Raw genomic sequence first — 115343 nt, 5'->3', positions numbered from 1 at the left:
GGGCGGCCGTGCTGGCCTCCTGCCTGTTCGGCTTCGGCGCGGTGCTGGCCTCCAAGTTCTGGCCGGACACCGTCTTCACCTGGCTGATGAACACCACCGGCGTCGCCATCCTGGTGGTCTGGTTCTTCATCTGCGTCGTCCAGCTGAAGATGCGCCGCCGGCTGGAGCGCGAGGCGCCCGAGCTGCTCACCGTCCGGATGTGGGGCTACCCCTACCTGACCTGGATCGCGATGGCCGCCGTGGTCGGCATCCTCACGCTGATGACCACCACCGAGGGCAACCGGGAGCAGTTGTACGCGGCCGGCGTGCTGGTCGCCCTGCTCATCGGCGCGGGCCTGCTCAAGCAGCGCCGGGACGCCGCGCGCACCGCGTAGCGCACGCGCGAGGGCCCGGTACCGCTTCGGCGGTACCGGGCCCTCGCGTTCGCGCGGAGCCGCGCGGCGTCACTACTCGAAGGACGGGCCGGCGGTGCGGGTGCGCTTGATCTCGTAGAAGCCCGGGGTGGAGGCGACCAGCAGGGTGCCGTCCCAGAGGCGGGCGGCGGCCTCGCCGCGCGGCGTCGGGGTGACCACCGGGCCGAAGAACGCGACCTGCTCGCCGTCCACGCCCTCGACGGCGATCACCGGGGTGCCGACGTCCTCACCGACCAGGGTGATGCCCTCCTTGTGGGACAGGCGCAGGGCCTCGTCGTACACGTCCGTGCCGGCCGCGTCGGCCAGCTCGGCCGACAGGCCGGCGGCGACCAGCGCCGCCTCGATCGTCTCGCGGTTCTGCGGCAGGCCCTGGTTGTGGAACCGGGTGCCCAGCTCGGTGTAGAGCCGGCCGAGCACCTCGTCGCCGTGCTTCTCGGCGGCGGCGATGCAGACCCGGACCGCGCCCCAGGCGTTGTCCAGCAGCGTGCGGTAGTGCTCCGGCAGGTCGCGGCCCTCGTTCAGCACCGACAGGCTCATCACGTGCCACCGCACGTCCACCGGGCGCACCTGCTGGACCTCGATCAGCCAGCGGGACGTCATCCAGGCCCACGGGCAGGCCGGGTCGAACCAGAAGTCGGCGGTCTTGCGGTCAGCGGCAGTCGTCACAGCGGTGGTCTTCCTCGGAGGTGGGGCGGCAGAGAGACGGGGCGGTGCCCCGCACGGGGCTCCCCCGCTCCCAACATCCACTCGGCGCCGCTGATTCCGGGCCCACACCGCGACTTGTGCAATGGTACCGGCGCAAAGGGCGTGAAAGGATGCCCCCGCAGCACTACAGCGCAGCACCTGACCGCAGCAGCGAAAACCGCACCACCGTGCGTGCCGGACAAAGGAGTACCGCCGTGCCGGGCAAGAACCTGAGCCGCGACGAAGCCCAGCAGCGGGCCAGCATCCTGGCCGTGGACAGCTACCAGGTCCGGCTGGACGTGACCTCGGCCCCCGACCCGGCGGCCGCCACGTTCCGCTCCACCACCACCCTCGCCTTCCGCTGCGCGGAGCCCGGCGCCTCGACCTTCCTCGACCTGCTGGCCCCCTCCGTCCGCTCGGTCACCCTGAACGGGCGCGCGCTCGACCCGGCCGCCGCGTTCGACGGCGCCCGCGTCCACGTCGACGGCCTCGCCGCGGAGAACGTCCTCGTGGTCGACGCCGACTGCGCGTACAGCCGCACCGGCGAGGGCCTGCACCGCTTCACCGACCCGGTCGACGGCGAGACCTACCTCTACACCCACTACGAGCCGGCCGACGCCCGCCGGGTGTTCGCCACCTTCGAGCAGCCCGACCTGAAGGCGCCGTTCTCCTTCACCGTCACCGCCCCCGCCGCCTGGGACGTCCGCTCCAACGCCGTCCACGAGAGCGTGACCGGGGACGGCAGCGGCGACGGCGCCGCGCGCACCTGGCAGTTCGCGCCGACGCAGCCGATCTCCACCTACCTCACCGCCGTCGTGGCCGGCCCGTACCACGTGGCCGGCGACCACTACAGCCGCACCCTCGCCGACGGCACCGTGCTGGAGATCCCGCTCTCCGCGCTCTGCCGAAAGTCGCTCGCCCCCTACTTCGACGCGGACGAGATCCTCGGCGTCACCAAGGCCGGGCTCGACTTCTTCCACGAGGTGTTCGACTACCCGTACCCGTTCGGCAAGTACGACCAGGCGTTCGTCCCCGAGTACAACATCGGCGCGATGGAGAACCCGGGCTGCGTGACCTTCCGCGAGGAGTTCGTCTTCCGCTCGAAGGTCACCGAGGCCGCCTACGAGGGCCGGGCCAACGTCATCCTGCACGAGATGGCGCACATGTGGTTCGGCGACCTGGTCACCATGCGCTGGTGGGACGACCTCTGGCTGAAGGAGTCCTTCGCCGACTTCATGGGCTCCTACGGCCTGATCGGCGCCCGCACCCGCTACTCCTCGGCCTGGATCACCTTCGCCAACCAGCGCAAGGCCTGGGCCTACCGACAGGACCAGTTCCCCACCACCCACCCGATCACCGCCGACATCCGGGACCTGGAGGACGCCAAGCTCAACTTCGACGGCATCACCTACGCCAAGGGCGCCTCGGTGCTCAAGCAGCTGGTGGCGTACGTCGGTTCGGAGGCCTTCTTCGAGGGCGCCCGCCGCTACTTCAAGCAGCACGCCTTCGGCAACACGGAACTGGGCGACCTGCTGGGCATCCTGGAGGAGACCAGCGGCCGCGACCTCACCGCCTGGGCCGCCGCCTGGCTGCAGACCGCCGGCGTCAACGCGCTCACCCCGCAGGTCACCGTCGACGCCGAGGGCCGGATCACCGAACTCGCCGTCCTCCAGGACGCCGGCAACGGCAACGTCCTGCGCCCGCACCGGATCGCGGTCGGCCTCTACGACCGGGACGCCGACGGCGCACTGGTGCGCACCGACCGGATCGAGCTGGACGTCACCGGCGCCCGCACCGTCGTCGCCGGGGCCGCCGGCCGCGCCCGGCCCGCCCTGGTGCTGCTCAACGACGACGACCTGACGTACTGCAAGATCCGTTTCGACGGCGAGTCGCTGGAGACGCTGCGCACCGGCCTCGGCGACATCCAGGACGACCTGGCCCGGGCACTCGCCTGGTCCGCCGTCTGGAACCTGACCCGGGACGGCCTGATGCCGGCCCGCGACTACGTCGCACTGGTACTGCGCTTCGCCGGCCAGGAGTCCAACATCGGCGTGCTGCAGTCGCTGCACACCCAGGCCAAGAGCGCCGTCGACCTGTACGCCGCGCCGGCCTGGCGCGGCGAGGGCGGCCGGCTGCTGGCCGACGGCGCACTGCGCGAGCTGCGCGACGCCGCCCCCGGCAGCGATCACCAGCTGGCCTGGGCGCGCTTCCTGGCGCAGACCGCCAACGGCTCCGAACACCTCGGCCTGGTCCGCGGCCTGCTCGCCGGCACCGCCCGGATCGACGGCCTGGACGTCGACCAGGAGCTGCGCTGGTCCCTCTGGCTGACGCTGGCCGCGGCCGGCCAGGCCTCCGACGAGGAGCTGGCCGGGGAGCTGAAGGCCGACAACACCGCCAGCGGCAAGCGCCAGTACACCCAGTGCCTGGCCGCCCGGCCGACCCCGGAGGCCAAGGCCGCCGCCTGGTCCGCCGTGATCGACTCGGACGAGCTGCCCAACGCCCTGGTCGAGGCGAACATCGCCGGCTTCGCCCTGCCCGCGCACCGCGACCTGACCGCGCTGTACGCGGCGCCGTACTTCAAGCTGCTGGAGCGGGTCTGGTCCGAGCGGACCATCGAGATCGCGATGCGGATCGTCGGCGGCTTCTTCCCGCACGCCCAGATCAGCGAGGCGACGCTGGCCGAGGCGGACGCCTGGCTGAGCGGCCACCCGGACGCGGCGCCCGCGCTGCGCCGGCTGGTGCTGGAGCGCCGGGACGACCTGGCGCGGGCGCTGCGGGCGCAGGCCTGCGACGGGATCTGACACCCCTGCCGAGCGGAACGGCCGGGGCCCGCCGCGAGTGATCGCTGCGGCCCCGGCCGTTTCTCCGGCCCGCGTTCCTTCGGTGGGCGCGCCTTCGGTGGGCGCGCCTTCGGTGGGCGCGCCTGCCGTCAGCCGCGCTGGAGGCCGCGGTCGATGGCAGCGACCATCGTGCCCTTGGCGTCGTCGCCGTCCAGCGCCCAGACCATCACGCCGCCCAGGTCGTTCCACCGGGCGTAGCGGGCCTTCTGGGTGACCACCTCGGGGGTGTCGTAGCTCCAGAAGGTGGTGCCGTCGTACTTCCAGCTCGCGCCGTGGTCACGGTCGGTGTAGACCTTGCCGGGCTGCGCGGCGACCTCCTTGTAGGTGAGGTCGGCGGTCGCGGCGCCGGCCGGCTGGTACAGGCCGTTCCGGTCGCCGGCCGGCACGCCCGTCCAGCCGTGGGCGTAGAACGGCACGCCGAGCACGAGCTGCTCGGAGGGCAGGCCGCGCTCGATGTAGTGCTCGACGGCCGTATCCGCGCTGCGCCGGCGCGGCTCCGGGTCGGAGTAGAGGTTGGCGTGGTGGTTGGTCGGGCCCTTGCCCTCCCACGGGCCGTGCAGGTCGTAGGTCATCAGGTTGAGGAAGTCGACCGAGCGGGACAGCTGCGGCAGCTCCAGCCGGTCCGCGACGGTCTCGTTGGCGGCGACGGCCGCGGTCAGCAGGCAGTGCGGGCCCCTGCGGCCGCTCAGCTGGTCCAGCTGGCGGCGGAACTCCTGCATCAGCAGGGTGTAGTTGCGGCCGTCCTCGGGGCGCACGACGTTGCCGGCGTCACCGCCGCCGCCCGGGTACTCCCAGTCGATGTCGATGCCGTCGAAGACGCCCGCGCCCGCGCCGGTGCCGCCCTCGGAGGAGCCGGCGAGCCTCGGCAGGTTGCCCTTGATGTACAGGTCGATGCAGGAGGAGACGAACTTCCGGCGGGAGGCGTCGGTGGCGGCCGCGTCCGTGAAGTACTTGGACCAGCTCCAGCCGCCGAGTGAGATGACCGCCTTCAGCTGCGGGTTCTTCGCCTTGAGCTTGCGCAGCTGGTTGAAGTTGCCCTTGAGCTTCTGGCCGGCGGTGTCGGCCACGCCGTCCACCGACTGCTCGGCGCCGTACGGGCGCTGGTAGTCGCTCAGGGCGTCGCCCAGGCCGGCGTCGTTGGTCTCGAAGCAGGTGCCGTCGGCGGAGACGTTGCCGAAGGCGTAGTTGATGACGGTGAGCTTTCCGGCCTGGCCGGACTCCTGCACCCGCTTCGCGGAGCTGTAGGCGCCCCACTGGGTGAAGTAGCCGACCCGCTGCCCCTTCAGCATCAAGTGGTCTGGACCAAGCTGAGACAGAGGTTTAGTCCATTTGGTCTGGACATACAAGAGGCCGGACCGCGTGGACGCGGTCCGGCCTCTTGGCGCTACTGCTCGGCTCAGCCGATCAGGCTGCGCAGCACGTACTGCAGGATGCCGCCGTTGCGGTAGTAGTCCGCCTCACCGGGGGTGTCGATGCGCACGACCGCGTCGAACTCGACATCGCCCGCCTTGACCTTGACGGTCGCCGGGGTGCGGCCCTCGTTGAGCTCGGTCACGCCGGTGAAGGAGAAGGTCTCCTCGCCGCTCAGGCCGAGGGACTCGGCGTTCTGGCCCTCCGGGAACTGCAGCGGAAGGACGCCCATGCCGATCAGGTTCGAGCGGTGGATGCGCTCGTAGGACTCGGCGATGACGGCCTTGACGCCCAGCAGCGCGGTGCCCTTGGCGGCCCAGTCGCGGGACGAGCCGGAGCCGTACTCCTTGCCGGCCAGGACGACCAGCGGGATGCCGGCGGCCTGGTAGTTCTGCGAGGCGTCGTAGATGAACGACACCGGCGCGTCGGCCTGGGTGAAGTCGCGGGTGTAGCCACCCTCGGTGCCCGGCGCGATCTGGTTGCGCAGGCGGATGTTGGCGAAGGTGCCGCGGATCATCACCTCGTGGTTGCCACGGCGCGAACCGTACGAGTTGAAGTCGCGCTTCTCGACACCGTTGGCGGTCAGGTACTGAGCCGCCGGGGTGCCCGGCTTGATGTTGCCGGCCGGGGAGATGTGGTCGGTGGTGACCGAGTCGCCCAGCTTGGCCAGGACGCGGGCGCCGGCGATGTCGGTCACCGGGCTCGGGGTCTTGGCCATGCCCTCGAAGTACGGGGGCTTGCGGACGTAGGTGGACTCGGCGTCCCACTCGAAGGTGTTGCCGGTCGGGACCGGGAGCGACTGCCAGCGGTGGTCACCGGCGAAGACGTCCTGGTAGCCCTTGTCGAACATGGCCTCGTCGATGGAGCCGGCGACGACGTCGGCGACCTCCTTCTCCGACGGCCAGATGTCGGCGAGGAAGACGTCGTTGCCGTCGGCGTCCTGACCCAGGGCGTCCTTGGTGATGTCGACGTTCATGTTGCCGGCGAGGGCGTAGGCGACCACCAGCGGCGGGGAGGCCAGGTAGTTCATCTTGACGTCGGGGTTGATCCGGCCCTCGAAGTTGCGGTTGCCGGAGAGCACCGAGACGACGGCCAGGTCGGCCTCGTTGACGGCGGCCGAGACCTCCTCGGGCAGCGGGCCCGAGTTGCCGATGCAGGTGACGCAGCCGTAGCCGACCAGGTTGAAGCCCAGCTTCTCCATGTACGGGAGCAGGCCGGCCTTCTCGTAGTAGTCCATGACGACCTTGGACCCGGGGGCCAGGGTGGTCTTGACCCAGGGCTTGACGGTCAGGCCCTTCTCCACGGCCTTCTTCGCCAGCAGGGCGGCGCCCAGCATGACGGAGGGGTTGGAGGTGTTGGTGCAGGAGGTGATCGAGGCGATCACGACCGCGCCGTTGTCGATCTGGTAGCTCGAACCGTCGGGGGCGGTGACGGTGGTCGGCTTCGAGGCCTCGGCCGAGTAGGTCGGCAGCGCCTCGGCGAACCTCTCGGCGGCCTCGGCCAGGATCACGCGGTCCTGCGGGCGCTTCGGGCCGGAGATCGACGGGACGACGGTGGAGACGTCCAGCTCCAGGTACTCGGAGTAGACCGGCTCGACCGACGGGTCGTGCCAGAGGCCCTGCTCCTTGGCGTACGCCTCGACCAGGGCGAGCTGCTGCGCGTCGCGGCCGGTGAGCTTCAGGTAGTTGATGGTCTCGGCGTCGATCGGGAAGATCGCACAGGTCGAGCCGAACTCCGGCGACATGTTGCCGATGGTGGCGCGGTTGGCCAGCGGGATCGCGGTGACGCCCTCGCCGTAGAACTCGACGAACTTGCCGACCACACCGTGCTTGCGCAGCATCTCGGTGATGGTGAGCACCAGGTCGGTGGCGGTGGTGCCGGCCGGCAGCTGGCCGTTGAGCTTGAAGCCGACCACGCGCGGGATCAGCATGGAGACCGGCTGGCCCAGCATCGCGGCCTCGGCCTCGATGCCACCGACGCCCCAGCCCAGCACGCCCAGGCCGTTGACCATGGTGGTGTGCGAGTCGGTGCCGACGCAGGTGTCCGGGTAGGCCTGGCCGCCCCGGACCATGACCGTGCGGGCCAGGTGCTCGATGTTGACCTGGTGGACGATGCCGGTGCCCGGCGGGACGACCTTGAACTCGTCGAACGCGGTCTGACCCCAGCGCAGGAACTGGTAGCGCTCCTTGTTGCGGCCGTACTCGATCTCGACGTTCTGGACGAAGGCGTCCGGCGTGCCGAACTTGTCGGCGATGACGGAGTGGTCGATGACCAGCTCGGCCGGGGCCAGCGGGTTGATCTTGGCCGGGTCGCCGCCCAGCTCCTTGACGGCCTCACGCATGGTGGCGAGGTCGACCACGCACGGCACACCGGTGAAGTCCTGCATGATCACGCGGGCCGGGGTGAACTGGATCTCCTGGCTGGGCTGCGCGGTGGCGTCCCAGTTGCCGAGGGCGCGGATGTGGTCGGCGGTGATGTTCGCGCCGTCCTCCGTGCGGAGCAGGTTCTCCAGCAGCACCTTGAGGCTGTACGGCAGCCGCTCGGAACCCTCGACGGCGGAGAGCTTGAAGATCTCGTACGACTCGTCGCCCACCTGCAGCGAGCTGCGGGCGTCGAAGCTGTTCGCGGACACGACTGACTCCTTCTAGGTGCTTCGTGCGGTATCCGGCCGCCACGGTGGTAAGGTCAGCCTTACTTAGGCCTACCTTGCCCGCACCGCCGGTGAGCGCCTCTCGGCAAGTATCTTGATGTCGAGATATATCGTAAGGGGCAGTTATCTCGATGTCGAGATAAACCATAGTGCATGGCGCTGCGGACACCACCGCAGGCATGCCCCTCAGGACTGTCCTACCGCGTGTGACCGGCCCGGCGCTCGTCGGGGGTCTCACTCCCCGCCGGGACCGCGCTTCTTGCGCTCCAGCCGGATCAGCCAGACGGCCCCCGCCACCACGGCGGCGGCCACCAGCAGCACGGCGATCAGACTGCCGTCGGAGCCGCTGGGCTCGGGGGCGATGTCGGCCAGCAGGGCGGTGGTGCCCGCAGTGATGGATGCGGTGGTCATCGGGTCTCCTCGGTCGGGGTCGGTCGGGTCGGCGTCGGGATCGGTGGTGTCGGGGTCGGCGTCGGGATCGGTGGAGTCGGGGTCGGGATCGGTGGAGTCGGGGTCGGGATCGGTGGTGTCGGGGTCGGGGTCGGTGGAGTCAGCTCCGCCGGCGGCGGGTCTGCCGGCGTCAGGTCCGCCCGGTCGGTGGGGCGGGCGGCTCGGCCCGGGTGGCCCCCAGACCGAGAACGAGCATCAGCAGCACCGGGAACTCCAGGTAGGCGTGGTAGCTGGCCAGCGCCGCGTACAGCGTCCGGCCCTGCGCGTAGTCCGACGCGAACAACACCGCCAGCAGGCCGCCCGCCACCGCGCCCAGCAGCCAGGCCCGCGCGCCGCGCAGCGCCGGCAGCCGCTGCTCGAACGCCCCGGTCGCGTCCGGCGCGTACCTCGGCAGGAACCAGACCCAGACCACGTAGTGCATCGACTGGAGGAAGGCGAAGACCGCCAGGAAGCGCAGCCCCACCCCGGGCGTCAGCCACCCCGGCGGGGTGTAGGCCACCGTCAGCTTCGCCGTCCAGCCCGACCGGCCGGCCCCCGGCGACAGCCAGCCGTCCAGCGCCCCGGCCAGCAGCAGCACCGGCACCAGCACCACCCAGCCGCACTGCAGCGCCAGGAACGCCGCCCGGCCCCGCACCAGCCGGCGCGACCACTCCCACAGGAACAGCAGCGGCACCACGTTGTGCAGATGCGCCAGCACCACGAAGTGGTACGCCGGGAACGCCAGCGAACCGGCCGTCGCCACCGCCAGTACCGCCCCGCTCCCGGCCAGCAGCAGTGGACGGCGGCGCAGCGCGAACCAGCAGGCCGCGGCCAGCAGCCCGTAAGCCAGCAGGATCTCCGCGTCCTGGGCGACCGGGTGCGGCACCAGCGAGGGAGGCACCAGGCGGCAGAACACGATGCCGGTCACCAGGACCAGCAGCAGCCGCAGCAACGGCCCGGCCAGCACGGCGGCGAACCGGCCGGCCACATAGCGCAGCTCCAGCACGTTGTGCAGCACTCCGAACGTGGCCAGGCCGAGCACCGCCAGCCCGGCCGGCGCGCGCAGCGCCAACGCCAGCGCCAGCACCGCCGTCAGGGCGAACCCGGCCAGCGGCGCGGCTCCCAGCCGGACGGCCGGGCCGACGACGGTCCGCGCGGCCGTCCCCTCCACGGTGGCGATGGCCACGTTCCCCCTCCTCGTGGCACGATCCGCGCCGTGCCCTATCCCCTGGCCCTCGCCCTCACCCTGCTGGTCGAGGTACCGCTGTACACCGCCGCCCTCACCCGGGCCGGCGCTGTCCGCCCGTCCCGTGCGGTGGCGGCCGCCGTCCTGGTCAACCTGGCGACGCACCCGCTGCTCTGGTGGTCCCTGAGCCACGGCTCCTGGTCCACCGGATCCGCCGCAGCGTACTGGACGGCCTTCGGGCTGGGCGAAGCCGCGGTCTGCGCGGTCGAGGCGGCGCTGCTGCGGCCGCTCGCCGGGCTGAGCCTGCGCGGGCCGCTGCCCTGGGCGGCCGCCGGGACGGCCAACGCGGCCTCGGTGCTGGCGGGGCTGCTCGTCGCCGCGGCGTCGTAGGCCGCGGGTCCCTCCTCGCGGGCCGTGGGCCGGCGGACTTCCCGCCGCGGCGTCGTAAGCCGCGGCTTTCTCCTCGGGGGCCGTAACGCGGCCGGCCGGCTCGGGCGTCTAACCGTGAGCAGGCGACGAACAGCCACGACGAGACGGTTTTCGGGGGCAGCGGTGATCGGTAAGGCGCGACGGGCCGTGGAGTCCGCGGAGTTCGAGACCTTCGCCTACAGCCGGGGGCACCACCTCTTCCGGACCGCCCTGCTGCTCTGCGGCGACTGGCACCTCGCCGAGGACCTCACCCAGGTCACCCTCGCCAAGCTCTACGCCGCCTGGTCCAAGGTCCGCCGCGCGGAGAACCAGGACGCCTACGCCCGCAGCGTGCTCGTCCGCAGCTACCTCTCCCACCGGCGGCTGCGGCGCAGCGGCGAACAGCCGACGCTCGGCGACCTTCCCGAGGGCATCGCCCCCGAGGACGACCCGGCCCTGCGGGTCACCCTGCTCGCCGCCCTGGCCGAACTGCCGCCCCGGGACCGGGCCGTGCTCGTCCTGCGCTACTGGGAGGACCGCAGCGTCGAGGAGACCGCGGCCGAACTCGGCGTCAGCGCCGGCGCGGTGCGCAGCCAGACGCTGCGCGCCCTCGGCCGGCTGCGCGCCGTCCTGAAGGCGCAGGGTTCGGAGCAGCTGGCCGCGTTCTGACGGGCCGCCGGAGCGTCCGCCGGCCGTGCGCGACGTCACGAAGCATTTCGACACCACTCTCAGCTGGAAGGAACCAGGAGCATGGACGAGCTGGAATGCGACGGCCGACGGCTGTCCACCACCTTCGACCGGGCGATGCGCGGGGTCGGCCCCGAGCTGGGAACGCTGGTCGCCGGCGCCGCCGAGCGCGGACGGTCGATCCGACGCCGCCGCCGGGCCGCGGTGACCGGTGCGGTCGCCGCCGTCACCGTGCTGGCCGTCGGCGGCGCGCTCGCCCTGCAGCCGGGCGGCGGCCCCCGTGCCGCCGCCGGGCCGGCGAGCGGGACCGCATCGACGTCCGCCGCTGCCGCCACCGCGTCACCCTCGCCGACCGCCGCCCCGACCACCACCAGGAAGCCCCGCCCCACCTCCACCAGGGACCCGCAGGCCGACGACGGCCCGGAGAAGCGGTACCCCGGCAACGGAGCCAACGCCGGCAGGGTCGCCCTCACCGGCCACGCGGCCGTCCTGGCCGTGGTCGAGGGTCTGCCGAAGGGCGGTACGACCGGCGGCTACGCCGGCTACCACGGTCCGGTGGGCTGGAAGGGACCGGAGACCGTCGACGTGCTGTCCGCGGGCACGCTCAGCTACGACGACGGCAAGGGCCCGGTCCAGGTGGACGTCAAGTTCGAGGGCGGGCTGGGCGCGCTGTTCCGCCCCGGGTCCAATCCGCCCGGGCCCGGGCGCGACCCGTACACCATCGGTTACGACGACCGCTACACCTGCGAGAAGGTCAACGTCTCCCGGCAGTACAGCCACTGCGAGGTGGGAAAGCTCCCCGACGGCAGCACGCTGATGCTGACCGAGCGCTCCGACGACGGCTTCCGCTCCCGCACCGCCGACCTGCTGCGCAAGGACGACAACCGGATCACCCTGACCGTCTTCTCCGGCGGCGTCCTCGGTGACCCGCGGGAGCTGCCGCTGAGCCTGGAGCAGCTGAAGGCCGCGGTGACCGGCCAGGGCCTCCAGGAGTGGATAACGCCGGAGCGGGCCGACCAGGCGGACCGGACGATCCGGCCGTTCCACGACGACACCCCCGGACGCGACGCGCCCGACCCCACCGCCCCGGCCACCGCCGGCTGAGCCGGTCGCGGCCGGCCCGGGTACGGTGGCCGGTGAGCTGACACGCTGGGACAGGCCGGGGGCCGACTGATGATCGTGGTGGACGCGTCCGCACTGGTGCTCGCGCTGGCCGACGAGGGCGAGCGCGGGGCCGCAGCCCGGGCCGAACTCGACACGGGCGGCGAGTGGGTGGCCCCCGAGCACATCGTCATCGAGGTGATGCAGTCGCTGCGCGGCCTCTACCTGGCCAAGGAACTGACCGCCGAGCGGGTCGGCGAACTCGCCGCGCAGCTGCCCGGGTTGGCCATCCGCAAGGTCGAGGTGGCGCCGCTGCTCGGCCGGATCTGGGAGCTGAAGGACAACCTCACTCCGGACGACGCCGCGTACGTCGCGGTCGCCGAGCAGTACGGGGTGCCGCTGGTCACGGCGGACCTGCGGCTGATGCGGGCGAGCGGGCCACGCTGCGAGATCCGGGGGATCCAGGGGGCCCACCGCCGGACGAGGTGACCAGGTCCACGCGGGGTGGGCCCGGCAGGGGCCATCGGGCGGAGGTGGGCCCGGCAGGGGCCATCGGGCGGAGGTGAGCCCGGCAGGGGCCATCGGGCGGAGGTGAGCCCGGCAGGGGCCATCGGGCGGAGGGGTGTCCGACAGGTGCCATCGGGCCGAGGGTGTCCGTCCGGGCCCGGCGGCGTTGAGCAGGGCGTCCGCCGCACCGCCTCGGAAGGCCCCTGCCGATGTCCGCTCCGTTCGCCGCCACCGCCCTGATCCCGCTCGCCCTGCTGGCCTCCGCCCCCGTACCGGCGTCGGCCGCTCCGGCCTCGCCCGGCACGCCGGCCGCTCCGGTCTCGGTCGTGGACGCCGACTTCGACCCGGCGACGGCATTCGTCCCGCCGGCCGCGATCAGTCACGCGCCCGACCTCGTCCCGTACGGCTCGCACGTCCGGGTGGTGGTCGACCGCACGGTGCCCGGCCGGACGGTGCTGACGCTGACCGCGGCCGGGCTCGCCGCCGGCCACGCGTTCCCGGCTCACCTGCACACCGGCTCCTGCGGGGCCGACCCGGCCGCCTCCGGCCCGCACTACCAGGACGTCGTGGACCCGGTCCGGCCGTCCACCGACCCCGCGTACGTCAACGACCGCAACGAGCTGCGGCTGAGGCTGCGCACCGACCACCGGGGCGACGGCTCCACGGGCACTGCGGTGGCCTGGCAGCCACGGCCGGGCGAGGCCCGCTCACTGGTGCTGCACGCGGGCAGCCCGGCCGGTCCGCACGCCGCGGGCGACCGGGCCGCCTGTGTGAACCTGGCGCCGTGACGAGCCCTTGCCGGACGGGGCCTGGGTTCGGGCAGGGCCTGGGGTCCGGACAGGGCCTGAGGTCCGGACAGGGCCTCGGCGCCGGCAGGGCCTAAGCACCGGCAGGGCCTAAGCGCCGAGGGTCGCGACCAGCACGGCCTTGATGGTGTGCAGGCGGTTCTCCGCCTGGTCGAACACGACGGAGTGCGCCGACTCGAAGAGCTCGTCGGTGCACTCCAGCTCGCTCATCCCGGTCTCCTCGTACATCTGCCGCCCGACCACCGTGCCGAGGTCGTGGAAGGCGGGCAGACAGTGCAGGAACTTCACGTCCGGGTTTCCGGTGGCCCGGACGGTGTCCATCGACACCTGGTACGGCTTGAGCAGCGCGATCCGCTCGGCCCAGACCTCCTTGGGTTCGCCCATGGAGACCCACACGTCGGTGTAGAGGAAATCGGCGCCGGCCACGCCCGCGGCCACGTCCTCGGTCAGGGTGATCCGGGCACCGGTGGTCCCGGCCAACTGCTGCGCCGCCTTCTGCACCTCCTCGGCGGGCCAGAGCGCGCGCGGCGCGACGATCCGGATGTCCATGCCGAGCAGGGCGCCGGTGACCAGCAGCGAGTTGCCCATGTTGGAGCGGGCGTCGCCGAGGTAGGCGAGGGCCACCTCGGTGAGCGGCTTGGCGGTGTGCTCCCGGACGGTCAGCACATCGGCGAGCATCTGGGTGGGGTGCCACTCGTCGGTCAGGCCGTTCCAGACCGGGACACCGGCGTACTCGGCCAGCTCCTCGACGATCTCCTGGCCGTGGCCCCGGTACTCGATGCCGTCGAACATCCGGCCGAGCACCCGGGCGGTGTCCTTGATCGACTCCTTGTGGCCGATCTGCGAGCCGGCAGGGTCCAGGTAGGTCGTGGTGGCGCCCTGGTCGTGGGCGGCGACCTCGAAGGCGCAGCGCGTCCGGGTGGAGGTCTTCTCGAAGATCAGCGCGATGTTCTTGCCGCGCAGCCGGGGCTGCTCGGTGCCCGCGTACTTCGCCGCCTTGAGCTGGGCGGCGAGGTCCACCAGGAAGCGGAACTCCTGGGGCGTGAAGTCGAGCTCCTTGAGGAAGTGCCTGTTCCGGAGGTTGAACGCCATGCCGGGCTCCTGGGGTGACGGGGTGGGAATCGGGAAGCGGCAATTGTATACGACACTCAGAATTTATATGCAAAGCCTTCCGGGGGCACCGGCGGCCGGGGGAAGGCCAGGGCCCCGCGGAGACTCCGCGGGGCCCTCCGCCGCACTCGCCGCACTGCCTAGAGACGCGGGTCCACCGGCTCCGACTCCAGCGCCAGCACCGCGAACACCGGCTCGTGCACCCGCCACAGCGGTTCGCCCGCCGCCAGCCGGTCCAGCGCCTCCAGGCCGAGCGCGTACTCGCGCAGCGCCAGCGAGCGCTTGTGCCCGAGGAAGCGCTGGCGCAGCTGGTCCAGGTACTGGGTGTAGTCCGGACCGTAGATGATCCGCAGGTACTCCCGGCCACGGACCTTGACGCCCGGCTGGACCAGCCCGCCCGGGCGCCCCTCCCCCGCCTTGCCGCGGACGAGCGACGCCAGCGGCTTGACCACCATGCCCTCGCCGCCGGCCCCCGTCAGCTCCTCCCACCAGGCCACGCCCGCGGCGACCGACGCCTCGTCGGCGGTGTCCACCACCAGCCGCCCGGTCCGGTGCAGCACCGGGGCGTCCCGGTGAGCAGCCAGGTCGGCCTCGGCCAGCCCGTCGATCCAGGCGAGGTGCTCGTCGTGCGGACGCACCGCCAGGTTCACCCCCTCGGCGGCCAGCACCTGGAACGGCGCCAGCCGGATCCCCGACAGGCCCTCCGTCGGCCAGCAGTACCGCCGGTACGCCTCGGTGAACGCCTGCGCGTCCGCGGCACGCTGCCGCTGGCGGGCAGTCAGCCCGGCGAGGTCCAGCCCGCGCCCGGCCCCCTGCTCCAACGCGGCCAGCACCTGCGGCAGCGCCGCGCCCGCCGCCGCGCCGACCGCGGCGTACTGGCGGCGCAGCAGCTCCGCGGCCTTCAGCGACCACGGCATCAGCTCGGCGTCCAGCAGCAGCCAGCCGGTGCCCAGCTCGTCGAAGAGCCCCGAGCGCTCGGCGGCGGCCCGCAGCCGGCCCAGGACGGCGGCGGTCAGCCCGTCGTCGCCGAGGAACGCCCGGCCGGTCCTGGTCCAGATCGCGCCCGGCCCGGCCAGGCCGAACCGCTTCTCCAGCGCCGTGTCGTCCCGGGCCACCAGCACCACCGCGCGGGAGCCCATGTGCTTCTCCTCGCAGATCACCTGCCGGACGCCGTCCTCGCGGTAGGCGGAGAAGGCCTCCTCCGGGTGTTCGAGGTAGCCGGGCCGTCGCGAGGTCGCGCTCGGCGCCATGGTCGGCGGCAGGTAGGCGAGCAGCCTCGGGTCGATCGCGAACCGGCTCATCACCTCCAGCGCGGCCGCCGCGTTCTCCTCCCGCACCGCGACCCGGCCGTGCAGCGCCGTCTCCACCACCCGGCGGCCCGCCACGTCGGCGAGGTCCAGCGGCCGGCCCTCGCGGGCACCCGGCGCGTCCGTGTGCAGCGGGCGCACCGGCGCGTACCACTCCTGCTCGGCCTCCACGCTCACCAGCTCGCGCTCCGGGTAGCGCAGCGCGGTGAGGCTGCCGCCGAAGACGCAGCCGGTGTCCAGGCAGATGGTGTTGTTGAGGAAGCTCGCCACCGGCACCGGCGTGTGCCCGTAGACCACCAGCGCCCTGCCCCGGTACTCCTCCGCCCACGGGTAGCGCACCGGCAGCCCGTACTCGTCGGTCTCGCCGGTGGTGTCCCCGTAGAGCGCGTGCGAGCGCACCCGGCCGGACGCCCGGCCGTGGTACTTCTCCGGCAGGCCCGCGTGGCAGACCACCAGGGCGCCGCCGTCCAGCAGGTAGTGGCTGACCAGGCCGCGCATGAACGCCCGGACCTCGGCGCGGAACTCCTCCGACTCCCCCGCCAGCTGGTCCAGCGACTCCTGCAGGCCGTGCGAGACGGTGACCTTCTTGCCGTCCATCGCCCGGCCGAGCTTGTTCTCGTGGTTGCCCGGCACACAGATCGCGTGCCCGGCCGCCACCATGCCCATCACCAGACGCAGCACGCCCGGCGTGTCCGGGCCGCGGTCGACGAGGTCCCCGACGAAGACGGCGGTCCGGCCCGCGGGGTGCGCGGCGTCCACCGGGCGGCCGGCGTCGTCCCTGGTGAGCGCATAGCCGAGGCGGGTGAGCAGGGTCTCCAGCTCGGAGCGGCAGCCGTGGATGTCGCCGACGACGTCGAACGGGCCGGTGAGGTGGCGCAGGTCGTTGAACCGCTTCTCCGGCACGATCTCGGCGGCCTCCACCTCCGCCTCGCCGCGCAGGATGTGCACCTTGCGGAAACCCTCGCGCTCCAGGCCGCGCAGGGAGCGGCGCAGCTCGCGGTTCTGGCGGGGGATCACGTGGGCCGGCAGCTGCCGGTCCGGGCGGGTCCTGTTCCGCTCCGCGCAGACGCCCGGCGGGACGTCCAGGACGATCGCGATCGGCAGCACGTCGTGCTCCCGGGCGATCGCGACCAGCTGCTTGCGGGCCTCCGGCTGCACGTTGGTGGCGTCCACGACGGTCAGCCGGCCGGCGGCGAGGCGCTTGCCGACGATGTAGTGCAGCACGTCGAAGGCCTCGGCGGAGGCCGACTGGTCGTTCTCGTCGTCCGCCACCAGGCCACGGCAGAAGTCGGACGAGATCACCTGGGTGGGGAGGAAGTGCTTGCGGGCGAAGCTGGACTTGCCCGCGCCGCTGGTGCCGATCAGGACGACGAGCGAGACGTCGGTGACGGGGAGACGGCGGGGGTTGGTGCCGGCCTGGGCGTCGACGGGCAGGCCGGCAGGCGGGTCGGCGGGCGCGGCCCCGGTGGGGGAGTCCGCGATGGGGGCGGCCCCGGTGGGGGCGTCCGTGGTGAGCTTCGGGGACTGTGCGTCGTCGGTCATCGGGTCTCGCCCCCTTCGGGCGTCGTGGTGGCTTCGGCGGCCGTGGCTTCAGTGGTCGTGGCGTCGGTGGTGACGGCCGTCGCGTCGGCGGTCGTGGGCTCGGGCGGCGTGCCGATGCGGAACAGGGCGAGCTGTGTCGGCGCGCCCACCTCCGGGTCCTCCGGTCCGACCGGGCGGATCACCACGGTGTAGCCGTACGCCTCCGTGACCCGCTCGGCCCAGGCACGGAACTCGGCCCGGTCCCACTCGAATCGGTGGTCGGCATGGCGGACGTGACCGGCCGGCAGGCTCTCCCAGCGGACGTTGTACTCGGCGTTCGGCGTCGTGACCACCACCGCGGCCGGGCGGGCCGCCCCGAAGACGGCGTACTCCAGGGCCGGCAACCGGGGCAGGTCCAGGTGCTCGATCACCTCGGAAAGCACCGCCGCGTCGTAGCCCTTCAGCCGCGCGTCCGTGTACGTCAGCGCGCCCTGGACCAGCTTGACCCGGGCCGCCTGGCGCTCCGTCATCCGCTCCAGCCGCAGCTTGCGCGCGGCCGCCGACAGCGCCCGGGCCGACACGTCCACGCCGAGCACCTCGGTGATCCGGGCGTCCTTGAGCAGCGCGCCCACCAGCTCGCCCTGCCCGCAGCCGAGATCGGCCACCCGGGCCGCACCGACCTCGCCCAGCGCGGCCAGGACCGCCGTGCGGCGCTGCTCGGCCAGCGAGACCTTCTTCTCCTCGCCGGGTTGCTCCTTCGCCTCCCGGCGCCCGGTGTCCTCGGCGGTGTCGTCGGTGATCTCCTCGGCGGTGTCGTCGACCGCGTTGTCGATCTCCTCGACCTCGCGGTCGTCCGCCTCCGCCAGCCGGGCCAGCTCCAGCCGCTCCATCGCCCGCCGGGTGAGCGCCCAGCGCCGGGACAGGTAGCGGCGCGCGATCAGCGCCTGCTCCGGGTGGTCCGCCAGCCAGCCCTCACCGGCGGCGAGCAGCTTGTCGACCTCGTCCGGGGCGACCCAGTAGTGCTTGGCGCCGTCCAGCACCGGCAGCAGCACGTACAACTGCTGCAGCGCGTCCGCGAGGCGGGCCTCCGCACCGGACAGCTCCAGCCGGACGTAGCGCGACTCGCCCCATTCGGGGAACGCCTCGTCCAGCGGGATCGCCGACGCCTCGACCTGCCAGCCCAGCGGCTCGAAGAGCCGGCCCGCCATCGCGACCCCGCCGCCCTCGCCGGCGCCGTTGGCCGGCACGGCAGGCAGCACGATCCGCAGGGGCCGGGGCCGCTCGGCCAGCCCGGGGCGGGCCTCGCAGACGCCCTTCATCGCCGTCCGGAACACCGTCCGCAGCGCCACCGCGAGCAGCGAGGACGCCGCGTAGGGGCGGTCGTTGACGTACTGGGCGAGCGCGAAGTCCGGCGAGCCGCCGCGCCCCTTGCCCCGGCCCCTGCGGACCAGCGCGATCGGGTCGACATCGAGCAGCAACGCGGCCGTGCAGGCCTCGTCGCCCGCCTCCGGGTAGAAGACGTGCGCCTCGCCGTGAGACGTCGAGAACTGCTGGACCTTGCCCGGGTGCTTGTGCAGCAGGAAACCCAGGTCGGTGGCCGGGCTCCCGGCGGTACCGGTGGTGGAGATCGACATGAACACCCGCCCGAGTATTGCCCAGGACGCGCCCGCCCAGCACCGGGTTTTGCCCGGTGCCCACCCCTCGCACGGCTCGGGCGCCGCCGGCCGGCCGCCGTGTCCGCCCGGTGAGCGTGTTCGGCACCGGCGGCCCGCATTCGTTAACGTGCACGATGTGACAGCAGAATCCACCTCCCTCGCAAACGGCGCCGTCGCCGCAGGTCTGGCCACCATCGCCGCCGACGGCACCATCCTCGACACCTGGTACCCCGCCCCCGCGCTGGCCGCCGAGCCCGGCCCGGCCGGCACCGTCCGCCTGACCGCCGAGCAGGCCGAGGCCGAGCTGGGCGCCGGCGCGGCCGAGGCGCTGCGCGCCGACGCGCGCCGCGGCGTCGAGGTGGTCGCCGTGCGCACCACGATCGCCTCGCTGGACGAGAAGCCGATCGACGCGCACGACGCCTACCTGCGCCTGCACCTGCTGAGCCACCGCCTGGTGCAGCCGCACGGCCAGAACCTGGACGGCCTCTTCGGTCTGCTCGCCAACGTGGCGTGGACCAGCATCGGCCCGGTGCAGGTGGACAAGGTCGAGCAGGCCCGCCTGGCGGTCCGCACCCAGGGCGGCCAGCTCGCCGTCTACGGGATCGACAAGTTCCCGCGGATGACCGACTACGTCGCCCCGTCGGGCGTGCGCATCGCCCACGCGGACCGCGTCCGCCTCGGCGCGCACCTCGCCTCCGGCACCACCGTGATGCACGAGGGCTTCGTCAACTTCAACGCCGGCACCCTCGGCACCTCCATGGTCGAGGGCCGGATCAGCGCCGGTGTCGTGGTCGGTGACCACAGCGACATCGGCGGCGGTGCGTCGATCATGGGCACCCTGTCCGGCGGCGGCAAGCAGGTCGTCTCGGTCGGCGAGCGCTGCCTGCTCGGCGCCAACGCGGGCATCGGCATCTCGCTCGGCAACGACTGCGTCGTCGAGGCCGGCCTCTACGTCACCGCCGGCACCCGGGTCACCACGCCGGACGGCAAGGTGGCCAAGGCCGTCGAGCTGTCCGGCCAGGACAACCTCCTCTTCCGCCGCAACTCCCAGACCGGCGCCGTCGAGGTCATCGCCCGCTCCGGCTCCTGGGGCGGCCTGAACGCGGAGCTGCACGCCCACAACTGACCTCCTCCTCACTCGAGGTCCCCGGGCCCCCGGCGCCGCAACGGCACCGGGGGCCCTGCGCTTCCCGGCGCCGCACCCGGCACCCCGGTGCGCCGTCACCCGGTGCGCCGCCCGCCGCCCAGGTCCTGTCCGGTCGATCGCGCGCCCGACAGGACCGGCAGGACGGGATCGGCCGAACGGGATCGGCCGAACGGGATCGGCCAGACAGGACCGGCAGGACCGGCAGGACCGGACCTAGCCGAGGCGGCAGGTAAGCGGCAAGCCCGGATCACCCGGGAGGCTTACCCTCACGGAAGTTGGACCGCATCGGGTGGTGGTCGGTGACCCGGTATCGGGCGGTTCGTTGGTTGCAGCGGCGGGGCCCCTGCCCCGGTGGCGCGGCGCCGCGCGCCGAGCCGCCGCCAGCCGCTTCACACCGCACTACCGATCCGAAGAGGTCCGCTCATGTCCGATCCCCGGTCCGAGGCATCCGCCGTGCAGCAGCACCCCGCTGCCGACGCGTCGGCGGTGCCGGCCATTCCGAAGAGCCTGCTGGAGCAGATGCAGGAACTGCTCGCCTCGGTGACCGCGGACCTCGCGGAGCTGCAGTCGTCCGGCGCCCGGGCCTCCGACCGGTCGGACGGCGGGCCGAGCCTGAACACGAGTAACGGGCTCTCCTCCTCCGAGGCCTGAGGCTTCGCCGGCGGCGAGCCGGCCGCTGCGGGCTCGGCCGGCTCCGGCCGGTTCTCCCCGGCCGCCCGACGGACCGCCTGCCCCAGCCGGGTGACGAGGTCCTTGCAGTCGGCGCCCGCGTCGACCCCGTCGATGCACGTCCAGTACAGGCTCTCGGTGTCGGCGCCGCAGGCCAGCACCACCAGCGTCTCGCCGGCGTCCCGCAGCAGTGCCCCGAGTTCGGCCAGCATCGGGGCGAGCGGGCCGAGTTCGGTGAGCCGCCCGGCCCGCCCGCCGACGCCCAGGCCCAGCAGGGCGGACGAGTCCCCCGAGGAGTGGTCGAGGCAACCGGCCGCGTGGCCGCCGGCCTCGGCCAGTTGCTGGCCGAGGCCGGCCAGGTCGCCGTCGTCCAGCTCCGCCAGACGGGCGCCCACGGCCTCGGTGAGCAGTGCTGCCTGCCGTGCCTCGGCCAGCACATCCGGTACGTTCCTGGCCTCCGCCAGGGCATGCCGGGCCGTCTTGATCAATCGCAGCGCCTCCATCGGCCGCCACCCCTTCCGCTTCCGCGAGTTCTCGCGGTGTCCGGGCGGTCACTCGACCGCGGGGACACCTGGTCACGGCGAAAGCGTGCGCCGAAGGACGGATCGGCGCAGCCAACCCCTCGAAACCTGTGGAAAACCCGGGGGTGTGGATAACTTCCGTCCCTCACAAGGGTTATTCGCCCACGTCCCGCTTGACGTCGGACGCCGCACCGCGCCCCGGACCGGCCCCCGCCCCCTGACCACGCCCGGCCTCCTGCCCGGCCGCGGGCCCCTCCACTCGCCCGGCCGCGGGCCCCTCCCCGCGTCCTGCCCCGGGAGCCGGGAAGCGCAGCTCGTTGCGCTCGATCTTGGCGGCCAGCGCGGGCAGCGGGTCCACGCCGACCGCCGTGCAGAACTGCAGCAGGTAGGCGAGGACGTCGGCCACCTCGTCCCGCACCCGGTGCGCGCTGTCCGGGTCGGACATCACCGCCGCGGCCTGCTCGGGCGTGAGCCACTGGAAGATCTCCAACAGCTCGCCGGCCTCCACGGTCAGCGCCGCCGCCAGGTTCTTCGGCGTGTGGAAGGGCTCCCAGCTGCGCGCCGCGGCGAAGTCCGTCAGCCGCTGCCGCAGGCTCTCCAGGGTCGGGTCCGCTGGGTCCGTCACTCGTTCAGTCACCCTCCAGGTCTACCGCATCCCCGGCCACGGCCCCCGCCCCCGGAACGCCCACCCCGGGCATCCCCGCCCCAGCCGCCCCGGGCGCTATCGCCCCGGCGGCCCCCGCCCCGGCAACGTCCCGCGCGCCGCCCTGGGCCGGCACCCGCGCCGTCTCGGTGCGCAGCACGGTGTGCCCGGAGCCCGGGTCCCGCCGGCACTCCACCAGCGCGACCCCGGGCGACAGCTCGCCGGCTCCGCCGAGCGCCTCCCGGGCCGCGGCCGGCTCCTGCAGCGCGCCGAGCACCCGCAGCTGGTGGCGCCCGCACATCTCGCGGGCGAGTCGCAGCAGCGAGGCGGTCTGTTCGGTGCCGAGCCCGGCCCCGAGGTCCTCGGCGAGCACGGTGAGCTGCCGGTGCGCCCAGGGCACCTCGGCGGCCGCGTCCAGGTCCAGGACCCCGGCCCCGGTGAGCAGCACCGCGGCGAAGGCGAGGTGGCGCAGCATGCCGTCGGAGGCCTGGTCGGCGCCGGTGCGGCCGCGGACGCCTTCGTCGAAGACGGCGAGGACGCGTTCGCCGGCCCCGGTGCCGCGGCGGGCGAGGTCGAGTCCGAGCAGGGGGTACGGGGCGGCGGACTGGACGACGCGGAGCAGCCGGCCGTACCGGCGGGCGCATTCGCCGCTGAGCCGGGCGACGACGGAGGAGATGTTGGCGGCGGTGCTGAGCAGCCGGGCCTGCGGGTCGGGGCGGGCCCAGTCCCGCATCAGGGCGGGCACGGGGTGGACGGGGAAGACCTCGCGCAGGGCGGTGAGCAGGTGCTCGGTGGCGGCGAGCACCTTGCGTTCGCCGGGTGAGGAGCCGGCGACGCGCAGCGGGATCTGTGCGGTGACCAGGGTGGTGTTGGGGAAGGGCGCGCGGATGTCGCCCTGCCGGGTGTCGTTGTGCCAGCTGACGTTGGTCCGGTGGTGCCTGAGGTCCTGTTCGCCGGTCTCGACCAGGGTCCGGCCGTCGAGGGTGAGCTGTTCGCGGGCGATCCGGACGGGGCCGTCGGTGCGGATGACGACGTCGAGGCCGATCGGGCCGTCGGAGGAGCGGACGGTGCAGCCGAGGATGAGGGCGTTGCGGCCGTGCGGCACGCAGCCGGCCAGGCCGCCGCGGACGGGGGTGCCGAGCGGGCCGCGCCGCCCGGGGAGGCCGTCGAGGGAGTCGGTGATCTCCTCGCCGAGGGCGAGGCGGGAGAGGACGGCGAGGGCGTCGAGGGCGTTGGACTTGCCGACGCCGGCCGGCCCGTGCAGCACGGTGAGGGGCGCGAGCGGCAGGGTGGCGCGCCGGTAGGACTTGAACGAGGTGAGCCGGAGTTCCTCGAGGGTGGGGCGCTGGGCGGGCGGCCGCCCCGGGTCCGAGGTGTGCTGGTGGGGGTGGGCCGGCACGGCGGGCCGGGTGGCGTCGCGGTTCACCCGTGGGACGTTAGCCGCCGTCGGGGCGGCAGAAACGTGCCTGCCCGGCAGATTCATCCCAACGAGGTGGGCGGTCCCCGCCGGGGGCGCCGGCCGGGAACGGCCCGCTCAGCGCCGGTAGGCGGCGATCGTCACGGAGGCGGTGACCTCGACCGGGTCGGGCAGCCCGGCGAGCCGGGCGGCCAGCCGGTCCGGGTCGGTGTGCCAGGCGCTCGGGCCCATGCCGACGACGGTGCGGACGTCGGTGGCGGAGAGCCGCATGGTGAACTCGACCTGCTGCTGCCCGGCCGGGGTGAGGTAGGGGCCGAGCTTCTCGTCGATCCGGCGCTGCTTCTCCTCGTCGACCGAGAGCAGCCCGAGCTCGGTGACGAGTTCGCGCAGGTGGTGGGCGGTGGGCGAGACCAGGAGCAGGGTGGCGCCGGGGCGCAGGACGCGGCGGATCTCGGGGCCGTTGCGCGGGGCGAAGACGTTGAGGACGAGGCCGGCGGTGGCCTCCAGCAGCGGCAGCGGGCGCCAGGCGTCGCAGACGACGGCGCCGATCCGGGGGTGGGCCTTGGCGGCGCGGCGCAGCGCGTACTTGGAGATGTCGAGGGCGGCGCCGGGCCGGCCGGGCAGAGCGTCGAGGACGTGGGCGAGGTAGTGGCCGGTGCCGGCGCCGAGGTCGGCGACGAGCCCCTCGGGCGCCGCGGCCGCGGCCGCGGCGGCGAGGGCGTCGGCGATCGGGCGGTAGTGGCCGGCCGCGAGGAAGTCACTGCGGGCGGCGACCATGTCGGCGGTGTCACCGGTGCCGGTGTGGGCGTCACCGGCGAGCAGGCTGACGTAGCCCTGCTTGGCGATGTCGAAGCTGTGCCCGCCGGGGCAGCGCAGGGTGCGCCCGTCGGGGGTGAGGGCCTGCGCGCAGTGCGGGCAGGCCAGGTAGGGCTCGATGTCCTGCAGCAACGTCCGTCTTCTCTCGCCATCCGGTCGTGCGGTCCGGCCGGAAGGGCAAGCCTAACGACCGGCGGTGCGCGGCCGCCCGTCCCGCTGGCCGGGGACGTGCGGAACGCCCGGGAGGCGCGGGGTGCCGCCACCCCGGCGGGCGGCGCGCAGGGCGAGCTCGGCGAGCGCCTCGGGGGCGCCGGCCTGGCCGCGGATGCCGGGGAAGGCGTTGACGTCGACGATGACGGGCTCGGCGGGCCCGTCGAGCAGGTCGACGCCGTAGACGTCGAGGCCGAAGACCCGGCCGACCCGCAGGGCCAGCTCGGCGCGGTCGGCGGGGAGTTCGGCGGGGCCGAACCGGCCTCCGGCGGGCCGGTCGTCGACCGCGAGTTCGGAGCGGCGGCGCTCGCAGAAGACCTGCCCGTCGACGACCCAGAGTTTCTGGTCCCAGCCGGTGTTGGCGAGGTAGGGCTGGGCGATCACGGGTTCGCCGGGCCACCGCTCGGCGAGGGCGGTCAGCCGGTCGGGGCCGTCGACGCGGGCGACGAGGTCGTGGCGGCGGCTGTGGCGGCTCTTGACCACCATCGGGTATTCGGCGTCGGCCAGTTCGGCGAGGCTCGCGGCGGTGCGGGTGGAGGCGAACGGCAGTCCGGCGCGGTGGGCGAGGTCGGCCATGGCGGTGCGGTCCTGGCAGAACGCGGTCGCGGCGGCCGAGTTGACGACGGGGGCGCCGTACTCCTCCAGGTGGCGGGCGAGCGCGAGGGCCTGCGGGGTGCGGGCCTTGAGCAGGTAGACGTCGGCGAGCGGCCCGGGGCCGAGCCGTTCGGCGGGCGGGGTGTCATCGCCGGTGGGGTCGACGGTCTCGACCTGGTGGTCGGCGGCGAGCAGGGCGGCAGTGGCGGCGGCGAGCAGCGGGTGGCCGGGGTCGGGGGTGAGCAGGCAGATCCTCATATCGCGCCACCCATGCCGCCGCTGACGAAGCCGGCACCCCCGAAGCCGCCGTCGGCCAGGCCCGCACCGCCGACGCCCACGGCGCCGACGGAACCACCGACGCCGACTCCGGCCCCCTGAGCGGGAAGCCGCAGCGGCTCCGGCGCCGACGGCACCGACACGGCCGACACCACCGACGACGGCTCCCGCACCAGCGCGGGCGCCGGCACGGAGACCGCCGTCCCGGTGCGGGCCAGCCGCAGCACGGCGCGGGAGACCCGGGCCACCGCGTCCGGCACCTGGCGGAAGCTGGGGAAGTCGTTGATGTCCACGACCACCGGCCCGTCCGGGCCGAGCAGCACGTCCACGCCGTACAGGTCGAGCCCGAACACCTCTCCCACCTGCCCGGCGATCCGCGCCACCTCGGCGGGGAGCGGCACCTGCCGCTCGCGCACACCCTGCCCGGGGTGCAGCGGCGAGCAGCGCTCGGTCGCGTACAGCTCGCCGTCGACGCAGTACACCTTGAGGTCGGTACCGGAGTTGGGCACGTAGGGCTGGGCGATCAGCAGGCCCTCGCCGGCGAGCAGGGGGCCGAGTTCGACCAGGTGGTCGGGGGTGGGGACGAGCCGCACGGCGCGGCCGGAGCTGCCGTCGGCGGGCTTGACGACGAGCGGGTACTCGGAGGCGGGGATCTCGGCCAGCCGCTCCCACCGGGCCGCCGCGTAGGTGACCGGGACGGGCAGCCCGCGGGTGCGCGCGATGACCGCGGCGAGCGCCTTGTCCCGGACGCCGCGGATGGACCGGACGTCGTTGACGGTGGTGAGGCCGACGGCGGCGGCCGCCTCCAGGAGGGTGAGGCCGGGGCCGCCGGAGACGGTCTTGAGCACCCAGGCGTCGTGGCTGCCGGCCCGGACGGCCTCGGAGATCGCCATCAGCGAGTTGCCGGGGCGCAGCACGTCCACCCGGTGTCCCCACGCGGTGAGCCGGCGCACCACGTCGAGCGGCATGCCGTCGTGCCGGTAGTGCTCCTCGACCAGAAAGCAGAGCCTCATGAGCCTGTCATCCCCCTCGCCTCGCCCACGCGGACGTCCGCCGTTCCCGTCCGGCAGAGCTGTAAAGGCCCCAGAATGCCATGGCGCCTGCATGCGAGATCGCCCGGCCTGTAAGCATTGGGCAACAATCGGGCCGAAATGCCCGGGCTCCCGGCCACGCCCGGTCCCGCCCGGTGGCGACCGGGCGGCAACCCGGCGGCGGCCGGCCGGCGAACGGCCCGGCGACCCAAATCAGTGGCAGGTCCGCGACGAGCCTGCCAAGATGCACGGCGTGACCTCTGACGATCTTGATCCCGCCCGCCGCGCCTTCCTCGACCTCCTCGCCGGGATCGAGCAGTACTACGACGCCGTGCCGCGCTCCGCGGCCCGCGTCGAGGACTTCGGCCCGCTGAGCCTGTTCGTCCGAGAGGGCGAGGGCTGGCCGTACTACGCCCGACCGGCGCTCGGGTACTCCGGCCCGGCGGCCACCGCCGAGGACGTCCGCCGGGTGCTGGCGCGCCAGCGCGAGCTGGGCGCGCCGGAGGCCTTCGAGTGGGTGGCCGAGCAGACCCCGCAGCTGCGTGCGGCGGTGGAGGAGGCCGGGCTGGCGGTGCACGAGCACCCGCTGCTGGTGCTCGGCCCGGAGGACGAGCCGGCCGGGGCGGCGCCGGCGCTGCCCGAGGGCGTGGAGGTCAGGGTCCTGGCCGCCGACGCCCCGGAGCTGGCGAGTGCGGTGGCCGTCCCGCACCTGGCGTTCGGCGAGCCGGGCACCGCCACGGGCACCGCCGGGGTGGCGGAACTGGCCGTGGCCGCCGAGAAGGTGGCGGCGGACGGCTCGCTGGCGCGGATCTCCGGGCGGATCACCGCCGGGCAGACGGTGTTCGCCGCGGCCCTCCGCGACGGTTCGGCGATCTGCGCGGGCCAGTACAACCCGGTCGGCCGGGTCTGCGAGGTGGCCGGTGTCGGCACCCTGCCGTCGGCACGCCGACAGGGGCTCGGCCTCGCGGTCACCGCGGAGCTGGTCGCGCACGCGCGGGCCAACGGCGTGCGGACGGTGTTCCTGTCCGCCGCCGACGAGGACGTCGCCCGGATCTACCGCCGGGCCGGCTTCCGCCCGTTCGCGACGGCCCTGATCGCCGAGCCCGCGACGGACGGGGCCCCCGCGGCATAACCGGTCCGACCGGCCCGACGGCGCGCCCGGCCCAGACGGCGCGCCCGGTCCGCTCCGACCGGCCGGTGCGGCGGCCTCAGTCCGAGTCCTCGTCCTCCTCACCGCTGACGCCCTCGCCCTCGGCCTCGTCCACCACCCACGCCGCCAGCCGCTCGGCGACCCCGGACACGCCGAGCCGCCCTTCGCGGATGGCCCGGGCGAGGCTGCGCACCTCACGGGCGGTGGTCGCGACCGTGCAGCCGCTGGCCACCAGGTAGGCGTAGGCGACGGCGGTGGCGAACAGCTCGTTGGTCTTCTCCAGGGCCGGCACCCGGATCAGCTGGTGCATCAGGGCGGCGGCACGGTCCTGCGGTTCGGGGTAGACGGCGATGTCGAAGATCTCGGCCTGGTGGCGGGAGACCGCCGCGAGCAGCGATCCGTAGTCGGTGACCTGCGGGTCACCGGGCGTGTACTGCTCGGCGGTCATGAGCAGCCACGAGAGGTCGACCTCCAGGTTCAACGGCGCACGTCCTGGAGGTCGGCCGCGCCACCGAACTCGGCCAGGAACGCCGTCTCGTACTCCTTCATGAACTGCGCGGCGGCGTCGACGAACGCGCGCCCGGCCTCACCCATGTCCTGCTGGACCAGGCGCTCGATGTACTGGTTCATGCTGATCCCCTGCTGCTCCGCCCGTTCCCGGGCCATCTCCGCGGTGGTGGCGTCCACCCGGACGTTCAGCTGTTTCTTGCCCATGAACCTAAAGCTAGCGCCAAAGCGCTAGCACAACAAGGGCGCACGTACGGCCCCCGCGCGCCCTTCCCGCCCCTGGGCCATGCCCCCGCCGCGCGGGCGTGAACCCCCGGAGGCCGACCCGGGCCGCCATCCCCACGCATTGGAGCGCGGCGAGCGCGGGGCGCAGTGGAGCACCGTGGATCCTTCCCGGGCGCGGCGCCCCCGCCGCCCCCTCGGCCCGGCGCCGCCTGCCGGAACAACTCTCGTGAACCGGCGCGGGGAGCCCTGCGGATCCAGCCGGAAGAGCGAGACTTGAAGAGTTCTTCACCTTCCGAGACTCTGAACTACTCCGAGCATTCCCTGGAGCGGCACCGACCGGTGTGGAGGCCGGCAATGACAGCCATGTTCGACCAGGAGCTGCGCGAGCAGCTCGCCCTGGCCCGCAAGGACCTCGCCGCCGCGCGGGCCGACGGGGACGCCGACGGCGTCCAGGCGTACGAGGGCCGCATCGCCGGGCTGCTCCGGCTCGCCGCCCAGCACGGCATCGCCCTGCCGCACAGCGCGGACGAAGAGGAACAGAACCTGCGCTGAACGGCCCACGGAGCACCCGGCAGCATCCGCACGGCCCCGCGACAGCCCGCACGACCCCGCAACACGAGCCCGCAGACAGACCGACGGCAGGGAGGCGGCCCCCGGAACCCGGGTGCCGCCTCCCTGCCGTTCAGCTGTCGTCGCGCCCGTCCCGCTACTCGCCGACCGGCTCCAGGATCGCCACGCACTCGAAGTGGTGGGTCATCGGGAACAGGTCGAAGGCCCGCAGCGAGACCGGCCGGTACCCGCCCTCGCGGAAGAACGCGAGGTCACGGGCCAGGGCCGCCGGGTCGCAGGCCACGTAGGCGATCCGGCGGGCGGAGAGGCCGGCCAGGTGGGCGACGGTCTCACGACCGGCACCGGCCCGCGGCGGGTCGAGGACGATCAGGTCGGTGGAGGTGATGCCGGTGCGCGGCAGCAGCGTCTCGACCCGGTCGCACTCGATCCGCACGTTGTCCAGCACGGCCAGGTTGTGACGGGCGTCGACCACCGCCTGCTTGGAGGACTCGATGCCGAGCACCGCGCCGTCCTCGCCGACCCGGTCGGCCAGTGCGCCGGCGAAGAGGCCGACGCCGCAGTACAGGTCGAGCGCGTTCTCGCCCCACTGCGGGTCCAGACCGTCCAGCACGGCGTCGACCAGGGTGTCCGGGGCCTCCGGGTGGATCTGCCAGAAGCCGCCGTTGCTGACCCGCCACGTCCGGCCGGCCGCGCGCTCACGCACGAAGGAGCGGCCGTGGACCTTGTGGATGTTGTCGTGCTCGTCGATCCGGGCGATCGACACCGGCTTGTCGAGCTCGACCAGCGGCAGCTGCGCGCCCGGCGACGGGGTGAGCACCACCTGGCGGTCGGAGGAACCGGCGGCGGCGATCACCTCGACGGTGGCGACGCCCGGCCAGTCGCGGGCCTCGATGCCCAGCTCGGCGACGCCCTCGGCGGCGATCAGGCAGCGGTCGATCGGCTGGATCTCGTGCGAGCGGTGCTTGCGCAGGCCGACCTTGCCGGTCTCCTGGTCCACCGCGTACTGCACGCGGGTGCGCCACGCCGGCACCTGCCCGGCCGGGAGCTTGCCGCCGACCGGCTCGACGCTGCCGTCCCAGCCGGCCTCGGCCGGAGTGAGGCCCGCCAGCTTGGCCAGCTGCTCGGTGAGCACCTGCACCTTGAGCTTGCGCTGCCCGCCGGGGGTGACGTGCTGCCAGTCGCAGCCGCCGCACTTGCCCGGCCCGGCGAACGGGCAGGGCGGGGCGATCCGGTCCTTGGCGGGCTCCAGGATCTCCACCGCGTCGGCGCGCAGGAAGCGCGACTTGGTGGTGCCCTCGGTGACCTGCACGACGACCTTCTCGCCGGGCAGCGCGTGCCGGACGAACAGCACCCGGCCCTCGTGCCGGGCCACGCAATGCCCGCCGCCGTGCGCGACGGGGCCGACCTCGACCTCGTAGCGCTCGCCGACCAGCGGGTCGCCGCCGGGGCCCCGGGGGGCCGCCTCGGCGCGCGGGGCGCGGGTGGTGCGCAGCGCCTTCGGCGGGCGGACGGCCTGCTTGCGCGGACGCTCCCCGCCCTTGGGCTTCTCCTTGGCCTTCTCCTGGCGCGGCGCGCCGGCGGCCGGCCGCTCGGCGCGAGCGGGGCGCTCCGCCCGCGCGGGGCGCTCGTCACGCTCCGGCTCCGGGGCGCGCTCCGCCGGCGCGAGCGGCGCCGTCTGCGCGGTGAAGCCGTCGCGGTCGGTGGCGGCCGGGCGGACGGGCTTGCCCCAGCGCGGCCGGGCGACCTGCCCGGGCTTGCCGGCGCCGCCCTTGCGGGCGCCCTTGGCTGAGCCCTTGCCGGAGCCGCCGGACGAACCGGACGAACCGTGGGAGCGGGACGGGGTGTTGCGGGTCACTGGGAGGAGTCCTTGCTGCTGTCAGCGGAGGCGGCGGTCGTACCGTCCGGCGTACCGGAGACCTTCGACTTTACGGCCTTCGGCGCCCGAGGCTCACCACGCCGGACGGCACCCGGCGCCGACCAGGCCTTCTGCGGCCTGCGCCGCTCGGAGGACTCCAGCTGCCAGGGTACCGAGGTCACCATGACCCCGGGCTTGAACAGCAGCCGCCCCTTGAGGCGCAGTGCGCTCTGGTTGTGCAGCAGGTGCTCGTACCAGTGGCCGACCACGTACTCCGGGATGTACACCGAGACGACGTCGCGCGGGCTGCTGCGGCGCAGGTTCTTGACGTAGTCCAGGACCGGCCCGGTGATCTCGCGGAACGGCGAGTCCAGCACCTTGAGCGGCACCTCGATGCCACGCTCGTCCCACTCCTGGCGCAGCGCCGCGGTGTCCGCCGGGTCGACGTTGACGGTGACGGCCTCCAGCGTGTGGGCGCGGGCGAGCCGCGCGTACGCGAGGGCGCGCAGGGCGGGCTTGTGCAGCTTGGAGACCAGCACGATGGCGTGCACCCGGGTGGGCAGCACCACGTCGTCCGGCTCCTCGGCGGCGACCAGTTCGTCGGAGACCCGGTCGTAGTGGCGGCGGATCGCCTTCATCATCACGAACAGCACGACCATCGCGGCGATCGCGATCCAGGCGTGGCTGATCTTGGTGGCGAGGACGACGATCAGCACGGCCATGGTCATCACCAGGCCGAAGGTGTTGATCGCCCGGCTGCGCTGCATGTGGCGGCGCTTGGCCGGGTCGGTCTCGGTGCGCAGCAGCCTTGTCCAGTGCCGGATCATGCCGGACTGGCTCATGTTGAAGGAGACGAAGACGCCGACGATGTAGAGCTGGATCAGCCGGGTGGGGTCGGCGTCGAAGGCGATGATGAACAGGATCGCGGCCAGCGCCAGCAGGATGATGCCGTTGGAGAAGGCCAGCCGGTCACCGCGGGTGTGCAGCTGACGCGGCAGGTAGCGGTCCTGGGCGAGGATCGAGCCGAGCACCGGGAAGCCGTTGAAGGCGGTGTTGGCGGCCAGCACCAGGATCAGGCCGGTCACGGCGGCGACGAAGTAGAAGCCGGGCGTGAAGTTGGAGAAGACGGCCTCGCTGATCTGGGCGAGCGCGGTCTTCTGGTGGTAGTCGCCGGGGGCGCCGCCGAGCTGCTCGACGGGGTTCTCGGCCATCTGGACGCCGGTGAGGCGGGCCAGCCAGATGATGCCCATGAACATCACCACGGCGATGGACGCCATCATCAGCAGCGTGGTCGCCGCGTTCTTGCTCTTCGGCTTGCGGAAGGCCGGCACGCCGTTGGAGATCGCCTCGACGCCGGTCAGCGCGGCACAGCCCGAGGAGAACGCCTTGAGCAGCAGGAACACCATCGCGAAGCCGGCCAGCGACTCGTTGCCGGGGGTGGCCTGGAGGTGGAAGCCGGAGCTCTCGGCGGGCATGTCCTGGCCGAGGCCGAAGTGGCGGACCACGCCGTACACCACCATGCCGAGCACGCCGATCATGAAGGCGTACGTCGGGACGGCGAAGGCGCTGCCGGACTCGCGGACCCCGCGCAGGTTCATGCCCATCAGCACGATGACCACGACCACCGAGAGGGTCAGCTCGTGGCCGCGCAGCGCGGGCACCGCGGAGACCACGTTGGCCACCCCGGAGGTGGTGGACACGGCCACGGTGAGGATGTAGTCGACCATCAGCGCGCTGGCGACCACCAGGCCGGAGTTGGCGCCGTGGTTGACGGTGGCGACCTCGTAGTCGCCACCGCCGCTCGGGTACGCGTGCACGTTCTGCCGGTACGAGGCCACCACGGCGAGCATCACGATGGCGACGACGACGCCGATCTGCCATGAGAAGTGAATGGCCGAGGCGCCCGCCAGGGAGAGCGTCAGCAGGATCTCCTCGGGCGCGTACGCGACCGAGGAGAGCGCGTCCGAGGCGAAGACGGGCAGCGCGATGCGCTTGGGGAGCAGCGTTTCCCCGAGCTTGTCGCTGCGTAGCGCACGCCCGATCAGGATGCGTTTCGGAAGGTCAGTCGGCATAGGCACGGTAAGGAATCGTAGGGGCTGTTCGCCGTGCGGTCCGACTTACGTCCCCCCCTTCGTCGCGACTGTGTTCGGTGGACCGGCTAGCGTGTCGGATACGAGCAGGCGGGCAACACTCAGGTTGTCGAGCCGCGCGACCACGAGAACGCTCGCCCCGGACGGCGGGGCGGGGAAGGATGACGAACGGTGTTTGCGCAGGTCAAGAACCCAACGGGACGGGTGAGGTAGCGCCGGTGCACATCGTCATCATGGGCTGCGGCCGCGTGGGCTCCGCCCTCGCAAGAGCACTGGAGAAACAGGGCCACTCGGTCGCCGTCGTCGACCAGGACCCGACGGCCTTCCGCCGCCTGGGCGCCGGATTCAACGGGCGCCGGGTCACGGGTGTCGGCTTCGACCAGGACACCCTGAAGGAGGCGGGCATCGAGGAGGCCGGCGCGTTCGCCGCCGTCTCCAGCGGTGACAACTCCAACATCATCGCGGCCCGGGTGGCCCGGGAGAACTTCGGCGTGGAGAACGTCGCGGCCCGGATCTACGACCCCCGCCGCGCCGAGGTCTACCAGCGCCTGGGCATCCCGACCGTGGCCACCGTCCGCTGGACGGCCGACCAGATGCTGCGCCGGCTGCTGCCGAGCGGCGCCGAGCCGCTCTGGCAGGACCCGAGCGGCACCGTCCAGCTCGCCGAGGTCGCGTATTCCCCGCGCTGGATCGGTCACCGGGTCAGCGCGCTGGAGGAGGCCTCCGACACCCGAGTGGCGTTCGTCACCCGGCTCGGCGAGGGCGTGCTGCCCACGCCCCAGATGGTGCTGCAGGAGGGCGACCTGGTGCACGTGATGCTGCGCCGGGCCGACCTGGCGGCGGTCGAGGCCGCGTTCGCGCAGGGGCCTGACGAGGAGGGTCACTGATGCGGGTCGCCATTGCCGGAGCCGGTGCCGTCGGCCGCTCGATCGCGGGCGAGCTGTTGGAGAACGGCCACGAGGTCCTGCTGATCGACAAGAACCCCAACTCCATCTCGGTGGAGCGGGTCCCCATGGCGGAGTGGCTGCTGGCCGACGCCTGTGAGATCACCTCGCTGGACGAGGCGGCGCTGCAGCGCTGCCACGTGGTGATCGCCGCGACCGGTGACGACAAGGTCAACCTGGTCGTCTCGCTGCTCGCGAAGACCGAGTACGGGGTGCCGCGGGTGGTCGCCCGGGTGAACAACCCGAAGAACGAGTGGCTCTTCAACGAGTCCTGGGGCGTCGACGTCGCCGTCTCCACCCCGCGTCTGATGTCCGCCCTGGTCGAGGAGGCCGTCAGCGTCGGCGACCTGGTCCGGCTGATGCGCTTCAGCCAGGGCAACGCCAACCTGGTCGAGCTGACCCTGGCCTCCGACACCGAGCTGGTCGGTACCCGGGTCGGCGACGTGCCGTGGCCGCCGGACACCTCGCTGGTGACCATCATCCGCGAGGGCCGGGTGCTCACCCCGGGCAAGGACGACACCCTGGAGGGCGGCGACGAGCTGCTCTTCGTGGCCGCGCAGGAGCGCGAGGAGGAGCTGGAGAACCTGCTCTCGGCATCCTCCGGCGCCCAGTAGCGGGGACGAACGCGAGAGGGCCCGCACTCGGTTTCGAGTGCGGGCCCTCTCGCGTCCCGGGCGCCGCCCTGGCGGCCCGCCAGACGGCCGTCCTAGTCGCCGGGCTCCTCGTCCAGCTGCGCCTTGATCGGCGGCGGCGCCTTCAGCAGGATCTGCCAGGTGACGTACATCGCCAGCAGCATCGGCGGGATGCCGAGGGCGACCTTGAGCCAGCCGAGCAGGTTGACGTTGTGCGTGAAGTACAGCGGGAAGAGGATCAGCGGCTTGATGCCCATGATCATCACCCAGGCCCAGGTGGCCTTGGTGTAGGCCGCCAGCCTGCCCGGGTTCTCCTTGCGCCAGGTGAACATCTCGCCGGTCACCGGGCCGAGCATCACACCGATCAACGGCCAGCGGACCAGGGCCGAGACGGCCAGGCCGATGCAGTAGCCGACGTTCCAGAGCAGGCCGGGCAGGTAGAAGTTCTCCGCCTTGCCGGTCTTCATCGAGATCCAGGCACCGATGGCGACCCCGAACACGCCGCTGAAGGCGTGCTGGACGGTCTCCCGCTTGGCCAGGCGCGCCACCACGAACAGGGCGCTCAGGCCGAGCGCGGCCCAGGCGGCCGCCGGGACCTGGTGGGTGATGTTGTAGGTGACGATGAAGACCAGGCCGGGCAGGGTCATGTCGACCATGCCGCGCACGCCGCCGAAGGCCTGCATCACGGTGTCGGCGGCCTCCTTGGAGGCGGCCGCCTGCCGGGCCGCCTCGGCCTCGGCACTGTCCCGGTCGCTCCCGGCCGGGTCGGGCTTGGCCAGGTCGAGCTGGGCGGCGGACTCGCCGCCGGGCTGATTGCTCACGCTCATTCGCTCCCGTGTCCAACCGGACGCAGCTCGTAGCGGGGGTTGAACAGCACGCGGCGCCCGCGTGCGTGGCCGATCCGGCCGCTGGCGACGAGCCGGCGGCCGGGCTCTATGCCCACGATGGAGCGACGGCCGAGCCAGACCACGTCCAGCGCCTCGGTGCCGTCGAAGAGCTCGGCCTCCAGCGCGGGCACGCCGGCCCGGGGGCGCAGGGTCACTGTGCGCAGGGTGCCGGCGACGGTGACCAGTTCACGGTCCCCGCAGCTGGCGATCGGAGTGCAGCCCGACTCCGCCGCGCTCTCCTGGCGCAGCTCCTCCGCCTGCAGCTCCTCCTGGGAGGAGGTCAGCCGGCTGAGCATACGGCGGAAGCGGCCCTGCGGCTGGTCGCTGCTGATGTCACCACTCATGTCGGAAAGGCTACCGGTATCGGGGCCGGCTGCGGCAGGTCACGAGGTCAACGGGGTACCGGGACCGGCTCACCGCCCGGCCCTGTCCCGCTCGGCCCGGTCCCGCTCAGCTCGGCCCGACGCGGCCCGACTCAGCTCGACTCAGCTCTCGAAGCGGTAACCCATGCCCGGCTCGGTGATGAAGTGCCGCGGGTGCGAGGGGTCGCGCTCCAGCTTGCGGCGCAGCTGGGCCAGGTAGACGCGCAGGTAGTTGGTCTCGGTGCGGTAGGCGGGGCCCCAGACCTCCTGGAGCAGCTGGGTCTGGCTGACCAGCCGCCCGGCGTTGCGGACCAGCACCTCCAGCAGGTGCCACTCGGTCGGGGTGAGGCGGACGTCCGTGCCGTCCCGGTTGACCTTCTTCGCGGCGAGGTCGACGGTGAAGCTGTCCGTGACCACCAGGGAGTCGTCCTCACCCGCCACCGGCTCGGCGCGGCGGACGGCGGCGCGCATCCGGGCGAGCAGCTCGTCCATGCCGAACGGCTTGGTGACGTAGTCGTCCGCGCCGGCGTCGAGCGCCTCGACCTTCTCGTCGGAGGCGTGCCGGGCGGAGAGCACGATGATCGGCACCCTGGTCCAGCCGCGCAGGCCCTTGATCACCTCGACGCCGTCCATGTCGGGCAGACCCAGGTCGAGGACGACCACGTCGGGGTGGCGGGCGGCGGCCAGCTCCAGCGCACTCGCGCCGTCGTGGGCCGCGTCGACCTCGTACTTGCGGGCCTTGAGGTTGATCACCAGCGCGCGGACGATCTGTGGTTCGTCGTCCACGACGAGGACCCGGGTCATGCGGGCTCCGCCTTTCACAGCTGTCGGAAGAGAGGTGGTCATACGTGGGAGGGGCGGTCCGTGGGTCCCGGCGGTGGAACCGGCTCGGGCGGCTCGGCCGGGCGGTCGGCGGCGGGCAGGGTGACGACCATGGTGAGGCCGCCGCCGGGGGTGTCCTCGGCGGTGACGGTGCCGTCCATCGCCTCGACGAACCCACGGGCCACGGCGAGCCCGAGGCCCACCCCGGCACCGCGCGGCGCGTCCCCGTACCGCTGGAAGGGCGCGAAGATCCGCTCCTTGGCGTCCTCGGGTACGCCCGGCCCACGGTCGACGATCCGCAGCTCGACCCGGCCGGGCCCGCCCGCCGGGACCAGCGCGTCCGCCTTGACCAGCACCTTCACCCCGGCCGGGCTGTACTTGACGGCGTTCTCGACCAGGTTGGCCAGCGAGCGCTCCAGCAGCCCGCCGTCGGCCCGGATCATCGGCAGGGTCTCCGGGACGTCCAGCCGGACGGCCTCCAGCGGGACACCGCCGAGCGCGAACGGCACCACCTCGTCCAGGTCGGTCTCCTGGATCAGCGGGGTGACGGTACCGGTCTGCAGCCGGCTCATGTCGAGCAGGTTGTTGATCAGGTGGTCGAGCCGGTCCGCGCCGGCCTCGATGCCGGCCAGCAGCTCGGCCTCGTCCGCCTCGTCCCACTCGACGTCCGCAGAGCGCAGCGAGGTGACGGAGGCCTTGATGCCGGCCAGCGGGGTGCGCAGGTCGTGCGAAACGGCGGCGAGCAGGGCGGTGCGGATCCGGTTGCCCTCGGCCTCGCGGCGGGCCGCGGCGGCCTCCCCGGCCAGCCGGCGGCGCTCCAGCAGGACGGCGGCCTGCGCGGCGAAGGCGCCGAGCAGACGGCGGTCCTCGGCGGGCAGCACCCGGCCCCGCAGCGCCAGCGCCAGGGTGTCCCCGACCGGGACGTCCACATCGGCGGTCTCCGGCCGTTCCGGCGGGTGCGGCCCGGCCACCGCGACCGGGTGCCACGGGCCGAGCGGGTCGGGCCGCTCCAGCAACACGGCGGAGTCCTGCTGGAAGGTCTCCCGGACCTGCTCCAGCAGCGCGGTCAGCACGCCGTCCCCGCCCGGCGCACCGCGCAGCACGGTGCCGGCCAGGGCACTGAGCGTCTGGGCCTCGGTCTGGCTGCGCGCGGCCTGGTGGGTGCGCCGGGCCGCGAGGTCCACCACGGAGGCGACCGCGATGCCGACGGCGGTGAATATCGCCACCGCCATGATGTTCTGCGGCTCGTCGATGGTGAAGGTGTGGATCGGCGGCGCGAAGTAGTAGTTCAGTGCCGAGGACCCGACCAGCGCGGAGGCGATCGCCGGGAAGAGCCCGCCGACCAGCGCCGCGCAGACCGTCAGCGACAGGAAGAGCAGCATGTCGGTCGAGAGCCCGAGGCCCTCCACGTGGGTGAGCAACAGGGCCAGCAGCGGCGGCCCGCCGAGGCCGATCATCCAGCCCGCGACGGCGCGCGTGCGGCCGAGGTCGGTGACCTTGCGGATCGGGATCCGGCCCAGCCCCTGGGCGGCGTGCTCGTGGGTGACGATGTGCACGTCGATGTCGCCGGACGCCCGGGTCACGGTGGTGCCGACGCCCGGGCCGTAGATGTACTGCCAGGCGGGCCGGCGGCTGGTGCCCAGGACGATCTGGGTGGCGTTGACGCCCCGCGCGAAGTCCAGCAGTCCCGCTGCCGGGTCGTCGCCGAGGACGGCGTGGAAGGAGCCGCCGAGGCTCTCCACCAGCGCCCGCTGCTCGATCAGCGTCTGCGAGGAGCCCGATCCCGGGCCGGCGAGGCCGTCCGAGCGGGAGATGTGAACGGCGAGCAGCTCGCCGCCGGAGCCGCGGGCGGCGATCCGGGCGGCGCGCCGGATCAGGGTCGCGCCCTCCGGGCCGCCGGTCAGGCCGACCACGATGCGCTCGCGGGCCTGCCAGGTGCCCTTGATGCCCTGCTCGGCCCGGTACTTCTGCAGGTACTCGTCGACCCGGTCGGCCGTCCAGAGCAGTGCCAGTTCGCGCAGCGCGGTGAGGTTCCCCGGGCGGAAGTAGTTGGCGAGGGCTGCGTCGATCTTCTCCGGCGCGTACACGTTGCCGTGCGCGAGGCGGCGGCGCAGGGCCTGCGGGTCCATGTCGACCAGCTCGATCTGGTCGGCCCGCCGCACCACCTCGTCCGGCACGGTCTCGCGCTGCCGGACCCCGGTGATGCCCTCCACCACGTCACCCAGCGACTCCAGGTGCTGGATGTTCACCGTGGAGACGACGTCGATGCCCGCCGCGAGCAGTTCCTCGACGTCCTGCCAGCGCTTGGCGTTGCGACAGCCGGGGACGTCGGTGTGCGCCAGCTCGTCCACCAGCACCGCCTGCGGCCGGCGGGCCAGCACGGCGTCCAGGTCCATCTCGGTGAAGGAGGCGCCCCGGTGGACCATCTCCCGGCGCGGCACGGTCTCCAGGCCGGTGACCAGACCCGCGGTGTGCCGGCGCCCGTGGTCCTCGACGAAGCCGACGACCACGTCGGTACCGCGCTCCAGCCGCCGGTGCGCCTCGGCGAGCATGGCGTACGTCTTGCCGACCCCGGGAGCCGCCCCGAGGTAGATCCGCAGCCTGCCGCGTCCCATGTGCACCATTCTTGATCCGGCCGGCCCGGGAGACCACCCCGGACACCTGTTCCCCTCCCTTGGAGACTACGGCGTAGCAGGCGATTCTCCACCGATCGGGGCGCTGATCAGGCAGTTTTAGCGGCATATTGACGGTCGACGAGACCCTCCGGGCCACCTCGAACACCTCTTCGGACCGCACCCGCACCACACGCCGATGGCAGCATCGTCCGCCTGCTCTCCTGTGCGGTGCCGCCCTCCGCGGGAATTCTCCGGGAAATGCAAAGAACCCCCGATCCGTGACGGATCGGGGGTTCTTTGTGAATGATTGTTCGGCGGCGTCCTACTCTCCCACAGGGTCCCCCCTGCAGTACCATCGGCGCTGTGAGGCTTAGCTTCCGGGTTCGGAATGTAACCGGGCGTTTCCCTCACGCTATGACCACCGAAACACTATGAAACTGTCAACCGCACCCATACCGTGACCAGGCATGGGGGTCGTTGTTTCAGAACAACACAGTGGACGCGAGCAACTGAGGACAAGCCCTCGGCCTATTAGTACCGGTCAACTCCACCCCTCACAGGGCTTCCATATCCGGCCTATCAACCCAGTCGTCTACTGGGAGCCTTACCCTCTCAAGGAGGTGGGAGTGCTCATCTCGAAGCAGGCTTCCCGCTTAGATGCTTTCAGCGGTTATCCCTCCCGAACGTAGCCAACCAGCCATGCCCTTGGCAGGACAACTGGCACACCAGAGGTTCGTCCGTCCCGGTCCTCTCGTACTAGGGACAGCCCTTCTCAACACTCCTACGCGCACAGCGGATAGGGACCGAACTGTCTCACGACGTTCTAAACCCAGCTCGCGTACCGCTTTAATGGGCGAACAGCCCAACCCTTGGGACCTACTCCAGCCCCAGGATGCGACGAGCCGACATCGAGGTGCCAAACCATCCCGTCGATATGGACTCTTGGGGAAGATCAGCCTGTTATCCCCGGGGTACCTTTTATCCGTTGAGCGACGGCGCTTCCACAAGCCACCGCCGGATCACTAGTCCCTACTTTCGTACCTGCTCGACCCGTCAGTCTCACAGTCAAGCTCCCTTGTGCACTTACACTCAACACCTGATTGCCAACCAGGCTGAGGGAACCTTTGGGCGCCTCCGTTACCCTTTAGGAGGCAACCGCCCCAGTTAAACTACCCACCAGACACTGTCCCTGATCCGGATCACGGACCCAGGTTAGACATCCAGCACGACCAGAGTGGTATTTCAACGACGACTCCACAACAACTGGCGTTGCTGCTTCAAAGTCTCCCACCTATCCTACACAAGCCGAACCGAACACCAATATCAAGCTATAGTAAAGGTCCCGGGGTCTTTCCGTCCTGCTGCGCGAAACGAGCATCTTTACTCGTAATGCAATTTCACCGGGCCTATGGTTGAGACAGTCGAGAAGTCGTTACGCCATTCGTGCAGGTCGGAACTTACCCGACAAGGAATTTCGCTACCTTAGGATGGTTATAGTTACCACCGCCGTTTACTGGCGCTTAAGTTCTCAGCTTCGCCCCACCGAAATGGAGCTAACCGGTCCCCTTAACGTTCCAGCACCGGGCAGGCGTCAGTCCGTATACATCGCCTTACGGCTTCGCACGGACCTGTGTTTTTAGTAAACAGTCGCTTCTCGCTGGTCTCTGCGGCCACCCCCAGCTCTGGCAGCAAGTGCCGTCACCAGGAATGGCCCCCCTTCTCCCGAAGTTACGGGGGCATTTTGCCGAGTTCCTTAACCATAGTTCACCCGAACGCCTCGGTATTCTCTACCTGACCACCTGAGTCGGTTTGGGGTACGGGCCGCCATGAAACTCGCTAGAGGCTTTTCTCGACAGCATAGGATCATCCACTTCACCACAATCGGCTCGGCATCAGGTCTCAGACTATGTGAACGGCGGATTTGCCTACCGTTCGTCCTACACCCTTACCCCGGGACAACCACCGCCCGGGCTGGACTACCTTCCTGCGTCACCCCATCGCTCACCTACTACCCCATTGGGTCACCGGCTCCACCACGTCCCTTTGTCCGAAGACTCCGGGCCGGCTTCACGGGCTTAGCATCAAGAGGTTCAGCGTTGGCGCTTCAAAGCGGGTACGGGAATATCAACCCGTTGTCCATCGACTACGCCTGTCGGCCTCGCCTTAGGTCCCGACTTACCCTGGGCAGATCAGCTTGACCCAGGAACCCTTGGTCAATCGGCGCAAGAGTTTCTCACTCTTGTATCGCTACTCATGCCTGCATTCTCACTCGTGTACCGTCCACGACTGGTTTCCACCGCCGCTTCACCCGGCACACGACGCTCCCCTACCCATCACAGCCCCCGTTGGGGGTATTGCTGCAATGACACGACTTCGGTGATGTGCTTGAGCCCCGCTACATTGTCGGCGCGGAATCACTTGACCAGTGAGCTATTACGCACTCTTTCAAGGGTGGCTGCTTCTAAGCCAACCTCCTGGTTGTCTCTGCGACTCCACATCCTTTCCCACTTAGCACACGCTTAGGGACCTTAGTCGGTGTTCTGGGCTGTTTCCCTCTCGACCATGGAGCTTATCCCCCACAGTCTCACTGCCACGCTCTCACTTACCGGCATTCGGAGTTTGGCTAAGGTCAGTAACCCGGTGAGGCCCATCGCCTATCCAGTGCTCTACCTCCGGCAAGAAACACGTGACGCTGCACCTAAATGCATTTCGGGGAGAACCAGCTATCACGGAGTTTGATTGGCCTTTCACCCCTAACCACAGGTCATCCCCCAGGTTTTCAACCCTGGTGGGTTCGGTCCTCCACGAAGTCTTACCTCCGCTTCAACCTGCCCATGGCTAGATCACTCCGCTTCGGGTCTTGGGCGTGCAACTCAAACGCCCTATTCGGACTCGCTTTCGCTACGGCTACCCCACACGGGTTAACCTCGCTACACACCGCAAACTCGCAGGCTCATTCTTCAAAAGGCACGCAGTCACGAGACACACAGCAAGCTGCATGTCCGACGCTCCCACGGCTTGTAGGCACACGGTTTCAGGTACTATTTCACTCCGCTCCCGCGGTACTTTTCACCATTCCCTCACGGTACTATCCGCTATCGGTCACCAGGGAATATTTAGGCTTAGCGGGTGGTCCCGCCAGATTCACACGGGATTTCTCGGGCCCCGTGCTACTTGGGAGTTTCTCAAACGAGCCGCACAGATTTCGTCTACGGGGGTCTTACCCTCTACGCCGGACCTTTCGCATGTCCTTCGACTATCCATACGGTTTCTGACTCGCCGACCGGCCGGCAGACCGGTCAAGAAAAATCCCACGACCCCCAAGTGGCAACCCCTGCCGGGTCTCACACCACCTGGGTTTAGCCTCATCCGGTTTCGCTCGCCACTACTCCCGGAATCACGGTTGTTTTCTCTTCCTGCGGGTACTGAGATGTTTCACTTCCCCGCGTTCCCTCCACATACCCTATGTGTTCAGGTATGGGTGACAGCCCATGACGACTGCCGGGTTTCCCCATTCGGAAACCCCCGGATCAAAGCCTGGTTGACGGCTCCCCGGGGACTATCGTGGCCTCCCACGTCCTTCATCGGTTCCTGGTGCCAAGGCATCCACCGTGCGCCCTTAAAAACTTGGCCACAGATGCTCGCGTCCACTGTGCAGTTCTCAAACAACGACCAGTCACCCACCCCCAAGACCCGAACGGATCTCTTCAGTGGGACCGGCATCTCTGAAGCAACAGCCATACGGCCGTTCCCTCAGGACCCAACAACGTGCCCGACACAAGTCAATCGCAAGCCCGTCTTCCACGCCCGGAGGCAGTACTAACAGGTGCTCTTCACTCGTGCCGAATAGTCAACGTTCCACCCATGAGCAACCGTGCAGAACATTCGCCTGCAAGCGGCATATTGCTCCTTAGAAAGGAGGTGATCCAGCCGCACCTTCCGGTACGGCTACCTTGTTACGACTTCGTCCCAATCGCTGGTCCCACCTTCGACGGCTCCTCCCCTTACGGGTTAGGCCACCGGCTTCGGGTGTTACCGACTTTCGTGACGTGACGGGCGGTGTGTACAAGGCCCGGGAACGTATTCACCGCAGCATGCTGATCTGCGATTACTAGCAACTCCAACTTCATGGGGTCGAGTTGCAGACCCCAATCCGAACTGAGGCCGGCTTTTTGGGATTCGCTCCGCCTCGCGGCATCGCAGCCCTTTGTACCGACCATTGTAGCACGTGTGCAGCCCAAGACATAAGGGGCATGATGATTTGACGTCGTCCCCACCTTCCTCCGAGTTGACCCCGGCAGTCTCCTGTGAGTCCCCATCACCCCGAAAGGCATGCTGGCAACACAGAACAAGGGTTGCGCTCGTTGCGGGACTTAACCCAACATCTCACGACACGAGCTGACGACAACCATGCACCACCTGTATACCGACCACAAGGGGGCGACTATCTCTAGCCGTTTCCGGTATATGTCAAGCCTTGGTAAGGTTCTTCGCGTTGCGTCGAATTAAGCCACATGCTCCGCTGCTTGTGCGGGCCCCCGTCAATTCCTTTGAGTTTTAGCCTTGCGGCCGTACTCCCCAGGCGGGGAACTTAATGCGTTAGCTGCGGCACCGACGACGTGGAATGTCGCCAACACCTAGTTCCCAACGTTTACGGCGTGGACTACCAGGGTATCTAATCCTGTTCGCTCCCCACGCTTTCGCTCCTCAGCGTCAGTAATGGCCCAGAGATCCGCCTTCGCCACCGGTGTTCCTCCTGATATCTGCGCATTTCACCGCTACACCAGGAATTCCGATCTCCCCTACCACACTCTAGCCTGCCCGTATCGAATGCAGACCCGGGGTTAAGCCCCGGGCTTTCACATCCGACGCGACAGGCCGCCTACGAGCTCTTTACGCCCAATAATTCCGGACAACGCTCGCACCCTACGTATTACCGCGGCTGCTGGCACGTAGTTAGCCGGTGCTTCTTCTGCAGGTACCGTCACTTGCGCTTCTTCCCTGCTGAAAGAGGTTTACAACCCGAAGGCCGTCATCCCTCACGCGGCGTCGCTGCATCAGGCTTTCGCCCATTGTGCAATATTCCCCACTGCTGCCTCCCGTAGGAGTCTGGGCCGTGTCTCAGTCCCAGTGTGGCCGGTCGCCCTCTCAGGCCGGCTACCCGTCGTCGCCTTGGTAGGCCATTACCCCACCAACAAGCTGATAGGCCGCGGGCTCATCCTGCACCGCCGGAGCTTTACACCCAGGACCATGCGGTCCCAGGTCATATCCGGTATTAGACCCCGTTTCCAGGGCTTGTCCCAGAGTGCAGGGCAGATTGCCCACGTGTTACTCACCCGTTCGCCACTGATCCACCCCGAAGGGCTTCACCGTTCGACTTGCATGTGTTAAGCACGCCGCCAGCGTTCGTCCTGAGCCAGGATCAAACTCTCCGTGAATGATTACCGGTAATCCGGTTCACACTCGCGTCGAGCGGCACGGCAACCACCGGAATAGGGTGATCCCGCGCACTGCGTCCTCGCTAGTGTTTACTTCATAAAGGAATCTCCAACCCCGATCAGAAGACCGAGGCCGGGGATGTCAACATATCTGGCGTTGACTTTTGGCACGCTGTTGAGTTCTCAAGGAACGGACACTTCCTTCGGACCGCCTTCCAGCGGGCCCTCCGGGCGCTTCGTTCTTTCGTGTTTCAAGCTTATCAGATGTTTTCCGCTCCGTTTTCCGGAGTTTCATTCACCAGATTTACTCTGGCCTTTCGGCGCTCCCAAACTCTAGCAGAGCTTTTCGGGCCGTTTTCCCGCTCCGTTCTCGAACTTCGTTCGAGAACTCCTGCAGGGGCCGTCCCGTGGGGCAACCCGGAGAACGTTACGCACCGGGCTGCCCCACGTCAAACCGACCAGCGGGGGGATCAGACCTCGACGACGACCGGCAGGATCATCGGACGGCGGCGGTAGTTGTCAGCCACCCACTTGCCGATGGTCCGGCGGACCAGCTGCTGGACCTGGCGGATCTCCAGGACGCCGTCGCCGGCCGAGCGGTCCAGCGCCTCCTGCAACTTGGCGGCCACCGGGACGAACGCGTTGTCGTCGATGCCGGAGCCGCGGGCCTGGATGGTCGGGCCGCCCACGATCTTGCCGTTGGTGGAGTCGACCACCACAAAGACCGAGATGAAGCCCTCCTCGCCGAGGATCCTGCGGTCCTTGAGCGACGCCTCGGTGATGTCGCCGACCGACGAGCCGTCGACGTAGACGTAGCCGGCCTGCACCTTGCCGACGATCCGGGCGATGCCGTTCTCCAGGTCGACGCAGACGCCGTCCTCGGCGATGACCGTGCGGTTCTTCGGCACACCGGTCGCGATGCCCAGGTCGGCGGCGGCCCGCAGGTGGCGCCATTCACCGTGGACCGGCATCAGGTTGCGGGGCTTGCAGATGTTGAAGAAGTACAGCAGCTCACCGGCCGATGCGTGGCCGGAGACGTGCACCTTGGCATTGCCCTTGTGCACGACCTTGGCGCCCCAGCGGGTCAGGCCGTTGATCACCCGGTAGACGGCGTTCTCGTTGCCCGGGATGAGCGACGACGCCAGGACGACGGTGTCGCCCTCGACGATGCGGATCTGGTGGTCGCGGTTGGCCATCCGGGACAGCGCGGCCATCGGCTCGCCCTGCGAACCGGTGCAGATCAGCACGACGTCCTTGTCCGGCAGGTCGTCCAGCTGCTTGACGTCCACGACCATGTTGCCGGGGACCTTCAGGTAGCCGAGGTCGCGCGCGATGCCCATGTTGCGGACCATCGAGCGGCCGACGAAGGCGACTTTCCTCTTGTACTCGTGCGCGGCGTCCAGCACCTGCTGGATGCGGTGCACGTGGCTGGCGAAGGAGGCGACGATGATGCGCTTGTCAGCGTTGGCGAAGACGTTTCTCAGCGCGGCCGAGATGTCCCGCTCGTGCGGGATGAAGCCGGGGACCTCGGCGTTGGTGGAGTCCACCAGCAGCAGGTCCATGCCCTCCTCGGCCAGCTTGGCGAAGGTCGGCAGGTCGGTCAGGCGGCCGTCGAGCGGCAGCTGGTCCATCTTGAAGTCACCGGTGGCGACGACCATGCCGGCGGGCGTGCGCACGGCGACGGCCAGCGCGTCCGGGATGGAGTGGTTGACCGCGATGAACTGGCAGTCGAAGGGGCCGATCCGCTCGCGGTCGCCCTCCGCAACCTCCAGCACGTACGGCCGGATGCGGTGCTCGGCCAGCTTGGCCTCGATCAGTGCGAGGGTGAGCTTCGAGCCGATCAGCGGGATGTCCGGGTTCTCCCGGAGAAGGTACGGGACGGCGCCGATGTGGTCCTCGTGCCCGTGGGTCAGGACGATGCCGTCGATCTTGTCGAGGCGGTCCCGGATGTAGCTGAAGTCCGGCAGGATCAGGTCGACGCCGGGCTGCTCGTCCTCGGGGAAGAGGACGCCGCAGTCGACGATCAGCATGCGGTCCCCGTACTCGAAGACCGTCATGTTGCGGCCGATCTCGCCGAGGCCGCCGAGCGGAGTGATGCGGAGGGCGCCCTCCTTCAGTGCGGGGGGCGCGCCGAGTTCGGGATGCGGGTGGCTCAAAAGACTCTCCTCACGACGCACGCCATATGCCCGGGGTCCTCCCCCAAGAGACATATGGCGTGCGTACTCAGTGTCGGTTTCCTACTGGGTCGGTGCTCTCGCGCCTTCGTCCGGTTCAGCGGCAGACCTCGGGAGGTCCGGCGAGCCGGGGCGCGCACGTCTGTGTCTGTTACAGGTGTACCCCGCCTGCGGCGAGATCCTTCTTCAATTGCGCGATCTCCTCGGGAGTCGCGCCGACGAGCGGCAGCCGGAGCGGGCCGGCCGGCAGGCCCTGGAGCTCCAGTGCGGCCTTGCTGAGGATGACACCCTGCGTGCGGAACATACCGCTGAAGACCGGGAGCAGGCTCTGGTGGATCGCCGTGGCCTTGGCCACATCGCCGCCCTGGAAGGCGTCGATCATGCTGCGCAGTTCGCCGGCGACCACATGCCCGACCACGCTGACCACGCCGACGGCTCCGACGGACAGCAGCGGCAGGTTGAGGATGTCGTCCCCGGAGTACCAGGCCAGGCCGGAGCGGGCGATCGCCCAGGCGGCGGCGCCGAGGTCGCCCTTGGCATCCTTGTTGGCGACGATCCGCGGGTGCTCGCCGAGCCGGACCAGCGTCTCGTGGCTCAGCGCGACGCCGCTGCGGCCGGGGATGTCGTAGAGCATGACCGGCAGGCCGGTGGCGTCGGCGATGTGCGTGGTGTGCCGGTACAGGCCCTCCTGCGGGGGCTTGCTGTAGTACGGCGTGACGACCAGCAGGCCGTGCGCTCCGGCGGCTTCCGCCTGGCGGGCCAGCTCGGCGCTGTGGTGCGTGTCGTTGGTGCCGACACCGGCCACCACGTGGGCGCGGTCCCCCACCGCCTCCACCACGGCGCGGACGAGCTCCGCCTTCTCGGCGTCGCTGGTGGTCGGGGATTCGCCGGTGGTTCCGTTGACGACGAGGCCGTCGTTGCCGGAGTCGACGAGGTGTGCGGCGAGGCGCTGGGCGCCCTCGAGGTCGAGCCCGCCGTCAGCGGTGAACGGCGTCACCATCGCGGTCAGGACCCGGCCGAAAGGCGTCTGGGGGGTGGAGGTCGGAGCCATGCGTCCAAAGCTACTCGTAGGCGGTGGGGCGGTACCCAGGCCGGTCCAGGGTTCGGACAGGTGTAGCACGCGGGTGCGGCACGCGGGGCGGCGCAAAGATGGGATTCCGGTGCTGCATGCTCGGGGGTTCAAGCAGCACCGGAATCCGTGTCATGAGCGTAGGGAGCGGCCAGAAAAGCCGCAATCCAGACATGGCGGGCAAGCCGCCCAAATGCCTATCACCCCAGGTCAGGGGGCGACTCGGCCGTGCTTCTCGAAGGCCGCATGGGTGAGCGGCATGAGCCGGGCCCACTGCTCCTCCATCTGCTCGGCGACCATCTCGATCTCGCGCTGCGGGAAGGACGGCACGGCGGCGTTCTCCTTCTTGGTCCGCAGCGACAGGAAGTGCATCAGCGAGCGCGCGTTGCAGGTCGCGTACATCGAGGAGAAGAGGCCGACCGGCAGCACGGCCCGGGCCACCTCGCGGGCGACACCGGCCGCCAGCATCTCCTGGTAGCGGCCGTACGCCTCGCGGTAGGCCGCCTCCATCGCCTCGGTGACGGTCTTGTGCTGCTCCGGGGTGCCGTCGAGGAACTCGTAGCGGCCCGGGCGGCCCTCCTGGACCAGCTTGCGGTCCTCGCCGGGCACGTAGAAGACCGGCTCCAGCTGACGGTAGCGGCCGGATTCCTCGTTGTACGACCAGCCGCTGCGGTGCCGGTGGAACTCGCGGAACACGAAGATCGGCGCGCTGATGAAGAAGGTCATCGAGTTGTGCTCGAACGGCGTGCCGTGCCGGTCCCGCATCAGGAAGTTGATCAGGCCCTTGGACTTCTCCGGGTCCTGCTGGAGCGCCTCCAGGGACTGCTCCCCCGCCGTCGAGACCCGGGCCGCCCAGATGACGTCCGAGTCGGCGGCGGCGCTGCGGACCAGCTCGACGGTGACGTCGCTGCGGAACTGGGGGGCCGTGGTGTCGTCGGTCACGCGTTACTCCTCGCGGTTTCGGTGGTGCTGGTGGTGCCGGTGGTGCCGGTGGTGCTGTGCAGCCGGATCGCGTGCTGCATGGTCTTGCGGGCGCGCGGGGTGTCGCCGGCGTCGGCGTACGCCACCGCGAGGCGGAAGAAGACCCGCCAGTCGCCCGGCGACTCCTCCGCCTCCGCCCGGCGGCGGGCGAACACCTCGTCGGCCGAGGCCCGGTCGATCCGGCCGCCGGCGGTGCGCCTGAGCTCGTCCACGGGCAGACCGCCCTCGGCCTCCAGCTCGCGGGCGAGCCGCTCGCCGGCCCGGCCGAAGCGGATGGTCTGGCGCAGGAACCAGACGCCGATCAGCGGGATGACGAAGGCGCAGACGCCCATGCCGATGCCGAGCGGCTTGCCGGTGGCGATCAGCTGGACGCCCTCGCCGATGCAGACCAGGGCGACCAGCAGCAGCACGCCGGAGAGGACGAAGAAGCCGGTACGGGACGTCATGACGGGCTCACAGGTCCAGGAAGTGTTCGAGGCCCAGGGTGAGCCCGGGGGTCTCGACGACCTTGCGGACGCCGAGCAGGATGCCCGGCATGAAGCTGCTGTGGTGCAGCGAGTCGTGCCGGATGGTGAGGGTCTCGCCGGTGTCGCCGAACATCACCTGCTGGTGGGCGAGCAGGCCGCGCAGCCGGACGGCGTGCACCGGCACCCCGTCCACGTCGGCGCCGCGGGCGCCCGGCAGGCTGTGGGTGGTCGGGTCCTGCTGCGGCGGCCGGCCGGCCTCGGCGCGGGCGGCGGCGATCAGCTGGGCGGTGCGGGTGGCGGTGCCGCTGGGCGCGTCCGCCTTGCGGTCGTGGTGCAGCTCGACCACCTCGACCGACTCGAAGTACTTGGCGGCGGTCTGGGCGAACTTCATGCCGAGCACGGCGCCGATGGAGAAGTTCGGCGCGATCAGCAGGCCCAGCCCGGGTGCCTCGTCCAGCCAGCCGCGGACGGTGGCCAGCCGCTCGTCCGTCCAGCCGGTGGTGCCGGTGACCACGTGGATGCCGTGGTGCAGGCAGTGATCGAGGTTGGGCATCACCGAGTCGGGGTGGGTCAGCTCGACGACGACCTGAACCCCGGCGTCGGTGAGCTCCTCCAGCTTCGACTCGCGGCCGAGCGTGGCGACCAGCTCCAGGTCCGGGGCGGCCTCGACGGCCTTGACGGCCTCGGAGCCGATCCGGCCCCTGGCGCCGATCACGGCGACACGCAGCGTCATAGCGGAAAGTCCCTTCAGGCCAGCAGGTCGGCGAGCCTGGCGGCCCGCTTGTCGTTGATCGGGCCGATCAGCGCGAGCGACGGCCGGTACGCACCCAGCACGTCACGGGCCACCGCGTGGACGTCGTCGAGGGTCACGGCCGCTATCTTCGCCAGCATCTCGTCCACCGAGAGGTGGTGGCCGTAGCTGAGCTCGGCCTTGCCGATGCGGTTCATCAGCGAGCCGGTGTCCTCCATGCCGAGCACGGTGGAGCCGGAGATCTGGCCGATGGCCCGCCGCAGCTCCTCCTCGGTGATGCCGTCGGCGACCACCTTGGCGAGCTCGTCGCGGCAGATCCGCAGCACCTCCTCGACCCGCTTGGGCTGGCAGCCCGCGTAGATGCCGAACAGGCCGCTGTCCGCGTACGACGAGGAGTACGAGTACACCGAGTAGGCCAGGCCGCGCTTCTCCCGGACCTCTTGGAACAGCCGGGAGCTCATCCCGCCGCCGAGGGCCGCGTTGAGCACGCCCATCGCCCAGCGGCGCTCGTCGTGCCGGGGCACGCCGGGCACGCCCAGCACCAGGTGGGCCTGCTCGGTGGAGCGGTTGAGCACCTCGACCCGGCCGGCCGTGCGCAGCGCCTTGACGCCGCGGCGGGCCACCGCCGGGGCCGCCTGCGACTTGGCGAGCAGCGGCGCGAAGGCCTGCTCGACCTGCTTGACGACCTTGCGGTGGTCCAGGTTGCCGGCTGCCGCGACCACCAGGTGCTCGGGCTTGTAGCGCCGGTGGAAGAAGCCGGCGATCTGGTCCCGGGTGAGGGCCTGGACGGTCTCCTGGGTGCCGAGGATCGGCCGGCCGAGCGGACCGCTGCCGAAGATCACCTTGGCGAAGAGGTCGTGCACCACGTCGCCCGGATCGTCCTCGGCCATCGCCATCTCCTCGAGGATGACGCCGCGTTCGGCCTCGACGTCCTCGGGGCGGATCAGCGAGCCGGTGAGCATGTCGCAGACCACGTCGATGGCCAGCGGCAGGTCGGTGTCCAGCACCCGGGCGTAGTAGCAGGTGTTCTCCTTCGCGGTGAAGGCGTTCATCTCACCGCCGACCGCGTCCAGGGCCGCCGAGATGTCCAGCGCGCTGCGCCGCTCGGTGCCCTTGAAGAGCAGGTGCTCCAGGTAGTGGGTCGCCCCGTTGAGCTGCGGGGTCTCGTCGCGCGAGCCGACGCCGACCCAGATGCCGAAGGTGGCGGAGCGCACCGTCGGCAGGGTCTCGGTGACGACCCGCAGGCCGCCGGGGAGCACGGTGCGGCGCACCGTGCCGGCGCCGTCCGCGCCCTTGAGCAGGGTCCGGGTGGAGCCGGGGCGCTGCGTCGCCGCCGAGGCCTGGGCCACGGGGGTACCTCCGTAGAAAGCATGGGGGAACAACGGGATGCGGCCCGCACGCCGACGGGGGCGTGCGGGCCGCGACCGCGTTTACTGAATGGGGAGGCTAGCGGCGCTTCACTCGGAAGCGGCCTCGCCACCCTCCTCGCCCTCGACGACCGGGATCAGGGAGAGCTTGCCGCGCGGGTCGATCTCGGCGATCTCGACCTGGACCTTGGCGCCGACACCGAGGACGTCCTCGACGTTCTCGACGCGCTTGCCACCGGCCAGCTTGCGGATCTGCGAGATGTGCAGCAGGCCGTCCTTGCCCGGCATGAGCGAGACGAACGCGCCGAACGTCGTGGTCTTCACCACGGTGCCCAGGTAGCGCTCGCCGACCTCCGGCATGGTCGGGTTGGCGATCTGGTTGATCGTCGTACGGGCAGCCTCCGCCGAGGGACCGTCGACCGCACCGATGTAGATGGTGCCGTCGTCCTCGATGGTGATGTCCGCGCCGGTGTCCTCCTGGATCTGGTTGATCATCTTGCCCTTGGGGCCGATGACCTCACCGATCTTGTCCACCGGGATCTTGATGGTGATGATGCGCGGCGCGTTCGGCGACATCTCGTCGGGCGCGTCGATGGCCTCGTTCATCACGTCGAGGATGTGCAGACGGGCGTCCTTGGCCTGCTTCAGCGCGGCGGCCAGCACCGACGCCGGGATGCCGTTGAGCTTGGTGTCCAGCTGCAGCGCGGTGATGAAGTTGCGGGTACCGGCGACCTTGAAGTCCATGTCGCCGTACGCGTCCTCGGCACCCAGGATGTCGGTCAGCGCGACGTAGTGGGTCTCACCGTCGATCTCCTGCGAGATCAGGCCCATGGCGATACCGGCGACGGCGGCCTTCAGCGGCACACCGGCGTTCAGCAGCGACATGGTGGAGGCGCAGACCGAGCCCATCGAGGTGGAGCCGTTGGAGCTCAGCGCCTCGGAGACCTGGCGGATCGCGTAGGGGAACTCCTCGCGGGTCGGCAGCACGGGCAGGATCGCCCGCTCCGCCAGCGCGCCGTGGCCGATCTCGCGGCGCTTGGGCGAGCCCACGCGGCCGGTCTCGCCGACCGAGTACGGCGGGAAGTTGTAGTTGTGCATGTAGCGGCGACGCGTCTCCGGGGAGAGCGTGTCGAGCTGCTGCTCCATGCGCAGCATGTTCAGCGTGGTGACACCCAGGATCTGGGTCTCGCCGCGCTCGAACAGGGCCGAGCCGTGGACGCGCGGGATGGCCTCGACCTCGGCGGCCAGGGTGCGGATGTCGGTGACACCGCGGCCGTCGATGCGGACCTTGTCCTTGATGACGCGCTCGCGCACGACCTTCTTGGTCAGCGCGTTGTACGCGGCGCTGATCTCCTTCTCGCGACCCTCGAACTCCGGGAGGAGCTTCTCGGCGGCGATCGCCTTGACGCGGTCCAGCTCGTTGTTGCGCTCCTGCTTGCCCGGGATGGTGAGAGCCTGGGCCAGCTCGTCCTTGACCGCGGCGGTCAGGGCGGCGAGCACGTCGTCCTGGTAGTCCAGGAAGACCGGGAACTCGCCGGTCGGCTTGGCGGCCTGGGCGGCCAGCTGGGCCTGGGCGGCGCAGAGCACCTTGATGAACGGCTTGGCGGCGTCCAGACCGGCGGCGACGACGTCCTCGGTCGGGGCCTCGGCGCCGTCGGCGACCAGCTTGATGGTCTTGGTGGTGGCCTCGGCCTCGACCATCATGATCGCGACATCGCCGTCCGGCAGCACGCGGCCGGCGACGACCATGTCGAAGACGGCGTCCTCGAGCTCGCTGTGGGTCGGGAAGGCCACCCACTGGCCCTTGATCAGCGCGACGCGGACGCCGCCGATCGGGCCGGAGAACGGCAGGCCCGCCAGCTGGGTGGAGGCGGAGGCGGCGTTGATGGCCACCACGTCGTACAGGTGGTCCGGGTTGAGCGCCATCACGGTGACGACGACCTGGACCTCGTTGCGCAGGCCCTTGACGAAGGACGGGCGCAGCGGGCGGTCGATCAGGCGGCAGGTGAGGATGGCGTCCTCGGAGGGCCGGCCCTCGCGACGGAAGAACGAGCCGGGGATGCGGCCCGCGGCGTACATCCGCTCCTCGACGTCCACGGTCAGCGGGAAGAAGTCGAAGTGCTCCTTCGGCTGCTTGGACGCGCTGGTGGCCGACAGCACCATGGTGTCGTCGTCCAGGTAGGCCACGGCGGAGCCGGCGGCCTGACGGGCCAGACGGCCGGTCTCGAAGCGGATGGTACGGGTGCCGAAGGAACCGTTGTCGATGACGGCCTCGGCGTAGAACACGTTCTCTTCCACCTGGAAGATCTCCTCTTTCGTACGTCTCCGGGAGAGCGTCCCCGCGCATCGCCTGCCGGTGGCCCGGGGCCCTCTTTCACAGAGGAAGGCAGTCCGGGCCGGTCTTCGATCGAAGCCTCCGGTGGGCCCCGCTCGGTCTGCGGGGCTTCCGGCGGCCACTACCGAGGACCGGCGCCTCTCGGCTGCCAGGCCTGGACGGGCGGTCCGCGTCTGGACGCTCTCTCGGATGCGGGCGGCTTCCGTTTGAAGCCTTCGTCCCGCGGGGGGTTGGGGTCTTTCCGCCTGGGTGGCGCGGTGTCGCGCCATCACCCGGCATGCCCACAACCCTACGGTGCAATCCTCGGCCACCTGGGGAGGTGCGCGCGAGTTGTTATGCGCGGTTGTCGTGCCCGGGACGCCATGGGTCACCGGCCGCGGCATACGCGCGAGGGGCGGCTCCCCGGTGTGGGGAGCCGCCCCGAGCGGCGGTCTTAGCGGGCGCCACCGGCGGCACCGCGGCGGATGCCCAGGCGGTCGACGAGCGTACGGAAACGCTCGATGTCCTTCTTGGCCAGGTACTGCAGCAGGCGGCGACGCTGGCCGACCAGGATCAGCAGGCCACGACGCGAGTGGTGGTCGTGCTTGTGGGCCTTCAGGTGCTCGGTCAGGTCCGAGATGCGGCGGGAGAGCATGGCCACCTGGACCTCGGGGGAGCCGGTGTCGCCCTCCTTCTGGCCGAACTCGGCGATGATCTGCTTCTTGACGTCAGAGGCGAGAGCCACTGCAACTCCTTCGGGGTGATACCGAGCGGTCCTGGTCTACGGCACAGGACTCTGTGAGAACTCGGTGTCGTCTGCGAGCGCGGCCGGCGGTCTGCGACCCGCGTGGGGCGGACACACTGGTGCACTCGAAAGGCAAGCGTACCAGTGCCGTCCGTCCGGTCTGCCGCCGGGCCGCCGGACCCGGTCAGCCGGTGATGCCGCCGCGGACCAGGCTGTAGATGTCGAGCACGCCGAGCGCCAGCGGGACGAGGGCGATCAGGGTGAGGCTGTCGACCAGGTCCAGGATGCGCCCCCAGAACGGGGAGACGCCGAGCCGCGGCACCACCAGGGCGATCGCGGTGAGGATCGCGGCGCCGAACGCGATCGAGGCGGCCAGCCAGATGGTGCGCAGGTCGACCTGGGTCGTGCTGGAGGCCTTCAGGATGAACAGCGGGGTGTGCAGCGAGAGGCCGACGATCAGCAGCGACAGGCCGAGCAGGCCCGCGATGGTGAGGCTGAAGACCTGCGCGGTGTAGCGGAACAGCCGGGCGCGCAGCATGGTGGCGATGCCGAGGGTCAGCGCGAGCAGCTCGGGGAAGAGCTCGTCGGTGAAGCCGAGCACGGCGCAGGCCCCGACGATCACCGCGGCGCAGCCGCCGACCAGGCCGACCAGCACCTCGTGGCCGCGGCGGGCCTGGTGGGCGATCCGCTCGTACTGGACGGCCTCGGCGCGGCCGGCCTCCTCGTCGTAGTCGCGGCTGCGGGTACGGGCCTGGCCGGGGGCGCTGAAGCCGACGGGCAGCCGGGCGAAGCGGGCCGAGAGACCGGGCAGGAAACCGATCACGGCGGTGGCGGCGACGCCGGTGACGGCGGCGATGTGGCCGGCCGGGGTGCCGGGCAGCAGCACGGCGGCGAAGGTGGCGAGAGCGCCGGAGGCGGCCATGAAGGCGGCGGCGACGAACAGCGAGTCCTTCTCGGGCAGCAGGCCCACCAGCAGCACGGCGACGACCAGGGCGGCGACGCAGCCGGTGAGGAACTGGAGCCGGCCCGGGCCGTCCCAGGCGTGGGCGGGGGCGATGATGCCGCTGCCGCCGATCATGGCGTGCGGCAGTGCGCCGAGGCCGAGCGCGAGGGCGGCCCAGGCGTCCTGGTAGACCCGGGCGCGGACGCCGGCCAGGGCCGTCAGCATCACGGCGGTGACGCCGGAGAGGATGCCGGGCAGGCTGTGCATGTCGTGGCGCAGGTCGGAGAACCAGAGCGCGAAGCCGAGCAGGGTGAGCAGCACGGCGGCGCCGATCAGGCCGAAGGCCCGCATCAGCTCGGGGCTCCAGAACCGGCGGTCGGCCTCGACGGCGCTGGCGATGGCGTCGGCCACGTCGTCGTAGACGGCCGGCGGCAGCGACTCGGCGAAGGGACGCAGGCTCAGCAGGTCGCCGTCGCGGACCTGCTGGGCGGCGAGCGGCAACCCGCTGTCGAGCACGGTGCCGTCGCGGCGGACGAGGTGGAAGCCGGTGGGGGCACCGTCCGGCTGGGTCTGGCCGGACAGGCGCAGCACCTCGGGGTAGACGTCCGCGAGCGGAACGTCCTCGGGCAGGGCGACGTCGATCCGGCTGTCCGGGGCGACGACGGTGACCCGGCAGAAACCGGTCGTGGCGGAGGTACTCATGCCCCTACCTCGCTGACACCGATCACTCGACGCACTGGGCGCTCCCCCTTGTAGACAGTGCCGCTCTGCCGGCGGCGGTCGGTCTGGCTGCTGCGCGGCGCCGGCCGGCGGAACTGTCTCGATCCGGCCATGAGTTGGCGCGGCGTTACCCTACCCGCTCCGTTCGTGCCTGCCGATGCGCAGGGGTGAGGGGGCGGGGCCGGTGCGGGTCGCGGAGGTGCCGCGGGCCCGGGCTGAGCAGCCGGACAGGCGCCCAGTAGGATCGGCCCCTGCGCAAGGCGACGGGGGCAGGGGCCGCGTTCCTCCCCGGGTCTGCCTGCGGTCGGCGGAGCGGGGGCGGCGTCACACGGGGCGCCCTCACCCGTACGTATCCAGTTGCGTGAGGGCTGATGCCGAAGTGATTGAGCGAGCCGTTCAAGGCCGTGGGGTGTGGTGCGCACATGAGTGACCGGAGCATGGGGGTCCCCCCGGCCGGAGGCCGGGGGAGAGTCATCGGAAGGTGCGCGTCCCGCGAAGCGACCGCCGGGCGCAGCGAGGTGGGCGCATGAGCGTGATCACGGTCAAGCGACCCGCGCGGGCCTATCCGCCGGCGGTGCCGGACGAGCCGGTCGAGTTGGTCACCCCGCCGGAGCTGCCGAGGTCGGGCGGCGAGGACTGGATGATGAGCCTCCTGCCGATGCTCGGCATGGGCGGCTCGGCGGTGTTCTTCTTCTCGCCCGGCGCGCAGGCCCCGATGAAGATCATGGGCGGTCTGATGATCGTCTCGACGGTCGGCATGGCGCTGGCCCAGATCGTGCGGGCGCGCAAGGGCGGTTCGACCGCCACCGCCGACGAGCGCCGCGACTACCTGAAGTACCTGCAGCAGATGCGCCGCCAGGTCCGCCGGACCGCCGAGCGCCAGCGCGGCGCGCAGCTGTTCCTGAACCCGGAGCCGGACCAGCTCTGGTCGATCGTCGCGGACGGCCGCCGGTTGTGGGAACGCCGCACCGGGGACGCCGACTTCGCGCAGATCCGGGTCGGCCGCGGGCCGGTGCAGCTGTCGACGCCGCTGGTGGCGCCGCAGACGGCGCCGATGGAGGAGCTGGAACCGCTCGCCGCGGCGGCGATGCACACCTTCCTCAAGGCTCACGGCACCCTGCAGGACCTGCCGTTGGCGGTCTCGCTGCGCGCCTTCTACCACATCACGGTGTGCGGGGACCCGGACACCGTGTACGGCAACGTGCGGGCGATGATCGCCCAGTTGACGACGCTGCACTCGCCGGACGACCTGCTGGTGACGGTGGCCGCGGCGCCGGGTGCGGCGGAGGAGTGGGAGTGGACCAAGTGGCTCCCGCACAACCAGCACCGCAAGGAGAGCGACGGCGCGGGTTCGCGCCGGCTGATCGCGACCGGCCTCGGTGAGCTGGAGTTCCTGCTCCAGGACGAACTGGCGGGCCGCCAGCGGTTCGTGCGGGACGCGGCGCCGTCCTCGGACCAGCCGCACATCATCGTCGTCATGGACGGCGCTTCGGTGCCGCACGACTCGCTGCTGGCCGGCGCGGAGGGCGTCCAGGGCGTGACCATCGTCGAGGTGGTCCCGGGCGACCTGGACGAGCCGACCGGCCACCTGATCGTGACGGTGACGCCGGACGAGCTGGTGCTCCGCTCGGCGTCCGGCGCGACCTACTCCGGCAAGCCGGACACCCTCTCGACCTGGCAGTCCGAGGCGCTGGCCCGGCAGTTGGCGCCGTACCGGATCTCGGCCGGCGGTGACGACGAGCCGCTGCTGTCCAACCTGGACTTCACCGACCTGATGAACTCGGGCGACCCGGGCTCCTTCGAGGTGTCGCGCAGCTGGCGCACGCGGGCGCAGCACGAGAAGCTGCGGGTGCCGATCGGGGTCGGGGCCGGGGGCGAGCACGTCTACCTGGACATCAAGGAGGCCGCGCTGGAGGGCATGGGCCCGCACGGCCTGTGCGTCGGCGCGACCGGCTCCGGCAAGTCGGAGCTGCTGCGCACCCTGGTGCTGGGCCTGGCGATGACGCACTCCTCGGAGACGCTGAACTTCGTCCTGGCGGACTTCAAGGGTGGTGCGACCTTCTCCGGCATGGCGGACATGCCGCACACCTCCGCGGTGATCACCAACCTGGAGGGCGAGCTCACCCTGGTCGACCGCATGCGCGACGCGATCGACGGTGAGATGGTGCGCCGCCAGGAGCTGCTGCGTTCGGCCGGCAACTACGCCAACGTGAACGAGTACGAGCGGGCCCGTGCGGCGGGTGCGGCGCTGGACCCGCTGCCGTCGCTGGTACTGATCATCGACGAGTTCTCCGAGCTGCTCACCGCGAAGCCGGACTTCATCGACATGTTCATCCAGATCGGCCGGATCGGCCGTTCGCTGGGTGTGCACCTGCTGCTGGCCTCGCAGCGCCTGGAGGAGGGCAAGCTGCGCGGTCTGGACACCTACCTCTCGTACCGGATCGGTCTGCGCACCTTCTCGGCGGCCGAGTCGCGGGCGGCGATCGGTGTGCCGGACGCGTACCACCTGCCGCCGGTGCCGGGTGTCGGTTACCTGAAGTTCGGCACCGACGTGATGGAGCGGTTCAAGGCCGCGTACGTCTCGGGCCCGTACCGCGCGCCCGGGCAGCAGCGGTCGACCGGCGGCCGGCTGGTGACGGCACAGCCCGTGCTGTTCTCGGCGGCCGAGGTGCCGGTGGTGGAGCCGCTGGTGCAGGAGGTCGAGCCGGAGGTCGAGGAGCAGGACGACGCGCTGGTCGACACCGTGCTGGACGTGTTCGTGCAGCGGATGGTGGGCCAGGGCCCGGCCGCGCACCAGGTGTGGCTGCCGCCGCTGGACGATCCGCCGAGCATGGACGAGCTGATGCTGCCGCTGCAGGCGACGGCGGAGCGCGGGCTGACCTCGCCCGGGTCCGCCGGCCTGGGCCGGCTGAAGGTGCCGGTCGGCATCGTGGACCGGCCGCGCGAGCAGAAGCGCGACGTGCTGGAGCACGACTACTCGGGTGCGGGCGGCCACGGTCTGGTGGTGGGTGGTCCGCTGTCGGGCAAGTCGACGATGATCCGCACCACGGTGGCCGCGTTCGCGCTCACCCACACCCCGCTGGAGGCGCAGTTCTACCTGCTGGACTTCGGCGGTGGCGGTTTCCAGTCGCTCCAGGACCTGCCGCACGTCGGCGGGGTGGCCGGGCGGCTGGACGCCGAGAAGGTGCGCCGGATGATCAGCGAGGTGCACGGGGTGCTGAACCGGCGCGAGGAGCTGTTCCGGCAGACCGGGATCGACTCGATCGCGACGTACCGGGCCCGCCGGGCGGCCGGCCAGCTGCCGGACGAGCAGTTCGGCGACGTCTTCCTGGTCGTCGACGGCTGGAACACCTTCAAGCAGGAGTTCGAGATGCTGGAGGGCGTGATCGGGGACATCGCCCAGCGCGGCCTCGGTTACGGCGTCCACCTGATCGTCACGGCGACCCGGTACGCGGAGGTCCGCCCGGCCCTCAAGGACCTGCTGCAGAACCGGACCGAGCTGAAGCTCGGTGACTCGATGGAGTCCGAGGTGGACCGCCGGGTGGCGCAGAACGTGCCGGCCAGCCCCGGGCGCGGCATCACCTCGGAGCGGATGCACTTCCTGACGGGCCTGCCCCGGCTGGACGGCTCCCGCTCGGTGGACGACCTGCAGCAGGGCGTGGCCGGTCTGGTGGCGGCGGTCAACGCGGCCTGGACGGGCCCGCGCGCCCCGCAGGTCCGGATGCTGCCGACGGTGCTGGACGGGTTCGCGCTGCCGAAGGGCTTCGAGTACCCGGAGCGCGGCGTCGCGTTCGGCGTGGACGAGCTGGAGCTGGCGCCGGCGTTCGTCAACTTCGAGACCGACCCGCTGTTCATCGTCTTCGGTGACACCGAGTCCGGTAAGTCGGCGCTGCTGCGGCTGCTGGTCAAGCAGATCACCGAGCGGTACACCCCGGACCAGGCCGGCATCGTGGTCGGCGACTACCGCCGCGCGCTGCTCGGTGCGGTGCCGCAGGAGTACCTGGTGGAGTACGCGGCCGCGCAGCCGACCATGACCAGCATCGTGGAGATGCTGCGCGGGGCCTGTTCGCGCCGTCTGCCGGGCCCGGACGTGACCGCCGAGCAGCTGCGCAACCGCAGCTGGTACAGCGGCAAGGACATGTTCGTGATCGTGGACGACTACGAGCTGGTCGCGACGAGTTCGGGCAACCCGCTGGCGCCGCTCGCCGAGTTCCTGCCGTTCGCCCGCGACATCGGCCTGCGCGTGATCATCGCGCGCAGCGCGGGTGGCGCGGGGCGGTCGCTGTACGAGCCGGTGATGCAGCGGATGCGCGAGCTGGGCGGCCAGGGCGTGATCCTGTCCGGTAACAAGGACGAGGGTGCGCTGCTGGGGACGGTCAAGCCGCAGCCGCTGCCGCCGGGCCGCGGGGTGTTCGTCTCGCGCCGGGTGACCAGCGGGCAGATGGTCCAGACGGGCTGGCTGCCGTCGGCATAGTATGCGCGGCCGCCATCGGCGGTGGTCACGGAAAGTGATCGGAGGGGTCGGGTTCCCAGGAGCCCGGCCCCTTTCGCGTCCCAAGTGCCGAAACGTTACCTAGATCTTTCCGGCGTGCCGCTGCGGTTCCCGCACCCCACCGGACGGAGGCCGGGCGGCGGAAGGCCGCCTGGCGAGTCACCTTCCCGGCCGACAGCAGCCTTTGAATGAGAGCCCACAATGCTCGGTTCACCTTGGATTCAAGTGCGTTTCAGGCAAGGTAACAAGTCGGACATACGTGATAATGACCGCTCGTGATCACTGGATCGCATGTTTATGCCTTCCTTCGCAACGGATTCCGAAGCAATTCCGGCATTGACGTGCTCAATACGCCCAAGGTTCCATGGCGGCCCGGGAGCGTCAGGACCAAGACCCAGAGCAGCCAGCCAGCGGAGGCGATACCGCTCCCTCTCCAGGACCGCTCAGAGCCGATCGGAAGCCACATGACCGACACGCTTCGCCCGCCACACGCCGTAGCCCCCGCTGCGGCCACCGACGGCGCCGCCTCTCCCCAGACGCTCAAGCGCTCGATCGGCGTCGTGGGCGGCACGCTGCTCACGCTGTCCTGCGTCACCCCGGCCTCCACGCTCTTCGTGATCGTCCCGGAGCTGTTCTCCAGCATCGGCAGCGCCACCGCGCTGGCCATCGCCATCGGCTCGGTGCTCTGCATCGCCGTCGCCTTCTGTTACTCCGAGCTCGGCACCCTGATCCCCTCCGCCGGCGGCGAGTACGCGATGGTCGGCACCCTGGCCGGACGGCTCGCCGGCTGGCTGGTCTTCGTACTCTCGCTGATCGTGGTGATGATCGTCCCCTCGGTCATCGCCCTCGGCACGGCCGACTACCTCGCACCGGTGCTGCACGTCGACAAGCCGATCGCGGGCGCCGCGGTCATGCTCGCCGCCACCCTGGCCGGCCTGCTGGACCTGCGGGCCAACGCCTGGATCACCGGCATCTTCCTGGTGCTGGAGGTCATCGCCGCGGGTGTCGTCTCGGTGCTCGGCTTCGCCCACGCCAACGGCAACGCGCCCAGCATGCTGCACGGCGTGGTCGCCGGTGACGGCGGCGCCGCCACCACGGTGAGCATCGGCGCCATCGTCGGCGCGCTCGGGATCGCGCTCTTCATCACCCAGGGCTTCTCCACCGCGGTCTACCTCTCCGAGGAGCTGGAGAACCCGCGCCGCAACGTCTCGCGCACGGTGCTCTGGACGCTGGCCATCTCGGCCGCCGTCATCCTGATCCCGGTCGCCGCCATCACCATGGGCGCCCCCGACCTGGAGACCCTGAGCTCCGGCGACATCTCCGGCATGGTCACCGCCTGGAGCAACTCCGCCGTCGGCACCTTCATCAGCCTCTGCGTCGCGCTGGCCATCATCAACGCCGGCATCGTCATGGTCATCCAGAACTCGCGGGTGCTGTTCGCCTCCGCCCGCGACAAGGCCTGGCCGGAGCCGGTCAACAAGGCCTTCTCCACCCTGGGCCGGTTCGGCTCCCCGTGGGTCGCCACCCTGGCCGTGGGCCTGCCCGGCGCCGCGCTCTGCTTCGTCAAGGGCGAGCTGCTGAGCGAGATCACCGGCGTCGCCGTCACCGGGATGTACCTGCTGGTCGCGGTCGCCGCACTGCTCTCGCGCCGCAACCACCACAAGCACGCCGCCGCCTGGCGGATGCCGCTCTGGCCGGCCATCCCGGTCGTCCTGATCGTGGTGCTGGTCTACGTCATCACGCAGCTGGACACGGTGCCGCTGCTCTGGACCGGCGGCATCACCGCCGTCGCCACCCTCTACTGGCTGTTCTACCTGCGCCCCCGGCAGGCCACCCGCTGGGTGATCACCCTCCCCGAGGACCAGCAGGCCTGAGAACGGCCCGTCACGACCCCCACCCCTCCCCCACACGGCAGTGCCCCGGGCTCCCCCAGGCCCGGGGCACTGTCGTTCTCCGTGCGAGGCCCTACTTCGCGGCCTGCCACAGCGGGCTGCCGGCGATCGCCGTCAGCTGGTCGAGGGTGAGCAGCGGCTTGCCGGTCGGACCCTGGGCGACCAGGACGCGCAGGTTGCCCGGACGCAGGACGTCGGCCATCGGCATGCCCTTGGAGCTCGCCGTCCCCGGGCCGTAGAGCTTGAGCCTGCTCCCGTCGGGCAGCGCGGTCGAGCCGTCGAACAGCTGCTCCGTCGACTGGTCCGGCACCAGCTTCTGCACCCGCAGGACCAGGGATCCGGTGGCCGGCCCCTGGGCCAGCTGGACGTCGGCGAAGACCTCGTTGCCGGTGATCTTGGTCACCGTCACCCCGGCGGGCAGCAGCTTGGCCAGGATCGCCTGACGGTCCTCCAGGGTCAGGCCGCCGGCCTGCGCCGCGTAGTCGACCCCGTCGTACTGGACCGCCGCGACGATCCGGTCCCAGGACTTGTCGGTGACCACGGCCTTCAGCTGGTCCAGGGTGAACGGCGGGTTCGGACGGCTGTCCGGCGCGCCCTTCTCCTGCGGCGCGTTCCACTCGCTCAGCATGATCTCCCGGCCGTCCGGGCCGGTCAGCGTCGCGTACCACTGCTTGGTGTCGGCGCGGTTGTCCGAGTACTCGTAGCCCTGGCTGAGGACGAGCTGGGAGCCGTCCGGCAAGGTGGTGGCGGTGCAGGAGTCGACCCGGGCGAGCTTGAGGTCCGTCGGGCAGGTTTGCGGCTGCGACTGGCCCTTGCGGTGCTTCTGGATCCCGATCTGCACCAGCGACTTGCCGTGGCCGTCGTCGAAGACCAGGTCCGCCCCGGCGAGGGTGCCCGCGGCCGGGCCGTCCCCGGTGCCGCGCCCCTTGCCGTCGGACACCTGGCCCTTGGGCAGCAGCGCCTGAAGGGTGGCGAGCACCTCGTCGCCGCTGATCACGGCCTTGGAGGCGGAGGCCGACGGCGCCTGGGCGGTGGGCGCGGCGCCCGAGCCGCCCGCGGCGCCGCTGCCGGAGGCGGCCGCGGTGAGTGCCGTCCCGCTCCCGGGGCCGCCGGTGCTGCCGGAGAGGTACACCGCGCCCGTCCCGACCAGGGCCAGGGCGGCAGCGCCGCTCACCACGGCGGCGGCCGAACGGCGGCGCCAGCGACGGCGCCCGCGGGCCAGGCCGGCGGTGACCAGTGGGGCCTGCTCGGCACGGAAGCCCTCCCCCGTGCGGGTCATGGCGTAGAGAAGATCGTCTTCGAACTTGTCCTGTTCGGACATGCGTGATCACCGTTTCCTTCGGTCACGGGATGGGTCGATGGGCGGGGTGCCCGCGCGCGGCGGGCAGGGAATCCGACGGGCGGCGGACCGGTGCGCGGCAGACCCGGTGCGCGGCGGACGCCCGGCGTCCGCGGGCCGTGGGCTCAGTGGGCCGCGGGCTCAGTGGGCCGCGGGCTCAGTGGGCCGCGAGCTCGGCGAGCGAGTCGCCGAGCAGGGTTCGCAGCCGGCCGAGGGCACGGTTGGTCCGGGTGCGGACCGCGCCCGAGGAGGCGCGCATCACCTCGGCCGTCTCCTCGACGCTGCGGTCCTCCCAGTAGCGCAGCACCAGCACGGCCCGGTCCTTGGCGGGCAGCCGGCCGAGCGCGTCGAGCAGGGTCAGCCGCAGTGTGCTGTCCGCCTCGCGGCCCTCGGGCTCGGGCAGTTCGCCGGTGGGCCGCTCGCCGCTGGAGCGGCGGCGCTGCTGGGCGAGGAAGGTGCGCACCATCACGGTGTGGGCGTACGCCCCGGGGTTGTCGATGCGGTGCCGCCCGCCGGTCCACGCGCTGCGGCGCCACAGCACGTACATCCGGCTGAGGGCCTCCTGGACGAGGTCCTCGGCGTGGTGGGTGTCGCCGCTGGTGAGCAGGCAGGCGGAGCGGTAGAGGTGGCCGGTTCGGCTCGACACGAGTTCCAGGAACTCCGCGTCCTTGCTCTCACGTGTGGCACCGATCCGCCCCATCCCCCGCGCCCCCTGCTCTCGTCGTCGACATCTCTTGGATGCGGCGGGCAGGGCCGGATGTTACAGACGGGCCGGAAAAGTCTCCGGTTCAGTTCGAGGGGCGGCGGCGGTGGTCGCGCAGCACGATGCCGCCGCCGACGAGGAGCGCGACGAGCAGGGCGCCGATGCCCAGCACGTAGGTCGCGGTGCGCCCGTCGCGGTCGGCCTGGGTCTCGCCGAGGCCGACCGGCTGCGGCACGATCGGGGCGGCGGCCAGCTCGACCTGCGGGTCCTCCTGGGCGGCCTCCGGCGCCACCTCGGGCGCCTTGGTGACGGCCTTGACCGGGTCGACCACGCCCCAGCCGACGTACTCGTTGGCCTTGCGGTCGGTGCGCTGCGCGGTCTGCTCGATCCACGCGCGGACCTGCCGCGCCTTCCACTTCGGGTGGGCGCCGACCAGCAGCGCCGCCAGGCCGGAGACGTAGGGCGCGGCGAAGCTGGTGCCGTTGTCCACGCACTGGCCGCCGTGGGGAACGGTGGAGAGCATGTCGACGCCGGGCGCGGCGACGTCCACGAAGTCGCCGTACTGGGAGAAGGGGGCGCGCTCGTTGTTGCGGTCGGAGGCGCCGACGGCGAGCACGGTGGGGAACGCCGCCGGGTAGGTGTCGCCCTCCTTGCCGTCGTTGCCGGTGGAGGCGACCACCACGACGTCCTTGGCCTCGGCGGCGTCGATCGCGGCCTTCAGCTCGGGGTAACCGGCGAAGCCGGCGTCGCCGGCTCCGCGCACGTCCTGGGAGATGTTGATGACCTTGGCGCCCTGCTGGACCGCCTGGCCGATCGCGGCGGCCAGGGTGTGGACGTCCCCGCTGCCCTCCGCGTCGTTCTGGCGGATCGACAGGATGCGGGCGCTCGGGGCGAGCCCGACGAAGCCGGTCACGTCGCTGCGGGCCGCGGCGGCGACGATGCCGGCCACCTTGGTGCCGTGGCCGACCGGGTCGACCTTGCCACCGCCCTCGGGCTTCTGCCCGTCCTTCTCCTTCAGCAGCGAGCCGCCGTCGAGGACCTTGTCGGCGAGCTGCGGGTTGGTGTCGTCCACCCCGGTGTCGATGACGGCGACGGTCACGCCCGCGCCGGTGGTCCGGCCGCCCTGCCAGAGCTCGTCGAGCACCATGCGCTGGAGCGACCACGGGACGGCCATCACGTTCTGGGCGGACTTGGAGCAGTCACCGGCGGCGGCGAGGCCGGGGCCGTCCGCGTGCGCCGGGGCGGCCAGCGGGCCGCCGAGCACCGCGAGTGCCGCCGCCGTCGCGGCCGCCTTCCGGTACCTGACTACGGACACCCTGCCACCCCTCATGTCTTCCACCCCGTGGTTGCGCGTCAGGGGCGGGTGCCCGGTACCGGGCACCCGCCCCTTCGGCGGAGTCACTCATGCCCCTGACGAGGGCTCAGGCTCCGTCAGGTCCAGAGCTTCTTGTTGCTGTTCTCGGTGTTGTTGTAGCTCTCCGCCGCCTGGTCCAGGGCGGTGGCGATCTTCGCCAGCGTCTCCTGCAGGTGGGCGGCGCGCTGGTCCCACTGCGTCTGGTGGGCGCGGTAGCCCTCCTGCGCAGCACCCTGCCAGCTCTGGGCGATCTTGTTGACGCCGCTCTTGAGCTCGTCGAGCTGGTTCTTGATCGTGTTGGCGGTGTTGCGAACCTGAGTACCGGCACCTCGCACGGTCTCGAAGTTCACCATAATCTGGCCGTCGGACACAGTGTCTCCTTGTCGAGATGGCGACGTCGCCCCTCAGCCGGGGACGTCGATGACTGACCTGGCAGAAAGCAGGGATCAGGCCTTGAACGCGGTCTGCTGGTCCGCGTCGGTCTGCGAGTACTGCTTGGTCGTGATCTCGATCGCGCCCTTGATGGCCCGCAGCGACTCGTTCAGCTTGGCCGCGTCCTGGTTGAACTCGGTCTGGAGGTTGCCGTAGGCGGCAGCCGCCTGGCCCTTCCAGCCGCCCTTGACCGAGTCGACCAGCGCGTTGAGGCTCTTGATCTCGCCGTCAATCTTGCCGATGACCTCGTCCATGTGCTTGGCGAAAGCCAGCATCTCCTGAGCGGTCGTCGTGAACTGACCCATGCTCTACCGTCCCCCATGAGACAGACATTGTGTCCGGGCAGCCGTTTCCGGCCACTCCGCGCATCACGGTGTGATGTCCTGCAGCACTGTAGTCGGCGTACGCAGCTGGCCCAACACCGGGCAACTGCTAGTTACGAGACCATGACACTGTGACCAATTCCTTTACCGGGCAGGGACGGTCACGCGTTCTGCTGCTGGGCCGCGCTCTTGGAGTTGAGCGCCGGGCCGGCCGGCACCAGGTTCGACCACTGCTGCGGCACCGGAACGGGCTGAAGCCCCTGGTAGCCGAGCCGGGCCTGGTTGCCGCCGGTCTCCTCCTGCTGCGGCGGCGCGGCCGGGTCGGTGGGCTGGGCCGACGGGGTCTTGGTGGCGCTGGGGCTCGGCTGCCCGGGCGGCGCCGTCGCCGAACCGCCCTTGCCACCGGTGCTGTTGGCCGGCACCGCGTAGCGCAGACCGGTCTCGGTGATCAGGTAGTCGCTGCCGGAGCCGTCCACGCCGCTGTCCAGCGCCCGGTAGAACAGGCCCAGACCGGGCGTCACATGGGCCGAGACGGCCGCGCCGGTACCGGACTTCACCGGGTAGTCGGGGCCCGCCCAGACGCTGCGACGGGGGGTCTTGCCGTCCTCCGCCACGCCGTCGAAGGTGCTGCAGAGGACCATCTTCGCGTCCTTCTGCGCCTGCCAGTTGTTGGCGGGAGCACCGGTCCTGCTGGGCCAGTCCTTGCCGCCCTCCCCCATCAGCGGCGCGTCGCTCTTGAGCGCGGCGTGCTCCGCCGGCGTGATGTCGTCGATCCGGGGGTTCTTGTTCGCGTCCTGGTTGTACAGCGGCTGCAGCGCCGGGTTCTGACGGATCAACTCGGCCTGGAACTGGGTGATCAGGTACAGCTTGTCCTTGCCCACCACGTAGTACCGGTCGCCGGCCTTGACCAGCCGGCCGACCTTGCGGTCCTCCGCGTTCTGCAGCGCCACCGAGGAGTTGGGGGCCTTGGCGTCCGGGACCAGCCCGTCGATCTTCGGGAAGACGATGTCGCTGCCGTTCGACAGGGTGTCCAGCCACTCCTTCTTGACCGGCTGGGAGGTCGCGGTCGTCCCGAAGATGGCACCCATCAGCTGCGTCTTGGTGTCGTCCGGGTCGTTCGGGGCGATGGCGTGCTTGCGGCCCTTCGCGTCGATCAGGAAGAGCTTCAGCTTGCTCTGGCCGGCCGCCGGCTGGCCCGCGCCGGGCTGCACGGTCACCTGCTGGTCGTCCTTCTGCTCCACCAGCAGCGCCTGGTCGACGTCGAGCACCCGGTCCTTGGCCTCCAGCGCCTTGGCGTCGGCGCCGCCCGCCACGAACACCGCCTGGTTGACGGTCGCCTGCTTGTCGTCCGAGCCGGGGCGGTCACAGACCGACCACTTCATCGCCCTGCTGACGTTGTCCTTGGTCGGCAGCTTGTCCGGCGCGTACGGGATGCCGATCGTCGGGCCGTGGTTGGGGTACTTGTCGAGCACGTCGTCGGCGACCACCACCACCTTGGCGTCGGCCGCCAGCACCAGCCGCGCCGAGGCCATGTTGAGCACCTGGTGCAGCCGCTTGGTCTTGCCGTCAGGGTCCTTCAGCACCACGTAGCGGGTGGTGCTCTGCTTGCCCTGGATGATGTTCTTGCCGTCGTCCCAGCCCACCGGCGCGCTCGGCTTGAACACGCCCCAGAGCCCGAACCCGCCGACCACCAGCGCGCCCACCACCACACTCGGCAGGATCGCCTTGACCGGACGCGGCGCGTCCTCGTCACTGCCCCCGCCGCCGGGCAGCAGAAAAGCCCCGACTGTGCGCTTGCGGGCGAACGTGTAGGCGTTCAGCTCGTCCCGGCGTGATGCCATCCTCGTCGTCTCCCCTGTCCGACCGACCTGCCCCGTGAGTCCGCACCCGCCGGGCGAGAGCGACCTCGAACCCTCTACGATGCGGCAGCAGACGGTGAGTACGGTACGGGTACGGTTCGCGAACCGGCCAACCGGGCCGCGACAACTGATCAGAGAGGGCCACTCGGGGGATGCCAAGCCAGACCGCTCAAGGGCGCCGCAGCACGGCACAGGGCAGGGGGTCGCGCCGGTCCGGCCGGCGGGCACAGCACGACCCGGGCTCCGCCTCCGCGCCCCTGCCCACGCCCGCCGGCGGGCCCGGCTCCGCCGTCCCGGTGCGCGTCCACCCCCGGCCCGGGCTGCTCGGCGGCCGGCTGAGGCTCCAGCAACTCGTGCTGGTCGAGGTCGCGGTGGCCCTGGTGGCGGTCGGCTGGACCATCAGCAAGCCGATGGCCGGCGCCTTCGGCGCGGTCGCGCTGACGCTGGTCGTCCTCGCCGTGATCCCGCTGCGCGGCCGGACCATCCCCGAGCTGCTGCTGGTGCGCTCGACCCTGAAGGCCCGTCGCAAGCAGGCCCGGACCAACGTGCCGCCGGCCGGCACCGACCCGGCCCTCGCCCCCGCGCTGGAACTCGAACCCGCCCTGCGCACCTACACCCACGCCACCGAGACCGACTTCGGCGGCCGCCCGATGCGCCGCGAGACCGGCATGGTCGGCGACGGCACCTTCCTCACCTCGGTCCTGCTCGTCCAGGCCAAGGACCAGCCGCTGCGCCCGGTCCGCACCGCGCTGCCGCTGCCGCTGGACGTGGTCTGCTCGGCGCTGCAGGTGGACGACATCACCCTGGAGTCGATCCAGGTCGTCCAGCACACCCAGCCCGCTCCCGCCCCGCACCTGCCCGAGCAGTCGCTGGCCTCCCGCGCCTACCGCGAGCTGCCGGACGGCACCGCCACCCCCGGCCTCCGGCTGACCTGGGTCGCGCTCAAGCTCGACCCGGAGCGTGCCGCCACCGCCGTCCTCGCCCGCGGCGGCGGCGAGGAGGGCGCCCGCAAGGCGCTCCAGCGGGTCACCGACCAGCTGGCCGGGCGGCTCAACAGCGCCGGCTTCAACGCCACCGTGCTGGACGAGCGGGAGCTGATCGCCGCACTCGCCATCTCCAGCTGCGCCAACCCGCTCGCCGTGGCCGGACGCCAGGGCACCGGAAGCGGCGGCGGCAGCGGGCGCCGCACCCAGGAGAGCAACCGGTTCTGGCGGATCGACGACCGCTGGCACAGCACCTACTGGGTCTCCCGGTGGCCGCAGCTCAGCCGCCCCGGCGGCTCCCCCGGGCGGATCGCCGCCCCCGACCTCGTCAACCTGGTCACCGGCTCGCCGGCGCTGGCCAGCACCTTCAGCCTGACCGCCGGCCACGGCACCGGCGGCTCGGTGACGATCAGCGGCCACGTCCGGGTGACCGGGCGCAGCGAGAGCGAGGTGGTCCAGGTCGGTCGCCAGGTGGAGGCCCGGGCCCAGAGCGCCGGTCTCGGCCTGAGCCGGCTCGACCTGGAGCAGGCCCCCGGCATGCTCGCCACCCTGCCCCTGGGAGGTGTTTCCTGATGGCTTACCAGACCTATCCGGCCCCCGGCCCGCAGCCCGGCGCCGAGCAGCCCCGGGTCCGGCCGCGCATCCTGCCCGGCTTCGGGCTGCGCGGCCCGCGCCGGGAGAAGCACGTGCTGACCGTCGAGGACCTCGGCGCGCTCTCCTTCCCGGTCGGCGACGACGGCGTGCTGATCGGCGAGGACGTGCAGCAGCAGCCCGCCGTCCTCGGCCTGTTCCGGCCCAGCGCCTACGACCTCGTCCTGGTCGGCGGCGTCTGGACGGCCCAGATCATCGCGCTGCGGGCGGCCGCCACCGGCGCCCGGATCGCCGTCGAGACCGCCCGCGCACAGCTCTGGGGCCCGATGGCGCAGGCCGCGGGCGGCGGCCAGCCGTGCGTGACGATCCACCAGGTCGGCCGGCTCGGCCCGCAGGGCGCCTCGGTGAACTCGCCGGTGCTGGTCGTGCGCGACCTCGGCGTCCGCCCGCCGCGCAGCAGGCTCTCCGCCGCACCCTGGCAGACCACCCTGACCCTGCTGCCCTACCTGGGCCCGAACGCGGCCCGGGTGCTGAACGCGGCCGACCTGGTCGGTGTGCAGCGGGTCTCGCCGCAGGAGGCCGAGCTGATCGGCCGGGTGCTCTCGCTCGGCCCGCAGGACGTCACCTCGCTGCCCACCCTCGGCGACGACATGACGCTCTGGACGACCCGGATGCGCCGCCAGTACGTCCGGGCCATCGCCGGGCAGGCCGAGCAGCAGGTCCTGGGCGGTCCGCGCCGGATCGACTGACCGCGGTGCGCGCCCCCGCCGGTGCCCCGGTGCTCCCCGGCCGTGCTTCCGGCCGCGCCCCCGCCGTTGTGCCGGTACCGCCCCGGTGTCCGCCCGGATTCCCCCGGTTCCGGCCCGGTGCTCGCCCGCCGGTTGCCCGGCGAGATGAGACTCCGCCTTCAACGGGGGCTGGTACACGGCCTAGTCTTTGATGCGGCAACGGCACCGCGAACAGCGGCGGCGAACACGAGGGAGCCCTAGGTGAGCAGCGATCGGGACGGCGTCTACGTCGGCGACAACGCGGCGGAGGACGACGACGACTGGTCCGACGCGCCCGACTACTCTCCCCCGTCCTGGTACGTGCAGACGGAGGCCGCCGCGGCTCCGGCCGCGCCGGTGGCGCCCGGGCCTGCGGCCGGAGCGGCGGGCGGGCCACCGGGTGCGGCGGGCGCACCGGCGGCGGGGACCGCCGCGGCGGGGGCTGGTTCGGGGACGGCTTCGGCGGCTGCGGCCGCACCGGTGCCAGCTCCTTCTCCCGCACCCGTGCCCGCCCCTGCGCCCGTACCCGCGTCGGAGGCGGCACCGGTGGCGACGCCTGCGCCGACCCCTGTGGGCACACCCGTTCCGGTGGCCTCGCCCGAGCCTGCGCCGACCGTCCTGGCCGCGCCGCCCGTCGTTGCGGGGATGGACGGTCCTGCGGTGCCGCCGCAGGCGGTCGCCGGTCCGGCCCCCGTCCCGGGCCCGGAGAAGGCCGCGGCCCCCGCGCCCGCCACCCACGTCGAGGCGCAGCACGTCCCGTTCGCCGCGCCGTCGGCCGAGGCGGCCGCGCCGGTCCCCGGCCCCGCGCCGGTCCCAAGCCCCACGCCGGAGCAGCCGCAGGCCGCCGCGCAGTCCTGGCCGCCGGCCGCCCCCACGACGCCCCAGCAGCCCGGGCCGTACGCGGACCCGCAGCAGCAGCCGCAGCCGTACGCGGACCCGCAGCAGCCCGTGCAGCAGCCGGTCCCGCAGGTGCAGCCGCACCAGGTCCCGCAGCAGGCACACCCGTACGCCCAGCCCGTGCCGCCGCAGGACCCGCAGGCCGCCTGGGCCCAGGCCCAGCAGGCACCGGGCCCGCAGGCACCGGGCCCGCAGGCACCCGGTCCGCAGGCGCCGCCGGTCGACCCCCGGCAGGCCGGCTGGCCGCAGCCGAACACCTACCAGCAGCCCCCGCAGCAGGTGCAGCCGCAGCAGCCCCAACAGGTCCAGCCGCAGCCCCAGCAGGCCCAGCAGCCGGGTCCGGCCCAGCCGTGGCAGCAGGCGCAGCAGCAGCCCCAGCAGCAGGCTCCGGCGGCGTTCCAGCAGGCCGCAACCCCGCAGCAGACCGCGCACGGCGCCCCGCTCGGCTACACGGCCGCGGTCGAGCTCTCCTCGGACCGCCTGCTGCGCAGCCAGCCGAAGCAGCAGCGCCAGCAGCCGCGCTTCCAGTTCGGCGGCAAGGCCGCCGCGGCCGAGAAGGCCCGCAAGCTGGAGGTCATCCGCACCCCGGTGCTGAGCTGCTACCGGATCGCCGTGATCAGCCTCAAGGGCGGCGTCGGCAAGACCACGACCACCACCGCGCTCGGCGCGACCCTGGCCAGTGAGCGCCAGGACAAGGTGATCGCGATCGACGCCAACCCGGACGCGGGCACCCTCGGCCGCCGGGTCAAGCGCCAGACCGGCGCGACCATCCGCGACCTGGTGACGGCCATCCCGCACCTGCGCAGCTACATGGACATCCGCCAGTTCACCTCGCAGGACCTGCACTCGGGCCTGGAGATCCTGGCGAACGACGTCGACCCGGCCGTCTCGACGACTTTCAACGACTCGGACTACCGCCAGGTGATCGACGTGCTGGGCCGCCAGTACCCGATCATCCTGACCGACTCCGGCACCGGCCTGCTGTACAGCGCGATGCGCGGGGTGCTGGACCTCGCCGACCAGCTGATCATCGTCTCCACGCCGAGCGTGGACGGCGCCTCGTCGGCCTCCACCACGCTGGACTGGCTCTCCGCGCACGGCTACGCGGACCTGGTGCAGCGCAGCATCACGGTGGTCTCCGGGGTCCGCGAGACCAGCAAGATGATCAAGGTCGAGGACATCGTCGCGCACTTCCAGACCCGCTGCCGCGGCGTCGTCGTGGTGCCGTTCGACGAGAGCCTTGCGGCCGGTGCCGAGGTCAACCTCGACATGATGCGGCCCAAGGTCCGCGAGGCGTACTTCGATCTGGCCACCCTGGTCGGCGAGGACATCATCCGCGCCCAGCAGTCCGCCCAGCAGTCCGGCTGGCAGCAGCAGGCGCAGCAGCCCCCGCAGGCCGCCGCGCCGTACCCGGGCCAGCCCCAGCCGTACGCGGACCCGCAGCAGCAGGGCTACCCGCAGCAGGCACAGCCGCAGCCCTACCCGCAGCCGGGCCAGCCCGGCCAGGGCGGCTACCCGGCCAACCAGCCCGCGCCCGGCGCGCCATGGTCCCCGCAGCCGGGGCAGACCCCGCCGCCCCCGCCGGGCTACGGCTACCCGCAGGCCCAGCCGCAGCCGGGCACCCAGCCGCCGCAGCAGGACTGGCAGCAGCAGGCCCAGCCGCCGGCCGGCTACGGCTACCCCCAGGGCCAGCCGCAGCCCGGTGCGCAGCCGCCCGCCGGGTACGGCTACCCGCAGCCGCCCCAGTAGCAGTAGCAACGCGGAAGGGCCCGCCGGCCGTCTCGGGATCGAGACCGGCCGGCGGGCCCTTCGGTGTCCGCGGACGCGGGCGTCAGGCGGCGTCGGTGAGTTCGCGGGCCTGCTTGACGTCGTCGGCCATCCGGTCCAGCAGCGCGTCGATGGAGTCGAACTTCTCCATCCCGCGCAGGTACGCCAGGAAGTCGACGGCGACGTGCAGCCCGTAGAGGTCCAGGCCGACCCGGTCGATCGCGTAGGCCTCGACCGTGCGGGCGGTGCCGTCGAAGGTCGGGTTGGTGCCGACCGAGATCGCCGCCGGCATCCTCTCGCCGTCGGCCGTCAGCCAGCCCGCGTAGACGCCGTCGGCCGGGATCGCGCTGTGCGGCACGGTCTCCACGTTGGCGGTCGGGAAGCCCAGCTCGCGGCCGCGCTGCGCGCCGCGGACCACCACGCCCTCGACCCGGTGCGGGCGGCCCAGCACCTCGCCGGCGCCGGCCATGTCGCCGGCCGCGACCAGCCGCCGGGTCAGCGTCGACGAGAACGGCTCGCCGTCGCCGGCCGCCCCGCGCACCTCCAGGTCGAGCACCTCGACGCCGCAGTCGGCCGCCCGGCCCAGCTCGGTGAGGAGCCGGACGTCGCCGGCCGCCCGGTGCCCGAAGCGGAAGTTGGGGCCCTCGATGACCAGGCACGCGTGCAGCGCGTCCACCAGCACCTGCTGGAAGAAGGTCTCCGGGGACTCCTTCGAGAACTCGGCGGTGAACGGCAGCACCAGCACGGCGTCCACGCCGAGCGCCTCGATCAGCTCGGCTCGGCGCGGCTGCGGGGCCAGCAACGGCGGGTGGCTGCCCGGGCGGACCACCTCGCTCGGGTGCGGGTCGAAGGTGACGACGACCGAACGGACGCCGTGTTCGCGGGCGCGCTCGACCACCCGGTTGATGATCAGCTGGTGTCCGCGGTGCACACCGTCGAACGAACCGATGGTGACGACGCTGCGTCCCCAGTCACCGGGGATCTCCTCCAGGCCACGCCAGCGCTGCACCCTGACCGCTCCTTGTTCCGTACGGCGCGTACCTTCTGTACGCTCAAACGCTCAAAACCCGAACCCCTATAGCGTGCCATGCGCCTGCCCCTGCTTCGGCACCGGAAGGCGGGTTGGGCGCACCGCCGGGTACCGGGCCGGGCCGGCCGGTGTGCGAACGGTCACCTGCTCGTCCTCCCAGGCGTCCTCCTGCCCTGCACGGCGCCCGGTTTCGGGCCCTTCGCCGCGCGCCTCGCCCCGTTCGGCGTCGGCGGCGGCGTACCGCGGGTCGCGCCCGGCCGCCGCCAGCGCCCGCAGCCGGTCCAGCCCGGGCCCGCGCGGCGGCAGCGGCCAGCCGTCCTCGGGCCACTGCGCCAGCAGCCGCGCGAACTCCGCCGAGCGGACGGCGCAGCGGACCAGCAGCCCGTCCGCGTCCGGCAGTCCGGCCACCACCCGGGCCAGCACCGTCCGGGCCCGGGCCGGCCGTTCGGCCGCGCAGTGCCCGGCCAGCCGCTCCACGACGGCTCCGAGCACCTCCGGGTCGCTCTCGGCGGCCAGCAGCGTGCCGAGCAGATCACACCGCAGGGCGTCCGCCGCGGCCTGGGCCACCGGCACCGCCAGCACCTCCGCGAACGGCCGCCGCACGGCCGCCTCCCGGGCCGCCAGGGCGCTGCCGAGAAGCAGCCTCAGCTCCAACCGGGCGGCCGGCTCCTCGGCCGCCCCGTGCCGCAGCCGGCGGCCCAGGTAGTCGACGGCGACCGGGCCGGCCGACGCCGGCTGTGCCCGCAGCAGCCGGGCGGCCAGCTCGGCGCCCCGCCGGCCGGCCGGCGGGGCGGCGGCGGCCAGCACCCGCAGGATCTCGGCGACCGGGGGGCCCGGCCGCTCCAGCCGGTCGGCGAACGCGGCGACCACCGGCTCCGGGTCGCTCTCCAGCGCCGGGGCCAGCGCCCGCGCGGTGAGGAAGCCGTCCTCGCCGTGCCGGTAGACGGCGAGCGCCGTCGGCAGGTGGGCGGCCCTGGTCCGCCCGTCCCGGACCAGCAGGGCCAGGGCGGCGCCGTGCAGCCCGGGCTCCTCCTCCCGGGCCAGCAGGGTCAGCGCGGTGAACCGCAGCAGCTCCGCACCGGCACCGCGCGCGTGCGGGGCGGCCCGCAACGCGTGGACGGCGGCGGCGACATGGCGCTCGGGCCGCCGGTCGTGGCTCCAGCGGTCCACCGCCCGGCAGAGCGCGGAGGGCTCCTCGGAGGCGAGCACGGTGAGCAGCGCGTCCGCCCTCGGGTGCGCGGCGTCGGCCAGCGCCTCCGTCAACTCGTCCAGGGCCAGTGCCCGGTGGGCGTACAGCAGGTCGTGGGCGAGGTCGGCGACGGTGGTGCCGGGGCGGCCGGTCAGGCCGCGCGGGTCGTCGAACCAGCCGCAGAGCAGCGGCAGCACGCCTGCCGGGTCGGCGCGCAGCCGGCCGGCCGCGGCGGCGAGAAACGGCTGCCCGGGGCCGTCGGCGGTCACCAGGCGGCGCAGCAGCTCCAGTTCCTGCTCCGCAGGCAGGCCGAGACCGGTCCAGAAGGCCGGGCCGAAGCGGCCCAGACCGTCGGCCGGCAGCCGCTCGAACCCTCCGGCCGCCGGGGCGACTTCGGCGATCCGGACGGCCAACTGGCCAAGCAGCGCGCGGTGTTCGCCGAGGTCCGGGCTGGCCGCCAGCCCGGCCACCAGCAACCGGCCCGCCCACCAGCCCGGTTCGCTGCCCGGCGGGCGCAGGTCCAGGGCCCGCCAGATCCGGTGCAGCCAGGGATCCAGGGCGGGCGCGCCCCAGGTCTGCGCCAGCCGCCGCAGCGCGGCCGCCACCGGGCCGACCCGGTGCCGGGCCACCGAACGGGCCCCCCGCGCCGGCCTGGGCCCCTCCTGCCCGTTGGCGGGCGAGGGGGGCGTGTCCTCGGCCTCGCCGAGCAGCAGCCGCAGCGCCGCGTCGAGGTCCAGGTGCAGGCCCTGCAGCCAGTCGGAGAACTCGCCGTGGGCGAACCGGTAGCCCGGCCCGGCGGGCACGAACAGGCCCTCCGCCAGGACGGCCGTCGCCCAGCCGCCCGCCACCGGGAACAGCTCCTCGAACACCGCCCGGCCGAGCCCGCCCTGCTCCGCCCCCAGCATCCGCCGGGCCGCCTCGTGCACCCGGCCCGCCACCGCGGCCGCCAGCCGCCGCACCCGGCCGTGCGACAGCCCCGCCGGCCGCCCGGCGCCCCGCCGGTGGGCCCCCGTCCGCCGGGGCCGCCCGTCGGAGGCGAGCCGCTGGGCCACCCGCAGACAGCGCAGGTCCAGCTGCGCCGCGAACAGCTCGCCCCGGCCCGGCGGCTCGCCGCGCACCCCCTCCGCCCACAGCTCCCCGGCCAGCCGCACCGCCAACGGATGCCGGGCGTCCGCCGGCGCCGGCCACCCCGGCGGCAGCCCGTACCGGCGCCGCACCCGGTCCGCCGCCTCGGCCGGCAGCGGCCCGAGCCGGTGAACGGCGAGAGCCCTGCGACAGCGACAGCCCACGCCGTCCGGTAGGCCGCCGGACGGGCCCGCCGGCCCGCCTACGACACCACCCGGCGCATGGCGTTCCCCGGCCGCCGCCCAGGCGTCACCCCTCTGCGGGACGCACCGGCCGGCGGCCGTGGCCCCCGGCTCCACCGCTGCGCCCCCTGAACCACCGGGCGGACGGTGCTCCCCCGGCACCGCTGTCCTGCCGCCGACACCCGGCAGGCACCGGCCGGCGGCCGGGCCGCCGGCCGCCGCCCCACCGCCGACACCACCCCCCACATAGCGCTCCCCCCATGCCACGCCGTCGTCGGCCCCGTCCCCGTCCGGCGCCAGCCGCTCCCAGGCCTCCTCCCCGCAGGCCGTGACCAGCCGTGCGCCGGTGGCCGTCAGCCACTCCCCGGCCGCCCGCAGCCAGGCCGCGTCGAGCGGGACGGGCGCCTCCTCGGGCCCGTCCAGGATCACCAACAGCGGCCGCCCCGCCGCCGTGCAGAGACCGGCCACGGTGTCCGGCCCGGGCACCGGGCGGCTGCCCAGAGCGGTCGCGGCCGCCGCCAGTGCGCGCTCCACCGCGTCGGCAAGCGCGGCGGACTCCGCGCGCAGGTCGGCGCCGCGCAGCCAGAGGGTGGGCAGCGGACGGTCGCCGCCACCGCGGCGGACGGCGAGCGCGGCCAGTTCGGTGCTCCGGCCCGAGCCGGGCGCGCCGACCAGGGCGGTGACCGTCGCGGCCGGCTCGTCCCCGGGCAGGCCGTCCGGGCGGTCGACCCGGTCGGCGGCCAGGGCGCCCACCCGGTCGGGACCAGCGCCGGCGGACGCCACCTGGGCGGCGGTGAGGCGCAGGACACCCGCCAGGTTGAGCGCCGGCCCGTACGCCGGGACACCGGCGTCGTTGCGCGCCAGCACCTCGGCCAGCTCCGGCGCGCGCTCCCCCGCACCGCCCCCGTACGCGGGGGCGGCTGCGAGAGCGCCCGCCTGCTCGGGCGCGCGCACGGCCGGCGCGGCGACGCCGATCACCACGCCGCTGCGGGCGTCCAGCACGGGCGCCCCGGCGGGCACGGCCACCGCACCGCCACCGGCCGGCAGACCGAGCAGCAGCACGCCGCCGAGCAGGTGGAAGCGGTCCGGCCCCACGGCCGGCGGCGAGGGCACGTAGACCGCCCCGGTGGCGCCGAGGAGGCCGCAGGCGAGCGCCACCACCCGGCCGTCCTCCCCGCTCAGTGCGGGCAGCACCACGTCGCGGCCGGTGAGCACGCCGTCCGGGCGGGCGACGGGCAGCGGCGGCACCGGCAGCCCGCCGACGCCGTCGGTCCGCAGCAGGGCGAGGCCGTGCCCGGGCAACGGCAGGACGCTCTCCGGGCCCAGGACGCGGGTCTGCCCTCCGGGGGTGTGCAGGACGATCCGGTCGAGGCCTGCGACGCTCTCGTGGGCGGTGAGGACGGTGCCCTGCGGGTCGGCGACGAACCCCAGCCCGTGCAGCCGTCCGTCCAGGTCGCGGATCCGCAGCAGGTACCGCCCCGGATCGTGCGCCGCCTCGTCTCCGTCCAGGGTTCCCGGCATTCGCGCAGCCCTCCCCGCAGGGCCCGCCGGCCCGGGAGCGGACTCGTCGCGGCGACCTGCTCGCCGCCCGGGAGCCTGCCCGCCGTCGGCGCGTCCCGACCCCGCCCACGCCGCTCACCACCATGGTTCACCTCGCGCGCTCCCCCGTGCGGGTGAACCTCGGCGCCCGCCCGCCCATGCTCCCCGTGCGTGGCTCCGCCGCCGCGCGCCGCGGCCGTACCGGGGCAGCAGAAAGCCCCCTGCCGCCCGCAGGGGCGCCAGGGGGCTCGTACCGCGGAAGGGCTCAGCCGACGAAGACCGCGACCGGCTTCGCCTGGCCGCCCTTCTCCTCCACCAGCGCGAGGAACCGGTCGTCCGGCCCGAACACCGCGATCGGCCCGTCCACCCCCAGCCCGGGCGCCTTCAGGCGGGCGCCGTGCGAGAGCAGCTTGGCCTGCTCGGCGTCGAGGTCCCAGCGCGGGAACGCCGCCGCGGCGGCCTCCCCGATCGGCAGCACCTCCAGCCCCGCGCCGGAGTCGCCGGTGACCGCGGCCTCCAGCTGCTCCAGCGTCCGCGCCGACTCCACCCCGTACGGGCCGACCTTGGTCCGCCGCAGCGCGGTCAGGTGGCCGCCGACGCCGAGCCCGGCGCCGAGGTCACGGGCCAGCGCCCGGATGTACGTGCCGGAGGAGCACTCCACCGTGACGTCCAGGTCGAGCACCGGCGTGCCGTCCTCGGCGACGGCCTCCCGGTACGCGTGCACGGTGAAGGAGTGGATCGTGGTCGGCCGGGCCGCCAGCTCGAACTCCTCGCCCTCGCGCACCCGCGCGTACGACCGCTTGCCGTCGATCTTGATCGCACTGACCTTGGACGGCACCTGCATGATCTCGCCGGTGAGCGCGGCGATCCCGGCCTCGACGGCCTCCCGGCCCACGCCGTCCGCCGCCGTGGACGAGGTGACGTCGCCCTCCCGGTCGTCGGTGACGGTGGTCTGGCCGAGCCGGATGGTCGCCTCGTACGTCTTGGCGGTGAGCATCAGGTGCCCGAGCAGGCGGGTGGCCCGCTCCACGCCGATCACCAGCACGCCGGTGGCCATCGGGTCGAGCGTGCCGGCGTGGCCGACCTTCCGCGTCCCGGCCAGCCACCGCAGCTTGGCGACCACCCCGTGCGAGGTGATGCCCTCCGGCTTGTCGACGATGACCAGGCCGTCCGGACCGGTGCCTTTGCGCTTCATCAAGTTCTTTCTCTAAAGACGATCAACTGACGGGCCGCAGTGCGGCCCGGAACCGCTCGACCACGGCCTCCACGCCCGCCCGGGCGCTGAACCCGGCCGCGAAGGTGTGCCCGCCGCCGCCGAGTTCGGCGCAGGCGGCCGCGACGTCCACCGCACCCTTGGAGCGCGAGGAGCCCCGCAGCGTGCCGTCCGGGTCCTGCTTGAGCACCAGCGCGACCTCGGCCTCGGCCGGGCGGCGGACGATGTCGATCAGGCCCTCGATCTCCTCGACGGTGACGCTGAACAGCGCGAGGTCCTGGTACGGCACCCACGTCCACACCAGGCCCAGGCCGCCGGCCGCGGCGGGCTCGTAGACGGCCCGGTCGAGCGCGGCGGCCAGCACCTTGAGGTAGCCGAAGGAGGAGGTGTCCCACAGCTGCCGGGAGATCAGGTCGTGCCGGATGCCGGTGGCCAGCAGCCGCCCGGCGAGTTCGTGGGTCGCGGGCGTGGTGGCCCGGTACTTGAAGGAGCCGGTGTCGGTGGCGACCCCGGTGTAGAGGCAGGTGGCCAGCGGCTGGTCGAGTTCGACGCCGAGACGGCGCAGCAGCTCGTCCACCAGGACGGCGGTGGCCGGGGCGGTCGGGTCGATCAGCTGGTGGGTGCCGAAGCCCGGGTTGGAGGCGTGGTGGTCGATGACCACCAGCACGGGCGCGGCGAAGGCCTTGTCGTGCAGCAGGCCGAGCCGGCTCTCCGCGGCGACGTCGAAGCAGAGCACCAGCTCGGGGGTGTCGGGCACCTCGGAGGCCGGCACGATCAGCTCCTGACCGGGCAGGAAGGACAGCGACTCCGGCACGATCTGCGGGTCGTCACCGAAGGAGACCCGGACGTCGTGGCCGAGCCCGCGCAGGGCCAGCCCGGCCGCCAGGGCCGAGCCGAGCGCGTCGCCGTCGGGGCAGATGTGGCAGATCAGGTCGATCGAGCCGGCCCGCCCGATCTCCGCGACCACCTGCTGCCAGACCAGCTCGAAGCCGCTCTCCTCGGCGCGCGGCCCCGGAAGCACCGCGAGGGCACCCTCCACCGTGCTGGTGGAGGACGCCCCCGTGGTTGGTCCAGCTGTCGAACCGGCCGCTGCCGGCTCACCCGCCATGACTACTCGTCCTCGTCGTCACGCTCGGACGCCGGCACCTTGTACGGGTCGGCGTCGCCGGCGAAGGTCGCGCCCGCCGCGGTGGTGCGCACCGCGGCGTCGATGGCCCGGGCCCGGTCGAGCAGGTCGTCGATGTTCCGGGCGTTCTCCGGCAGGGCGTCCGCGACGAAGGTCAGCGTCGGGGTGAAACGCACCCCGATCTTGCCGACCTCGGAGCGGATCACGCCCTTGGCGCTCTCCAGCGCGGCGGCCGAGGCCTCGCGCTCGGCTTCGTCACCGAAGACGGTGTAGAAGACGGTGGCCTCGCGCAGATCGCCGGTGACCCGGGTGTCGGTGATGGTCACGAACCCCAGCCGGGGGTCCTTGATCCGCCGTTCCAGGGTCTGGGCGACGACCACCTGGATGCGGTCGGCGAGCTTGCGCGCCCTTGCGGTGTCGGTCACGTTGCCTCCTCGTGCAGTGGGCCGGGTGCCCGGGCGTACTGCCTGCCCGTCGGGGCCCATGCCCCAAAGTACCGGCCCGCGCCCAGCCTTGTGGGCGCTCTCGGTCCTGATCTGTGTGAGAACGGCGACTCGCGCCGGTCCCTTCCGCAGACCTCATTCATCGTCGTCGTTGTGGTAGCGCCTCCTGGCGGAGAGCAGCTGAACCTCGGGGCGGCCGGCGACCAACCGCTCACAGCTGTCCAGGATCTCTGTGACGTACCCGGCTTCGCCGGACACCACCGCGAGGCCGATCTCGGCCCTGCGGTGCAGCTCCTGGTTCCCGGTCTCGGCAGCGCACACGCTGTACTTGCGCTGCAGTTCGGCCACGATGGGCCGCACGATCGAACGCTTCTCCTTGAGCGAGTGGACGTCGCCCAGCAGCAGGTCGAAGGTGAGTGTTCCCACGAACATGTATGACAGGTCTCGCCGACCTGGAAGGCCTCGGGGACAGCCCTGAACCGGGCTGGTACTGCTACTCCCGGACCCTACACAGCGAGACCGGGGCCGGTCGACGGGAATTCCACCCGTCGACCGGCCCCGGACACCACTCGCTTACGCGCGCGGCTTCTCGCGCATCTCGTAGGTCTCGATGATGTCCTCGACCTTGATGTCGTTGAACGACCCCAGGGTCACACCGGCCTCGAAGCCCTCGCGGACCTCGGTCGCGTCGTCCTTGAAACGACGCAGACCCTCGATGGTGAGGCTCTCCGCCACGACCTTGCCGTCGCGGATGAGGCGGGCCTTGGCGTTGCGGCGCAGCAGGCCCTCGCGGACGATGACACCCGCGATGTTGCCGAACTTGGAGGAACGGAACACCTCGCGGATCTCCGCGGAGCCGAGGCGCACCTCCTCGTACTCGGGCTTGAGCATGCCCTTGAGGGCGTTCTCGATCTCCTCGATCGCCTGGTAGATGACCGAGTAGTACCGGACGTCCACGCCTTCCTTGTCGGCCGCGGTACGCGCACGGCCTTCGGCGCGCACGTTGAAGCCGATGATGATGGCGTCCGAACCCATCGCCAGGTTGACGTCGGACTCGGTGATCGCACCCACACCGCGGTGCAGGATGCGGAGCTCGACCTCCTCGCCCACGTCGAGCTTGACGAGGGCGTCCTCGAGGGCTTCGACCGAACCGGAGACGTCACCCTTGATGATGAGGTTGAGCTGCTCGATCTCGCCTGCGGCGATGGCCTTGTCGAGGTCCTCGAGGGACACCCGGACCCGACGCTGCGCGAAGGCGGCGTTGCGGTCGCGGGCCGAGCGCTTCTCGGCGATCTGACGCGCGGTGCGGTCCTCGTCGACGACGATGAAGCTGTCGCCGGCGCGGGGCACCGAGGTCAGACCGAGCAGCAGCACCGGGCGGGACGGGCCGGCCTCGGCGAGGCTGTTGCCGTTCTCGTCCAGCATCGCGCGGACGCGGCCGTAGGCGTCGCCGACCACGATCGAGTCGCCGACGCGGAGGGTACCGCGCTGGACCAGGACGGTCGCCATGGCGCCGCGGCCCTTGTCGAGGTGGGCCTCGATGGCAATACCCTGCGCGTCCTGCTCGGGGTTGGCCCGCAGGTCCAGCGAGGCGTCCGCGGTCAGGACCACGGCCTCCAGCAGCTGGTCGATGTTGAGGCCCTGGCGCGCGGAGATGTCGACGAACATGGTGTCGCCGCCGTACTCCTCGGCCACCAGCCCGAACTCGGTCAGCTGACCGCGGACCTTGGTCGGGTCGGCGCCCTCGACGTCGATCTTGTTGACGGCGACCACGATCGGCACACCCGCGGCCTTGGCGTGGTTCAACGCCTCGACCGTCTGCGGCATGACACCGTCGTTGGCCGCGACCACCAGGATCGCGATGTCGGTGGACTTGGCACCACGGGCACGCATGGCGGAGAACGCCTCGTGACCCGGGGTGTCCAGGAAGGTGATCGGGCGCTCTTCGCCGTTCACGATCGTGGCCACCTGGTAGGCACCGATGTGCTGGGTGATGCCACCGGCCTCGCCGGCCACCACGTTCGACTTGCGAATGGCGTCCAGCAGGCGGGTCTTACCGTGGTCGACGTGACCCATGACGGTGACGACCGGCGGGCGCGGGGCCAGCTGGTCCTCGTCGCCCTCGTCGGCGCCGAAGTCGATGTCGAACGACTCCAGCAGCTCGCGGTCCTCGTCGTCGCGGCTGACGATCTCCAGGATGAAGCCCATCTCGCCGGCCAGCAGCTCGAGGGTCGCGTCGGAGACCGACTGGGTCGCGGTGACCATCTCACCGAGGTTGAACATGACGGAGACGAGCGCGGCCGGGTTGGCGTTGATCTTCTCCGCGAAGTCCATCAGTGAGGCGCCGCTCGACAGGCGAACGGTCTGGCCGTTGCCGCGAGGCAGCATCACACCGCCGACGGACGGGGCCTGCATGGCCTCGTACTCCTGGCGCTTCGCCCGCTTCGACTTGCGACCACGGGCCGGACGGCCACCGGGGCCACGGCCGAAGGCACCCTGCGTGCCACCACGGGCACCCGGGCCGCCGGGACGGCCGCCGAAGCCACCCGGACGCGGGCCGAAGCCGCCACCGCCACCGGGGGCACCGCCACCGGGACGGGGGCCGCCGAAGCCGCCACCGGCCGGACGCGAGCCCGGACCGGCCGGACGGCCGGCGAAGCCCGGACGGGCGCCACCGGCGCCACCCGGACCACCGGGACGGCCGCCGGGGCCACCGGGGCCACGGCCGCCGGGGCCCGGACGCGGGCCCGGAGCCGGACGCTGCGGCATCATGCCGGGGTTCGGACGCGGCATGCCGGACGGGGTCGGGCCGCCGGGACGCGGACCGGCCGGACGGGGCATGCCGTCGGGACGCGGGGCACCACCCGGACGGGGGGCACCGGCACCGGGGGCACCGGGGCCACCGGCCGGACGCGGACGGTCACCACCGGGGCGCGGGGCGCCACGGTCGGCACCGGGAGCACCGGCGGGACGCGGACGGTCACCACCGGGGCGCGGGGCGCCACGGTCGCCACCCGGACGTCCACCGGCCAGGCCCTCGGGGCGCGGGCCGCGGTCGCCGCCCGGACGCGGGCGGTCACCGGCGGGAGCACCGGCACCCGGACGCGCACCCGGCGCGGCCGGACGACGGTCACCGGGACGGGCCATGCCCGTGGCACTGCCCGAGGTGAACGGGTTGTTGCCCGGACGCGGACCGGCCGGACGCGGGCCCGGACGGGCGCCGCCACCGGCGGGGCCGGCAGCCGCCGGACGAGCGGCCTGGGCGGCCGGACGCTCGGTGGGCGCCTCGGCCGGAGCCGGCGAGGAGAACTCGGCCGCCGGAGCAGCCGGAGCCGCCGGTGCGGCGGGGCGGGCCGCCGGGCGCGGGCCCGGGGTCGGCGCGCCCGCGGGGCGCGGGGCGGCAGCAGCCGGGGCGGCGGGCGCCGATCCGGCTGCGGGGGTCGGACGGGGGCCCGGCGCCGCGGCGGGGCGCGGACCCGGGGTCGGGGCACCCGGCTTGGGTGCGGCCGCACCGGCGGCGGAACCACCGGCGGGCTGGGGCGCCGCGGGCTTCCGCGGGCCAGGCTTGGCAGCGGAACCACCAGCGGTGGGGGCCACTCCCAGAGCGTCAGTCAACTTGCGCACGACCGGCGCCTCGATCGTCGAGGACGCCGAACGGACGAACTCACCGAGCTCGGTCAGCTTGGCCATGACGGCCTTGCTCTCCAAGCCAAGCTCCTTGGCGAGTTCGTAAACCCGGACCTTAGCCACTTCACTCCTGTCTATGAGTCCGGGGGGTCTCGTCCGCCGGACTGTCGCTACTTCATGGGCGTACCCATCGCGTACTCATCGCGTACTCATCGAGTGCTCATCGCAATCTCGACCTACTTCCACATCGCGAGGTACCTGACTGGTGGCACGGCGCGCGGCTGCCCGCGCACTGTGCTTGTTGCGGTGGTTCTCCGCCGCGTGGAGCGGCGGCCGTAACGGGGAGGTGCCCGCCGGGCCGGCCTGAGGAAGCTCAGGGCGCCGGGGTGTCGCCTGCCCGCTCCTCGATGTACCCGCGGAGCCGCTCGGTGTCGAGCGTGCCCTGGAGCCGGAAGGCCCGGGGGAACGCCCGGCGGCGGACCGCGAGGTCGAGGCAGGCCGGATCGGGGTGCAGGTGCGCGCCCCGGCCCGGCAGTGCGCCACGGGGATCGGGGACGCAGACGCCCTCGACCGCCGTGACACGCAACAGCTGGTGCTTGGCCGCTCGCTTGCGGCAGCCCACGCAGGTGCGTTCCGGGCGTGCTCGGACATGCGTCCGGCCAGACGAAGGCAAGTCTACCCCTCCGAAGGGACATGGCGCCGCCCCGCCGATCCGGGGTGGAACGGCGGGGGGCCTGTGACAACGGTTATGACTGGGCGAAGCCGCTCTCAGACGTCACTGGCACGGCCGCCGTTCTCGGGCCGGCCCTCCGGCTGACCCTCGCCCTGGCCCTCGCCCTGGCCCTCGGTGTCGGGCCGGATGTCGATCCGCCAGCCGGTGAGGCGGGCGGCCAGGCGGGCGTTCTGCCCTTCCTTGCCGATCGCCAGCGACAACTGGTAGTCGGGCACGATCACCCGTGCGGAGCGCTGGTTGTAGTCCACGATCTCCACGCTCGTCACCCGTGCGGGGGACAGCGCCGCGGCGACCATCTCGCGCGGGTCCTCCGACCAGTCGACGATGTCGATCTTCTCGCCGTGCAGCTCGCCCATCACCGCGCGCACCCGGCTGCCCATCGGGCCGATGCAGGCGCCCTTGGCGTTCAGCCCGGCCCGGCGCGACCAGACCGCGATCTTGGTGCGGTGGCCGGCCTCGCGGGCGATCGCCGCGATCTCCACGCTGCCGTCCGCGATCTCCGGGACCTCCAGCGCGAAGAGCTTCTTCACCAGGCTGGGGTGGGTGCGCGAGAGCGTCACCGACGCGCCGCGGACACCCCGGCGCACTGCCACCACGTAGCACTTGAGACGGGTGCCGTGCCGGTAGTCCTCGCCCGGGACCTGCTCCTGCGGCGGCAGGATGGCCTCCAGCTTGCCGATGTCGACCAGCACGTTCTTCGGGTCGTTGCCCTGCTGGACGACACCGGTGACGATGTCGCCCTCCTTGCCCGCGTACTCGCCGAACGTCTGGTCGTCGGCGGCGTCGCGCAGGCGCTGCATCATCACCTGGATGCCGATGCTGGACGCGATCCGGCCGAAGCCGCTCGGGGTGTCGTCGAACTCCTTCGGCTCGACGCCCTCGTCCAGCTCCGCCGGGTCCTCCGTCGCCCACACCGTGACGTGGCCGGACTTGCGGTCCAGCTCGACCCGGGCGCGGCGGCGCGAGCCCTCGGTGCGGTGGTACGCGGTGAGGAGGGCCGACTCGATGGACTCGACCAGCAGGTCGAAGGGGATGTTCTTCTCGTTGACCAGCGTGCGCAGGGCACTCATGTCGATGTCCACGGCTACGCCTCCTCGTCTTTCGTCACGTTCATGTTGCTGGGGCTCATGGCCTGGGCGGCCGTCCGGTCCGTGCGCAGAGCGTCACTCGGCACCGTCGTCCCCCTCGTCGGAAGCGTCGTCGTCGGCGAAGTCCGGGGTCTCGTCGAGGAGCTTCTCGTCCTTGCGGTTGAACTCCACCTGGACGCGCGCCCGGTCCACCTCGGTGTACTCCAGACGGCGCTCCTTGGGGCGACCGCGGCCCTTCACCGGCTGCACCTCGACCAGCGCGCCGTCCTCGTCCGCCTCCAGCACGCGGGCGACGATCTCCCCGCCGTCGACCAGGTGGATCTTGGCCAGCCGGCCCTCGGCCCGGCGCCAGTGGCGGGGCTCGCTCAGCGGACGCTCGGCGCCCGGCGAACCGACCTCCAGCACGTACGCGCCGGCGCCCATCACGTCGGACTCGTCCAGGGCCTCGCCGACCACGCGGCTGAACTCCGCGATGGCGTCCAGGTCCACGCCGCCGTCGGCGTCCACGTCGATCTGCACCTGCCGGCGGCTGCCCGCCTGGGTGACCTTCACGTCCTCCAGGTCCAGGCCCTCCCGGGCCGCCAAGGGCTCCAGCAACGCACGCAGCCGGTCGATGTGGGTGGTGCTCATCCGGGTGGACTCCTCGGCCGCGTCTGCTGTTGTCAGGAGGGGGACCGCGCCCCCTGGCGCCGGTACGGCACAGGCCGGGTCGCGGCAGCTCGGCCCAAAGCCTATCCGGTGAAACCGCCAACCACCGATTCCGGACGGCGCACGGCAGCCCGCGCGACACCCACTGCGAGCAAGGTCACACCGGCCCGGCCGGGCGCCGGCGGACCCAATCCACCCCCACAGAGGTGGGGATTCTGTAATCATTCACGCCAACGAGGCAGACGGGCAGGCCGTCCTCCCGTACACGCCCCGGAGTGACGACGATGCAGCCGCCCAGCCGACGGACCTTCCTGGCCCTCGGGCTGCTCCTGACGACGGGCGGCGCCCTCGCCGCGTGCACCGACTCGCACGACGACGGGCACGGCACCACCGAGGGCGAGCGGCGCCGCCCCGACCCGGACGAGCCGGTCCGGGCGCGCGCCGTCACCGCCACCGACACGCTGCTCGCCGGGTACGACGCCCTGCTGGCCGGGCCCGGTGCGGGGCAGGCCGCACAGCTCCAGCCGCTGCGGGCCGAGGTGGTCCAGCACCGGGCCGCCCTGGCGGCCGGCCTGCCGGGGGCGTCGCCGTCCGCCACCACCCCGGGCGCCGCCTCGGCCTCGGCCTCTCCCTCGGCCCCCACCTCCGCCACCGGCGGGACCACCTCGGCGGTCACCACCACCGCCGCGCTCGCCTCGCTGGAACGGCAGACCGCGCAGGCCCGGCTCGCCGACCTCGGCGCCGCCTCGCCGCAGCTGGCCCGGCTGCTCGCCTCGGTCTCCACCGCCGGGGTGCTGCACGCCGTCGCGCTCGGTGACGCCGCCCCGCCGACCGTCCCGGCCCCCGCGCCGACCGAGCCGGCCGGCGCCTCCGCGTCCGCCTCGCCGTCCGCCGCCCCGTCAGGCTCCCCGGCCGTGTCCCCGTCCGGTCCGGGCAGCGCGGCGGCCATCGGCCCCGACGCCGTCAACGCGTTCCAGGGCGCCCTGAGCGCCGAGCACGCCGCGATCTACGGCTACGGCGTCGTGGGCGCCCGGCTCCCCGACGACCAGCAGCGCACCGACGCCCGCACCGCCTACGCCGCCCACCAGACCCGGCGGGACGCCTGGCAGCGGCTGCTCGGCGGGGCCGGCGCCACCCCGAGCGCGGCCGCCGCCGGGTACCAGCTGCCGTTCGCGGTCAGCGACGCGGCCGGCGCGGGCCGGCTCGCCGCCCACATCGAGACCCGGCTCACCGCCGTCTACGCCGACCTGGTCGCCGCCGTCACCGGCACCCAGCGCACCACCGCCGCCGACGCGCTCCGTGAGTGCGCCCTGCGCGCCCGCCGCTGGGGTGCCGCCCCCACGGCCTTCCCGGGCCTTCCGGAGCCCGCCACCACCCCGGCACCCGGTACCCCCACCGCCGGCAGCCCCACCGCGGGCAGCCCCGCGCCGACCGCCGGCGCCTGACGCCGCGGCCGCACGGGAAGTCGGCCAGCCGGCCTCCCACGCCCCGCCCCCTCCCCCCGCCTCCCGCCCCCGGTGCCCCGCACCGGTACCGGCCCCGCCGGCTTCCCGCCCCCACCGCCCTGACCTGCAGATACCGCCCTCACCACGCCCCACTCCCTTGCGTCGCTGACCTGCGGTTTCGCCGCCATGGCCGACAATGGACGGGTAGCACCACGGGGGAAGCACCAACCGGAAGGCCAGCATGTCGGCAGCATCAGGGCAGATCACCGTCCCCGAGTGGCTGGCGCGAAGCGTCGGCGCGGACGAGGAGGGGCGGAGCTGGCTGGCGGAGCTGCCCGGCCTGGTCGCCGACGGGCTGGCCCGCTGGGATCTCACCCTGGAACGGGTGCTCGACCCCGGTGGCAGCCTGAGCCTGATCGGCTACGTCCACCGCGACGACCTCAGCCCCGCCGTCCTCAAGGCCGGCCTGGTCACTCCCGAGACCGCACAGGAGCACGCCGCGCTCGCCCACTGGGCCGGCCGCGGGGCCGTGCTCCTGCTGGCCGCCGACCCGGCCCGGGGGGTGCTGCTGCTGGAGCGGCTGCACGGTGACATCCCGCTGCGGTCGCTGGCCGAGCCGAAGGCGATGCTGGAGGCCACCAGCCTGCTGCACCGGCTCTGGGTGGAGCCGTCCGAGGGCCACCCGTTCCCCCCGCTCGCCGACCGGGTCGCCGCCACCGCCGAGCGGCTGCGCCGCCACGCCGAACTGCCCGGCGCCGCCGAGGTGTCCGCCCTGGTCGCCGAGGCCGTGGAGACCGCCGAGGGGCTGCTCGGCTCCGCCACCGAGGTGTTCCTGCTGCACGGCGACTTCCACCACGGCAACGTGCTGGCCGCCGACCGCGCGCCCTGGCTGGCGATCGACCCCCGGCCGCTGACCGGCGAACGCGCCTACGACCTGGCCCGGCTGGCGCTGGACCGGGCGGACACGCTGGTCGGCTCCCCGGGCGTGCCGGCCGCCGTCCGCCGCCGGCTGCACCAGCTCTCCGACGCCCTGGGCGTGGACCGGGAGCGGCTGCGCGGCTGGACGCTGGTCCGCGCCGCCGACCTCGGCCTGCGCGCGCTGGCGGCGGGCCGCCGGGAGGACGCCGAGCTCTACCTGGAGTTCGCCGGCGCGCTCTGAGGCGCCGGCGGCTCCAGCAGCGGAAGCCGGGCCCCCATGACGGCGTAGAGGCGCTCGGTGTTGGGGAAGTGCACCGCGCGCGCGAGGTCCTGGTAGCCGAGGGAGCGGTAGAGGCGCCGGGCGGGGGTCTCGGCGTCGATCGCGGAGAGGATGCTGCGGCGCAGGCCGGACCGCTCGCAGAGGGTCCGGATCAGGGCGGAGCCGATGCCCCGGCCCTGGTGGTCGGGCAGCACGTGCAGCTCGGTGATCGCGAAGACGTCGTCCAGCCACTCCCCGTACCCGTAGGCCTCCAGGTAGGGCTGGATCACGGTGCTCCACCAGTGCTCGCGGCGGTTGGGCATGCCGTACCCGAAGCCGACCAGCCGGCCGCCGCTGAGCGCGCCCAGCGCGATCACCCCGGGCTGCTGCGCGTGCCGCCCGACGATGTGCAGGCGGACCATGACCTCCTCGGGCGTCAGCCCGAACGCCACCGCCTGGACATCGAGCGCCTGCGGCGCCCACGCCGCAAGGTCGATGGCCTCGATCGTCACCCCGGTCAGCTGATCCATGACCCGGACGTTACTACCGGCGAAGGCCCGGTGCGGCCCTGGGCCCGGAACCGGCTTCCTCCACAGCGCACGCCTCAGAAAAGGACACTCATGAACGCGCCGACCTCGCGGAAGCCGACCCGGCGGTAGGCCGCGCGGGCGCGCAGGTTGTAGTCGTTGACGTAGAGCGAGACCACCGGGGCGACCTCGCGCAGGGCGATGTCGAGGACGGCGGCCATTCCGGTCTCGGAGAGCCCCTGACCGCGGTGGGCGGGGTCGACCCAGACGCCCTGGATCTGGCAGGCGCCCTCGGTGACGGCTCCGATCTCGGCCTTGAAGACCACCTGGCCGTCCTCGGCGAACCGGGCGAACGAGCGCCCGGCGGCGACCAGTTCGGCGACCCGGGCCTGGTAGAGCAGTCCGCCGTCGCCGGCCAGGGGGGAGACCCCGACCTCCTCGGTGAACATCGCCACGCAGGCCGGCATCAGCGTCTCGACCTCGGTGCGCCGTACCCGCCGCACCAGCGGGTCGGGGGCGATCTCGGCGGACGGCACGGTGGTGGCCATCAACGGCTGGTGGCCGCGGACCTCGCGGGCCGGGCCCCAGCTGCGTTCCAGCAGTGCCCAGAGGGCTGCGGTGGGCTCGGCGGGGCCGACGATCGAGGAGCACCGGCGGCCCTGGCGGCGGGCCCGTTCGGCGAAGGCCTGGACGGCCTGCGGCCCGGCGTTGACCAGCACGAGGTTGGCGCCGGCGTAACAGAGCGCGTCCAGTTCGCCGTGCTCGTCGTACCAGCCCCACATCTCGCCGCCGAGGCGCCAGGGGTCGAGGCCGACGGACTCGACCCGGGTGGCGACGAAGGCGTTGGCGACCGGGTCCCGGTGCAACACCTCCAGGGTGTCCGCGAGGTCGGGGGCCTCCAGGACGCGCGTGGTCACCAGGGCGCGGGCGGCCTGGAACGAGCTGGGGAGCATCACACCTCGATCGAGCATCGAGACAGCACCTCACTGAGACGACTCTGGCCGCACCCTACTCCGTGACCCCACCCGGCTACGGCCGCGGGGTCGTCCGCGCACGGACGACCCCGCCTCCGGAAACTACCGTCCGCTGGTCACTCCGCAGCGGTCACGGTCGGGGCACCCGACTCGACGCCCTCGGCCTGCATCTGCTCGGCGAGCTTGAGGGCCTCCTCGATCAGGGTCTCGACGATCTTCGACTCGGGGACGGTCTTGATGACCTCGCCCTTGACGAAGATCTGGCCCTTGCCGTTGCCGGAGGCGACGCCGAGATCGGCCTCGCGGGCCTCGCCCGGACCGTTGACGACGCAGCCCATGACGGCGACGCGCAGCGGCACCTCCATGCCCTCCAGGCCGGCGGTGACCTCCTCCGCGAGCTTGTAGACGTCGACCTGGGCGCGGCCGCAGGACGGGCAGGAGACGATCTCCAGGCCGCGCTCGCGCAGGCCGAGCGACTCCAGGATCTGGTTGCCGACCTTGATCTCCTCGGCCGGCGGAGCGGAGAGGGAGACCCGGATGGTGTCGCCGATGCCCTCGGCGAGCAGCGCGCCGAAGGCGACCGCGGACTTGATGGTGCCCTGGAACGCCGGGCCGGCCTCGGTGACACCGAGGTGCAGCGGGTAGTCACAGGCGGCGGCGAGCTGGCGGTACGCGTTGATCATCACGACCGGGTCGTTGTGCTTGACCGAGATCTTGATGTCGCGGAAGTCGTGCTCCTCGAACAGCGAGCACTCCCAGAGCGCGGACTCGACCAGCGCCTCGGGGGTGGCCCGGCCGTACTTCTCCAGGAGGCGCTTGTCGAGCGAGCCCGCGTTGACGCCGATCCGGATCGGGACCCCGGCGTCCCTGGCGGCCTTGGCGATCTCGCCGACCTTGTCGTCGAAGGCCTTGATGTTGCCCGGGTTGACGCGGACCGCGGCGCAGCCGGCGTCGATCGCGGCGAAGACGTACTTCGGCTGGAAGTGGATGTCCGCGATGACCGGGATCTTCGACTTCTTGGCGATGATCGGCAGCGCGTCGGCGTCGTCCTGCGACGGGCAGGCCACCCGGACGATCTGACAGCCGGAGGCGGTCAGCTCCGCGATCTGCTGCAGCGTGGCGTTGATGTCCGCCGTCACCGTGGTGGTCATGGACTGCACCGAGACGGGCGCGTCGCCGCCGACCGGAACGTTGCCGACCATGATCTGCCGGGAGAAACGGCGCTTGGCGAGCGGCTTGAGCGGCAGGGACGGAATACCGAGCGAGATCGCGGTCATGTGCGCAGGGTTCCCCGGGGTTGAGGTGAGGTCGGTCCGGCCGTTCGGGAAGGCCGGGGCCGGGCGCGCCGATGAACGCGCACCCGGCCTCCAACGGTACGGCACGGTGGTGGCCCCGGGCACACCAGCCGTACCCGCACCGTCAGCTGATCTTGACGGGGTTCACCAGGTCGGCTACCAGCACCAGCAGGGTGAAGCCGATGAAGATGCTGGCCACCACGTAGGCGAGCGGCATCAGCCGGGCCACGTCGAAGGGGCCCGGGTCGGGCCGCTTGAACAGCCGTGCGAGACGCCGGCGGACCGACTCCCAGAGCGCGCCGGCGATGTGGCCGCCGTCCAGCGGGAGCAGCGGCAGCATGTTGAACAGGAAGAGCGACAGGTTGATACCGGCCAGCAGGTTCACGAAGAACGCGATCCGCTGGCTGCCGGGGATGTCGAGGGAGAAGACCTCACCGCTGACCCGGGCGGCACCGACCATGCCGATCGGCGAGTCCGGGTCGCGGGGGGCGTCGCCGACGACCGCGTTCCACAGGCCCGGAATCTTGCCGGGCAGGGCGGCCAGCGACTTCACCCCGTTCTCGCCCATGTCGTACATCCGGTCGAGGGACTGGCCGAAGGTCTGCTGGACGATCGCGCGCTTCGGGGTGAACCCGAGGAAGCCCGCCTGCACGGTCTCGCCCTTGACCGGCAGATTGTTGCCGTCGAACTTCTGCACGGCGTTGACGGCGATCGTGGGGGTGAGCGTGAGCTGCTGCCCGTCGCGCTCGACCACGATCGGCACGACCTTGCCGGCCGACTTGCGGATGTCCGTCTGGAGCTGGTCGTAGTCGCGGATCCGGTCACCGTCGAAGGAGACGACCTTGTCGCCCTGCTTCAGGCCGACCTGGAAGGCCGGGGTCGGCGGCGCGTCGGCCGGGCAGACGTCGGTGGGCTGGCCGGCCTTGACGATGCACTGGGAGACCGAGCCGATGGTCGGCAGCGCGGTGGGCTGCCCGAAGCCCATGTTGACCGTCAGGAAGAGCCCGAACGCGAGGATCAGGTTCATGAACGGGCCGGCGAACATGACGATGACGCGTTTCCACGGCTTGCGGGTGTAGAAGAGGCGGCTCTCGTCACCCTCCTGGAGCTCCTCGTAGGAGGCCTCCCGGGCGTCCTCGATCATCGTCCGGAACGGCGAGCTGCTGCGCTTGGTGATCCGCCCGTCCTCACCGGGAGGGAACATCCCGATCATGCGGATGTACCCGCCCAGCGGGATCGCCTTGAAGCCGTACTCGGTCTCGCCCTTCTTCCGGGACCAGACCGTCGGGCCGAAGCCGACCATGTACTGCGGCACCCTGATGCCGAACAGCTTGGCCGTGGAGAGGTGGCCCAGCTCGTGCCAGGCGATCGAGATGAGCAGCCCGACCGCGAAGACCAGGATGCCGACCACCGTCAAAACCGTTGCCACAGCTGGCCCTCCGTCATGCCGCTCCGCTCGTCGTCTTGTCGTACCGCGTCGTGCCGTAGAGCGTCGTACGGCAGGGCGACCTACCGTACGACGGCCCGTCGGTCCCGCGGTACCTCTGCACTGCGGCCGGAGCCGTCAGCCCGCCGCCAGCTCGCGGGCCCGGGCGCGGGCCCAGTCCTCCGCGTGCAGGACGTCCTCGACGGTCAGAGAAGTTCCCGACGCCGGCGCCCCGTGCTCGGTCACGACCTTGGCAACAGTGTCCACGATTCCCGTGAAGGCGAGGCGGCCGTTCAGGAACGCCTCCACGCACTCCTCGTTCGCCGCGTTGAAGACGGCCGGGACGGTGCCGCCCAGCGACCCCGCCTCGCGGGCCAGCTCGACCGCCGGGAAGGCCTCGTTGTCCAGCGGGAAGAACTCCCAGGTGGCCGCCTTGGTCCAGTCGCAGCCGGGCGCCGCGTCCGGGACCCGGTCCGGCCAGCCGATGCCCAGCGCGATCGGCATCCGCATGTCCGGCGGGCTCGCCTGCGCCAGCGTCGACCCGTCCGTGAACTCCACCATCGAGTGCACGACCGACTGCGGATGGACCACGACCTCGATTCGCTCGAACGGCACGTCGTAGAGCAGGTGCGCCTCGATCACCTCCAGGCCCTTGTTGACCAGGGTGGCCGAGTTGATCGTCACCACCGGGCCCATCGCCCAGGTCGGGTGCGCCAGCGCGTCCTTCGGGGTGACGCCGGCCAACTGCTCACGCGTCCGGCTGCGGAACGGGCCGCCGCTGGCGGTGACCACCAGCTTGCGGACCTCCGCCCGGGTGCCGCCGGCCAGCGCCTGGAACAGCGCGGCGTGCTCGGAGTCCACGGGCACGATCTGCCCGGCCTTCGCCACCGCCTTCACCAGCGGACCGCCGACGATCAGCGACTCCTTGTTCGCCAGCACCAGCACCCGGCCCGCCTCCAGCGCGGCCAGAGTGGGACGCAGGCCGATCGAACCGGTGATGCCGTTCAGCACCGAGTGGCACTCCATCGCCGCCAGCTCGGTGGCCGCGTCCGGGCCCGCCAGCACGGCGGGCAGCGGCCGGCCGGCCGCCTTCGCCGCCAGCGCCTCGCGCAGCGCCGGCTCGGCCGCCGGGTCGGCGACCGCCACCGTGTGCACGCCCAGCTCCAGGGCCTGCTCGGCGAGCAGCTCCACCCGGCCGCCGGCCGCCGACAGGGCGACCACGCGGAAACGGTCCGGGTTGCGGCGCACCACGTCGATGGCCTGGGTGCCGATCGAACCGGTGGAGCCGAGGATCACCAGCTCCCGGGGAGCGGAAGGGTCCTTCACCGCGGGGGTGAAGCGCAGCTGCGGGTGGGCGAGCGAAGTCATGCGCCCATTGTGTCCTGCCCGCCGGCCTCCCCGGGACGCCCCTCCTCCGCAGGACGCCGCCGGGCGCCCCGGCTACCGTCAGAGCCATGCGTACCGTCATCGCCGGAGGCCACGGACAGATCGCGCTCAAGCTGGAAAGGCTGCTCGCCGAGCACGGCGACCGGCCCGCCGGGATCATCCGCCGCCCCGAACAGGCCGAGGCCCTCGAGGCCGCAGGCGCCGAGCCGCTACTGCTCGACCTGGAGGCCGCCACCGTCCACGAACTCGCCCCCCTGCTCACCGGCGCCGACGCGGTGGTCTTCGCCGCCGGCGCCGGACCGGGCAGCGGAGCCGACCGCAAGAACACCGTCGACCGCGACGCCGCCGTCCTGTTCGCCGACGCCGCCGAACTCGCCGGCGTCCGGCGCTACCTGATCATCTCCTCGATGGGCGCCGACGCCGGCGCCCACTACCCCGCCGACCCGGTGTTCGAGACCTACCTGCGGGCCAAGGGCGCCGCCGACGACGCCGTCCGGGCCCGCACCACGCTGGACTGGACGGTGCTGCGCCCCGGCCGGCTCACCGACGGACCGGGCACCGGTCTCGTCCGGCTCGCCCCGTCCGTCGGGCGCGGCGCGGTGGACCGGGCCGACGTGGCCGCCGTCCTGGCCGCGCTGCTGCACGAGCCGGGCACCGCGGGGCAGACCCTGGAACTGGTCTCCGGCAACGCCACCGTGGCGGAGGCCGTCGCGGCGGCCGCCGGGCACGCCTGACCGGCCCGGACGTCGGCATGCCGAGGGCCCGGCACCGCGCTGAAGCGGTGCCGGGCCCTCGGTGCGTCGACCTGTCGGTGCGCCGTCCTAGAGGTCCAGGCCGGTGAGGACCAGGACCTTCTCGACGGTGTAGTCGCCCATCGCGTACTTGACGCCCTCGCGGCCGACGCCGGAGTCCTTGACGCCGCCGTACGGCATCTGGTCGGCGCGGTAGGACGGGGCGTCACCGATGATCACGCCGCCGACCTCCAGCTCCCGCTGGGCACGGAAGGCGGTCTGCAGGTCACGGGTGAAGACGCCCGCCTGCAGGCCGAAGGCCGAGTCGTTGACGGCGGCGAAGGCCTCGTCGGTGCCGTCCACCTTGTGCAGCGACAGGACCGGGCCGAACACCTCGGCCTTGGCCAGGATCGCGTCGGCCGGCAGGTCGGCCAGCACGGTCGGGGCGTAGGTCGCACCCTCGCGGGTACCGCCGGTGAGCACCTTGGCGCCCTTGGCGACGGCGTCGTCCACCCAGGACTCCACCCGCTTGGCGGCGTTCTCGTCGACCAGCGGACCGACATCGGTCGCGTCCTCGTTGGGGTCACCGGTGACCTGGGCGCGGACCTTGGCCACGACCTTCTCCACCAGCGCGTCGTACACGGACGCGTCGGCGATCACGCGCTGCACCGAGATGCAGGACTGGCCGCCCTGGTAGTTGGCGAACATCGCGATCCGGGTGGCGGCCCAGTCCAGGTCGGCCTCGGAAGACCAGTCGGCGAGCACCACGGCGGCGGCGTTCCCGCCCAGCTCCAGGGTGGTGTGCTTGCGCGGCACCGAGTCCATGATCTGGTAGCCGACCTTGTCCGAGCCGGTGAAGGAGATCACCGGCAGACGCGGGTCCTGCACCAGGGCGGGCATCCGGTCGTTCGGCACCGGCAGAACGCTCCAGGAGCCGGCCGGCAGGTCCGTCTCGGCCAGGATCTCGCCCAGCACCATCGCCGAGAGCGGGGTGGCCGGAGCCGGCTTGAGGATGATCGGGGCGCCGACCGCGATCGCCGGGGCGACCTTGTGGGCGACCAGGTTCAGCGGGAAGTTGAACGGCGCGATGCCCAGCACCACGCCGCGCGGGAACTTGCGCACCACCGCGAAACGGCCCACGCCGCCCGGGTCGGTGTCCAGCCGCATGGTCTCGCCGTTGGTCCGGCGGGCCTCCTCGGCCGCCCAGCGGAAGACGGAGACGGCACGGCCGACCTCACCGCGGGCCCACTTGATCGGCTTGCCGTTCTCGGCAGTGATCAGCCGGGCGATCTCCTCGGTGCGCTCGGCCAGGCGCTTGGCCACGTGGTCCAGCGCGGCGGCACGCACGTGCGCGGGGGTCGCGGCGAACACCGGAAGCGCGGCGACGGCGGCGTCCAGCGCCTCCTCGACCTGGGCCTCGGTCGGCACACTGACCTTGCCGACCAGGCGGCCGTCCCAGCTGTTGTGCACCTCGAAGTCGGCGTCGCCGCTCGCCCGGCGGCCGGCCAGCCAGAATTCGTACGTGGTGGTCACCGTGGTACCGGCCCTCTCCTCGTCGTCCTCACGGCCCCACGGACGTGGAACCTGAAACCGAGGGTAGGGCGGCGGCACGCCGACCCGGATTGGCCACGGAGTAGCGTTCGCCTCCGCGCGCACTCCACAGCGTCCAGCCGGACGGGTCCCGGGGGGCCGGGGGCCGGGGGCCGGGGGCCCGCTGCCGGAGCCGGTGCTACTCCTCGCCGGAGCGGAGCGCCAGCCAGAGCTCCATCCGCACGTCCGTGTCGTCCAGCGAGCGGCCCAGCAACTCCTCGACCCGCCGCATCCGGTACCGCAGGGTGTGCCGGTGAACGCCGAGATCGGCGGCGGCGGCGTCCCACTGCCCGTGTCTGGAGAGCCAGGCCCGCAGCGAGGCCACCAGGTCACCACGCGCCGTACGGTCGTGCTCCCGCAGCGGACGCAGCAGCCCCTCCGCGAACGCCGTCACCGCGTCCTCCCCGAGCAACGGCAGCAGCGAACCCGCGCCCACCTCCTCGTGGTCCACCGACCGGCGGCCACCACGCAGCGCCACCGCCAGCGCCCGCTCGGCCTGCGCGTGCGCCGTCCCCGCCTCCTCCAGAGCGGCCGGCGCCGAGACGCCCAGCGACAGCCCCTCGTGCTCCTCCACCACACCGAGACAGGCCCGGTGCACCGAACCGTTGTCCAGCGCCAGCACCATCAGCCGCGCCCCGTGCGCACCGTCCTCCCGCGCCACCAGCAGCTTCTCGCCCACCCGGGCACCCGCCTGCTCGGCCCGGTCCCCCAGCTCGCCCAGCGCCTCCGCGGCGTCCACGCCCTGCCCGGCGCCCGCCACCATGACCCGGACCGTCCCCTCCGGCAGGCCGCCGAACAGCCCAGCCGCCACCTGCCGGGCCGTCGCCACCTCGCCCGCCAGCACCATCCGCAGCAGCGCCGCGCCCATCCGCTCCTCCGCCTGCCGCAGCTCGCGCGAGCGCTCCAGGGTGAGGGTCAGCAGCGCCACCGCCGCATTCAGCACGTACCGCTCGGTCGGGGTGATCCGGTCCTCGGTCCCCACCGCCAGGAAGCCCCGGGCCCGCCGGTCCGCCCCCAGCGACTGGACCACCACGTAGTCCTCGTCCGCCGTGTCTATCCCCGGCGAACGCCCCTGCAGCGCCGCACTCGACGGCGCCGGGCGCCGGCGCAGCCGGTCCACCTCGGCCGCCAGTCGGCCCGCCCGGCGGGCCGCCCAGTCCGGCGCCACCACCGACAGCGCACCCGACCCGTCGTACAGCGCCGCCCAACCACCCAGCCGCGCCGCCAGCCGGCGCACCACCGCCGTGGTGCCGTCCTTGCCCAGCGCCGCCCGGGTCAGCTCCTCCTGCGCCTCGAAACTGGTCGTCACCGCCTCGTACTGCTCGGCCGCCAGCGCCGCCGACACCACCTTGCTGATCGCGATGAACGGCGTCGGCTCCGGCACCCGCAACAGCGGAAGCCCGCGCTGCGCCGCCGCGTCCACCAGCGGCTGCGGCACCTCCGTGTGCGACAGCCCGACACCCAGACCCAGCCCCACCACGCCCGCGTCGGCCAGCCGGTGCACGTACGCCTGCAACTGGGCGGCGGTACGGCCCAGCTTGATACCGGTGGTGAGCAGCAGCTCACCGCCCTCGAGGAACGGCGTCGGGTCGTCCAGCTCGCTGGTGTGCACCCAGCGGACCGGCCGCTCCAGATGGTCCGCACCGGCGAGGACCGTCAGATGGAGCGAGGTGTTGCGGACGACGGAGGCGAGTGTGGGAGGCATGGCACCTTCGAGGGAACGACCTGACCGCGCCGTTGCGGCCGGGCGAGGAGAGGGCAGAGGGAGCTGGGGCTTCAGTGGCTTCTGGTTCGGGGTGGGGGTCGAGGGAGGAGTCTCTCCTCTCATTATGGACGCCCCGGACAACCGGCACTGCCGAATCCACCTCGAAGGCGAGCTTCAGCCCCGCAGATCCACCAGCAGCGGTGGCACCTGCTCACCCGACACCGCCGTCAACGACACCACGGCATGCCCCGCCGGCAACGCGTGCGCCAGATCCGACGGCGACCAGCGCAACCGCTCCACGTCCCGGGTGGTCACCGACTCGGTCTGCGCGGTCGTCCCCGACAACGCCTTCCGCCCCAACCGCCCGGCCCGCCGGAGGGCGCCGCCCTCCGTCTGTGGGACATGAGTGACGACCTTCTCGTGTATCACGTGAGTGCCCCAGGCTTCGGAGAAGAACTTTCCGTCCCAGGGCGCGATGCCAGGGAAGACCATTCGGCATCCGACGGCACCGAACAGCGGGGTCCGAAGCGCCTCCGGCAGGTCCATGAGTGTGCGCAGCAGCAGAACCGCGCCGGCGTTTGCGCCGCGCATCCGCTGCAGGCCCCGCACCGTACTCGCATCGAGTGCTGCCGACGCGTCGTCCACCACAAGACCGGCGAAGAGCGAACGATCCTCACGGACAACCGCCGCCAGAACGAACTGCCCCACCACCAGTCGGGACAGAATGCGCGCCGCCTCCGGGTGACTGCGTTCTGGCAGCTTCACCCGTACCCGCAGCGGGTGGTCAAGGGCACGCATCGCGAACGGCGGCCGACCGGAGCCGTCCGTCATGAACGCCCCCTCGAACGCCGGCCTGTCCAGCAGTGCCAGCCGGTCCGCCAGCAGTGCGCCCGGGTCGTCCGCCCTGTCCCGTTGCAGGTCACGGTGCTCAAGGTCCCGCTCGTACGTCTCCAGTCGGCCCGCCACCCGCAAGGCCTTCACCAACGCGTCCGTCACGCCCGCCTCACCCGAGAGCAGCCCCCGCAGCTCTCGCACGCCGGGGTAGCGGCCGTAGGCGGCGTGGAACGGACCCACCACCTGCTGGAGCGCCATGCGGGCGCTCTCCGCACGTGCGGTCAGCTCGTCCGGCAGCAGTGCGTCCGCCAACCGGGCGGCAGCCTCGTCCGGGTCCTGCGTGGCGCCGTAGAGGTCCAGGCCGTAGGCCGAACCCGGCTCTCCCGGCGCGATCACCACGTCATACCAGGTGTCTGGGCCGAGATCGGCGTCCGCAGCCCCGATCGCCACCACACACGCCGTCCCTGCCAGCGCCTGAAGACAGAGTGCCTCGGCGGCGGGCCGGGCCAGTCGTGCCGTCTTGCCGGTGCCCGCCGGGCCGACTGCCAGCAGTGAGGTGCCAAGCAGGGTCGGATCGAGTGCAAACCCAGTCGTCCGGTAGATCTGCGAGTTCTTCGGAACATCCTGCGTCGTCCCGAGCCGCACCTGCTGTACCAGCAGATCGTGATGCGCGGCCCGCCCCTGCAGATCCCGACTCCCCGACGGATGGCTGAATGCTGCCGCGCCGCGGGCCATCACCTGGTCCACAAACGCCGGCACGAACACGCGGTCGGCCTGGGCCGACTCCCATGCCCGCTGGATCCGCACATAGTCCACGTCCCCGACCGGTTCCCGGTCGAGTCTGCCTGCCGCCGCCTCGGCCCCACCAACACGTTGGGCAAGCCACGGGTCCGCAACCGGTACCGCCTCCGGCGGCGACATCGGCTTGACGGGTCCCGGCCCTTCATGGGTGATGGCTCGTGCGAGCACAGGGGCGATGTTCTGCCGCCAGCCCGAGCGGGTGAGGAATCGGCGGGCCACCTCCCGCCACCGGCCCGTCCGCCAGAAAACAGCCGCCGCGCAGCTGATGGTGACCAGGTTGATCAGGACCTGCACGACATCGAACTGTTCGGGAGACGTTCCGTCGAACCAACGAAGCAGGAACCCCGCCGCATACATCAACACAACGGTGCCGATGTAGTACGTCGCAATGGTTGCAACCACGTTCAAGGCAGCGCGCAGCAGCAACGGCCCGGTGGGCACCTTCGCCTCTTCGGCCTGCTCGGGGTCGACCTGCTGGTAGCCCTGGCGGTAGATGCCCGGGGGGGCTTCGGGGCGGGGGGCGGCGACCCAGGTGCGGAGGTCGAAGGCGGGTCGCGGGTGGGGCAGGGGTGTGGGGGGTCTGGTGGTGGTCCGCTCGCCGTGGCCCTGCGCCCCGTCCAGTTCCATGTACGGCCCCGCTCCCTCGCCCGCCCGGCCCGACCGTCGTCGGTGCCGCCATACCCATGCCGCCGTACCGGCGACACGCCCCCGCTCAATGTAGTGGAGCGGAGCCGGCGGGTAGTCGCACCACCCGCGCTGGCCGCCCCGGACAAGTCGGACGGCCCAGTGCTACCGAGTGGCGCATGCCTGGCCGGGGAGGGCGGCCGTAGCCTGCGAAGCACCGAGCCGAGAAGTCTGGAGAAACCCATGAGCGCCGCAACGCCGCTCCCGCAGGAGCGCCGCCTGGTCACCGCGATCCCCGGTCCGAAGTCGCAGGAGCTGCAGGCCCGCAAGCTGGGTGCGGTGGCGGCCGGCGTCGGCACCACGCTGCCGGTGTACGTGTCCCGCGCCAACGGTGGCGTGCTGGAGGACGTGGACGGCAACTCGCTGATCGACTTCGGCTCCGGCATCGCCGTGACCAATGTCGGCAACAGCGCCGAGGCCGTGGTGGCCAGGGCGACCGAGCAACTGGCCGCCTTCACCCACACCTGTTTCATGGTGACCCCGTACGAGGGTTACGTGGCCGTGGCCGAGCAGCTCAACGAGCTGACCCCGGGTGACCACGACAAGCGCACCGCGCTGTTCAACTCGGGCGCCGAGGCGGTCGAGAACGCGGTGAAGATCGCCCGCGCCTACACCAAGCGCACCGCCGTCGTGGTGTTCGACCACGGTTACCACGGCCGCACCAACCTCACCATGGGCCTGACGGCGAAGAACATGCCGTACAAGCAGGGCTTCGGTCCGTTCGCCCCGGAGATCTACCGGGTGCCGGTGGCCTACCCGTACCGCTGGCTGACCGGTGCGGAGAACTGCGCCGCCGAGGCCGCCGCCCAGGCGATCGAGATCATCACCAAGCAGATCGGCGCCGACAACGTCGCCGCGATCATCATCGAGCCGATCCAGGGCGAAGGCGGCTTCATCGAGCCGGCCAAGGGCTTCATGCCGGCGATCGTGGAGTTCGCGAAGGCCAACGGCATCGTGTTCGTCGCGGACGAGATCCAGACCGGCTTCTGCCGGACCGGCCAGTGGTTCGCCTGTGACGACGAGGGCATCGTCCCGGACCTGATCACGACCGCCAAGGGCATCGCCGGCGGTCTGCCGCTGGCCGCGGTGACCGGTCGCGCCGAGATCATGGACGCCGCGCACGCCGGTGGCCTGGGCGGCACCTACGGTGGCAACCCGGTGGCGTGTGCCGCCGCGCTGGGCTCCATCGAGACCATGAAGGAGCTGGACCTCAACGGCAAGGCTCAGCGGATCGGCGAGGTCATGCTGGACCGCCTGCGGGCGATGCAGGAGAAGTTCGACATCATCGGCGACGTCCGCGGCCGCGGCGCGATGATCGCGATCGAGCTGGTGAAGCCGGGCACCAAGGAGGCGAACGCGGAGGCCACCGCGGCCATCGCCAAGGCCTGCCACGCCGAGGGCCTGGTGGTGCTGACCGCCGGTACCTACGGCAACGTGCTGCGCTTCCTGCCGCCGCTGGTCATGCCGGAGCACCTGCTGAACGAGGGCCTGGACATCCTCGAGGGCGCCTTCTCGCTCCAGGGCGTCACCACCGCCTGAGCCGGCGGCGCCCACAGGGCGACACCGGCCGCCCCACGGGGCGACCCAGACCCGCCGGAGGGATGTCCGGACAGCGCTGAACGGCCCGTGGGGACTCTCGTCCCCACGGGCCGTTCGGCTGTCGCGGCCCGGTTCGGCCGGGTTCGGCCTGGTGTGCGGGGGTGTCCGAACGGTGGCCCGGCCGGGGTGAAGATGCTGTGCGGAATCGCTGAAGCCACTCGGAGCGGCACAGCCGTTGACGTAGTGTCATGACAGATGGACAGCGAGCCTCAGCCATTGGCGGACCCGTCCGCGGCACCGCCCCCAGCGGCGGGTCCGCGTGTCGGCCGTGAGGACAACCAGGCCGTCCCGCAAGGGCCGGTGCACACCGAAGGCCGATCGACCGACCGTCCGACCCACACCCCCCGGGGCGCGCGGAACGGCGATCATCAGAGCCGCCCCGGAGCTCTCCCCCCTGCTCCGGGGCGGCTACTTCGCGTTCTCGGCCGGTTCGGTGCCTCGGCCGCGCTGCCGGTCCTGCTGGGCGTGGTGCTGGTGCTGGTGTCCTGGCAGGTGGCCGTGGACGGGCCGCTGCTGGGGCTGGACCGCTGGGCCCGGCACGCCGTCCGGGAGACCCGCCACGAGCTGCACAGCACCCTGCTCAACCACCTCGGGAAGGCGCTCTCGGACCTGGGCAGTTCGGTGCCGGCGATCCCGGTGCTGCTGGCCGGCGGGGCACTGGCCGGCTGGCGGGCCCGCCGGGCCGGGGCGCCGCGCTGGTGGCTGCCGGTGGTGGTGGCGGTGCTGACGGCCGGGCTGATCCCGCTGCTGGTGGTGCCGGCGAAGGCCTGGTTCGCCCGGCCGGGCCCGTTCGGGGTGCCGCTCGCGCCGGACCAGTGGGGCTGGTACCCGTCCGGGCACACGGCGACCGCGACCTTCTCGTACGGCGTGGCCGCGCTGCTGCTCGCCCGTACGGTGGGTGCCGCGGCCCGCCGCCGGCTGTACGCGGCGGCCGCGCTGCTGGCGGTCGGCGTCGGCCTCGGGCTGGTGTGGAGCGACTACCACTGGCTGCTGGACGTGGTGGCCGGCTGGTGCCTGGCCGGGCTGGTGCTCTGGGTGCTCGCCCGGTGGCTGCCGCCGCGCAGGGGCTAGGCTTCGGCGGGCTCGTCGTTGCGGTGGACGAGGCCGGCGTCGCCGTTGTCGCGACGCCATTCGACGACCAGTTCGTCGCGGGTGCCGAAGCGGACGAGGTGGCGGCCGACGACGTCCTCCAGGCCGGGCAGGTTCTCGGTCTCGCCCTCGACGGCGAGCAGCAGGGCGTCGGGCGCGGCCTCCAGGGTGGCGGTGCCGGCGCCGAAGGTGAGGGTGCCGCGGCCGGTCTCGTCGGACCAGTGAGCTTCGATCTTGCGGCCCATGTGGGCGGCGAGCTGCTTGGCGTAGCGGGCGGGGCGGGCGGTGGCGACGCGGGCTTCGGAACGGGGCACGGGCCCTCCAGGAATCGACGGAGGGCACTTAGGGTGCCCTCACTTGCGGCTACGTTAACCCAGATACTGAGCTTTACTCAACATTTTTTCCGGCCCCGTTCGGTCCGGTTCCACGCCCGCCCCCGCGCCCGCTTCCACGGCCCGTCCGATGGCCGGTCCGCACCGCACTCCACCGCCCGCACCGCACTCCACCGCCCGGACCGGCCGATACCCTTGGTCGGACACCTGCCGAGGAGAACCGCCCATGACCACCACGCCGACCGACGACGCGGCAGGCTCCTCCCCGGCCCCCGACGCGGCCGCCCCCCAGGAGAGCGCCGGCCCGGAGAGCGCCGACCGGGAGAGCGCCCCCCAGGACACCGCCGCCGAACTCGCCGACGCGATGACCCGGGCGATCAAGCGGATCCGGCGCCGCACCAGCGAGCGGCTGGAGCCCTACGGCATCACCCCCGGCCAGGGCCGCGCCCTGCGCACCCTCGCGCACGCACCCGGCTGCGAGCTGCCGGACCGGGCGATGCGGCTGAGCGACCTCGCGGACCGGCTGCACATCGCCCCGCGCTCGGCCACCACGGTGGTCGACGCCCTGGAGGAGGCGGGCCTGGTCGAGCGGACCCCGGACCCGGCCGACCGGCGCGCGGTGCGGATCGTGCTGACCGCGGCCGGCCACTCGGCGGTGGAGCGCATCGGACTGGTCCGGCACGAGGTGGCGCAGGAGTACTTCGGCCCGGTCAGCCCCGCCGAGCAGGACGCGTTGCTGCGGGCACTGCGCTCCGCCGAGGCCGCGTACGCGGCCGCCACGCCACCGCGGCGGGCAGCGCCCCCGGCCGCAGCGCGGTGATCCCGATCCCGGCGATCACCAGCAGCGCTGCGCAGGCGGCCGGCGGGCTGACCTTCTCCCCGAGCAGCAGCCAGGCCGAGGACATCCCGAACACCGGCACCAGCAGGGAGTAGGGCGCCACGGCGGTGGCGTCGTAGCTGCGCAGCAGGAAGCTCCAGGCGACGAAGCCGAACAGGGTGGAGACCAGCCCGACGTAGCCGATCGCGCCGACGCCCGCCGGGGTGATCTCGCGCAGCGCCTCCAGGTCGGCAGCCGGCCCCTCGACGATCAGGGAGAGCCCGAGCAGCGGCAGCGGCGGGACGGCGCTGACCCAGACCATCCAGCGCAGCGCGTCCGGCGGGGCGGCCTTGCGGGTCAGCACGTTGGAGAGCCCCCAGGCCAGGGCGGCGAGGATGACCAGGGCGAACGCGCCGGCCGGACCGCCGAGGCCGTGGTCGACGGCGCTCAGCCCGATGCCGGCGAAGGCGATCGCGAGGCCGGCCAGCCGCTGCCCGCCGGGCCGTTCACCCAGCAGGACGGCGGCGAACAGCGCGGTGAACACCGCCTGGCTCTGGAGGACCAGCGAGGAGAGCCCGGCCGGCATCCCGGCGTGCATGCCGAGGAAGAGCAGCCCGAACTTGACCACCCCGAGCACGCATCCGACCGCGAGCACCCACCGCCAGGCCACCCGGGGCGGCCCGACGAAGAAGACCGCCGGGACGGCGACCACCGCGAAGCGCAGCGCGCAGAAGAGCAGCGGCGGGAAGTTCTCCAGGCCGACGTGGATGAGCACGAAGTTGAGGCCCCAGACGGCGGCGACCAGGACGGCCAGGGCGATGTGACGCGGTCTCATGCTGCCGCCGGTGGCGGCCGGTGTTGCGGTCATGCACCGAGGATGGCCGCCGGCAACCATGTAGCACTAGCGATGAATACTGAATGCCACGCTTTAGCATTGCTGCATGATGGATTTGGGACGCCTGCGGGCGCTGCACGCGGTGGCCGTACACGGTTCGGTCGGCGGGGCGGCGGCCTCGCTCGGGTTCACCCCGTCGGCGGTCTCGCAGCAGATCGCCAAGCTGGAGCGCGAGACCCGCACGGTGCTGCTGGAGCGTCAGGGCCGGGGCGTGGTGCTGACCGACGCCGCGCGCGAGCTGGCCGCCACCGCGCAGGCGGTGCTGGGGCTGGTGGAACAGGCCGAGGTGCGGCTGGAGGAGCAGCGCGGCCAGGCGGTCGGACGGCTGCTGGTGGCCGCCTTCGCCACCGGCGCCCGGGGCCTGATGCCGGGTGCGCTCGCCGACCTGCGCGAGCGCTGCCCCGAACTGGACGTCCGGCTGCTGGAGAGCGACCCGTACCCGGCGGCCGAGCTGGTGGCCCGGGGCGAGGTGGACCTCGCGCTCGTCCAGGACTGGCCGACCGTACCGCTGCCGGTGCAGGAGGGCCTCTCCCGGCTGGAGCTCGGCACGGACCCGGTGGACCTGCTGCTGCCCGCCGCCCACCCGCTGGCCGCACTGCCCGTGGTGCCGGTGGGGCGGCTGAGCGGACTGCGCTGGATCAGCGTGCCGCCCGGCAACATCTGCCACGACTGGCTGGTGAGGACGCTGCGGGAGGCCGGTGAGGAGCCAGAGGTGTGCTACCAGGTCGGCGAGTTCGAGACCCAGATCGCGCTGATCGCGGCCGGGCTGGGCGTCGGCCTGGTACCGCGGCTGGGCCGCAACGCGCTCCCGCCGGAGGTGGTCGCCCGGCCGGTCGTGCCGGAACCCTCCCGCCGGGTGTTCGCGCTCTGGCGCACCCAGGCCTCCCGGCGCCCGGCGATCACCGCGGCGCTGACCGCGATCCGCGCCCGGTGGGCCGCGCTCGGCGGGTGAACGCGCTGCCGGCCGCACGGCCGGTCAGCTCGCGAAGCCGATCACCAGCCACATGAAGCCCACCCCGGCCAGCGTGCAGAGCAGCGTCGTGCGCGAGGGGTGCGGGCTGTGCGCCTCGGGGAGGATGTCGGAGGTCGCCAGATAGAGCAGGAAGCCGGCGAAGAACCCGAGGTAGAGGCCGAGCAGCCGCTCGGGGATGGTGAACAGCAGGGTGATCGCGGCGCCGGTCACCGGTGCGAGCGCGTCCGCCGCCAGCAGGGTCAGCGCCCGCCGCCGGTCGTTGCCGTACAGCCGCGTGATCGTGTACGTGTTGAAGCCGTCGGCGAAGTCGTGCGCGACCACGGCGATGGCGACCACCGTCCCGACGGTGGTACCGGCCTGGAAGGCGGCGCCGATCGCGAAGCCGTCCATCACGCTGTGGCCGACCAGGGCCAGCGCCGCGGTCAGCCCGATGCCCGGCGCCCCGTTGCCGCCGGACATGCGGCCGTGCGCGTGCCCGTGGACGGGCTGGTGGCCGTGGGTGTGTTCGGCGTACTCGCCCTCGTGACCGCGGTGGATGGCCACCGCCCGCTCGACGACGTGAATGGCCAGGAAGCCCGCCGCGAACATCAGCAGGGCCTGCGGCACGCCGTGGACCTCCTCGGGCGCCTGGTGCAGTGCCTCCGGCAGCAGGTCGAAGGCGACCACGCCGAGCATCAGCCCGGCCGCGAAGCCGAGCACCAGATGGCGGCGATCGCCGGTGCGCTGGGCGACGTAGCCGCCGATCAGCGTCATCAGGAACGCCCCGGCGGCGACCAGGATCGCGGTCACCGCATCTCCCCCGTACCGGGCACCCTGCCCACCCTGCCTCCCCCGTCCTGCCCGCCGCCGGGCCGACCGCCGACCGGTGCCGGACGGCCGTGCCGGCGGCCACCGTACAGCGCCACCACCCGGCCGGGCTCCGGCAGGCCGGCACCCGCGCCCACCAGCCTCACGCGCCGCCCGGGCAGCCGCCCGCCGGGCGGGCCGTCAGGGTGAGCGGCGTTCTGCCCTGCTCCTCCGCCGGTTACTCCGCGGGGGAGCCCGCCGGTTCCTCTCCCGCCCGCGACCCGGCGGCCGACGGCTCAGGGGCCTCCGGGTCCGTGGCCTCCGGGTCCGCGGGCTCCGGGTCCGCGGGCTCCGGTTCGGTGGCCGCGCCTCGGTGGCCTGCGCCTCAGTGGCCTGCGGCGAGTGGGAGTCCGAGGTGGGTGCGCGTCAGTTCGCGGACCCCGTCGCCGTCGACCAGATGGATGTGCTGGTGGCCGTCCTCGGCGGTCAGGTCGAGCGCCTCGTCGGTGAACCGCCCGGAGGTAAGCCGCAGGCCGCGTTCGGCGGACTCCTCGCGGACCGCCTCCGCCAGCGTCCTGATCTCCTCCTCCCCCACCGGCTGGGCGCCGCGGGAGGCCCAGACCACCCAGCGCCCGGGCAGCGCGCTGCCGGCCGGCCCCTCGCCGGTGGCGACCAGCCCGGCCGGTCCGCGCAACCGTACGCTCCACTGCGCCAGCCCGCCCCGGGTGAGCAGTTCGCGGACCAGCTGGGCGAACTCGTTCGCCGAGAGGTCCGACGCGGACGGCACGGCGGGCCCCGCCACGGCGGCCGGTTCGACGCCGGCCCGGGCGTACGGGCCGGGGGTGACGGCGGCGCCGAGCTGGCGCAGCCGCACCAGCGCCTCGTCCTGTTCCGCGTCGGCGTAGACGCCCTCGCCGTCGTGCTCCTCGTAGGGGGCGGCCGGCGGCAGCAGCCTGGTGCGGGCCAGGGCGTCGCGGTCGGCGTCCACGCTCACCAGGCAGAGCGGCTCCGCGCCGCCTGGCTCGCGCAGCCAGCCGTTGAGCACGACGCCGGCCAGTATCTCGTCGGTGTCGACGGCGTCGGCGGCCTGGAGGGCGCGCAGCGCCAGCCGGGCGACCAGCCGCAGGTAGTCGGTGGCCCGGTCGGCGGGCGGGCGCGGCACCGGGATGATCTCGCCGTCCGTGCCGAGCCGGTAGCCCGTCAGCGAGGGAACCAGGTCGAGCGCGGGCAGGTCGAGGTCGAGGACGGCGGTGCGGGTGAGCGGGCGGAACACCGCCCGGCAGGGGGCCGGCAGGTCCTGGGTGGCCGTCTCGGCGGCGGCCAGGGCGCGCTCCAGCAGCGACTCGACGGCAGCCGGCTCGGCGAGCCGGTAGGCCCGGCGGCACTCCTCCAGACTGTCGTTGTACTCCCGCACCGCGCGCGCCCGGGCCTGCTCGGCCTGCTCGTGGGCCCGCCTGGACTCGTCCGCGGCCGGGCTGCCGGCCTCGGCCTGCCGGGTGCGCCACTCCCGCAGGGCGCGCTGGTGGGTGAGCCGGGCCCGGGCCAGCTCGCGCTGGTAGCCGGAGTCCAGCAGGCGCCGGGACCGGCTCTCGTCGGGGGCGGCGGCGGGTGGCTCGGCGGGCGCGTAGTCCTCCCAGCGCGGCTCGGCCGCCACGGCTGCCGGTGCCGGGCCGTCGGCCGGGTAGGGCCGCGGCTCGTACCGGCGCAGCTGGCTCTCGAAGTCCATGGCCGAGACGGGCAGCGCGGCCCGGCGCAGCAGGTCGGCCAGCCGCTTGTGCTCGGCCTGGACGGTGACCGTGCGGTGGTGCGTCAGCGCGGCGGCCCGGGCGTGCGCGGCGACGGCCTCGTCCCCTCCGGCGCCGGACGGGGAGGCGGACGACGCGTCATCCGGTGGGCCGGCCGAGGCGCCGTTGGGCGGCCCGGCCTGCGTCGGCGGGCCCGGCGGACCGTCCGGTCCGTCGGGCCCGTCGGGCACGTCCACGCCGAGGTCCCGGAAGACCGAGGCCAGGAAGCCGGGTTGGGGGGCCATGACCGTGCCGTCGGAGTGGCCGTCTGCTGAGTACTGCATCGGTGGTCGTTCCCCCATACTCGTCCGGCGCCTGCCCGGGCCGGCCGGCGACCCCGCGGCCCACCCCTGCCGGCCATTGTCCACCGAACGGGCGCACCGGTCAGCCAAGCCTCTCAGTTGGTCCGGGTGTTGGTCAGGTGCAGGCCGATGTAGCCGACATAGATCCGGCCGCTGCCGGAGCAGTCGTCGAGGTAGTGCAGCCTCGGCGCCGTGCGCCCGCCGCCGATCCGCAGGTGCGCGCCCATGAACGCGCGCCGGGAGGCGTCCACACACTCCGGCACCGGCAGCATCCGCTCGCGCTTCCACTTGGTGTGGCTGAAGACCGTCCGGGACTCCCCGCGGACCGCCTTGCGGGGCGGGAAGCGGTGGCAGCCGGCCGGGGTCCGCTCGCACCACTGCTTGAAGTCGCCGCCGGCCTCGCCGCGAACGGCCGCCTCGGCGTACTCCTGAAGGGCCGTCAGGCCGTCCCAGGTGAGCCGGGCCCAGCCGGCTCCGGAGCACTGCAGTTCGTCCAGGGCGAGCGCGGCCTTCTGGTCCCCCGTGAAGGTGAGCAGCGGGAACTCTCCCAGCCTGGCCATCACTTCGGTGAAGGTGCCGGGCGCTCCGGCTGCACCCGGCGCGCCGGAGCGGCGGCCGGGCCGGCCGGGTGCGGCCGGGCCGCCGGGGCCCGCGCAGAGGCGGCCGGTCAGGGCGCGCACCTGGGCGGCGCCGCGGCGGCGCTCCCGGCGCAGGCTGTGCCGGGCCCGCTCCAGCTCGTCGGCCCTGGCCTGCTGCTCGGCCCGGTCCAGCTGCTCCTCGTGAGCGAGGGCCGCGGCGTCGTCCGGACCGGTGCCCGCGCGGGGTGCGGGCGGGGGGACCCGCAGCACGGGGACGGCGGCCAGCGGCAGGGGCAGCGGCTGTTCGGCGGCGAGCCGGCGGGGCTCGCGGGCCAGCAGGCCGGCCGCCCGGCGGAGGTCCTCCTCGATCCGGCGGCGGGCCAGCACGGGGTGGCGGGCTCCGTCGTGCCGGGAGGCCGGGTCGACCTCGGGCAGGTAGGTGCGCACCGCCCCGCCGTACACGGTGTGGTACTCCAGCGCGACGTTGAACTCCGTGCGGGCGCCCGGGTCCAGCACGTAGGCGGTGGCGAGGCCGGGCAGCTGTCCGCAGAGCGGGCGGACGACCTCGGCGACCCATGCGTCGAGCCCGCGGTCGGCCGGCACGCTGGCCACCACGGTGGGCAGCCGGCGCTCCGGGTCACAGAGCTCGTCGATGAGGGCGTCGACGTCGCCGGCGGCCAGAACCCGCGGCGCGAGCTGGACGGCTGCGGGGCCGTCGGCGGCGTCGAGCAGTGGCAGCAGGGTGCGGGCCAGCTCGGGCACCGGCACCCGGCAGGGCGTCCGCACGCCGCTGCCGGTGGTGTGCGTCTCGGCCTCCAGCCGGACCCAGGTGGGGCCCTCGACCCCGGTCGCTATCGTCAGAGTGAGCTGGTGGGTACCGTGCGGGGCCGGGGTGCGCAGCCGGCGGCGGTCGTAGCGGCCGGTGCCGGGGCCGCCGCGGAGCAGGCCTCCGTCGCGGTCGAGCAGGACCCGGCCGCCCAGCCGCAGGCGCTCGGTGGGGGCCGTGGGGGGATCGGCCGCGAGGTCGGGCCCGGGGGCGGGCCTGCCGGGATCGTGGCCGGGGGGCTCGCGGAGCACCCGCGGGGGCTCGTCGCAGCCCTCCTGTTTCAGCCAGTCGCCGAGGCGCTGGTCGGCCAGGGCGACGGCGTCGGCGTGCGGGAGAGCGGTGGTGACGGTCATCCGGTAGGGCGTCGCGGGGCCTCTCGGGCCGGGCAGATCGGCACGGGCGGGCGACGGGGAGCGGTCTGAGGTCATGCGCATACCTCCGTGGTGCGGTGGTGGGGTCTCTCGTCCTCCATCGATGGGTGGTTCGTCCGGTTCGGCCGGATCCTTGCCCAGGAAACGCCACAAGCCGGAGTGGAAGTTCCAACTCCGGGTCACGTCAATACGTTCGAGTGAATCTGCTCAAGCCGCCCGCCGCCGCGGGCCGTCATCTGCTGCGGCCACGCTCAGCCGTCGTCACGCCCGGCGCCGCTGCGACTCCACTCCGGCGCCGCCACCGGGACCGCCAGCGGGCAGCCGTCCGGGATGTCGTAGCCGGCGATCAGGACGACGGGGACGCTCCCGTGGTTGCGGCCGACGTGGACGTGGACCGGTCCCGCCTCCTCGACCAGCGAGTCCCCGGCACGGCTGACCTCGACCCGGCCGTCGTGCAGCGTCCGGGTCAGCGTCCCGGAGAGCACCACCACGTCTACCCGGCCCGGATGGTAGTGCCAGCCGGTACTGGCGCCCGGGGGCAGCGTGATGGTCTGGACGACGGGCATCTCGACTCGGCCTCCTGGTCGGCGGTGCGCCCAGGCTAGGCAGGCCCGCCGGGCCCCGAAACCGGCCGGACCCGGACTGTCCGAAAGTCTGTCCGAAAGCCGTGCGCGCGGATCCGCGGTCGAGGGAGGGCCCGGAGGCCCGGCGCGGGGACCGGCCTCAGACCGGCACCTCGACGTACGTCCGCCCCGCCGCCACCGCAACCGCGGTACCGCCGGTCGCCTCGGCCAGCCAGGTGTGGAACGCGGCCACGTCCGGCTCCGGGACCCCGACCTCGATCCGCACCCCGGTGGCCTCGTACGCGAGGTCGCTCACCGTGTACCCGGCCGCCCGCAGGTCGTTCTCCACCCGCCCGGCGCGGGTGTGGTCCGCCGTCACCGCGAGCAGTGCCACCGGCCGCCGCTCCAGCAGCCCGACCGCGTCCACCGCCTCCGACACCGCGTTCCCGTACGCCCGCACCAGGCCGCCGGCGCCGAGCTTGATCCCGCCGAAGTACCTGGTCACCACGGCCACCGTGTCGGTCAGCCCGCGCCGGCGCAGCACCTCCAGCATGGGCACCCCGGCGGTGCCGCCGGGCTCCCCGTCGTCGCTGGAGCGCTCGCGCCGCTGCTCGTCGCCGACCACGAAGGCGGTGCAGTTGTGCCGGGCGTCCCAGTACTGCTTGCGGATGCCCGCGATGAACGCCTGCGCCTCGTCCTCGTCGGTGACCCGGGCGAGGTGGCAGATGAAGCGGGACTTCTTGATCTCGGTCTCGTGGCTGCCCGCGCACCGGATGGTGAGGTACTGCCTGGGGGTCGGCTCCGGCGTGGCGGACATGGCGCGGTGGTTCTCCCGGGGGACGAGGGCGGCACAGGGGCCGGCGGGGGCTCCGGAGTGGCCCCCGGCGGCCCCGCCAGCCTAACCCTCGGTCAGCGCCCGGCCAGCGCGTCCAGCTGTGCGCGGTCCAGGCCGGTCAGCGAGGTGACCTCGGCGAGGTGGACCGCTCCGCAGTCCAGCCCGCGCAGCACGTAGCCGCTGAGCGCCCGGGCGGTCGCCGGCTCGTCCATCACGTCGCCGCCCGCCTTGGCGACGTACGCGGCCAGCCGGGCGGCGGCAGCCTCCAGGCCCTCGCGGTAGAAGGAGTAGACGGCGACGTACCGGGTCGGCAGGTGCGCCGGGTGCATGTCCCAGCCCTGGTAGTAGGCGCGGGCCAGCGAGCGGCGGACCAGGTCGTGGTGGAGCTTCCAGGCGGCGTGCACCTGCTCGGTGGAGCCGGTCGGGACGACGTTGGTCGAGCCGTCGGAGAGCCGGACGCCCGTCCCGGCGGCGGCCACCTGCATGACCGCCTTCGCGTGGTCGGCGACCGGGTGGTCCATGCTCTGGTAGGCGGCGCTGACCCCGCACGAGGCGCTGTAGTCGAAGGTCCCGTAGTGCAGGCCGGTCGCCCGGCCCTCGGCGGCCTCGATCATCCGGGAGACGGTGGCCCGGCCGTCGGGGCCGAGGATCGCCTGGGTGGTCTCGATCTGGATCTCGAAGCCGATCCGGCCGGCCGGCAGACCGGCCGAACGCTCGAAGTCCTCCAGCAGCCGGACCAGCGCGGTGACCTGCTCGGCGTAGGTGACCTTGGGCAGGGTGAGCACCAGGCCCTCGGGCAGGCCGCCGTTGGCCAGCAGGGTGGCGAGGAACAGCTCCAGGGTGCGGATGCCGCGGTCCCGGACGGCCGCCTCCATGCACTTGATCCGGATGCCGATGTACGGCGGGGCGCTGCCGTCCGCCGCCGCGGCGGCGACCAGCTCGGCGGCCCGGACGGCGGCCGCGTCCTCCTCGGCGTCGGGCCGCGGGCCGTAGCCGTCCTCGAAGTCGATCCGCAGGTCCTCGACCGGCTCCCGCTCCAGCTTGGCCCGGACCCGGGCGTGCACGTCGGCGAGCAGCGCGTCGTCGGCCACGCCGAGCGCGCGGGCCAGCTCGGCCGTGGTGCCGGCGTGGGTGTCGAAGGCCTCCAGGGCCTGGCGGCCCCAGTTGCGGACGGTGTCGGCACCGAAGGCGTCGGCCGGGACGTAGACGGTGTGCACCGGCTGCCGGGTGCCCGAGTCGCCCGGGTATCGGCGGGCCAGGTCGGCGTCGACCGGGGCGAGCAGCGCGTCCACGGCGGCGCGCGCCTCGCCGGAGAACGAGGCTCCGCCCGCCGGCCCGGTACCGTCCAGCTCGACCTGCGACATCCGCACTCCTCCGCGCCTCGCCGGTCCAGGACGGACCGATGCTTCAACAGTTTGTTGAGGCGAAGGTAACCCCGCCGCGGTCGGGCGTCAATGGCCGACCGAGCGATGGACGGGCAGGTCGCGGCCGGTCGGTCAGTCCCTCCCGGCGGCGGCGTAGCGGTCGCGCAGCTCGGGGAAGAGCTCGGCGACGTCCTTCGGGTGCACCGAGCCGTCCGGGCGGGTGCCGGCCACGCCGTACTCCTTGGTCAGCCAGTCGGCCAGGCGCTGCGGATCGGGCTGGTGGTCGAAGGTGTCGATGTAGCTGACCAGCGCCTCGTAGCAGAGCTCCGGGTCGAGCCGGGACGGCACCGGACGCGCGGCCGTGTCCTCCTGGTGGGCGGACTCGGCCGGCTCCTGGGCGCTGCCCGCCTGCTGCGCGAACTCGGCGGCCTGCTGGTACTCGGCGGCCTGGGAGTACTCCGCCTCCTGCTGGTACTCGCCGTCCTGGGCCGGCTCGGGCTCCTGCAGGACGGCCTGCGCGGCCGGCCGCGCCGCGGACCGGGCGGCAACCGGCTGGGCGGCCGGGCCCGTCGGCTGCGGAGCGGGCTGCGCGGCCGACGGTCCGTCCGGCTGCGGACCGGTCGGACGCGGCGGCTTGAACCACGGC

At 72.6% G+C, this 115343-nt stretch carries 87 protein-coding genes, 3 rRNA genes and 1 pseudogene (2 of these 91 only partly in view); 24 read left to right on the top strand and 67 right to left on the bottom strand.

Features of this window, described 5'->3' with window-relative positions; translation table 11 throughout:
• On the top strand, positions 1–374 hold the 3' end of the coding sequence (locus OG286_RS26365) for an amino acid permease (RefSeq protein WP_396323155.1). Its footprint begins 1045 nt before the window's first position; 374 of the gene's 1419 nt are visible here — the last part of the coding sequence; its start codon lies beyond the left edge, outside the window; the stop codon is at positions 372–374.
• Between the two features lie 72 nt (positions 375–446).
• Here the strand turns inward: OG286_RS26365 and OG286_RS26360 are convergent, their stop codons facing one another.
• A complete protein-coding gene (locus OG286_RS26360; protein WP_396323154.1) occupies positions 447–1079 on the bottom strand; it encodes a DsbA family protein in 633 nt (210 codons plus the stop codon).
• A gap of 233 nt (positions 1080–1312) precedes the next feature.
• On the opposite strand from OG286_RS26360, the gene pepN reads away from it, so the two are divergent.
• Positions 1313–3898 carry an aminopeptidase N gene (pepN, locus tag OG286_RS26355; protein ID WP_396323153.1) on the top strand — a complete coding sequence of 862 codons (2586 nt, stop codon included), beginning with the start codon at positions 1313–1315 and terminating at the stop codon, positions 3896–3898.
• 128 nt (positions 3899–4026) lie between these two features.
• On the opposite strand, the gene OG286_RS26350 is transcribed toward pepN, so the two are convergent.
• From OG286_RS26350 to OG286_RS26335, 4 genes are all read right to left on the bottom strand, one after another.
• Entirely contained in the window at positions 4027–5226 is a 1200-nt protein-coding gene (locus OG286_RS26350; RefSeq protein WP_396323152.1) for a glycoside hydrolase family 18 protein, read from the bottom strand.
• Between the two features lie 107 nt (positions 5227–5333).
• Entirely contained in the window at positions 5334–7979 is a 2646-nt protein-coding gene (gene acnA / locus OG286_RS26345) for an aconitate hydratase AcnA (protein ID WP_396323151.1), read from the bottom strand.
• Between the two features lie 252 nt (positions 7980–8231).
• Positions 8232–8408: a hypothetical protein gene (locus OG286_RS26340; protein WP_396323150.1), complete on the bottom strand. Its 177-nt coding sequence runs from the start codon at positions 8406–8408 to the stop codon at positions 8232–8234.
• A 169-nt stretch (positions 8409–8577) separates the two neighbouring features.
• The gene (locus tag OG286_RS26335; protein WP_396323149.1) at positions 8578–9612 is read right to left on the bottom strand and encodes a hypothetical protein; all 1035 of its coding nucleotides are present in this window, start codon (positions 9610–9612) and stop codon (positions 8578–8580) included.
• 30 nt (positions 9613–9642) lie between these two features.
• Here OG286_RS26335 and OG286_RS26330 point away from each other — a divergent pair, with 30 nt between their 5' ends.
• The 5 genes from OG286_RS26330 to OG286_RS26310 all read left to right on the top strand — a co-directional run bounded on the left by OG286_RS26330 (position 9643) and on the right by OG286_RS26310 (position 13103).
• A complete protein-coding gene (locus OG286_RS26330; RefSeq protein ID WP_396323148.1) occupies positions 9643–10002 on the top strand; it encodes a hypothetical protein in 360 nt (119 codons plus the stop codon).
• A gap of 186 nt (positions 10003–10188) precedes the next feature.
• Complete coding sequence (locus OG286_RS26325) at positions 10189–10689, top strand: SigE family RNA polymerase sigma factor (RefSeq protein ID WP_396323147.1); 501 nt, start codon at positions 10189–10191, stop codon at positions 10687–10689.
• An 81-nt stretch (positions 10690–10770) separates the two neighbouring features.
• Positions 10771–11811: a hypothetical protein gene (locus tag OG286_RS26320; RefSeq protein ID WP_396323146.1), complete on the top strand. Its 1041-nt coding sequence runs from the start codon at positions 10771–10773 to the stop codon at positions 11809–11811.
• A gap of 69 nt (positions 11812–11880) precedes the next feature.
• Positions 11881–12297: a type II toxin-antitoxin system VapC family toxin gene (locus tag OG286_RS26315; protein WP_396323145.1), complete on the top strand. Its 417-nt coding sequence runs from the start codon at positions 11881–11883 to the stop codon at positions 12295–12297.
• A 227-nt stretch (positions 12298–12524) separates the two neighbouring features.
• Positions 12525–13103, top strand: coding sequence for a superoxide dismutase family protein (locus OG286_RS26310; protein ID WP_396323144.1), 579 nt, complete (start codon positions 12525–12527; stop codon positions 13101–13103).
• Between the two features lie 108 nt (positions 13104–13211).
• Here the strand turns inward: OG286_RS26310 and argF are convergent, their stop codons facing one another.
• The 3 genes from argF to OG286_RS26295 form a co-directional block, all read right to left on the bottom strand.
• Positions 13212–14213: an ornithine carbamoyltransferase gene (gene argF / locus OG286_RS26305; RefSeq protein WP_396323143.1), complete on the bottom strand. Its 1002-nt coding sequence runs from the start codon at positions 14211–14213 to the stop codon at positions 13212–13214.
• A gap of 158 nt (positions 14214–14371) precedes the next feature.
• Positions 14372–17080 (bottom strand): polynucleotide kinase-phosphatase, encoded by a 2709-nt coding sequence (locus OG286_RS26300; RefSeq protein WP_396323142.1) that lies wholly within the window; start codon positions 17078–17080, stop codon positions 14372–14374.
• Complete coding sequence (locus OG286_RS26295; protein WP_405359857.1) at positions 17077–18699, bottom strand: 3' terminal RNA ribose 2'-O-methyltransferase Hen1; 1623 nt, start codon at positions 18697–18699, stop codon at positions 17077–17079. Before OG286_RS26295 ends, OG286_RS26300 begins: the two co-directional genes overlap by 4 nt.
• 151 nt (positions 18700–18850) lie before the next feature.
• Between OG286_RS26295 and dapD the strand changes: the two genes are divergently transcribed.
• A complete protein-coding gene (gene dapD / locus OG286_RS26290; protein ID WP_405359859.1) occupies positions 18851–19840 on the top strand; it encodes a 2,3,4,5-tetrahydropyridine-2,6-dicarboxylate N-succinyltransferase in 990 nt (329 codons plus the stop codon).
• A 410-nt stretch (positions 19841–20250) separates the two neighbouring features.
• Here the strand turns inward: dapD and OG286_RS26285 are convergent, their stop codons facing one another.
• From OG286_RS26285 to OG286_RS26260, 6 genes and pseudogenes are all read right to left on the bottom strand, one after another.
• Entirely contained in the window at positions 20251–21033 is a 783-nt protein-coding gene (locus OG286_RS26285) for a DUF6099 family protein (protein WP_396323139.1), read from the bottom strand.
• 292 nt (positions 21034–21325) lie between these two features.
• Positions 21326–21676 (bottom strand): annotated as a pseudogene (locus OG286_RS26280) (nucleotide pyrophosphohydrolase); the annotation flags it as partial.
• A gap of 4 nt (positions 21677–21680) precedes the next feature.
• Entirely contained in the window at positions 21681–23120 is a 1440-nt protein-coding gene (locus tag OG286_RS26275) for an AAA family ATPase (protein WP_396323138.1), read from the bottom strand.
• Between the two features lie 108 nt (positions 23121–23228).
• A complete protein-coding gene (locus OG286_RS26270) occupies positions 23229–24059 on the bottom strand; it encodes a putative RNA methyltransferase (RefSeq protein ID WP_396323137.1) in 831 nt (276 codons plus the stop codon).
• Between the two features lie 51 nt (positions 24060–24110).
• On the bottom strand, positions 24111–24989 hold the full coding sequence (locus OG286_RS26265; protein ID WP_396323136.1) for a RimK family alpha-L-glutamate ligase: 879 nt from the start codon (positions 24987–24989) through the stop codon (positions 24111–24113).
• Positions 24986–26020 (bottom strand): RimK family alpha-L-glutamate ligase, encoded by a 1035-nt coding sequence (locus OG286_RS26260; protein ID WP_396323135.1) that lies wholly within the window; start codon positions 26018–26020, stop codon positions 24986–24988. Before OG286_RS26260 ends, OG286_RS26265 begins: the two co-directional genes overlap by 4 nt.
• A gap of 271 nt (positions 26021–26291) precedes the next feature.
• On the opposite strand from OG286_RS26260, the gene OG286_RS26255 reads away from it, so the two are divergent.
• Complete coding sequence (locus OG286_RS26255; RefSeq protein ID WP_396323134.1) at positions 26292–27170, top strand: GNAT family N-acetyltransferase; 879 nt, start codon at positions 26292–26294, stop codon at positions 27168–27170.
• A 76-nt stretch (positions 27171–27246) separates the two neighbouring features.
• Here the strand turns inward: OG286_RS26255 and OG286_RS26250 are convergent, their stop codons facing one another.
• Positions 27247–27669 (bottom strand): fic family toxin-antitoxin system, toxin component, encoded by a 423-nt coding sequence (locus OG286_RS26250; RefSeq protein WP_148645130.1) that lies wholly within the window; start codon positions 27667–27669, stop codon positions 27247–27249.
• The gene (locus OG286_RS26245) at positions 27666–27902 is read right to left on the bottom strand and encodes a toxin-antitoxin system HicB family antitoxin (RefSeq protein ID WP_396323133.1); all 237 of its coding nucleotides are present in this window, start codon (positions 27900–27902) and stop codon (positions 27666–27668) included. Before OG286_RS26245 ends, OG286_RS26250 begins: the two co-directional genes overlap by 4 nt.
• Positions 27903–28274: 372 nt before the next feature.
• Here OG286_RS26245 and OG286_RS26240 point away from each other — a divergent pair, with 372 nt between their 5' ends.
• Positions 28275–28472: a hypothetical protein gene (locus OG286_RS26240; protein WP_396323132.1), complete on the top strand. Its 198-nt coding sequence runs from the start codon at positions 28275–28277 to the stop codon at positions 28470–28472.
• Between the two features lie 154 nt (positions 28473–28626).
• Here the strand turns inward: OG286_RS26240 and OG286_RS26235 are convergent, their stop codons facing one another.
• Both OG286_RS26235 and OG286_RS26230 read right to left on the bottom strand, forming a co-directional pair.
• Positions 28627–29982, bottom strand: coding sequence for a class I SAM-dependent RNA methyltransferase (locus OG286_RS26235; protein ID WP_396323278.1), 1356 nt, complete (start codon positions 29980–29982; stop codon positions 28627–28629).
• A gap of 359 nt (positions 29983–30341) precedes the next feature.
• On the bottom strand, positions 30342–32423 hold the full coding sequence (locus OG286_RS26230; protein WP_396323131.1) for an APC family permease: 2082 nt from the start codon (positions 32421–32423) through the stop codon (positions 30342–30344).
• 230 nt (positions 32424–32653) lie between these two features.
• Between OG286_RS26230 and OG286_RS26225 the strand changes: the two genes are divergently transcribed.
• Both OG286_RS26225 and OG286_RS26220 read left to right on the top strand, forming a co-directional pair.
• Positions 32654–33322, top strand: coding sequence for a potassium channel family protein (locus OG286_RS26225; protein ID WP_396323130.1), 669 nt, complete (start codon positions 32654–32656; stop codon positions 33320–33322).
• On the top strand, positions 33322–33993 hold the full coding sequence (locus OG286_RS26220; protein ID WP_396323129.1) for a potassium channel family protein: 672 nt from the start codon (positions 33322–33324) through the stop codon (positions 33991–33993). The genes OG286_RS26225 and OG286_RS26220 overlap by 1 nt, the downstream gene beginning before the upstream one ends.
• 92 nt (positions 33994–34085) lie before the next feature.
• On the opposite strand, the gene OG286_RS26215 is transcribed toward OG286_RS26220, so the two are convergent.
• The 16 genes from OG286_RS26215 to eccD all read right to left on the bottom strand — a co-directional run bounded on the left by OG286_RS26215 (position 34086) and on the right by eccD (position 55648).
• Entirely contained in the window at positions 34086–34832 is a 747-nt protein-coding gene (locus tag OG286_RS26215; RefSeq protein WP_396323128.1) for a DUF3159 domain-containing protein, read from the bottom strand.
• Positions 34833–34834: 2 nt separating this feature from the next.
• Complete coding sequence (locus tag OG286_RS26210; protein ID WP_396323127.1) at positions 34835–35242, bottom strand: OB-fold nucleic acid binding domain-containing protein; 408 nt, start codon at positions 35240–35242, stop codon at positions 34835–34837.
• 141 nt (positions 35243–35383) lie between these two features.
• The gene (locus OG286_RS26205; protein ID WP_387892709.1) at positions 35384–36064 is read right to left on the bottom strand and encodes a response regulator; all 681 of its coding nucleotides are present in this window, start codon (positions 36062–36064) and stop codon (positions 35384–35386) included.
• A gap of 38 nt (positions 36065–36102) precedes the next feature.
• Positions 36103–38697 carry an ATP-binding protein gene (locus OG286_RS26200; protein ID WP_396323126.1) on the bottom strand — a complete coding sequence of 865 codons (2595 nt, stop codon included), beginning with the start codon at positions 38695–38697 and terminating at the stop codon, positions 36103–36105.
• 309 nt (positions 38698–39006) lie between these two features.
• A 5S ribosomal RNA gene (gene rrf, locus OG286_RS26195) occupies positions 39007–39123 on the bottom strand.
• A gap of 85 nt (positions 39124–39208) precedes the next feature.
• Positions 39209–42330, bottom strand: a 23S ribosomal RNA gene (locus tag OG286_RS26190).
• Positions 42331–42611: 281 nt separating this feature from the next.
• Positions 42612–44135: ribosomal RNA gene (locus tag OG286_RS26185) — 16S ribosomal RNA — on the bottom strand.
• The 16S, 23S and 5S rRNA genes sit together here, the layout of an rRNA operon.
• A gap of 470 nt (positions 44136–44605) precedes the next feature.
• Positions 44606–46291 carry a ribonuclease J gene (locus OG286_RS26180; protein WP_396326063.1) on the bottom strand — a complete coding sequence of 562 codons (1686 nt, stop codon included), beginning with the start codon at positions 46289–46291 and terminating at the stop codon, positions 44606–44608.
• A 169-nt stretch (positions 46292–46460) separates the two neighbouring features.
• Positions 46461–47360 (bottom strand): 4-hydroxy-tetrahydrodipicolinate synthase, encoded by a 900-nt coding sequence (dapA, locus tag OG286_RS26175; protein WP_396326064.1) that lies wholly within the window; start codon positions 47358–47360, stop codon positions 46461–46463.
• Positions 47361–47588: 228 nt separating this feature from the next.
• Entirely contained in the window at positions 47589–48320 is a 732-nt protein-coding gene (gene thyX, locus OG286_RS26170; protein ID WP_396326065.1) for an FAD-dependent thymidylate synthase, read from the bottom strand.
• Entirely contained in the window at positions 48317–48805 is a 489-nt protein-coding gene (locus OG286_RS26165) for a hypothetical protein (protein WP_396326066.1), read from the bottom strand. The genes thyX and OG286_RS26165 overlap by 4 nt, the downstream gene beginning before the upstream one ends.
• A gap of 7 nt (positions 48806–48812) precedes the next feature.
• Positions 48813–49559: a 4-hydroxy-tetrahydrodipicolinate reductase gene (dapB, locus tag OG286_RS26160; protein ID WP_396326067.1), complete on the bottom strand. Its 747-nt coding sequence runs from the start codon at positions 49557–49559 to the stop codon at positions 48813–48815.
• Positions 49560–49573: 14 nt separating this feature from the next.
• The gene (locus OG286_RS26155; RefSeq protein ID WP_396326068.1) at positions 49574–50926 is read right to left on the bottom strand and encodes a M16 family metallopeptidase; all 1353 of its coding nucleotides are present in this window, start codon (positions 50924–50926) and stop codon (positions 49574–49576) included.
• A 108-nt stretch (positions 50927–51034) separates the two neighbouring features.
• Entirely contained in the window at positions 51035–53242 is a 2208-nt protein-coding gene (locus OG286_RS26150) for a polyribonucleotide nucleotidyltransferase (protein WP_396326069.1), read from the bottom strand.
• A 470-nt stretch (positions 53243–53712) separates the two neighbouring features.
• The gene (gene rpsO, locus OG286_RS26145) at positions 53713–54003 is read right to left on the bottom strand and encodes a 30S ribosomal protein S15 (RefSeq protein ID WP_148645116.1); all 291 of its coding nucleotides are present in this window, start codon (positions 54001–54003) and stop codon (positions 53713–53715) included.
• Positions 54004–54187: 184 nt separating this feature from the next.
• Positions 54188–55648 (bottom strand): type VII secretion integral membrane protein EccD, encoded by a 1461-nt coding sequence (gene eccD / locus OG286_RS26140; RefSeq protein WP_405359868.1) that lies wholly within the window; start codon positions 55646–55648, stop codon positions 54188–54190.
• Positions 55649–56192: 544 nt separating this feature from the next.
• Here eccD and eccCa point away from each other — a divergent pair.
• Both eccCa and OG286_RS26130 read left to right on the top strand, forming a co-directional pair.
• On the top strand, positions 56193–60140 hold the full coding sequence (gene eccCa / locus OG286_RS26135) for a type VII secretion protein EccCa (protein ID WP_396326072.1): 3948 nt from the start codon (positions 56193–56195) through the stop codon (positions 60138–60140).
• A 482-nt stretch (positions 60141–60622) separates the two neighbouring features.
• Entirely contained in the window at positions 60623–62032 is a 1410-nt protein-coding gene (locus tag OG286_RS26130; RefSeq protein WP_396326073.1) for an APC family permease, read from the top strand.
• 91 nt (positions 62033–62123) lie between these two features.
• Here OG286_RS26130 and OG286_RS26125 read toward each other — a convergent pair whose 3' ends face one another.
• The 6 genes from OG286_RS26125 to eccB form a co-directional block, all read right to left on the bottom strand.
• A complete protein-coding gene (locus OG286_RS26125; protein ID WP_405359871.1) occupies positions 62124–63371 on the bottom strand; it encodes a hypothetical protein in 1248 nt (415 codons plus the stop codon).
• Positions 63372–63546: 175 nt separating this feature from the next.
• A complete protein-coding gene (locus tag OG286_RS26120; RefSeq protein WP_396326075.1) occupies positions 63547–64089 on the bottom strand; it encodes a SigE family RNA polymerase sigma factor in 543 nt (180 codons plus the stop codon).
• Positions 64090–64177: 88 nt separating this feature from the next.
• The gene (mycP, locus tag OG286_RS26115) at positions 64178–65407 is read right to left on the bottom strand and encodes a type VII secretion-associated serine protease mycosin (RefSeq protein WP_396326076.1); all 1230 of its coding nucleotides are present in this window, start codon (positions 65405–65407) and stop codon (positions 64178–64180) included.
• A 116-nt stretch (positions 65408–65523) separates the two neighbouring features.
• Positions 65524–65799 (bottom strand): WXG100 family type VII secretion target, encoded by a 276-nt coding sequence (locus OG286_RS26110; protein WP_396325587.1) that lies wholly within the window; start codon positions 65797–65799, stop codon positions 65524–65526.
• Between the two features lie 93 nt (positions 65800–65892).
• Entirely contained in the window at positions 65893–66183 is a 291-nt protein-coding gene (locus OG286_RS26105; RefSeq protein WP_396325588.1) for a WXG100 family type VII secretion target, read from the bottom strand.
• 179 nt (positions 66184–66362) lie between these two features.
• Entirely contained in the window at positions 66363–68042 is a 1680-nt protein-coding gene (gene eccB / locus OG286_RS26100) for a type VII secretion protein EccB (protein WP_396325589.1), read from the bottom strand.
• A 170-nt stretch (positions 68043–68212) separates the two neighbouring features.
• Here eccB and eccE point away from each other — a divergent pair, with 170 nt between their 5' ends.
• The 3 genes from eccE to OG286_RS26085 all read left to right on the top strand — a co-directional run bounded on the left by eccE (position 68213) and on the right by OG286_RS26085 (position 73047).
• The gene (gene eccE, locus OG286_RS26095) at positions 68213–69616 is read left to right on the top strand and encodes a type VII secretion protein EccE (protein ID WP_396325590.1); all 1404 of its coding nucleotides are present in this window, start codon (positions 68213–68215) and stop codon (positions 69614–69616) included.
• The gene (locus tag OG286_RS26090) at positions 69616–70383 is read left to right on the top strand and encodes a hypothetical protein (protein ID WP_396325591.1); all 768 of its coding nucleotides are present in this window, start codon (positions 69616–69618) and stop codon (positions 70381–70383) included. Before eccE ends, OG286_RS26090 begins: the two co-directional genes overlap by 1 nt.
• Positions 70384–70623: 240 nt before the next feature.
• Positions 70624–73047, top strand: coding sequence for an AAA family ATPase (locus OG286_RS26085; protein ID WP_405359875.1), 2424 nt, complete (start codon positions 70624–70626; stop codon positions 73045–73047).
• Positions 73048–73129: 82 nt separating this feature from the next.
• On the opposite strand, the gene OG286_RS26080 is transcribed toward OG286_RS26085, so the two are convergent.
• The 10 genes from OG286_RS26080 to rimP form a co-directional block, all read right to left on the bottom strand.
• Positions 73130–74074 carry a bifunctional riboflavin kinase/FAD synthetase gene (locus OG286_RS26080; protein ID WP_396325593.1) on the bottom strand — a complete coding sequence of 315 codons (945 nt, stop codon included), beginning with the start codon at positions 74072–74074 and terminating at the stop codon, positions 73130–73132.
• A 66-nt stretch (positions 74075–74140) separates the two neighbouring features.
• Positions 74141–78112: a serine protease gene (locus OG286_RS26075; protein WP_405365811.1), complete on the bottom strand. Its 3972-nt coding sequence runs from the start codon at positions 78110–78112 to the stop codon at positions 74141–74143.
• A 283-nt stretch (positions 78113–78395) separates the two neighbouring features.
• Positions 78396–79325 (bottom strand): tRNA pseudouridine(55) synthase TruB, encoded by a 930-nt coding sequence (gene truB / locus OG286_RS26070; protein WP_396325595.1) that lies wholly within the window; start codon positions 79323–79325, stop codon positions 78396–78398.
• A 22-nt stretch (positions 79326–79347) separates the two neighbouring features.
• Entirely contained in the window at positions 79348–80451 is a 1104-nt protein-coding gene (locus OG286_RS26065) for a bifunctional oligoribonuclease/PAP phosphatase NrnA (RefSeq protein WP_396325597.1), read from the bottom strand.
• 2 nt (positions 80452–80453) lie between these two features.
• On the bottom strand, positions 80454–80894 hold the full coding sequence (gene rbfA / locus OG286_RS26060) for a 30S ribosome-binding factor RbfA (RefSeq protein ID WP_209416822.1): 441 nt from the start codon (positions 80892–80894) through the stop codon (positions 80454–80456).
• A gap of 153 nt (positions 80895–81047) precedes the next feature.
• Positions 81048–81344 carry a DUF503 domain-containing protein gene (locus tag OG286_RS26055; protein WP_396325598.1) on the bottom strand — a complete coding sequence of 99 codons (297 nt, stop codon included), beginning with the start codon at positions 81342–81344 and terminating at the stop codon, positions 81048–81050.
• Positions 81345–81485: 141 nt separating this feature from the next.
• Positions 81486–84662: a translation initiation factor IF-2 gene (infB, locus tag OG286_RS26050; RefSeq protein WP_396325599.1), complete on the bottom strand. Its 3177-nt coding sequence runs from the start codon at positions 84660–84662 to the stop codon at positions 81486–81488.
• 250 nt (positions 84663–84912) lie between these two features.
• A complete protein-coding gene (locus tag OG286_RS26045; RefSeq protein WP_241002778.1) occupies positions 84913–85161 on the bottom strand; it encodes a YlxR family protein in 249 nt (82 codons plus the stop codon).
• 146 nt (positions 85162–85307) lie between these two features.
• A complete protein-coding gene (gene nusA, locus OG286_RS26040; protein ID WP_405359881.1) occupies positions 85308–86354 on the bottom strand; it encodes a transcription termination factor NusA in 1047 nt (348 codons plus the stop codon).
• Positions 86355–86435: 81 nt separating this feature from the next.
• A complete protein-coding gene (gene rimP, locus OG286_RS26035) occupies positions 86436–86990 on the bottom strand; it encodes a ribosome maturation factor RimP (protein ID WP_396325601.1) in 555 nt (184 codons plus the stop codon).
• Between the two features lie 932 nt (positions 86991–87922).
• On the opposite strand from rimP, the gene OG286_RS26030 reads away from it, so the two are divergent.
• The gene (locus OG286_RS26030; RefSeq protein ID WP_396325625.1) at positions 87923–88453 is read left to right on the top strand and encodes a ferritin-like domain-containing protein; all 531 of its coding nucleotides are present in this window, start codon (positions 87923–87925) and stop codon (positions 88451–88453) included.
• Between the two features lie 241 nt (positions 88454–88694).
• Positions 88695–89612, top strand: a complete 918-nt coding sequence (locus OG286_RS26025; RefSeq protein ID WP_396325602.1) for an aminoglycoside phosphotransferase family protein — start codon at positions 88695–88697, stop codon at positions 89610–89612.
• Here the strand turns inward: OG286_RS26025 and OG286_RS26020 are convergent.
• The 5 genes from OG286_RS26020 to dxr form a co-directional block, all read right to left on the bottom strand.
• Positions 89585–90160, bottom strand: coding sequence for a GNAT family N-acetyltransferase (locus OG286_RS26020; protein WP_396325603.1), 576 nt, complete (start codon positions 90158–90160; stop codon positions 89585–89587). The two genes, OG286_RS26025 and OG286_RS26020, sit on opposite strands and share 28 nt — an antisense overlap.
• 74 nt (positions 90161–90234) lie before the next feature.
• Positions 90235–91110, bottom strand: a complete 876-nt coding sequence (locus tag OG286_RS26015) for a GNAT family N-acetyltransferase (RefSeq protein WP_396325626.1) — start codon at positions 91108–91110, stop codon at positions 90235–90237.
• Between the two features lie 137 nt (positions 91111–91247).
• Positions 91248–92408, bottom strand: a complete 1161-nt coding sequence (ispG, locus tag OG286_RS26010; protein WP_396325604.1) for a flavodoxin-dependent (E)-4-hydroxy-3-methylbut-2-enyl-diphosphate synthase — start codon at positions 92406–92408, stop codon at positions 91248–91250.
• 142 nt (positions 92409–92550) lie between these two features.
• Positions 92551–93855 carry a M50 family metallopeptidase gene (locus OG286_RS26005; RefSeq protein WP_405365810.1) on the bottom strand — a complete coding sequence of 435 codons (1305 nt, stop codon included), beginning with the start codon at positions 93853–93855 and terminating at the stop codon, positions 92551–92553.
• A gap of 135 nt (positions 93856–93990) precedes the next feature.
• Positions 93991–95220, bottom strand: a complete 1230-nt coding sequence (dxr, locus tag OG286_RS26000) for a 1-deoxy-D-xylulose-5-phosphate reductoisomerase (RefSeq protein WP_396325606.1) — start codon at positions 95218–95220, stop codon at positions 93991–93993.
• A gap of 86 nt (positions 95221–95306) precedes the next feature.
• Here dxr and OG286_RS25995 point away from each other — a divergent pair, with 86 nt between their 5' ends.
• The gene (locus tag OG286_RS25995) at positions 95307–95972 is read left to right on the top strand and encodes an NAD(P)H-binding protein (protein ID WP_405359890.1); all 666 of its coding nucleotides are present in this window, start codon (positions 95307–95309) and stop codon (positions 95970–95972) included.
• Between the two features lie 87 nt (positions 95973–96059).
• Here OG286_RS25995 and OG286_RS25990 read toward each other — a convergent pair whose 3' ends face one another.
• From OG286_RS25990 to OG286_RS25980, 3 genes are all read right to left on the bottom strand, one after another.
• On the bottom strand, positions 96060–97502 hold the full coding sequence (locus tag OG286_RS25990; protein ID WP_396325608.1) for an aldehyde dehydrogenase family protein: 1443 nt from the start codon (positions 97500–97502) through the stop codon (positions 96060–96062).
• A gap of 196 nt (positions 97503–97698) precedes the next feature.
• Positions 97699–99264: a PucR family transcriptional regulator gene (locus tag OG286_RS25985; protein ID WP_396325609.1), complete on the bottom strand. Its 1566-nt coding sequence runs from the start codon at positions 99262–99264 to the stop codon at positions 97699–97701.
• Between the two features lie 174 nt (positions 99265–99438).
• Entirely contained in the window at positions 99439–101526 is a 2088-nt protein-coding gene (locus OG286_RS25980; protein WP_405365809.1) for an ATP-binding protein, read from the bottom strand.
• A 240-nt stretch (positions 101527–101766) separates the two neighbouring features.
• Here OG286_RS25980 and gabT point away from each other — a divergent pair, with 240 nt between their 5' ends.
• Both gabT and OG286_RS25970 read left to right on the top strand, forming a co-directional pair.
• Positions 101767–103122 (top strand): 4-aminobutyrate--2-oxoglutarate transaminase, encoded by a 1356-nt coding sequence (gene gabT / locus OG286_RS25975; RefSeq protein ID WP_396325611.1) that lies wholly within the window; start codon positions 101767–101769, stop codon positions 103120–103122.
• Positions 103123–103647: 525 nt separating this feature from the next.
• Positions 103648–104253 (top strand): phosphatase PAP2 family protein, encoded by a 606-nt coding sequence (locus tag OG286_RS25970; protein WP_396325612.1) that lies wholly within the window; start codon positions 103648–103650, stop codon positions 104251–104253.
• Here OG286_RS25970 and OG286_RS25965 read toward each other — a convergent pair.
• Positions 104250–104585 (bottom strand): DUF2218 domain-containing protein, encoded by a 336-nt coding sequence (locus OG286_RS25965; RefSeq protein WP_396325613.1) that lies wholly within the window; start codon positions 104583–104585, stop codon positions 104250–104252. The genes OG286_RS25970 and OG286_RS25965 overlap by 4 nt on opposite strands.
• A 244-nt stretch (positions 104586–104829) precedes the next feature.
• On the opposite strand from OG286_RS25965, the gene OG286_RS25960 reads away from it, so the two are divergent.
• Positions 104830–105423, top strand: a complete 594-nt coding sequence (locus OG286_RS25960) for a MarR family winged helix-turn-helix transcriptional regulator (protein WP_396325614.1) — start codon at positions 104830–104832, stop codon at positions 105421–105423.
• Here the strand turns inward: OG286_RS25960 and OG286_RS25955 are convergent.
• Entirely contained in the window at positions 105314–106255 is a 942-nt protein-coding gene (locus tag OG286_RS25955) for an EamA family transporter (protein ID WP_405363708.1), read from the bottom strand. The two genes, OG286_RS25960 and OG286_RS25955, sit on opposite strands and share 110 nt — an antisense overlap.
• Positions 106256–106361: 106 nt before the next feature.
• Here OG286_RS25955 and OG286_RS25950 point away from each other — a divergent pair, with 106 nt between their 5' ends.
• Positions 106362–107267, top strand: a complete 906-nt coding sequence (locus tag OG286_RS25950; protein WP_396325615.1) for a LysR family transcriptional regulator — start codon at positions 106362–106364, stop codon at positions 107265–107267.
• Positions 107268–107291: 24 nt separating this feature from the next.
• Here the strand turns inward: OG286_RS25950 and OG286_RS25945 are convergent, their stop codons facing one another.
• The 7 genes from OG286_RS25945 to OG286_RS25915 all read right to left on the bottom strand — a co-directional run.
• Positions 107292–108041, bottom strand: a complete 750-nt coding sequence (locus OG286_RS25945) for a ZIP family metal transporter (RefSeq protein ID WP_396325628.1) — start codon at positions 108039–108041, stop codon at positions 107292–107294.
• Between the two features lie 418 nt (positions 108042–108459).
• Positions 108460–110142, bottom strand: a complete 1683-nt coding sequence (locus tag OG286_RS25940) for a restriction endonuclease (RefSeq protein WP_405365808.1) — start codon at positions 110140–110142, stop codon at positions 108460–108462.
• 113 nt (positions 110143–110255) lie between these two features.
• Positions 110256–111992 (bottom strand): hypothetical protein, encoded by a 1737-nt coding sequence (locus tag OG286_RS25935; protein ID WP_405365807.1) that lies wholly within the window; start codon positions 111990–111992, stop codon positions 110256–110258.
• 194 nt (positions 111993–112186) lie between these two features.
• Positions 112187–112501, bottom strand: coding sequence for a cupin domain-containing protein (locus OG286_RS25930; protein ID WP_396325619.1), 315 nt, complete (start codon positions 112499–112501; stop codon positions 112187–112189).
• Positions 112502–112658: 157 nt separating this feature from the next.
• Complete coding sequence (locus OG286_RS25925) at positions 112659–113315, bottom strand: YigZ family protein (RefSeq protein WP_396325620.1); 657 nt, start codon at positions 113313–113315, stop codon at positions 112659–112661.
• Positions 113316–113407: 92 nt separating this feature from the next.
• The gene (locus OG286_RS25920; RefSeq protein WP_396325621.1) at positions 113408–114697 is read right to left on the bottom strand and encodes a DUF6986 family protein; all 1290 of its coding nucleotides are present in this window, start codon (positions 114695–114697) and stop codon (positions 113408–113410) included.
• A 132-nt stretch (positions 114698–114829) separates the two neighbouring features.
• Positions 114830–115343 carry the 3' end of a DUF2637 domain-containing protein gene (locus tag OG286_RS25915; RefSeq protein WP_396325622.1) on the bottom strand. 1106 nt of this gene lie beyond the right edge of the window, so 514 of the gene's 1620 nt are visible here — the last part of the coding sequence; the start codon falls outside the window, past its right edge; it ends in the stop codon at positions 114830–114832.

This window comes from Kitasatospora sp. NBC_00039, assembly GCF_045160625.1.
GTDB lineage: Bacteria > Actinomycetota > Actinomycetes > Streptomycetales > Streptomycetaceae > Kitasatospora.
Note: the sequence above shows the minus strand (reverse complement) of the source record. Positions and strands in the feature narration are given on the sequence as shown.

Coding starts and splice junctions, on each gene's coding strand:
- OG286_RS26350 (WP_396323152.1), bottom strand. CDS start 5,226: ATGCTGAAGGGGCAGCGGGTCGGCTACTTCACCCAGTGGGGCGCCTAC.
- OG286_RS26340 (WP_396323150.1), bottom strand. CDS start 8,408: ATGACCACCGCATCCATCACTGCGGGCACCACCGCCCTGCTGGCCGAC.
- OG286_RS26320 (WP_396323146.1), top strand. CDS start 10,771: ATGGACGAGCTGGAATGCGACGGCCGACGGCTGTCCACCACCTTCGAC.
- OG286_RS26315 (WP_396323145.1), top strand. CDS start 11,881: ATGATCGTGGTGGACGCGTCCGCACTGGTGCTCGCGCTGGCCGACGAG.
- OG286_RS26310 (WP_396323144.1), top strand. CDS start 12,525: ATGTCCGCTCCGTTCGCCGCCACCGCCCTGATCCCGCTCGCCCTGCTG.
- argF (WP_396323143.1), bottom strand. CDS start 14,213: ATGGCGTTCAACCTCCGGAACAGGCACTTCCTCAAGGAGCTCGACTTC.
- OG286_RS26300 (WP_396323142.1), bottom strand. CDS start 17,080: ATGACCGACGACGCACAGTCCCCGAAGCTCACCACGGACGCCCCCACC.
- OG286_RS26285 (WP_396323139.1), bottom strand. CDS start 21,033: ATGGAGGCGCTGCGATTGATCAAGACGGCCCGGCATGCCCTGGCGGAG.
- OG286_RS26265 (WP_396323136.1), bottom strand. CDS start 24,989: ATGAGGATCTGCCTGCTCACCCCCGACCCCGGCCACCCGCTGCTCGCC.
- OG286_RS26260 (WP_396323135.1), bottom strand. CDS start 26,020: ATGAGGCTCTGCTTTCTGGTCGAGGAGCACTACCGGCACGACGGCATG.
- OG286_RS26245 (WP_396323133.1), bottom strand. CDS start 27,902: ATGGGCAAGAAACAGCTGAACGTCCGGGTGGACGCCACCACCGCGGAG.
- OG286_RS26240 (WP_396323132.1), top strand. CDS start 28,275: ATGACAGCCATGTTCGACCAGGAGCTGCGCGAGCAGCTCGCCCTGGCC.
- OG286_RS26220 (WP_396323129.1), top strand. CDS start 33,322: ATGCGGGTCGCCATTGCCGGAGCCGGTGCCGTCGGCCGCTCGATCGCG.
- OG286_RS26210 (WP_396323127.1), bottom strand. CDS start 35,242: ATGAGTGGTGACATCAGCAGCGACCAGCCGCAGGGCCGCTTCCGCCGT.
- OG286_RS26205 (WP_387892709.1), bottom strand. CDS start 36,064: ATGACCCGGGTCCTCGTCGTGGACGACGAACCACAGATCGTCCGCGCG.
- OG286_RS26200 (WP_396323126.1), bottom strand. CDS start 38,697: ATGGGACGCGGCAGGCTGCGGATCTACCTCGGGGCGGCTCCCGGGGTC.
- dapA (WP_396326064.1), bottom strand. CDS start 47,360: ATGGCTCCGACCTCCACCCCCCAGACGCCTTTCGGCCGGGTCCTGACC.
- OG286_RS26165 (WP_396326066.1), bottom strand. CDS start 48,805: ATGACGTCCCGTACCGGCTTCTTCGTCCTCTCCGGCGTGCTGCTGCTG.
- dapB (WP_396326067.1), bottom strand. CDS start 49,559: ATGACGCTGCGTGTCGCCGTGATCGGCGCCAGGGGCCGGATCGGCTCC.
- eccD (WP_405359868.1), bottom strand. CDS start 55,648: ATGAGTACCTCCGCCACGACCGGTTTCTGCCGGGTCACCGTCGTCGCC.
- eccCa (WP_396326072.1), top strand. CDS start 56,193: ATGAGCGTGATCACGGTCAAGCGACCCGCGCGGGCCTATCCGCCGGCG.
- OG286_RS26130 (WP_396326073.1), top strand. CDS start 60,623: ATGACCGACACGCTTCGCCCGCCACACGCCGTAGCCCCCGCTGCGGCC.
- OG286_RS26125 (WP_405359871.1), bottom strand. CDS start 63,371: ATGTCCGAACAGGACAAGTTCGAAGACGATCTTCTCTACGCCATGACC.
- OG286_RS26120 (WP_396326075.1), bottom strand. CDS start 64,089: ATGGGGCGGATCGGTGCCACACGTGAGAGCAAGGACGCGGAGTTCCTG.
- OG286_RS26110 (WP_396325587.1), bottom strand. CDS start 65,799: ATGGTGAACTTCGAGACCGTGCGAGGTGCCGGTACTCAGGTTCGCAAC.
- OG286_RS26105 (WP_396325588.1), bottom strand. CDS start 66,183: ATGGGTCAGTTCACGACGACCGCTCAGGAGATGCTGGCTTTCGCCAAG.
- eccB (WP_396325589.1), bottom strand. CDS start 68,042: ATGGCATCACGCCGGGACGAGCTGAACGCCTACACGTTCGCCCGCAAG.
- eccE (WP_396325590.1), top strand. CDS start 68,213: ATGCCAAGCCAGACCGCTCAAGGGCGCCGCAGCACGGCACAGGGCAGG.
- OG286_RS26090 (WP_396325591.1), top strand. CDS start 69,616: ATGGCTTACCAGACCTATCCGGCCCCCGGCCCGCAGCCCGGCGCCGAG.
- OG286_RS26075 (WP_405365811.1), bottom strand. CDS start 78,112: ATGCCGGGAACCCTGGACGGAGACGAGGCGGCGCACGATCCGGGGCGG.
- truB (WP_396325595.1), bottom strand. CDS start 79,325: ATGAAGCGCAAAGGCACCGGTCCGGACGGCCTGGTCATCGTCGACAAG.
- OG286_RS26065 (WP_396325597.1), bottom strand. CDS start 80,451: ATGGCGGGTGAGCCGGCAGCGGCCGGTTCGACAGCTGGACCAACCACG.
- OG286_RS26055 (WP_396325598.1), bottom strand. CDS start 81,344: ATGTTCGTGGGAACACTCACCTTCGACCTGCTGCTGGGCGACGTCCAC.
- rimP (WP_396325601.1), bottom strand. CDS start 86,990: ATGAGCACCACCCACATCGACCGGCTGCGTGCGTTGCTGGAGCCCTTG.
- OG286_RS26025 (WP_396325602.1), top strand. CDS start 88,695: ATGTCGGCAGCATCAGGGCAGATCACCGTCCCCGAGTGGCTGGCGCGA.
- OG286_RS26020 (WP_396325603.1), bottom strand. CDS start 90,160: ATGGATCAGCTGACCGGGGTGACGATCGAGGCCATCGACCTTGCGGCG.
- OG286_RS26015 (WP_396325626.1), bottom strand. CDS start 91,110: ATGCTCCCCAGCTCGTTCCAGGCCGCCCGCGCCCTGGTGACCACGCGC.
- ispG (WP_396325604.1), bottom strand. CDS start 92,408: ATGACCGCGATCTCGCTCGGTATTCCGTCCCTGCCGCTCAAGCCGCTC.
- dxr (WP_396325606.1), bottom strand. CDS start 95,220: ATGACTTCGCTCGCCCACCCGCAGCTGCGCTTCACCCCCGCGGTGAAG.
- OG286_RS25995 (WP_405359890.1), top strand. CDS start 95,307: ATGCGTACCGTCATCGCCGGAGGCCACGGACAGATCGCGCTCAAGCTG.
- OG286_RS25985 (WP_396325609.1), bottom strand. CDS start 99,264: ATGCCTCCCACACTCGCCTCCGTCGTCCGCAACACCTCGCTCCATCTG.
- OG286_RS25980 (WP_405365809.1), bottom strand. CDS start 101,526: ATGGAACTGGACGGGGCGCAGGGCCACGGCGAGCGGACCACCACCAGA.
- gabT (WP_396325611.1), top strand. CDS start 101,767: ATGAGCGCCGCAACGCCGCTCCCGCAGGAGCGCCGCCTGGTCACCGCG.
- OG286_RS25960 (WP_396325614.1), top strand. CDS start 104,830: ATGACCACCACGCCGACCGACGACGCGGCAGGCTCCTCCCCGGCCCCC.
- OG286_RS25955 (WP_405363708.1), bottom strand. CDS start 106,255: ATGAGACCGCGTCACATCGCCCTGGCCGTCCTGGTCGCCGCCGTCTGG.
- OG286_RS25950 (WP_396325615.1), top strand. CDS start 106,362: ATGATGGATTTGGGACGCCTGCGGGCGCTGCACGCGGTGGCCGTACAC.
- OG286_RS25945 (WP_396325628.1), bottom strand. CDS start 108,041: ATGACGCTGATCGGCGGCTACGTCGCCCAGCGCACCGGCGATCGCCGC.
- OG286_RS25940 (WP_405365808.1), bottom strand. CDS start 110,142: ATGCAGTACTCAGCAGACGGCCACTCCGACGGCACGGTCATGGCCCCC.
- OG286_RS25935 (WP_405365807.1), bottom strand. CDS start 111,992: ATGACCTCAGACCGCTCCCCGTCGCCCGCCCGTGCCGATCTGCCCGGC.
- OG286_RS25930 (WP_396325619.1), bottom strand. CDS start 112,501: ATGCCCGTCGTCCAGACCATCACGCTGCCCCCGGGCGCCAGTACCGGC.
- OG286_RS25925 (WP_396325620.1), bottom strand. CDS start 113,315: ATGTCCGCCACGCCGGAGCCGACCCCCAGGCAGTACCTCACCATCCGG.
- OG286_RS25920 (WP_396325621.1), bottom strand. CDS start 114,697: ATGTCGCAGGTCGAGCTGGACGGTACCGGGCCGGCGGGCGGAGCCTCG.